Here is a 102,314-nt window from a genome sequence, read left to right on the forward strand (position 1 = left end):
ACCCGATCGAGCAGCTGGCCGAACGTTCGACCTTCATCGAGGTCGCGTACCTGCTGATCAACGGTGAGCTGCCGACCGTCGACCAGCTCGCGTCGTTCCGCAACGAGATCACCCAGCACACGCTGCTGCACGAGGACGTGAAGCGCTTCTACGACGGCTTCCCCCGTGACGCGCATCCGATGGCGATGCTGTCCTCCGTGGTCAGCGCGTTGTCGACGTTCTATCAGGACAGCCACAACCCGTTCGACGACAAGCAGCGCCACCTCTCGACGATCCGGTTGCTCGCCAAGCTGCCGACCATCGCGGCCTACGCGTACAAGAAGTCGGTCGGCCACCCGGTCGTCTACCCGCGCAACGACCTCGGCTACGTCGAGAACTTCCTGCGCATGACGTTCTCCGTGCCGGCCCAGGAGTACGACCTGGACCCGGTCGTCGTCTCGGCGCTCGACAAGCTGCTCATCCTGCACGCGGACCACGAGCAGAACTGTTCGACCTCCACCGTGCGTCTGGTCGGCTCCTCGCAGGCGAACATGTTCGCCTCGATCTCCGCGGGCATCAGCGCGCTGTGGGGCCCGCTGCACGGTGGCGCCAACCAGTCCGTTCTGGAGATGCTCGAAGGCATCAAGAACGACGGCGGCGACGTCGACGCCTTCATCCGCAAGGTGAAGAACAAGGAAGACGGCGTCCGCCTGATGGGCTTCGGACACCGCGTCTACAAGAGCTTCGACCCCCGGGCGAAGATCATCAAGGCCGCGGCGCACGATGTCCTCTCGGCGCTCGGCAAGAGCGACGAGCTGCTCGACATCGCGCTCAAGCTGGAAGAGCACGCGCTGGCCGACGACTACTTCGTCTCGCGCAACCTCTACCCGAACGTGGACTTCTACACCGGTCTCATCTACCGGGCCATGGGCTTCCCGACCGAGATGTTCACCGTGCTCTTCGCGATCGGCCGCCTTCCCGGCTGGATCGCCCAGTGGCACGAGATGATCAAGGAGCCGGGATCCCGCATCGGGCGCCCGCGCCAGATCTACACCGGCGAGGTCCTGCGCGACTTCGTCCCGGTCGAGGCCCGCTGACCTTCGCTCAGCCCGTTCGCCGACGCGCCCGCCGACCCCGGTCGGTCCGCCCGCGGCAGCGAAAAGCGCCCCGCCGTCGATCCCCCCACGGGTCGACGGTCGGGGCGCTTTCCTTTCCCCGGTACGGATTCCCCCCACGGGACCCGAGCCGAGGCGTCGGTGAGGAGCGTGCTGGACGCTCCAACGGGGGTGTCCGCCGGGACCCGTTCGGATCGGGAGGGCCGCTCAAGGCTTCCCGCGGGCACGTGTCCCGGCCGGCCGATGCCTGCGGACGTCCCCCAAGACCTCCGTGAACGTCCCCCAAGACGTTCCTGGCACCGCCCCATTAGACCCGCGTCACCACCGGATGGTTACGTTGGAATCACTGTGATCTGCGTCTCCTGTGAAGGAGTTGTGTGCACGGTGGGGAGACGGACCGTTAACGGAAGGAACGCAGCCGCAGGCTGTTGCTCACCACGAAAACGGAGGAGAACGCCATCGCGGCCCCCGCGATCATCGGGTTGAGCAGCCCGGCCGCCGCCAGCGGCAGCGCCGCCACGTTGTAGCCGAACGCCCAGAACAGGTTGCCCTTGATGATGGCCAGGGTGCGCCGGGAGAGCCGGATCGCGTCCGCCGCCACCCGCAGGTCGCCCCGCACGAGGGTCAGGTCGCCGGCCTCGATGGCCGCGTCCGTGCCCGTGCCCATCGCCAGCCCGAGGTCCGCCTGGGCCAGCGCCGCCGCGTCGTTGACCCCGTCGCCGACCATGGCGACCGTACGGCCCTGCGCCTGCAAGCGGCGTACGACGTCCACCTTGTCCTGCGGGAGCACCTCGGCGATCACCTCGTCGATGCCCACCGCGCGGGCCACCGACTCGGCCACGGCCTTGTTGTCCCCGGTCAGCAGGACCGGGGTCAGGCCCAGTGCCCGCAGCCGGGTCACCGCCTCGGCGCTGGTCTCCTTGACCGCGTCGGCGACGGTGAGCACCCCGCGCGCCGCGCCGTCCCAGGCCACCAACACCGCTGTACTGCCCGCGGCTTCGGCGGTGGCCTTGGCCCGCGCGAGGTCCTCGGGCAGGGCGATCGACCAGTCGGCCAGCAGCTGTTCGCGGCCCACCAGGACGGCGTGGCCGTCCACCACGCCCTGGACACCGAGCCCGGCGAGGTTGCGGAAGTCCTCCGGGACCGGCAGCGAGCCCGCGCGCTCGGCGGCTCCGGTGGCGATGGCCCGGGCGATCGGATGCTCGGAGGCGTGCTCCAGGGACCCGGCCAGGCGCAGCAGTTCGCGTGCGTCGGTGCCCTCGGCGGGGTGGACCCCGGCCAGGGTCATCCGGCCGGTGGTGACCGTACCGGTCTTGTCCAGGACGACGGTGTCCACGCGCCGGGTGGACTCCAGTACCTCGGGGCCCTTGATCAGGATGCCGAGCTGCGCGCCCCGCCCCGTGCCCACCAGCAGGGCGGTCGGCGTGGCCAGCCCGAGGGCGCAGGGGCAGGCGATGATCAGGACGGCCACGGCGGCGGCGAACGCGGCGGTGGGGTCGTCGGTGATCAGCAGCCAGGTCACCCAGGTGCCGAGCGCGAGCAGCAGCACGATGGGCACGAAGATCCCGGAGATGCGGTCGGCCAGTCGCTGGACCTGGGCCTTTCCGTTCTGCGCCTGTTCGACCAGCTGGGCCATCCGGGCGAGCTGGGTGTCGGCGCCGACCCGGGTGGCCTCGATGGCCAGCCGCCCGGAGGTGTTGACGGTGGCCCCGGTGACGGAGTCGCCGACGCCCACCTCGACCGGGACGGATTCGCCGGTCAGCATCGAGGCGTCCACGGCGGAGCTGCCCTCGACGACCGTGCCGTCGGTGGCGATCTTCTCGCCGGGGCGTACGACGAACCGGTCGCCGACTGCCAGGGCGCTCACCGGGATCCGGACCTCGGCGCCGCCGCGCAGCACGGTGACGTCCTTGGCGCCCAGGTGCAGCAGGGCCTTGAGGGCCGCGCCCGCCTTCCGCTTGGAGCGGGCCTCCAGGTAGCGGCCGAGCAGGATGAACCCGACGACCCCGGCGGCGACTTCGAGGTAGATGGAGGAGGCGCCGTCCGTGCGGGAGGCCGTGAACTCGAACCCGTGCCGCATGCCGGGCATTCCGGCGTGGCCGAAGAACAGGGCCCACAGGGACCAGGCGAAGGCCGCCCCGGTGCCGACCGAGACCAGGGTGTCCATGGTGGCGGCGCCGTGCTTGGCGTTGGTCCAGGCGGCCCGGTGGAAGGGGAGGGCGCCCCAGACGACGACGGGGGCGGCCAGGGTGAGCGAGAGCCACTGCCAGTTGTCGAACTGGAGGGCCGGCACCATCGCGAGCAGGACGACGGGCAGGGCGAGGGCGACGGAGACCCGCAGCCGCTGGCGCAGCGCCGCGAGCTCGGGGTCCGCCTCGGCGGCCGTTCCGGCATCCGCCGCCGCTCGCGCCGCTTGCGCCGCGGGCTCGGGGGCCGGTGGCGGGGGCTCCTCGGCGGTGTACCCGGTCTTGACGACGGTGGCGATCAGGTCGGCGACCCGGACGTCGGGGGTGTGGGACACCCTCGCCTTCTCGGTGGCGTAGTTCACCGTGGCGGTGACGCCGTCCATCCGGTTCAGCTTCTTCTCGATGCGGGCCGCGCAGGAGGCGCAGGTCATTCCGCCGATCGTCAGCTCGACCTCGGCCGCTATCGGTCCGTCGTGCACGGTACTGCTGGTCATGTCCGGCTCCAGGGGGATGGCCGGGTCCGTACGGAACCAGTATGAGCTGGACGGTACGGCCCGGCGAAGTGCTGCGGAGGAGGAGGGGTCTGCCGGTGCGCCCGGGGGCCCGGGCCGGAGCCCGGGCCCCCGGAGGCTCAGGCCCGGCCCGCGTACGCGTATCCGGCCTCGTCCACGGCCGCGCGGACGTCGTCCTCGGTGAGCGGCGCGGCGGAGACGACGGTGACCTCGCCGGTGGCCGCGACGGCCTTGACCGAACTGACGCCCGGGAGCGCGGTCAGCTCGGAGGTCACGGCGCCTTCGCAGTGGCCGCAGGTCATGCCGGTCACCCGGTAGACGGTGGTGGTCTGGGTGTCCGTCTCGGCGCTCATGTCGTTCTCCTCATCGGGGGCGTTCGTGGTGGCAGGGAGGCGGTGGATCGCTCCACCCTCGTGCCTACTGCTCCAGACTATACCCCTAGGGGGTATGGAAGCGAGCCTCGACGCTCGCGGTGACCGGTGGACAGGGCGCGTTCACCATAGGTAAATGACTGGTATGTCCGCTTCGGGAAGTCTGACGCTGATCCTGATCATGTCGATCGCGGCGGTGTCCCCCTGCTCGCGCACGGCGGCGGCTTCGGCAAGGCGTCTACGCCGGCACCGCGCTGACCAGCACGGCGCTCGGCACGGTCCTGCCGGTGCTGCGTGATTCCGGTGATCCGCGGGGCCGGTTCGGGTCCGTGGTGATGGCGATCGGCTCGATCGGCGAGTTCGGCCCGGTCAACGCGATGGCCCTGTTGCTCAGCGGCCGGGCGCCGGGGCGCTCCGCGGCCCAGTTCGACCTGAAGGCCCTGCTCGGGGGCGGGTGGGCGCTGCTCCTGCTGCCCGTGTTCCTCCTGCTGTTCCCGCTGCTGGCGCTGCGCGTGCGCTCGCGCGGGGCGGGGGTGGCGGGGGCGCCCGCGGTCGGGGCGCCGGAAGGGGCGGGAGGCGACGCGCGGGACGCTCGGGCGCGGTTCAGTGAACGGGAGTCGTGGTGACCATCGGCTCCAGGTAGCGCAGGAGCACGGTCTTCAGCTCGGCGACGTACGCCGCCCGCTCCGCGCCCTCGGTGGCGAGGACCAGGTCCAGGGACGACTTGAAGATGCCCAGCAGCATGTGGGAGACGTGGGTCAGCTGCTCGGGGTCGGCCTGCGGCGTGAGGCAGAGCAGTAGGTCCTCGACCCGGGTCAGCAGGCTGGTGTGCAGTTCCTCGTGCTCCTGGGTGATGCCGGGGACGCCGGAGCCGTGCATCAGGGCCCAGAAGGCGGGGTTCTCGCAGTTGAAGGCGATGACCGGGTCGAGGACCGCGTCGAGCAGCTCGGGCAGCGGCCTGCTCAGGTTCTCCGGGAGGAAGGCCTGGCCGTGCGTCTCGTGGGCGCGCTTGAGGAGTTCGCCGCCCAGCTCGACCGCGATGGCCTCCTTGTTCGGGAAGAACTGGTAGAGCGTGCCCGGGGACACGCCGGCCTCGCGCGCGATGGCGTTGGTGCTGGCCGCGGCGTACCCGGTGCGGCAGAAGACGCCCGCCGCGGCGGCCAGGAGCTGGGCGATGCGGCGTTCGCCGCGGGCCTGGCGGCGGCGCGGGGCGGCCTCGGGGGCGGCTGCGGCCGCGGTCTCCGGCGTGGTCGCGGGGGCGGGGGCGGCTGCGGTCTCCGGCGTGGCCTCCGGCGCGGGTTTCCGGGCGGTCGGCTGCGTGGCCTTCCGCGTCGCCTGCTCCAGTGCGGAGGTTTCGGGCTTTTCGGGCACTCCTCGCCCCTTCCTTCCCACGGGTGATTGACAAACGCGAGTGGGCGCTCGCATTCTGTGGGAACGCGAGCGACTGCTCGTGTTTGCCAGTCTACGTTCTGGCAATCACGGTGAAGGGGACACCGCGACATGTCCGAAGTCAAGAAATCGCCAGGCCGGGGGCGCGTGCCGGGGCCGGAATCGAGACCCGGGGCGGAGCCGGGGGCGCGGGCGCTCGGCGGCTGGACCCGGTTCGTCACCGCCCGGCCGAGGCTCTCGCTGCTGGTGGCCCTGGTCCTCACCGCCCTCGCCGTCGTCGCGGGCAGCGGCGTGGCCGACCGGATGGGCAGCGGGGGATGGCAGGACCCGGACGCCGGGTCCACCTATGCCGCCAAGGCGCTGCAACGCGAGTTCCCGGGCTCCCAGCCCAATCTGCTGCTGCTCCTGGACGCCGGGACGGCCGGGGTCGACGATCCGGCCGTCGCCGCCGAGGCCCGGCGGCTGACCGCGCGGCTCACCGCCGAGCCGGGGATCACCGGAGTGGGCTCGTACTGGCAGGGCGCACCGCCCGCGCTGCGCTCCGAGGACGGCCACCAGGCACTGATCGCCGCCCGGGTCGAGGGCGACGAGAAGACCACCGCCGAGGTGCTCGACCGGATCGCCCCCGGACTGCGCGGGGCGCACGGGCCGGTGACGGTCTCGCTCGGCGGCCCGGTGGCCGTGCAGCGGGAAGTCACCAGCACCATCCAGGAGGACCTGCTGTGGGCCGAGCTGATCGCCCTGCCGGTGACCCTGGTGCTGCTCGTGCTGGTCTTCGGCAGCGCGGTGGCGGCCGTACTCCCGCTCGGCGTCGGGATCGTGGCCATCCTCGGTACCAACGCGGTCCTGCGCGGGCTCACCGAGATCACCGACGTCTCGGTCTTCGCCCAGAACCTCACCACGGCCCTGGGTCTCGGACTCGCCATCGACTACGCCCTGTTCATCGTGCGGCGCTTCCGTGAGGAACTCGCGGCCGGACGTGCGCCCAGGGACGCGGTGGGGGCCACCCTGCGCACCGCGGGGCGTACGGTGCTGTTCTCGGCGCTCACGGTCGCGGTGTCGCTCTCGGCGATGATGTTCTTCCCGATGTACTTCCTGCGCTCCTTCGCCTATGCCGGGGTCGCGGTGGTGCTGCTGGCGGCGGGGGCGGCGCTGATCCTGCTGCCCGCGTCGCTCGTCCTGCTGGGGGAGCGGGTCAACTCCTTGGATCTGCGGGCGCTGTGGCGGCTCCGCCGCGGCTCCGCCGCCGCCGGCTCCGGGGGTGCTGGTGGCGCGGGCGAAGGCGAAGGCGGCGGGCGGGGCTGGGCTCGGGGTGCGGCGCTCGTGATGCGGCGGGCGCCGGTCTTCGCGGTGCTCACCGCCGCCGGGCTGCTGCTGCTCGGACTGCCCTTCCTCGGGGTGAAGTTCGGCACCGTCGACGACCGGCAGCTGCCGGTCACCGCCGAATCGCATGTGGTGCAGCAGCACATCCGGGACGGGTTCCCGGGCAGCCCCGCCGCGCGGCTGATCGTGCTGGCCGAGGGCCCGGCCACCGAGTCCGCCTACACCGAGTACCGGGGCAGGCTGAGCGGGCTGCCCGGGGTGGTCCGGGTCGAGGGGCCGGTCGGCTCGGGCCCGGGCGGGGCGCCGGGGGCGTACGCCTACTTCTCCGTGGTCGGCGAGGGCGAGGCCGTGAGCCAGCGGGCGCAGGACCTGGTCGGCGAGGTGCGCCGGGTGGACGCGGGCTTCAAGACCTCGGTCACCGGGGAAGCGGCGGTCCTGGTCGACGCGCGGCACGCGATAGGGAAGGGACTGCCGTGGGCCCTGGCCCTGGTCGTGCTGGCCACGCTGCTGCTGGTGTTCCTGCTCACCGGGAGCGTGCTGATACCGGTGCAGGCGGTCCTGCTCAACGCGTTGAGCCTGACCGCGATGTTCGGGGCCGTGGTGTGGGTCTTCCAGGACGGCAACCTCTCGGGGCTGCTCTCCTTCACCTCCACCGGTGACATCGAGACCACCCTGCCGGTGCTCATGTTCTCCATAGCCTTCGGACTCTCCATGGACTACGGGGTGTTCCTCATATCCCGGATCAAGGAGGAGTACGACCGCACCGGGGACCATGAGGGCGCCGTGCGGACCGGGCTGGCCCGCACGGGCGGGCTGATCACCGCGGCGGCCGTGATCCTGGCGGTGGTGATGGTGGCCATCGGCACCTCCCGGGTGACCAATACCAAAATGCTGGGGCTCGGGATCGCGCTGGCGGTGCTGATGGACGCGATGGTGGTCCGCAGCCTGCTGGTTCCGGCGGTCATGAAGCTGACCGGCCGGGCCACCTGGTGGGCGCCGGGGCCGCTGCGCCGACTGCACGAGCGGTTCGGGCTGAGCGAGGGCGGGGAGGCCGCCCCGCAGCCCGGGCGAACCCCCGGACCGGCCGGAGCGGAGGACCCCGGCGTGGGGGAGCCCGGGAGGGAGCCGGGGGTGGAGGACCCGGGCCGGGTGCCGGTCAGCACCTAGTACCTGGCACCGGGCGCCGGGCGGAGGGTGGTGGGCCGGGGTGGTGGCGAGCCCCGGCCCGGGAGCGGGGGGTCAGTCGTCGCGGCGGCCCCGGTTGCCGGGGCGGCGGGCGACCCAGGCGCGGATCGTGTCGGCGTACCAGTAGGGCTTGCCGACCTCGACGTGGTCGGGCGGGGGGAGCAGTCCGTGCTTGCGGTAGGAGCGCACGGTGTCCGGCTGGACCTGGATGTGAGCGGCGATCTCCTTGTACGACCACAGCTTCCGGTCGGTCATCTGGGGCACCTCCTTGTCCACACCGCGGGGGCGGCCGGGAGGCCGTCGGGGGAGCCTGAGTGCGGACACTGACGATCACTCAAGGTTGTGCCCGGAGAACGACGGTGGGTGAAGGCAGGGGAGGGGCTGTCGAACGCCTGTGACGGAAGACCCGCGTAATGCGGACATGCGTGACATGACGCCGACCCCCGTGACACAAGTGGCACAGGGGCCGGAGGGGAGAAAGGGCGTGTCGTGCGGCGCGTCGGCGCCGGTCAGCGGTAGAGAGGAGGCCGCTGCGGCATCAGGTCCACCAGGGTCCGCGCCCCGGTGCGGGCGGCGGTGAGGCCCGCTTCGGAGACCGCCGCGGCCGCGTAGCCGTCCCACGCGTCGGGCCCCTCGACCTGGCCCCGGGCCGCCGCGGCCACCCAGCCGCGCAGCTGGCGGTCGTACGCGTCGGTGAAGCGCACGGTGAAGTCCTGGTCGATCTCCCCGCCCCAGCGGCCCGCGGACCGCACCACCATCGCGTGGCCGTCACCGATCCGGGCGCTGCCCGATTCGCCCACCGCCTCGCACTGCACCTGGTAGCCGAAGCCGCAGTTGACGAAGATCTCCACGTCCACGACCACCCCGCCCGAGGTCTCCAGCAGCACCAGCCGGGGATCGCGCACTCCTTCGGGGGCGGCGGCCGTCGGCGTCGGGGACAGTACGGTGACGGCCGTGATCTCCTGGCGCAGCAGCCAGCGGGCCGCGTCCACCTCGTGCACCACCGAGTCGGTGATCAGCATGTCGCTGGTGAAGAAGGAGGGCGAGGAGACGTTGCGGTGGCGGCAGTGCAGGAAGAGGGGGCGCCCGATGCCCCCGGTGTCCAGCAGCTCCTTCAGGCGTTCGTACTCGGCGTCGTAGCGCCGCATGAATCCGACCTGCACCCTGCGGCGGCCGAGCCGCTGTTCCGCCTCCATGATGCGCATCGCGCCCGCCGCGTCCGGGGTCAGCGGCTTCTCGCAGAGCACCGGAAGGTTCCGCTCCAGGGCGTACAACACGGCTTCCTCGTGGGCGGCCCCCGGGGAGGCGACCAGGACCGCGTCCACCCCGGGGGCGGCCATCGCGGCCGCCGGGTCCGTGTGGGCGCTCGCGCCCTCCAGGCCGGCCGCGACCTCCTTGACCCGGTCCCCGTCGGGATCGGCCACGGCCACCACCCGGGCCCCGCCCACGGTCCGCCCGATCCTGCGGACGTGGTCGCTGCCCATCTTCCCGGTGCCGATGACGGCGATGCCGAGCGTGCTCATGCGGTACCTCTTCTTCCAGGGGCCGGGGACCAGCCGTAATGGGTCAGCGGGCGCCGCAGGAGCGCAGATGGGCACGGGTGCGCCGGGCGATCGGCAGCGGCCGTTCCGGGGGACAGGGGTACATGTCCTGCTCCACGATGGCGAAGAGGTCCACCCCGAGCCGCTGGGCGGCCGCCAGTACGGGCTCCAGCGCCGGCACCCCGGCGGGCGGCTCGCACATCACCCCGCGCGCCACCGCCGGACCGAAGGGCAGATGTTCCGCGAGTACGTCGGCGAGGATCCGGGGATCGACCTGCTTGAGGTGGAGGTAGCCGATCCGCTCCCCGAAGGTCTCGATCAGCTCGACGCTGTCGCCGCCGCAGTAGGCGTAGTGCCCCGTGTCCAGGCACAGGGAGACCGCGTCGGGGTCGGTGGCGTCCAGGAACCGCGCCACGTTCTCCGGGGTGTCGATGTGGGTGTCGGCGTGCGGGTGGACCACGATCCGCAGCCCGTAGCGCTCGCGCACCTCGCGGCCCAGCCGTTCGGTCTGCCGGGCGAGTTCGCGCCATTGCCCGGCGTCGAGGCCGCGGTCCTCCAGCACCGCCCCCGTCTTGTCGTCCCGCCAGAAGGAGGGGATGACCACCAGGTGCTCCGCGCCCATCGCCCGCGTCAGCGCCGCGATCCGCGACACGTGCTCCCAGGTCTGCTCCCACACGGCCGGTCCGTGATGGAGTCCGGTGAAGACGGTCCCCGCCGACACCTTCAGTCCGCGCCGCGCGGTCTCCTCGGCGAGCCGCGCGGGATCAGTGGGCAGATAGCCGTACGGGCCGAGTTCGATCCACTCGTACCCGGCCTCCGCGACCTCGTCGAGGAAGCGCGGCCAGCCGGTCTGCCGGGGGTCCTCGGGGAACCACACCCCCCAGGAATCCGGAGCCGAACCGATACGGATACGGGTCAACGCGGGCGGGGAGGACGTCATGACGCCAGCTTAGGGTGCGAGGCTCAGGGGGACAGGCAAGAGAGCCGGGACGAAGCGAGGAGGACCGCTTGTGACCACCGACCCGTTCGACCTGATCACGATGGGCCGGATCGGGGTGGACCTCTACCCCTTGAGAACCGGCGTACGGCTGGCCGAGGCCGACACCTTCGGCAAGTTCCTCGGCGGCTCCCCCACCAACGTCGCGGTCGCCGCCGCCCGGCTCGGCAGGCGCACCGCCGTGATCACCCGCACCGGGGCGGACCCCTTCGGCGCGTACCTGCGCCAGGAACTGCGCGGCTTCGGCGTGGACGACCGCTGGGTCACCGAGGTCGCCGCCTACCCGACCCCCCTCACCTTCTGCGAGATCTTCCCGCCCGACGACTTCCCCCTCTACTTCTACCGGCAGCCCAAGGCGCCCGACCTGGAGATCCACCCGGGTGAACTCGACCTCGAAGCGGTGCTCGCGGCCCGGGTGTTCTGGATGACCGGAACCGGGCTGAGCGCCGAACCCAGCCGCAGCGCGACGCTGGCCGCGCTGGCCGCCCGGGGAAAGTCCGGGACCACCGTCTTCGACCTGGACTGGCGGCCGACGCTGTGGTCCTCGGAGCCGGAGCCCTGGTACGAGCGGGCGCTGGCCCACGCGACGGTGGCCGTCGGCAACGCCGAGGAGTGCGCGATCGCGACGGGCGAGAGCGAACCGCGGGCGGCGGCCCGGGCGCTGCTGGCCGCCGGAGTGGAACTCGCCGTCGTCAAACGCGGCCCGGAGGGGGTCCTGGCCGTCCACCGCGACGGCCGGTCCGTGGAGGCGGCCCCGGTGAAGGTGGACGTGGTGAACGGATTGGGCGCCGGAGACGCCTTCGGGGGAGCGCTGTGCCACGGGCTGCTCGGCGGGTGGGAGCTGGAGCGGATCGTGCGGTTCGCGAACGCGGCGGGAGCCATCGTGGCCTCCCGGCTGGCCTGTTCCACGGCGATGCCGCGCCCTGACGAGGTGGAGGAGGTGCTGGAGTCGTGGCGGTGACGGTGACGACAGCGGTGACCGGATCGTGGGCGATGGCCCGTACGGCGCTGCGGGTGCTGACGCTGGAGCCGGGGGAGACCTACCGGCTGGAGACCGGGGACCACGAGTGGATCGTGCTGCCCCTGGCGGGCGGGTGCGAGGTCCGCTGCCGGGCGCCGGTCCGTACGCCCTCCGGGGGCGGCTCACCCGCCGACGGGTCCGGGACCGCCGCGGACCCCGCGGTGTTCGAACTGCGCGGCCGAGCCGACGTGTTCAGCGCCGTCAGCGACTTCGTGTACGTCCCGCGGGACGCGAGCGTCGCGATCGCCTCGGCCCGGGGCGGCCGGTTCGCGCTCGCCGGGGCCCTGGCCACCCGCGGACTGCCCCCGCGCTACGGGCCCGCCCCGGACGTGCCCGTCGAGCTGCGCGGGGCGGGCAGCTGCTCCCGGCAGGTCAACAACTTCGCCGCCGCCGGAGTCTTCGACTGCGACCGGCTGATCGCCGTCGAGGTGCTCACCCCCGGCGGGAACTGGTCCTCGTACCCGCCCCACAAGCACGACGAGCACCACCCCGGCGAGGAATCCGAGCTGGAGGAGATCTACTACTACGAGATCGCCCCGCACGCGGACGTTCCCGGCATCGGCTACCAGCGTGTCAGCCCGTCCCCGGCCGGGAAGACCGACATCCTCACCGAGGTGAGGACCGGTGACGCGGTGCTGATCCCCGACGGCTGGCACGGGCCGTCGATCGCCGCGCCCGGCCACGACATGTACTACCTCAATGTGATGGCGGGGCCCGGGGAGACCCGGGAATGGCTGATCCGGGACCACCCCGACCACGGGTGGATCCGGGACACCTGGCCCGGCCAGGGAGTCGACCCCCGGCTGCCCTTCACCACACCCGAGCGGACGGAGGAGGCCCGGTGAGCGGTACCCGGCACCTCACCGTCGCGCAGGCCCTCGTCGCCTTCCTCGCCCGCCAGTTCACCGAGCGCGACGGCCACCGCCACCGGCTGATCGCCGCGACCTGGGGGATCTTCGGGCACGGCAACGTCGCCGGGATCGGGCAGGCGCTGCTGGAGAGCGGCCCGGAAGCGATGCCGTTCATCCAGGGCCGCAACGAACAGGCCATGGTGCACGCCGCCGTCGGCTACGCCCGCCACAGCGACCGGCTCTCCGCGCACGCCGTCACCACCTCCATCGGACCCGGCGCCACCAACCTCGTCACCGGGGCGGCCCTCGCCACCATCAACCGGATCCCGGTGCTCCTGCTCCCCGGGGACACCTTCGCCACCCGGCCCGCCGACCCGGTGCTCCAGCAGCTCGAAGTGCCCTACGCCGGGGACCTGTCCGTCAACGACGCCCTGCGCCCCGTCTCCCGCTACTTCGACCGGATCACCCGCCCCGAGGCGCTGGTCCCGGCCGCCCTCCAGGCCATGCGCGTCCTGACGGACCCGGTGGGGACCGGCGCGGTCACCCTCGCGCTGCCGCAGGACGTGCAGGCCGAGGCGTGGGACTGGCCCGAGGAGTTCTTCGCCGACCGCGTGTGGACCGTACGCCGTCCACGCCCCGACCGCGCCGAGCTGGCGGCGGCCGCCGCGGCGGTACGGTCGGCCGCGCGCCCCCTGATCATCGCGGGCGGCGGCATCCGCTACAGCGGGGCCGAGGCCGCCCTGGCCGCCCTGGCCGAGGCCACCGGGATCCCGGTGGCGCTCACCCAGTCCGGGAAGGGCGCCCTCCCGTACGACCACCCCGCCGAGGTCGGCGGGGTCGGCCACACCGGCACCGACACCGCCGCCGAGCTGGCCCGGGGCGCCGACCTGGTCATCGCGGCCGGGACCCGGCTGACCGACTTCACCACCGCCTCCGCGACCCTCTTCCAGGACCCGGGGGTGCGCTTCGTCGGGCTCAACCTCGACCCGTACGACGCCCACAAGCTGGCCGCCCGCACCCTGGTCGGCGACGCCCGCGAGAGCCTGGACGAGCTGCGCGAGGCCCTGGCGGGCCACCGGGCGGACCCGGAGTACATCGCGCGCTACACCCGCGCGAAGGAGCGCTGGGAGGCGCGCGTGGACCGGGCGTACGCCGCCCCCGACGAGGGGGCCGTACCCACCCAGGCCCAGGTGCTCGGCGTACTCGACTCCCTGGTCACCGGGGAGGACGTCCTCGTCAACGCGGCCGGTTCGCTCCCCGGCGACCTGCACAAGCTGTGGCGGGCCCGCTCGCCGCGCCAGTACCACGTGGAGTACGGCTACTCCTGCATGGGCTACGAGATCCCGGCCGCGATCGGAGTGGCCCTCGCCGCGCCCGGGCGCCCGGTGTGGGCGCTGGTCGGCGACGGGACGTACCTGATGAACCCCACCGAAATCGCCACCGCCGTCCAGGAGCGGATCCCGCTGCGGCTGGTCATCCTGGACAACCACGGGTACGCGTCCATCGGCGGCCTGTCGGGGGCCGTGGGCGGCGAGGGCTTCGCCACCGCCTACCGCTTCCGGGCAGTGGACAGTTCGTACAGCGGGGAGCCGCTCCCCCTGGACCTCGCGGCCAACGCGGCCTCCCTCGGGATGACCGTGTACCGCGCCCGCACCATCGGTGACCTGCGGGAAGCCCTGGCCGCGGCCCGCGCGGCGGACCGTCCCACATGTGTCTACGTGGAGACCCGAACGCCCGACACTGTGTCGGGGCCACCCCCTGCGGCGGCGTGGTGGGATGTTCCTGTGGCCGAGACCGCGACCCGTGCGTCGGCGGCCGGAGCCCGTGAAGAGTACGACCGGCAAGCCGCGCAGCGACGTCGCCATCTGTGAAGGAGCAAGGCATGAAGACCGTCAACCACTGGATCGGTGGCAAGACCGTCGAGGGCGCGTCGGGCAACTACGGCCCGGTCACCGACCCGGCGACCGGCGAGGTCACCACGCAGGTCGCCCTCGCCTCGGCCGCCGAGGTCGACGCGGCCGTACAGGTGGCCAAGGAGGCGTACCTGAGCTGGGGGCAGTCCTCGCTGGCCGCCCGCACCAAGGTGCTGTTCGCCTACCGCGCCCTCCTCGACGCCAACCGCGACGCGATCGCCGAGCTGATCGTCGCCGAGCACGGCAAGGTGCACTCGGACGCGCTGGGCGAGGTCGCCCGCGGTCTGGAGATCGTCGAGCTGGCCTGCGGCATCACCACCCAGCTCAAGGGTGAGCTGTCGACCTCCGTGTCGAACCGGGTGGACGTCTCCTCGATCCGCCAGCCGATCGGCGTCGTCGCGGGCATCACCCCCTTCAACTTCCCGGCGATGGTCCCGATGTGGATGTTCCCGCTGGCCGTGGCCTGCGGAAACTCCTTCATCCTCAAGCCGAGCGAGAAGGACCCGTCGGCCTCCACGCTGCTGGCGCAGCTGGCGAGCGAGGCCGGCCTGCCGGCGGGCGTGCTGAACGTGGTCCACGGCGACAAGGTGGCGGTGGACGCCCTCCTGGCCCACCCCGACATCGCGGCGGTTTCCTTCGTCGGCTCCACCCCGATCGCCCGCCACATCCACACCACCGCCTCCGCCAACGGCAAGCGCGTGCAGGCCCTCGGCGGCGCCAAGAACCACATGCTGGTCCTCCCGGACGCCGACCTCGACGCGGCCGCCGACGCGGCGGTCTCGGCGGCGTACGGCTCGGCCGGTGAGCGCTGCATGGCGATCTCCGCGGTCGTCGCGGTCGGCGCCATCGCCGACGAGCTGGTCGAGAAGATCCGCGAGCGCGCCGAGAAGATCAAGATCGGTCCCGGCAACGACCCGACCTCCGAGATGGGCCCGCTGATCACCGCGGTCCACCGCGACAAGGTCGCCTCGTACGTCACCGGCGCGGCCGCCCAGGGCGCCGACGTGGTCCTCGACGGCACCGGCTACACGGTGGAGGGCAACGAGAACGGCCACTGGATCGGCCTGTCCCTGCTCGACCACGTCTCCACCGACTCGGACGCCTACCGCGACGAGATCTTCGGCCCGGTGCTGTGCGTGCTGCGCACCGAGACGTACGACGAGGGCGTGGCCCTCATCAACGCCTCGCCGTTCGGCAACGGCACCGCGATCTTCACCCGCGACGGCGGCGCGGCCCGCCGCTTCCAGCTGGAGGTCCAGGCGGGCATGGTCGGCGTGAATGTGCCGATCCCGGTCCCCGTCGGCTACCACTCCTTCGGTGGCTGGAAGGACTCGCTCTTCGGCGACCTCCACGTCTACGGCAACGACGGCATCCAGTTCTACACCCGCGGCAAGGTCGTCACCACCCGCTGGCCGGACCCCTCCGAAGCCCCCTCGGGCGTAGACCTCGGCTTCCCGACGTCTCGATAATGCCTGACGCCTGACCGGCGCCCCAAACACAGGAACCCTCGGCCAACCTCACCGGCCGGGGGTTTCTGCTGTTCCGGCCCCCTTGACCGCACCGATCCCTGAGAGTGAGGTGGTGCAACCAGGCGCAACGCGCTCGACAGGGAGGGACACCAAGGCCTTACGGTTCGTTGGTAAAGATCCAGAGTCTGGAGATCGCGGATGCCCGGCCGTGTGGGTAAACGAGAGCCGACGCATCCTCGTCCAGGGGTCACAAGCAGACGCTGACGTGCTCAGCCAAGCCTCGGCAGACTCGCCCCAGGCTGACAACGAATCCCTGATCATCCTTGAGCCCAGGATGATCCCGCTCCTCAAGGAGGCCATCCGTGTCGCAGAGTCTGACTGACTTCGCCGACCTCATTCGGTCGGTGCAGGTGTCAGCGGTGCATCTTGAGATGCGCGACACGTACGGCGTCGAGAACGAGATCGAAGGCTTCGCCGCGTGGAAGCAAGGTCACCGGCTCAACCCTGCCGACCGTGCTTCGTGGTGGCGGCCGTGGCTCGACCTCGTGCAGGAGGTCACCGCCAAGGGAGTAGTCATCCGGCGGACCCGGATCGTGTCCGAGCCGGTCAGCGACTACATCGCGTACGAGCACTCGTTCACCTTCACCAACATCGCGGGCGGTGAGCAGATCCGTTGGCTTCCCCGCCGTCAGGCATCCGACCTCACGTTGCCCGGCAACGACTGCTGGATCTTCGACGGCAAACTCGTGCAGTTCAACGTCTTCGATGGCGCCGGCAGGTGGGTCCACACAGACCAGACCGACGATCCTGCCGTAGCTGAGCGGTGCGTGACCGCGTTCGAAGCAGTGTGGGAGCGCGGCATCCCGCACGAGAAGTACACCGTCTGAATCACTGGCCGGTCAGTTCATGCCCTCCTCTCCGCTCTCCACAGCCCAAGCAGCACGGGCCGCCGTGGCCACCCGCCTGCAAGGGCTCATGAAGGACGCTGGGCTCTCTGGGCATGATCTGGCCGTCCGGTGCGGCTGGCACAGGGCCAAGTCATCCAGGATCGCTCGGGGCATCTCCTGGCCGTCTGACGCAGATATTCGGGCATGGTGTGCGGCCTGCGGAGTCGAAGACGAGGCAGCGGACATAATCGCCGCGTCCCGGAACGCCGAGTCGATGTACGTCGAGTGGAAGCAGATCCACCGGGACGGCATGCGCCGCGTCCACGAGAAGACCACTCCGCTCTACCAGCGGACCCGCTCCTTTCGCGTCTACGCGTCGAACCTGGTTCCGGGCATGCTCCAGACAGCCGGATACGCGACAGGGCTTCTGAAAGGCATCACGCGCTTCCAGGGCACGCCCGACGACGTGGCCGACGCCGTACAGGCCAGACTCAACCGCTCCCGCGTGATCCGGGAAGGTGACCACCGCTTCGCGATCCTCCTCGAAGAGACGGTTCTCTACTACCGGGTGTGCGAGTCCGAAGCCATGTCGGAGCAGCTCGAAGCGCTCCTTGCCGTGATGAGCCGGCCGAACGTGTCCCTCGGGATCATCCCCAGGACGGCCCACCGGACCGTGTGGCCGTTGGAGGCGTTCTACGCCTTTGATGATCAACAGGTGGCCGTCGAGACGCTCACAGCAGAGATCAACCTGACTGCCCCGGGTGAGATCAAGACGTACCTACGCGCCTTCGCCGACCTAGCCAAGACGGCAGTCCACGGGGCACCGGCCCGAATCCTCATCAGGGAAGCGCTAACCGCACTCGGGTGAAGGCGTGCAACAGCGTGCAACAACGTGGATGCGCGCCCAACTGCCTCCCTACCGTCGTGACATCGACCTCGAAGTCATCGGGAGGGGCGCAATGGCCAGCACTCAGACGAGGACCATAAATCCGGCGGTCGCCCGCCTATTCATGCCTCCCTGGCCCGAGCCTCCCGCCCACTGCTACAGGTGCCAGAAGTGGGCCCGAGAACGGGCCTCCGCTCGTGGCCCCCTCGCTGGCACTGTCGTGAGCGACAGGAACGTACTGATCCGGCGCCACATGGCGCGAGGCTGCGCGTGAGTGCTCCGATCACCATCAACAGAGCCGCGTGGCCGAAGTACGACCCGACGTGCGGTGTGTGCACTGCTCTGGACGCCGAGCGGCACGAAGCCGCCGATGCGGGCGAGCTGCGCGAGGTCGCAAAGATCAACGAGGAGATCGGCAACCATCCGCACCTACGGCGGCGGGGTGGCCGGTGAGGGACGACCGTGACGAAGCCGCAGCCCGGAACCTAGTGGTCTGGCAAACGGTCGGCAGTGCCCTTTGGGTCTTGACCGTGATGGCCATAGTCGTCCGGGGGTGCCGCGCGTGAAGCTCACCATTCCGGATGATGCCCCCTGGTACTGCGGGGCGTACACCTTCCTCCCGCTCGACGCGGTCGAGACCCACCGCAAGATCACGGGTCGAGACCTCTCCGACTACATGGTCGAGTGCATTCGCGATCAAGGTCACGAGGGCGAGCACAGCGGAACGATTCGGGGTTCCGGCTCCTTCCATTGGGACGCCCAACACGCGGTCCGCAGGCGCGCCGACCGCCACCGACTCCCACCCCTTGCGGGGGTGGGCGCCCATGCAAGCCGCAAGCCGATGGGAGGTGAAGCCATGACCGACCCCGGAGACAAGGTCGGCTCGCCCCAACTCGATACAGAAGATGGCCCCGACCTCCCATTAAGGGGAAGTCGGGGCCTCGTGTCACCGCTGCGCTGGGTCAGTGAGCCTTTTCCAACCTGACTGCGGCGGTGAGGTGTTGGAGGTTGCCGGCTGTACGGAACGACGAAGCTCCTGGTAGACGGGTCCTCGACCAAGATCACCCGTGTCCGCCAGGAGCTTCGCGTGCTTGTCTACCCCTCGTCGATCGATCTGTCCAGCGGCACCCTGCGCTACCTGACCACGCGGCTCCGTGCCCGGCAGCGAGAGACCGGGACCCGGTGGCGACGGCTGCCTGCCGGCCGTCAGGCGCTGCTCGCCCTCGCCCACCTGCGGTGCGGGGACACCTACGCGCGGCTCGCCGCCGGGTTCGGCATCGGCGTCGCGACCGTGTACCGATACATACGTGAGGTGATCGACGTCCTGGCCGCCGCCGCGCCGACCCTGACCGAGGCGATGAAGACCGTACGGGCGAAAGCCTTCGTGATCCTGGACGGCACCCTGCTGCCGATCGACCGGATCGCCGCCGACACCCCGTACTACTCCGGGAAACACAAACGCCACGGCATGAACATCCAGGTCCTCACCGACCCGTTCGGCCGCCTGCTGTGGGCCTCGCCAGCTTTGCCCGGCTCGGCCCATGACCTGACCGCCGCCCGGCGCCACGGCATCATCGACGCGCTCGCCGAGGCCGACGTGAAATGCTGGGCGGACAAGGCTTACCAGGGCGCCGGGCGACCCGTCCGGGTGCCGTTCAGGGGCCGCCGGCTCAAACGCTGGAAGCGGCGACACAACAGCACCCACGCCAAGATCTGCTGTCTCGGCGAACAGGCCATGGCCACCCTGAAGGGCTGGCGCCTTCTGCGGAAGCTCCGCTGCAGCACCAACCGGATCACCGGCATCGTGAAGGCCGTCGTCGTCCTTCACCACGCCTCAACCTGAGGCTGGAAAAGGCTCACTGACCCCACCCCCGAACCCAGCCCCCCGGCCAACCCTCACCGGCCGGGGGGTTTCTGCTGTCCCGGCCCTTTCGCCGGTGAGGGCCTGGTCGAGATCCCCGAGGCAGTGCTGAGGGAGGCTTTCCGTGCTCGCGGATGGTGACGCCTGGCGGTCCAGGTTCGGTTGCCCTTTCCGGGGACGGTCACAGCAGGGGCCAGATGTCCTGGGCGGCGGTGGTGCTCCACACCGCGTCCGCGTGGCCGTAGCCCGGGATCAGGCGGTAGGTCACCCGGGGGTTGCCTGACGCGCGGATCAGGTCGGCGCCCCGGGGATGGTCGCCACGGCCGAACTCCGTGGTGAGCCAGAGCACTTCGGCCCCGATGCGGTCCCAGGCGAGGGAGTACCCCGTACCGTCACCCGCCCAGGCGGCGCACAGGTCGCGCAGCAGGGCCACCGGGACCAGGCCGCTGCCCAGGGCCGCCGTCGCCGCGTGCCAGAGCGTGAGCGGGGTGTGGGTCAGGGTGAAGCGGTCCTCGGCCGGGGTGGCGCCGAAGGCGTAGGTGCCCGCGCTGTGGCCCCGGGCGTAGATCCAGTTCGCCGGGCCCGGGAGCTCGGCGGTGTGGATCAGGGCGTAGTGGGCCAGGCCCGCGTTCGTGAAGCGGAGTGCCGGATCCCTGGGCCAGGGCGCCGGGGAGGGGCCGCCCGGGTCCGTCACCGCCCGGGAGACCAGCCCGGCCAGCCCGGCGTCGCTCGCGTACGTGCCCGCCGCGAGCTGGGCGGCGTAGGCGTCCCGGGTCGCGGCGGCGCGCACCGCCCCCGCGCCGGTCAGCGGGCCGGTCGTGTCCAGGACCACCACGCGGCGCAGCCGCGGGGACGGGTCGTGGGAGGCCGCGTCCAGGGCGAGGGCCGCACCGGCCGAGTGCCCGGCGTACTGGTAGGGCAGCCGCAGTACGGGGTCCAGCGCGTCCACCACCCGGGCCAGGTCCCGGCGGTGCGCGGCCAGCCCCCACTCGGCGGTGACGTCCCCGGGGCGGGCCGCGTCCTCGCGCGGGGTGAGCCCGACGACGAGGAAGCCCCGGCGGCGCAGGTCCTGGGCGAGGTTGCGCGCACCGGGGGTGAGGAAGGAGGCGGTGAAGTTCAGGCCGCCGCCGGGCAGCAGGTACACGACCCCGCGCGGGGCGCGGGCCGGGTCGGCGATCACGTCCACGGTGAAGGGGACGGCGCCCGAGGGACCGTCGGTGGCGCCGTCCTCGGAGCCGTTGCCAGAGCCGTCGCCCGGGGCGTCGCGCGAGCCGTCGTCCGGGTCGCCGTCGAAGAGCGGGAGGGTCAGGCGCAGGAAGTCGGGGCCGGGCAGGTGGACGGCGGTCCCGGTGCTCAGGGTGCGCTCGATCAGGGTCAGCAGCGCCGCCCCCGCGACCGGTGGCGGGGAGAGCGGCGGGGAGGGCGGGGGCGGCTGGCCGCCCGGCTGCCGTGGGTCCATCGCGAGTGCCTCCCCCGTCGTGGTGACCGCCGTGCGCGGCCCCCGGGGACAGCTTTCATGATCAGCACGTTTCGGCCAAGTCCCGTACGGGTGGCAGGAGTTCCCCGCCGGTACGGCGCCTGCGGCGCAGCGCCCACAGTGCGGTCCCGGCCCCCAGCAGGACGAGGACCGTACCCGCCGCGGGCCACGGCACGGCGAGGAACTCCGCCCCGCCCGAGCCGGTCAGGTCCGGATAGGCCGCCGCGCCCGCCGTCACCTTGACGGTGACCCAGTCCAACTGCGGTGAATCCGCCCACTTCTCCGTCAGCTCGATGCGCTGGCCCGGCAGCAGCGACACCTTCGCGTCACGGGCCGGGCGGTCCAGGACGCCGCGCCCGAACAGGCCCTCGGCGCTGACCGTCACCTTCGGCTCGACGACCACGTTGCCCCGGTTGACCAGGGCGTACGTGATGGTGGCCGGCGCGCTGTGCACCCAGGGCAGCACCGGCGCGTCCCGCTGGACCCGGACGTCCTCGACGCTCAGGCCCGGGGAGAGCGGGCCCGGTACCCGGAAGTAGAGCCGGGCGCCCACCGAGCGCTTCACGCCGACCTGGACCTTGCCCTGCTGCTGGACGCCCTCCACCTCGGTGTTGAGGGCGACGATCCCGCCGACGTGATCGCCCGGGGTCGCGTCCTCGGGCACCTTCACCGTGAAGGGGATGTCCTTGCGCCCCTTGGCGGGGACGGTCAGCGTCGAGGTGCCCGCGGGCAGGTGGAGCCAGCCGCCGACGTCCTTGGGCTTCGTCTCGGCGGGCAGCAGCGCGAAGGCGCCGCCCACCGGGGTGTTCATCGCGTCGGTGGCGAAGACCTGGAAGGTCAGGTCCTTGGTGGAGGAGTTGAGGATGGTCACGCTGTCGCTGACGGTGGTCCCGGCCGTCCCCTGGTGGAAGAAGTACGCCCGGTCGGTCATCGCCGCACCCGCCGCCGGGGTCGGGAAGACGCCCCAGGTGCCGTTCTCGGCGGCGCTCGCGGAGGTGGTCCAGGGGCCGGGCAGGAGCAGTCCCGCGCCCAGCAGGAACAGGCCGAGCAGCAGACCGTACAGAGGGGTGCGGGTGCGCATGGGCGGCTCTCCAGACGGGGCGGAAACGGGGAAAAGGTGGTGCGGCGCCGGAGCGCCGCACCACCCGGGGCCGGGCGGGGTCAGGCGATCGAGAAGGTCACGACCGACTGGTAGGTGTCCGCGAACATGAAGGGCGGGAGCTGGATCATCCCGGCGCCGCCGACGGCGAACTCACCACCGGTCAGCTCGTCACCGCCCGCCGCCTGGGACGCCACCTTCATCGGGGTGTCCGTGATGGCGCCGGGGGCGCCCGCCGAGCAGGTGCTCGGGCTGTCCGGGTTGGTCACGGCGCAGGTGGGCTGGATGCCGATCTGGGCCTTGGCCACGGAGTGGCCGGTGGTCTGGTTCAGGAACGGCGTGCGGGTCGCCGTCACGTCCCAGCCGAGGGTGCCGCCGCGGAAGTCCTGGACGGTAGCGGCGTTGAACACACCGACCACCGACTGGGCCTTGCCGTTGATGGTGACGGAGCCGAAGCTGACGGCGGGCTGGCCGTCCTTCGGGCCCAGCGCCAGCGGACCGGGGAGGACCTCCACGTCGACCGGGTTCCGCACGCCCGGCTGGTCCTCCAGGAACACGAAGGACTTGTACGGGGTGAGGGAACCGTCGATCTTGATCGCGTCGGCCTTCTTGGTGACCGTGAGGGTGCAGCCGGCGACGCCTGACGCGTCCGCCGTGCCCGTACCCGTGTCACCGGTCGCCGCGCCGCCGAGGAGGGCGGAGCAGGTGACGGGCCCGGCGGGGAAGTTGGCGCCGGTGGCGACGACGGCGGTGCCCGCCTTGCCGCTGTTGGGCGTCACCTTCGTGGTGACGGGGTCCTTGGGCAGGGCCTCCGCGGCGACCGAGCCGACCGACGCGCTGGGGCGCGGGTCGGGCGTACAGGTGGTGGTGTAGACCGTGCCGCCGAGGTCGGCGTCCGTGACCACCTGGTCGATGGTGATCTGGACGGTGGTGCCCTCGGTGCCGTCCGGGATGGTGATGTTCCCGCTGAACGCGGGCGGGTCGGCCTTCTTGTTGGCTTCCTGATGGCTGGGCACGGCCGGGCTGGTGACGGTCTGGGCGACTCCGCCCACGAACAGCTTGGCCTTGATGGTGTTGACCGTGTCGATGGTGAACATCGGGATGACCGGGGTCTCGCCCGGGTCGATGGTGATCGGCACGGACTGCCCGGCCTTGGCGCCGTCCGGGAGGGTGATCGTGTAGTCCTGGTTGCCGTTGGCGCCCGGCTGGGGTGCCGGGGCGACGCACTTCATGGGGACCGAGGTGGTCTTGGTCGCGGCCTGGGCCGTTCCCGCCAGCCCCACCACGCCACCCGTCAGGGCGAGGGACAGGGCGCCCGCCCCGGCCAGAAATCTTCGTCGGAACGTTGTCGTACTCACTGGGTCGCGACTCCTTCGCCGAACGAACCCTCCCCCCACCCGCTGTGTGGGGGAGGCCGAGCCGGTGCGGTGGCCGACATTGACGCGTCGCGGTCATGAGAAGTCAATGGCTTGCTTTCGCCCGAAGCACTCAGACATTGATGTCCCATCAGGGCGGGGCGGGGAGCGGCGCGGGTACCGACCGGTCGGTGAGGGGCACGGCGGGGGTGCGGGCGGGCCGAACGGGGCCTACGGGGTGGCGACCGGTGAGGTCACCGCAGGTGCGGGCGGGGAGGCTACGGGGGACACGGGCGGGGAGGCGACGGGGGGTGCGGGCGGGGAGGCGACGGGCGGGGCCGGCGGGGAGGCGACCGGGGGTGCGGGGGGCGCGACGGCCTCGGGCGCGGCCGGGACCTGGAGCAGCAGGTTCGGGGTCCCCGCACGTACGTCGGTGAGCCGCCCCGCCACCGCGCCCGCGCGGATCGCCGCGGCCACCTCGGCCGGGGTCTTCGCCGCCCCCGAGGCCAGGAGCAGCGCGGCCACGCCCGCCACGTGCGGGGCGGCCATGGAGGTGCCCCAGAGGGTCTGCACGGCCGTCGGGGAACCCTTCCAGGACGAGGTGACCCGGGATCCGGGGGCCAGTACGTCCACGCAGCCCCCGTAGTTGGAATAGGAGGCGCGCCGGTCGGTGTCGTCGGTCGCGCCGACGGTGAGCGCGGCCGGGGCGCTGCCGGGGGAGGAGTAGCAGGCGTTCTTGTTGTCGTTCCCGGCGGCGGCGGTGAAGGTGATGCCGGACGCGACGGCCTTGCTGACGGCCCGGTTCATGCCGAAGCTGTAGCCGCCGCCCATGCTCAGGTTCGCCACGGCGGGCGGGCCGCCCGCGGCCCGGGCCTTGCGGGCGTGGGTGATCACCCAGTCGATGCCCGCGATGATGTCGGAGACGCTGCCGCTGCCCCGCCGGTCGGCGACCTTGACGGCGACCAGTGAGACCCCCTTGGCCACGCCGTACGTCGTTCCGCCCAGGCTGCCCGCGACATGGGTGCCGTGGCCGTTGAGGTCCTGGGCGGGCTCGGTGGTCTCGTTGACGCCGAAGACTGCCCGGCCGCCGAACTCCGTGTGGGCGGTGTTGATGCCGGTGTCGATGACGTACGCCGTGACGCCCGAACCGGTCGAGGGGTACGAGTAGACCCCGTCGAGCGGGAGGCCGCGCTGGTCCAGACGGTCGAGCTGCCACGGGGCCGGGCTCTCGGACTCGGGGACGACGGCCCCCTGCGCGCCGGAAGCGCCTGATGCGGCGGGCGCGGCGGGCGCGCCGGAGACACGGACCAGGGCGTCCGGCTCCACGGACGCGACCCGGGGGTCGGCGGCGAGTTCGGCGGCCCGGGCGGCGGTGGTGCGTACGGCGAAGCCGCTCAGGGCGCTCTCGTACACCCGGCCCACGGTGCCCCCCGCGCTCTCGGCCTCCGCGACCAAGGCCCGGGTCAGGGCGCGCGGGGCACTGTCCTTGAGGACCACGACGTAGGGGGCGGCGGAGTCGGGCGCGGTGCTCGCACCGCTATTGGGCTGCGGGGACACGGCGGCGGTCGCCGCGAGCAGGGCGGCGGCGGGGAGCAGCGCGGTGATTGGCGTCATGCGGCGATGCTCGGCCAGGTGGCGGTGGCGCGCGCGGAGGGTGCGCCGAGTGGGCGCACGACACGCCGCCGAAGGGGGGTTCGGCGTGCCGGATGTGACGAGTGGGACCGCGGTACTAGTGAGCGGCTGCCGGGCCCGCGCCGCCCTCGGTGGGCAGGGCCCAGCCGCGCATCGTGAAGACCCCCTCGTCCACGGCTCCCGCCGAGGCGTACGTCGCCAGCGCCGCCTCGTTGTCCGTGTCCACGCCCACCCACATGCCGTAACAGCCGCGTCCCCGGGCCTCGTCGGCGAGCACGCGGGTCAGCTCGCGCCCGATGCCGCGCCGCCGGTGGGGCTCGGCCACGGAAAGCTCGTACAGGCACATCTCCGTGCCCTTGTCGGGGTGGCACATCTCGACGCCGGAGACCATGCCCGCCGGTACGCCGTCCACGTAGGCGATCAGCATCAGGTGCCCGGCGGCGGCGAGGAAGCGGGTCGCCCATTCCTCCCGGGCCGGGCCGTCGAAGAGGCCCTCGGCGGCGGTGAGTTCGGCGACGGTGCGGGCGCGGCGGATCTCCATGCGGGCCAGGCTACGCCGCGGGCCCGGCCTGGACCGCGAGGGCGGCGGCGTACCCCCGGGGAGCCGGGAGGTCGGCCAGCGTCCAGCCCTCGACCGGCGCGGGAGCGGGCGCGGAGCCGACGTACGGCTCGACCAGGCCGAGGGCCAGACCGGTGCCGGTGGCCTTCAGGTAGGCCTCCTTGCGGCACCACACCCGGGCCAGCGCGCCCGGCCGGCCCGGCTCCGCCACCGCGCGCAGCTCGGCGCTCTCGTCGGGATGCAGGCTGTTCAGTACGTCGGTCACGGCTTCGGCCCCCGGTATCGCCTCCACGTCGACCCCGAGCGGGACCCGCGCGAACGCGAAGTAGGCGAGGTCGCCGCTGTGCGAGAGCGAGAAGTGCACAGCGCCCCCGGCGACGGCGGGGCGGCCGTGCGGGCCGCCGCAGCAGGGGCAGACCTCGCGGACCAGCGAGACCCGCTCCGGGGCCAGGCCCAGATAGCCGCCGAGCAGGACCCGCAGCCCGATGTGCGAGGCGAGGTAGCGGTGCCGGTCGGCCTGCTGGCGGCGGCGGGACGCCGCGTCGCGCTCCGTCGCGTCCAGCAGCGAGTGCGCCTCGGTGACGCGGTGGCCGCCGACCACGTCGAGCGTGGTGCTCAGGGCCCACACGCTGACGTCGCCGCCCTGGGGCGGCGCGCCGATCCGCGGGGGACCGCCGCCGAGTTGGTTCACGTACTCGATCACTCGACGAGGGTAGTCGAGGCGGGGGACCCCGGACCAGGGCGGTTCCGCTCCGCGGCGCCCGTCCCGGGGCCGCGGGAACGTCTCACGGCCACCGTCCCGGGACCGCGCCGCGGCGCCCGTGTCCCCCGGGCGCGTCATCAGCGGGTCACGGAGGCTTCGGTCATCGTCGCGCCCGGCGAGACCGTGCCGTTGGTCCACGCGTAGACCTTCCCGCCGCGCACCACCACCTGGTACTGGTAGCGGCCCCGGCACTCCGTGCGCGCCTCGCGCCCCGCGTCCTTCGGCCACCACTTCGCGCCCATCCTCGGGGCGTCCGGCTGCTTCGGGGCGCCGCCCGCGCACTGCGGCGCGCTCAGCGGGGTCTGCCCGAGGGTGAACCGGATCAGTTTCGCGTCGCCCGTCGTGTGCGCCTTCACCTTCACCTTCTTGGCGTCCTGCGGGATCCAGTCCGGCAGCACGAAGGCGAGGTCGCCCTTCTTGGGCGCGTCCGCCGCGGTGGCGAACGTCTTCTCCTTGTTGTTGAAGAGCTGGGCGTTGACCGCGTCGGTCAGCGGGTTCGGCGGAAGGTTCGGCAGGGCGACGGCGGCGGTGGCGATGACTCCCACGGTGGCGAGGGCGATGACGAGGGGACGCTTCATGTCTTCCAGTGTTGCCCCCGGTCCCCCTCGACGGGTCCGCCCTACGGACGAACCCGTATCTGCCGCAAGTCTGATGCGGAAAGCGGCCCAGGACCTGACTCCCCCTTCGGACAGAGGGCCGGATCCTCCGTGAGGCGCACGCGCGCGACCCCTCCCGCCTTTGATAATCAGGGATATGTCTTTTATGGGGCGGGTGATGGCGCGGGCCGTGGCCGAGGCGGTCGGCGGCGGTCTCCTCGTCCTCGCGGCGTACGCGGCGCTCATCCGGGTCGGCGGATCGGCGGCGCTGGAGCAGAAGGCGCTGCTGATGCTGGCCGCGCTCACGGTCTTCGTCGTACGGCGCCGCTTCCCCGAGGCGGCCCTCGTCGCCATGGGCGCACTGCTGGGCCTGATGTCCGCCTTCGCCCCGCTGGCGGCGGTGACCGCCTACACCGTGACCCGGCAACTGGCCGGAGCCGGGCGACGGGCCACCGCCCTGCTCGGCGCGAGCGCGGTCACCATCCCCGTCACCGGGTGGGCGCTGCACCGCCGGAGCGGCGCGTCCTGGGACTACGGGCTGACCGTCGGCGGGATGCTGGCGGCCGTGGCCGTGCTCGTCCCCGGGCTGGTCGGCGCCTCCGCCGGGCAACAGCAGCGGCTGCTGGCCGCACTGCGGGAGCGGACCGCCGCCGCCGAGGAGGCCCGGCGGCTCACCGACAGCGAATCCCGCATCCACGAGCGGTCCCGGATCGCGGCCGAGATGCACGACCTGGTCGGGCACCGGCTCAGCCTGATCTCCCTGCACACAGGCGGCCTGGAGATGGCGCTGCGCGGCCAGCCCCAGGACCTGCGGGACAGCGCCGCCCTGGTCCGCCGGGCCACCCGGGACGCCATGCGGGAGCTGCGCGAGGTGCTCGGTGTGCTGGGTCCGCTGTCCCGGGACACCGGTACGGACGCCCTGACCGACGCCACCGGCACCCGCGCCGACATCGAGGCGCTGGTCGAGGAGTCACGCGCGGGCGGGGTGGCCGTGGACCTCACCTGGACCGGGCCGGACACGGACCCGCTGGAGGCGCGGGTGCGCCGGGCCCTGCACCGGGTGGTGCGCGAGGCCCTGACGAACGTTCACCGGTACGCGCCGGGAGCCGCGGTGGAGGTGGCCGTCGCGCACACCGCGGACCTGGTCGAGGTGAGCGTGGCCAACGGCGCCCCGGCCGCGCCCGCCGCCGGGGCCCCGGCGCCGCCCGCCGGGTCCGGGCGCGGCCTGCCGGGGCTGCGCGAACGGGTGGACCTGCTCGGCGGAACCCTGGCCGCCGGACCCCGGGGCGCCGGGTTCGCGGTGGCGGCCCGGCTCCCCGCGCGCCCCGGCGACCCCGGGGCCGGCGGCGAGCGGGCGTCGCCCGGGCACACGGACCCGGACGGGTGGGTGGCGGGGATACGTACGCCCGCGCGCCCGGGACCACCGGGCGCCGCCTCCGGCTTCGGCGCGCGGATCACCGCCGGCGCCCGCCGGCTGCGCCGGGAGCCCCTCCTGGTGCCGCTCGCACAGACCGCGACCGCGCTGCTGGGACTGGCCGGGATCGTGGCGGTGCTCGCGGCGGGCATTCAGCTCGCGGGCCATGCCCAGCCGTCCCGCTACGTCGCGCCGAAGCCGCCGCGGATCGGCATGGACCGGGCCGAGGCGGAGTATGCGGGCGTCCACGACTTCGACCTGGCCCGCGCCGCCGCGGCCGGCCACGAACCGCCCCGGGCGCGCGGAGTCACCGACTGCGTCTTCCCGTACAGCGACGACCACGTGGGCGAGGACGGTCTCACCCTCGTCCGCTACTGCTTCAGCGGCGGTGTCCTGACCACGATCGACCGATTCGAGGTGCCCCTGGCGCCGAGGAGTGCACGATGAACCAGATCAACGGCGTCCCCGCCGCACCCTCCGTACGCGTCCTCCTCGCCGATGACGAGGAGATGATCCGCGCCGGAGTACGGATGATCCTGCGTCACGCGGAGGGCATCGAGGTCGTCGCCGAGGCGGCCGACGGCGCCCGGGCCGTCGAACTCGCCGCCCTGCACCACCCCGACGTGGTGCTCGTCGACATCCGGATGCCGGTCTTCGACGGCCTCGCCGCGATCGCCCCGCTGACCGCCCTGGAACCCCGGCCGCAGGTGGTCATGCTCACCACCTTCGGCGACGAGGAGAACGTGCTGCGCGCCCTGTCCGCCGGGGCCACCGGGTTCCTCCTCAAGGACGAGGGTCCGGACGAACTGATCAGCGCGGTACGGTCGGCCGCCGCCGGGGACGCCGTCCTCTCGCCCGGTGTCACCGGCACCGTCATCCGGCGCATGCTGAGCGGCGGCGGCGCGGACCCCGGCGCCCGCTCCGGCCCGGACGGCCCCGCCCCCGACGCCCGGATCGCGGCCCTGACCGAGCGCGAGCGCGAGGTGCTCATCCTGCTCGGGGCGGGGCTGCCCAACCTGGAGATCGGGCGGCGGCTCGGCATCGGCATCGGCACGGTCAAGACGCACGTCGGCTCGATCCTGGAGAAGACCGGCAGCGCGGGCCGGGTGCAGGCCGCGCTGCTGGCGCACCAGGTGGGGCTCGGCGGCGCGGGGGCGGAGCCCCGGGCCTGACGTTCACTTCCGTGTCGCGGTCGGCGTCGGCGCCGCGGTCCGTGCGGCGGTCGGCGTCGGTGTCGGAGGCCGCGCTCTCGTGCTCTTGTGCTCGTCGAGGAGTCCGGACGGGGCCCCGCCCGAAACCGCGGCAGGGCCTCGGGGCCGGTCGGGCGGTCGGGGGTCAGGCAGGCAGCGGAGTAACTCCCGTGTGAGGGCGGTCAGTTCGCGGTTCTCCTGGTCGGGCGACTCCGGCAGCCGCAGCCCGTCCAGGCGTGCGGCGCGCGGGCCCGGGGCGAATCCGGTCGGCGCGGACAGGAAGGCGTCCGGCACCCGCCGCGCGAGGAGCGCCGTCGCCTCCCGCCGGGGCGCGCCCGCACCCGCCACCCGAGGAGGCCAGGTGACGGAACGCGGCCGCGGGGTGCGTCAGTCCTTCCGGACCGTCGCCGGAGGGGCCGCCGCCATCAGCGCGTTGACCTCCGCGTACGGCAGTGCCCGCGCGCCGAAGCCGAAGGTGCCCCCGGCGCGGATCTCCTCGGCGGCGTGAACCACCGCGCCCAGCGCGGCCCGGGAGAGCGCCGAGCCGACGCTGATCCGCCGTACGCCGAGCTCCCCGAGGTCCGCCACGGACAGTGCCAGCGCGGGCGATCCCATCAGGACGTTGACCGGGCGGCCCACCGCCTCGCAGACCGCGCGCACGGATTCGGCGTCCGGGAGCCCGGGCGCGTACAGCACGTCGGCGCCCGCCGCCTCGTACGCCCGCAGCCGCCGGATGGTGTCGGGGAGGTCGGGGCGGCCCTGGAAGAAGTTCTCGGCGCGGGCCGTCACGGTGAAGGGGAAGCCGAGCGCGCGGGCTGCCTCGACGGCCGCGGCCACCCGTTCCACCGCTTCCTCCAGCGGCCGTACGGGGTCCTCGGGACGGCCCGTCGAGTCCTCGACCGATCCGCCGACGAGGCCCGCCGCGGCAGCGAGCCGGATGGTTTCGGCAACCTCGTCCGGGGTGTCCCCGAACCCGCTCTCCAGGTCGGCGGAGACGGGCAGGGGGGTCGCGGCGACGATGGCCGAGGCGTTCGCGAGGATCTCGCTCCGCGTCAGCCGGTCGGTGCCGTCCGGCAGCCCGAGGGCGTAGGCCAGCCCCGCTCCGGTGGTGGCCAGGGCCTCGAAGCCCAGCCCGGTCAGCAGGCGCGCGGTGCCCGCGTCCCAGGGGTTGGGCACGACGAAGGGCCGGGGTCGCTCGTGCAGCGCGCGGAAGGCGAGGGCGCGGGCGTACTGGTCGGCCGGGGCGAGCGGGTTCACGGTGGTTGGTCCTCCGGGGCGTTGGGTGTCGTACGGGTTCGAGCCGACCAAAGGTGACGAACTCGAGCTGATCGCGGGCGAATTCCGGTCAAGACCAGCCACGGCCGCCGGGTGGTCCGCAGGGCGTGGCGCGGCCGTCGTTGGCGATCGGCTGGTGCCGCGTCGTCGCGACCGCGAGCCTGGCTCGCCCGCTACGAGGCCATGTGGCGGCGACGAACGGGGAGTTGGACGTGGGGCGCCCGGCGGGGCCGCGCAGGCACCGACCCCCGACGAGCGGCGGATCAGCCGCTGAGCGGAGTCCCGGCCCGCGGCCCCGGCCGCAGCCGGGACACCGCCACCCCGCTCAGGCAGACGGCGCCACCGAGCAGGGTCACCCAGCCGGGCACCTCGTCCAGCGCGATCCAGGAGATGAGGATCACCAGGGCGGGCACCGCGTAGGTGGTCGCCCCCATCTTCCCGGCGGTGGTCCGCGACAGCGCGTACGCCCAGGTGGTGAAGGCGAGCGCGGTCGGGAAGACCCCCAGGTAGACCACGTTGAGCGTGGCCCCCAGCGGAGCCCGCGAGAGGTCGGAGACCAGTTGCCCCGCGAACGGCAGGCAGGCGACCGTGCCGGTCAGACAGCCGTACGTCGTCACCTGGAGCGGCGTCGCGTGGCGCAGCGCGGGCTTCTGCAGCACCACCCCGGACGCGTACGCCACGGCCGCCAGCAGGCAGAGCAGCAGCCCCAGGACCGACGAGGAGCCGCCCCCGGAGGTGGAGAGGCCGACAATGGCCGCGCCGAGGAAGGACACGCCCATCCCGGCCAGCAGCAGCGGCGGGAACCCCTCCTTGAGGAACCACCCGCCCAGCAGCGCGATGAGGACCGGCCCGATGTTGACCACCATGGCGGCGGTCCCGGCGTCCACGAGCTGCTCGCCCCAGTTCAGCACGACCATGTAGACGCCGAACCAGAGCAGCCCGGAGCCCGCGATGCCCGGCCAGGCCTGCCGCGGCGGCAGCCCGCCGCGCCGCAGCGACAGCAGGACCAACAGCACCACGGAGCCGGTCACTAGCCGCCCCAACGCGAGGGCACCGGGGGTGAAGTGCTCGGCGGACGCGCGGATGGACACGAAGGCTGAGGCCCAGAGCGCCACGGTGGCCGCCGCGGCGAGGAGGGCGCTCCGGTCCATGCCGGAACGTTCGGTCGAGGGGGTCATACGCGCAATGTTTCATACGCGCCTCCCAGGACCCTCATGGATTTCCGTGCCCCCGGCAGGACTCGAACCTGCGGCCAAGTGCTTAGAAGGCACCTGCTCTGTCCACTGAGCTACGGGGGCCGAGTGCGCGGACGCGGCCTCCTGGCGCCCCGTTACGCGTGGGGCGCGTGGGGGACCGGGGACGGTCGGCCCCGGAGGCCGCAGGTAGCGTCTCACACCGCCTCCGCCACCCCGACGACCTCGCCCGGAAGGTCTCCGCGCCGTCGGGAGCCCGGCCATCCCCGAGGTGGAGCACCCTCGCTACGGTCCGGAGAGTGAAGCGCGGGCCGGGGCGCGGCAGTTGCGCCGCCGCGGGTCCGCACGCGGGTCGGAACGACGGCAGGGCAGCCGCGGTGTCGGGATCCTCGCGACGCCGGCGGTGGGCGTACCGGCCCCGGCGGTGCGCGTACCGGCCCGGGCGGGAAAACGTACGGGCCCGGGCGGAAGGCGCACCGGCCCGGGCGGGAAGAAGAGTGCCCCCGGCAGGACTCGAACCTGCGGCCAAGTGCTTAGAAGGCACCTGCTCTATCCACTGAGCTACGGGGGCCGGAAGGTGGCCGTGTGCGGCCTGGAGCCCCGGGGTGGGGGTGGGACTGTCGGTCCGTGCCGGGTCAAGGATAGGGCTCCGGCCGCCTTGTCCCGGTTGCTTCCCCCGCGTGCCACGATGTGGAGGTTCGGTGAAGCGGTCCCGATAATCGCAGGCAGGTGCGATTCGCGCACCGCTTTTGCGCCGCGGCGCCCCGGGTGTTGTGCACTCGTTATCCCTGTGCCCCACTCGTCCCGTCTGTCTGAGATGTGACCCCCTGGAGTCGCGTTCGCCGCGCAGGGAGCGTATAAGCTTCAAAAAAGGTCACAAATTGGGCATTCTTCACATGTGGTGACCTTGGATGTTCGGCCTCAGCTGCTCGATGCCCTCTCCGCCGTGCGCGACCGGGTAGCCTCCGTGCGTCTGCCGCTGCCCCTGCCCGGCGCCCCCCGCGCCCGCCAGACCAGAGCCGAGCTGCTCGCGCAGCTCGACGACTACCTCGTCCCCCGGCTCAAAGCGCCCGAGGCGCCGCTCCTCGCGGTCGTCGGCGGGTCCACCGGAGCCGGGAAGTCCACCCTCGTCAACTCTCTGGTCGGCCGCCAGGTGAGTGAAGCCGGAGTGCTCCGGCCCACTACCCGGACCCCCGTCCTCGTCTGCCATCCCGACGACCACCACTGGTTCGCCGGGATGCGGGTACTGCCCGACCTGATGCGCGTCTGGCTCCCCCATGGGGAGGAAGAGGCGGTTCCGGTCGAGCGCGGGGGGCTCGGCCGCCGCCGGGCCGGCACCGGCGGCGGGCAGCCGCGCGAGCTGCGCATCGAAACCATCAGTACCCTCCCGCGCGGCCTCGCCGTGCTCGACGCCCCCGACATCGATTCCCTCGTCGTCGACAACCGGACCCTGGCCGCCCAGCTGATCTGCGCCGCAGACGTCTGGGTCATGGTCACGACCGCCTCCCGCTACGCCGACGCCGTGCCCTGGCACCTGCTGCGCACGGCCAAGGAGTACAAGGCGACCCTGGTGACCGTCCTGGACCGGGTCCCGCACCAGGTGCTCGGCGAGGTCTCGCGACAGTACGCCGCGCTGCTCACCCGGGCCGGGCTGGGCGACGTACCGCGCTTCACCGTTCCCGAACTCCCGGAGTCCGCCGGGGGCGGCGGGCTGCTGCCCGCCAGTGCGGTCGCGCCGCTCCTCGCCTGGCTCAGCCACCACGCGCAGGACCCCGCCGCCCGGCAGCAGGCCGTCGGCCGGACCGCGCTCGGGATGCTCGACTCGCTGTCCCGGCGGATGCCCGAGCTGGCTTCCGCCGTCGCCGCGCAGCACGCCGCCGCCGTCCGGCTGACCTTCGCCGTCGAGGACGCCTTCAAGCGGGAGGGCAAGCGGGTCCGTACCCGGCTCGACCACGGCGGGGTGCTCGCCGGAGACGCCCTCACCCGCTGGCGCGGCTACCCCCTCGACACCTCCGCCGACGAACTCCTCGACTCGCTCGCCGAGTCCCTCGCGGCCCTGCTCCAGTGCGCCGTGGCCGCCGCCGACGAGCGCATCGCCCAGGCCTGGCGCCGCGAACCGGCCGCTGCCGCCGTCCCGCTGCCCGCACCCGACCGGGAGGCGGGCGAACGCATCGGCATGGCCGTACGGCGCTGGCGGCGCGTCCTGGAGGAGTTGGCCGAGGAGGAAGTGGCCCGGCTGGAGAAGCAGCCCGGGCCCGACCCGGACGGTGTGGCGGCCCTGCTCGTCGCCGTGCTGCTCGGCGGCAAGCGGGCCCGGGCCGCCGGCGAGAAGCTCGTCGAGCGGGTCGGCGTACAGGCCGCGCTGCGGCTGCGCGACCGCGGCGGGGAACTCGTCGGGGGCCACCTCGACCAAGTGCTTCGCGCGGAGCGCGACCGCCGCCTCGCCCCGCTCGAAGCACTCGAAGTGACCCCGGAACTCCAGGCCGAACTGATCGCCGCGCTGTCCGTACTGCAGAAGGAGAGGTGACGCGGTGACCGCCCTGACCGACCGAACCGACGACCGCGACCGCGACCCCGACCTCCACCCCGAACGCGAAGGCGACGGGGACGGCGAGGGGGACCGGAGCCGCTGGGACGACGGGTTCATCGCACGTTCGCGCCACGTCGCGGAAGACGCGGGGGGCTTCGGCCCCGATGGCGGCCCGGACGGCGAGGGCAGCGCCGACGAAGCGCTCGTACGGGCCGTCTCCGGCGCCGGGAACGACGGCGGCAAGGCCCCCGCCGCGCCGCCGCTCAGCCCCGAGGGCCAGGCGCTGCGGACCCGCCTCGAAGCCCTGCGCCAGCTGGTCGGGCTGTCCAGGACCCGGCTCGACGGCAAGACGCTGGCCGAGGCGGGCCGGGTGCTCGACGAGTACGCCGCCCGGCGCGGCCTGTCGGGGCAGCACACGGTCGTCGCGATCGCCGGAGCCACCGGAAGCGGCAAGTCCACGCTCTTCAACTCACTCGCCGGAGTGCAGATCTCGGAGACTGGACTGCGCCGTCCGACCACCGCCGCGCCCATCGCGTGCAGCTGGTCGGACGGCGCCGCCGGGCTGCTGGACCGGCTGGAGATCCCCGGCAGGCTGCGCCGCCGCCCGCGCGAGACCTCCGAGTCGGAGGCCCTGCGCGGGATGGTCCTGGTGGACCTGCCCGACCTCGACTCCGCCGTCGGCGCGCACCGCGACCACGTGGACCGGGTGCTCGCGCTGGTCGACGCGGTGGTGTGGGTGGTCGACCCCGAGAAGTACGCCGACGCGGTGCTCCACGAGCGGTACCTGCGGCCGCTGGCCGGGCACGCCGAGGTGACGTTCGTCGTGCTCAACCAGGTGGACCGGTTGCCCGGCGAGGCCGCCGACCTGGTCCTCGACGACCTGCGCAGGCTCCTCGACGAGGACGGGATCGCGCTCGGCGAGCACGGCGAGCCCGGCGCGACCGTGCTCGGCCTCTCCGCCCTCACCGGTGAGGGACTCGGGGAGCTGCGCGAGCTGCTCGGTCAGTTCACCCAGGAGCGGGGCGCCGCGACCCGGCGGATCGCCGCCGACCTCGACCAGGCGGCTGTGCGGCTGCGCCCGCTGTACGTCGCCGACGGACACGGGGGGCCGGAGATCGGCGAGGGCGCGCGGGCGGAGTTCGAGGACCGGCTCGCCGAGGCGGTCGGGGCCTACGCGGCCGGGCTCGCCGCCGAGCGGGCCTGGCGGCGCAACGCGGGCAAGGCCTGCGGGACACCGTGGCTGCGGCTGTGGCGGTGGTACGAGGGCAGGCGCGCCCCGCGCACGCTGGCCGGGCTGGCCGCCCTGGCCGCGATCGGAGGCCGCGGTTCCGTCGTACCGGAGGCGCCGGTCGAGGAGGAGGTGACCGCCCGGCAGCGGGTGGAGCAGGCCGTACGCACGCTCGCCGACGAAGCGGTGGACGGGCTTCCGGACCCCTGGGCGCAGGCTGTGCGGGAGACCGCGGTGCGGGGCGCCGACCAGCTGCCCGAGGCGCTGGACGCGCTGACGGTGACGGTCGGCGTGCCCAGCGGGAAGCCGCCGCGGCCCGCGTGGTGGCCCGCCGCGGTCCTGACGCAGGCGGCCATGACCCTGCTCCAGATCTACGGCGGGCTGTGGCTGGTGGGCCAGATCATCGGGGTGCTGGAGCCGCGGCTGCTGCCGCCGGTGCTGCTGATGGTGGCGGGCATCGTGGGCGGACCGCTGGTGGAGTGGGCCTGCTCGCTGGCGGCCCGGGGCCCGGCCCGGCGGTACGGGCAGGACGCGGAGCAGCGGCTGCGGCAGGCGGCGGCGGGGTGCGGGCGGGCGCGGGTGCTGGAGCCGGTCGCGGCCGAGCTGCTGCGCTACCGGGAGGTGCGCGAGCAGTACGCGACGGTGGCGAGGTTGTCCACAACCCGTCAGTAATCCACAGGCGGGGGCGGGGTGTGAGTTGCCGGGCGCAGCATGGATCCAGTGGAGGACATCGGATCCGAGGAGCGACCGGCATGAACGAGACCCTGGTGACACTGGTGGGCAATGTGGCGACCGGAATGGACTTCCGGGAATCGCCCCAGGGGGCGGTGGTCAGATTCCGGTTCGCCGTGACCCCGAGGTACTGGGACCGGCAGGAGGGGAGCTGGAAGGACGGCTCGACCAGCTTCTACACCGTGTGGGCGCGGCGGGCGCTCGCGGTCAACCTCACGGGGTCCGTCTCGTCCGGTGAACCCCTGGTGGTGCACGGGCGGCTGCGGGTGCGGGAGCAGGAGGGGGAGGGCGAGGGGAAGCGCCGGTTCTCGGCGGACATCGACGCGGTGGCCATCGGGCACGACCTGAACCGCGGCACCTCGGCCTTCCGGCGCATCGTCCGGGCGGACGCCCCACTGACGGTCGATCAGAAGGCGGCGGTGAGCTGAGTGTTCGAGGCCGATAGGATTTCACGGAACTCACGGGCACCTGGGTCTTTGGCCCGGAGGGGAAGACTGTGTCGATCGCCGTTCCCGCGTCATTCGCGTCATCCGCACGCGCTGTACCTGTTCCACCGGCTCCATCCGCTGTGTCCGCTCCCTCCGATTCCGCTGTTCCACCGGCTCGGACCGCCGCGGCCGTTCCGTTCGCTCCGGCCGCCGGGGCCGGCCCGGGCGGCGGGCCGCGGGCCTCCGCGCGGCGGCCGTTCGCCATGGCCCTGCTGGCCGCCGCCCTGGTCTCGGCGCCGGGCACCGCCGCCGCCGCCGAGGCGGACGGGACGGGCGTGCGGTCTGCGGAGGGCGCGAGCGCCGTGCTGGACGGGCTGAAGACCTACGGGCAGGCGGTGCTGCGCACCCAGGACGGAGCGGTCCAGCACATCTCGGCCGGGCTGTACGAGATGCGGGTCGACGGCGGCGGGATGCTCCAGACCTACGGGGTCGGCCTGACCGGCTTCGCGCAACCGGAGGCGCACTACACGGAGACCGCGTGGAGCCGCAGTCCGCTCGACGGCCACGGGGACGCGGGCCGGATCCGCTGGGTGCTGGAGCACTCGTACCCCCAGCTGAACGACCTCTCCGGGCTCGCCAAGGCCGCCGGGGCGGGACCGCTCACCGCCGAGAGCGCGGCGGCCGGGACCCAGGTGGCGATCTGGCGGCTGGCCGACGGCGCGCAGGTCGAGGCGGCCGACCCGGAGGCGGAGAAGCTGGCCGACTACCTCCAGCGGGTGGCGGGGCAGCTCCCGGAGCCGCCCGCCTCGCTGGGCCTGGACCCCGGTGAGGTGACCGGGGCGGTCGGCACCAGGATCGGGCCCGTCACCGTCCGGACCGGGGCGCAGAGCGTGACGGTCGTCCCGGACACGGCCGCCGCGGCGATGGGGGTGCGGGTGGTGGACGCCGACGGGCGGCCGCTCACCACCGCCGGGAACGGCAGCAAGCTGTACTTCGAGGTCCCGGCGGGCACCGCCGACGGGACCGCCTCGGTGACCGTGCAGGGCGCGATGAGGGTGCCGGTGGGCCGGGTGTTCGCCAGCGGGGAGCAGGCCCGCCCGCTGATCGTCGCGGGATCCAGCGAGTCCGCGGCCACCGCCACCGCCACGGCGGTCTGGCCGACGGACCGGGCGGTACGGGCCTCGGCGGGCCAGGGTGCCCAGGGCTCGACGGGGACGACGGTGGGGCCGCCGGTGGGCGAGACCCGGGCCACGACGGGACGTGCGGGCGCCGCCGCCGAGGAGCGGCTGGCGGCGAGCGGCAGCTCCGCGGCCACCCCGTTGATCGCCTCGCTGGCCGTGGGCCTGGTGGTGCTCGGCGGGATGGTCGTCCTGATGCTGCGCAAGCGGCCGCCGGAGGAGAACCTGGAGCACCAGGAGCCCGAGGAGCACCGGGAGCCCGAAGAGCCCCGGGGCGAGCCGAGGGCGTAAGAGGTCTCCCGGGCCCCGCGGCCGGGAGGGTGATCGTGGTCGCCAGGTCCGGTACGGCAGGTTCCGGGACGGGTTCGGAGGGTAAGGGCGTGCAATGGCTGATCAGGAACTGACCTGGCAAGGAGCGGTGGCCCGGGGCGACCGCGCGCTCTTCGACGCCGTCGCCCACAGACACTGGCCCGGCGCCGACCGGGTGCTGCCCCGACTCGGCCGGGCCGCCAACCACGGGCTGCTGTGGGGCGGGGCCGCCGCGGCGATCGCCGTGTTCGGTTCCGCTTCGGCCCGGCGCGGGGCGGTGCGCGGGATTGCCTCGCTGGCACTCGCCTCCGCCACCATCAACACCGTCGGCAAGTGGTCGGTCCGCCGGGCGCGGCCGCTGCTCGAAGGGGTACCGGCCGCCCGGCAGCTCGGACGGCAGCCCCGGACCACCTCCTTCCCGTCCGGGCACTCGGCCTCGGCCTTCGCCTTCGCCTCCGGGGTGGCGATGGAAGCCCCGGGCTGGGGCGCCGCCGTGCTCCCCGTGGCGGCCTCCGTGGCCTTCTCCCGCGTCTACACCGGGGTGCACTATCCGACCGACGTGCTGGCCGGAGCCGCCCTCGGGGTGGCGGCGGGCTGCGTCGTCCGCAAGGTGGCCCGCGGCGCGGAGCAGGCCCGGATCAACCCCGGCAACGAGCGCCCCGCGGCCGACGCCCCCGCCCTGGCGGACGGGGACGGGCTCACCGTGATCGTCAACAAGGGCTCGGGAACCGCCGCCCAGGCCGGGCTCGACCTGCTGCGGGCCTCCCTGCCCAAGGCCGAGGTGGTCGAGTGCGAGGGGCCGCAGCTGGCCGAAGAGCTGGCCTCGGCGGCTGCCCGCAGCGCCGTGCTCGGGGTCTGCGGAGGGGACGGCACGGTGAACGCGGCCGCCACCGCGGCGCTGCGGGCCGGAATTCCGCTCGCGGTGTTCCCCGGAGGCACCCTGAACCACTTCGCGCTGGACCTCGGTCTCGCCGGAACCGCCGACACCTGCCGGGCGGTGGCCGCGGGGCACGCCGTCAAGGTCGGGGTCGGCCGCTTCACCCCGGGCCCGGCCCGGGCCGAGCCCGCCCTCGACCCCACCGCCGTACCCGCCGTCGAGGTCCTCGGCGAGCGGGCGGAACACGGCTACTTCCTGAACAACTTCAGCATCGGCGCCTACCCGGAGCTGCTCGGACACCGGCTGCGCTGGGGCCCCCGGATCGGCGGCGGCCCCGCCGCGCTGCTGGCCTCCTGGAAGGTGCTGCGCGCCCAGCGCCCCGTACGCCTGAGCCTGGCCGGCCGCAGCCGCGCCGTCTGGCTCCTCTTCGCGGGCAACGGGACGTACTACGGCACCGGCCCGGCCCCCCGGCGCCGGACGAGCCTCGGCGAGGGCCTGCTCGACGTACGGCTCGTCTACGGCGGCGGCCGCCCCGGCCCCCGGATGCTCGCCGCCGCCTTCGCGGGCCCGCTCACCCGCTCGCCCGTCCACGCGGCGACCCGGCTGCGCAGCCTGCGCGTCTCGGAGGTTCCGGAGGGCACCCCGCTCGCCTATGACGGGGAGTTCGCGCTGGCCCCCGGGGCCTTCGTCCTGGACGAGCTGCCCGACGCCCTCACCGTCTACCGCCCCCGCTGAGGGCCCGCGCCGCAGGGTCCGCGTCCGCCCCGAGGTCGGCCCGCATCACGCGGCGTACGGTCTCCCACCCCGCCCGCAGCTCCAGCAGCTCCGCCCGGACGTCCTCGAACGAGCCGTCCGGGTCGGGCGAGCCCAGGCGCAGGGTGCGGCTGTAGACGCCCGCCAGGGTCTCGGTCAGCGCGTCCAGCTCCGCGAGCACGTCCCCGGCGGCGACCATCTGGGCCTCGGCGAATGCGGCGTGGTGCGCGTGCCGGGCCTCGTCCAGCGCCGCCCGCTCCGCCGGGGTGACCTCGTCGTCCCGCACCAGCCACAGGAAGGTCATCAGGGAGATCCGGTAGCGGCGGAAGGCGGCGCCCGCCGCTATGTAGCAGTCCCGTCTGCGGGCCAGTTCCGTGACGTCCCGCTCGCGCAGCCACTGCGCGTGCGCGGATTGCTGCTGGCGTTCGAACTGCGCCGCCTGGACCCTGGCCAGCATGCGCTGCGACAGCGCGGTGGCCAGCAGGGTTCCGGCCACGCCCACGACCGCGGCGGCCAGCGCGATTAGTCCGTTGTCCATCCCGTCTCCCCCCGAGTCGGCGTCATTCTGCCGTGCGGCGCCCGGCCCCCGGGGCCGTTCCCGGCCCCTACCCGTTTCCCCCCGAGGGTGGACGTCAGGCAAGATGGGGTGTATCTGCCCACCCATCGATCTGCCGGACGGTTTCTCTTGGCTGAGTTCATCTACACCATGCGCAAGACGCGCAAGGCGCACGGCGACAAGGTGATTCTTGATGACGTCACCCTGAACTTCCTGCCCGGCGCGAAGATCGGTGTGGTCGGTCCGAACGGCGCCGGTAAGTCCACCGTCCTGAAGATCATGGCGGGCCTGGAGCAGCCGTCCAACGGCGAGGCGTACCTCTCTCCCGGCTTCAGCGTCGGCATCCTCATGCAGGAGCCGAAGCTCGACGAGTCCAAGACGGTCCTGGAGAACGTGCAGGACGGCGCCGCCGAGATCATGGGCAAGCTGAAGCGCTTCAACGAGGTCGCCGAGGAAATGGCGACCGACTACACCGAAGCGCTCATGGACGAGATGGGCAAGCTCCAGGAGATTCTGGACCACGCCAACGCCTGGGACCTCGACGCCCAGCTGGAGCAGGCCATGGACGCCCTGGGCTGCCCGCCCGGCGACTGGCCCGTCACCAACCTCTCCGGTGGCGAGAAGCGCCGCGTCGCGCTCTGCAAGCTGCTGATCGAGGCCCCTGACCTGCTCCTCCTCGACGAGCCCACCAACCACCTCGACGCCGAGTCGGTGAACTGGCTGGAGCAGCACCTCTCGAAGTACGCGGGCGCCGTGGTGGCCGTCACCCACGACCGGTACTTCCTGAACAACGTCGCCGAGTGGATCCTCGAGCTCGACCGCGGCCGCGCACTGCCCTACGAGGGCAACTACTCCACGTACCTGGAGAAGAAGGCCACCCGCCTCAAGGTCGAGGGCCGCAAGGACGAGAAGCGTCAGAAGCGCCTCAAGGAAGAGCTGGAGTGGGTCCGCTCCAACGCCAAGGGCCGCCAGACCAAGTCCAAGGCCCGTCTCGCCCGCTACGAGGAGATGGCGGCCGAAGCGGACAAGATGCGGAAGCTGGACTTCGAGGAGATCCAGATCCCGCCGGGCCCGCGTCTGGGCTCGATCGTGGTCGAGGTCAACAACCTCTCCAAGGCGTTCGGCGACAAGGTCCTGGTCGACGACCTGTCCTTCACGCTGCCGCGCAACGGCATCGTCGGCATCATCGGCCCGAACGGCGCCGGCAAGACCACGCTCTTCAAGATGCTCCTGGGCCAGGAGGAGCCGGACTCCGGCGCCGTCAAGGTGGGCGAGACCGTCAAGATCTCTTACGTCGACCAGAGCCGCGCCAACATCGACCCCAAGAAGTCCCTCTGGGCGGTCGTGTCGGACGAGCTGGACTACATCAACGTGGGCCAGGTCGAGATGCCGTCCCGCGCGTACGTCAGCGCGTTCGGCTTCAAGGGTCCGGACCAGCAGAAGGCGGCCGGCATCCTCTCCGGTGGTGAGCGCAACCGCCTGAACCTGGCGCTCACGCTCAAGGAGGGCGGCAACCTGCTGCTCCTCGACGAGCCCACCAACGACCTCGACGTCGAGACCCTGTCCTCGCTCGAGAACGCGCTCCTGGAGTTCCCGGGCGCGGCGGTGGTCATCTCCCACGACCGCTGGTTCCTGGACCGGGTCGCCACGCACATCCTGGCGTACGAGGGCGAGTCCAAGTGGTACTGGTTCGAGGGCAACTTCGAGTCGTACGAGAAGAACAAGATCGAGCGGCTCGGCGCGGACGCGACCCGTCCGCACCGCGCCACCTACAAGAAGCTCACCCGAGGCTGAGACTGAGGCTGAGATAAGCATGGCAAGACACCTCTACCGGTGCCCCTTGCGCTGGTCGGACATGGATTCCTTCGGGCACGTGAACAACGTGGTCTTCCTCCGCTACCTGGAGGAAGCCCGGATCGACTTCATGTTCCGGCTGGCGCCGGGGGAGGGCAGCGAGTCCTTCACGGGTGGTTCCGTCGTCGCCCGGCACGAGATCGACTACAAGCTGCCCCTCGTGCACCGCCACGAGCCGGTCCTCATCGAGTCCTGGGTGACCCGCATAGGCGCCGCGTCCCTGACCATCGGATACGAGGTCAAGGACGAGGCGGAGGGCGACCGGCCCGAGAAGGTTTACGTCAGGGCCTCGACCGTGGTCGTGCCCTACAACCTCGCCGAGGGGCGGCCCCGCCGCATCACGGCCGAGGAGAAGCACTTCCTGCGGAAGTACCTGGACGAGCCCACCGGCCCGGAAGGGGCCGTCGCGGCATGAGTGAACGGCTGCGCCTCGCCGATTCCGGGGAGGCGGCGGACCTCGCCGCCTTCCTGGGCCGGCTCGTGCACTACGACCGCGCCGCCGCGGTCCGCCTCCAGGGCGGCGGCGGGGCGCTCGCCGTGTTCGGGCGACCGCCGTCCTTCGACGTGCTGGCGATCCGCACGGCCCGGCTCGCCGAGCCGCCGGCCCTGCCGCTGGACCGCACCGTCTCCGCCGGGGAACTCCTCGAAGCGATCGACGAGGCCTCCGCCAGCGCCGCCGTGCCCGCGGCCGTCACCGGGCCGCCCTGGGCCGGCGTCCTGCCGCCCCGCGGCGGCTGGCAGCAGCTGCCGGGGCTGCCCGGCGCCGAGGTGATGCTTTCGGCGGTGGCCCTGGCCGTCGCCGAGTTCCGGGCCCGCGACGAGGCCCTGCCCGCCCAGCACCGGACCCGGTCCGAACGCGACCGGATCGGCCGCGACATCTGGTCCCGGACCCTGGGCGAGACCGACCTGCCGCTGCGCGCCGTACACGCCGCGCAGGCCCTGGGTTTCCTGCGGCCGGTACGGTCCACCGTGCCCGCGCGGACCCCCGCCCGCGACGCCCTCGCCTCCGCAGAGCCCGTCGCGCTGCTGGCCTGCGGAAGCTGGCTGCGGCTGCGCACCCCGTACGGTTCCGTCGCGACCCGCCGCCCGGGCGTCGGCCTGGGCGCGCTCCAGGTCCGGCCGCTCTAGGTCTCGGGCCCCTCCGGGTCCTGTCCGCCCGGACAGGGCCTGGCCCCGCCCCCGGGGGCTCAGCCCTCGGTGTTGACCATCGAGGCGGCGGCGTAGGTCACATAACGCCACAGCTGCGCCTCGTGCTCCGGCGCCAGCCCCAGCTCGTCGATCGCGTCCCGCATGTGCCGCAGCCACGCGTCGTGCGCCGCCTTGTCCACCTGGAACGGGGCGTGCCGCATCCGCAGCCGGGGGTGGCCGCGGTTGTCGCTGTAGGTGGTCGGGCCGCCCCAGTACTGCATCAGGAACAGCGCGAAGCGCTCCTCGGCGGGACCCAGATCGGCCTCCGGGTACATCGGACGCAGCAGCGGGTCCTCGGCGACCCCTTGGTAGAAGCGCCGGACCAGGCGGCGGAAGGTCTCCTCGCCACCGACCTGCTCGTAGAAGGTCTGCTCCTGAAGGGTGCCCCGCGGAATCTCGTTCACCTGACCATCGTCTCAGACGGCCGGACGGAGGACCCGGGTCCTAGGACCACTGCCGGGACCCGGACAGGCCCCGGTCGACAGGCCCCGGTCGACAGGCGCCGCCGTGGCGGCGGCAGCACAGTGGAAGCATGGGCGGTACGGAGACCGGTGCGACGCGCGATCTGCGGGAGACGGCCCACTCGGCCCAGGTGCGGGAACTGACCGCCGCCGGGGTGCTGACCGATCCCGCCTGGCGGGCGGCCTTCGCCGCCGTGCCCCGGCACGTCTTCGTCCCCTACTTCTGGACCGGCCGCGGCGCGGGCCACGAGCGGCTCTGGGCGCAGGACCCCGACCCGGAGTACCGGGCCCGCTGGCTGCGCGGCGTGTACGCCGACGCCCCGCTCGCGACCCGGCTGCGCGACGGCGAGCTGGTCTCCTCCAGCAGCCAGCCCTCCCTGATGGCGAGGATGCTGGACGCGCTGGAGGTCCAGGACGGGCACAACGTGCTGGAGATCGGCGCGGGCACCGGATACAACGCCGCGCTGCTGTGCCACCGGCTCGGCGAGGACCTGGTCACCACGGTGGACCTCGACGAGGAGATCACCGAGTCCGCCCGGGCCCATCTGGAGCTGCTCGGCTACCACCCGGCCGTCGTCACCGGGGACGGGGCGCGCGGCTGCCCGGCCCGGGGGCCGTTCGACCGGATCATCGTCACGTGCGCGCTGCCGCTGATCCCGCCCGCCTGGCTGCCCCAGTGCCGCCCGGGCGCGCGGGTACTGGCCCCCCTGTCGACGGGGCTGATCGCGCTGCGGGTACGGGACGCCGCATTCGCCGAGGGGCACTTCCTGCACACCTCGGCGTACTTCGTGCCGCTGCGCGGAGCGGGGGCCGCGGTCCCGTGGGTCGCGGGCGGGCTCCCGTACGAGCTGCTGGAGAACGAGCGCTTCCAGTTCATGCTGATCCTGACGGCGGGCGCGCTGCACCCGCGCGAGGCCCTGGACCTGTGGCGCCGCGAGGACCGCCCGCCCCGGGAACGCTTCGGGGTGACGGTCACCGACGAGGGCCAGTGGTCCTGGCTGGACGACCCCCAGGGGCCGTACGTCTGGCCCCTGGGAGGCGCCGCCACCGGCGCCGGCTAGCCGCGGCGCCGCCGCCGTGGCTAAGCGCGACGGACGGTGACGGTGGTCCAGGCCCCCACGTGGACCCGGTCGCCGTCGCGCAGCGGGACCGGCACGTAGGGCTGGATCGGGTCCTCGCCCATGTTGATGTAGGTGCCGTTGGTGGAGTTCTGGTCCACCACGGCCCAGCTGCCGTCGGGCTGCTGGACCAGGACGGCGTGCGCGTGCGACACGCCCGGGTCCTCCGGGGGCACGGACAGGTCGACGTCCGGGGACTCGCCCGTGGAGACGCGGCGGCGACCGATGGTGATCTGGCCGCCGGACAGCGGAAGGTGCTGCTCCGGGGAGTACGCGGGCAGGTTCAGACCTGCCGCCTCGGGGCCGCTGCGCTGCATCATCGCCATGAAGTACGAGCGGTCGGGGCCGATCGTCGCGGTCCAGGCGCCGCCCTGCTCGGCGTACGGCTGCCCGCCGCCGCCATGGCCCTGAGGCTGGTTTTGCTGCTGGCCTTGCTGCTGTCCCTGGTACTGGTCGGGCTGCTGCCCCTGGTACTGGTCGGGCTGTGGAGCGGGCGGCTCGTAGTACGGGGCCTGCGGCTCCTGCGCCGGCGGCGGCAGCAGCCAGTCGTCCTCGCGCTGGAGCGCCTCGGCGGGCCGGTTGACCTGCGAGGGCCGCGAGTCCCGGTACTCGTAGGGGTCGTGCGACGCGTACGAGGCCTCGCCGGTCGGCAGCGGCTGCGCCCCCGTGGCCCCGCCCGGACCCGGACCGTGACCGGGACCCGCGCCGTGACCCGGCACCGGACCCGGGCTGGTCGCCGGGTTCGGGGCGAGCGGCGTGTACGAGGTGGCCGTCCGGGTCAGGAAGTTGAAGCGGCACTCCTCGCAGTACGGGGCCATCGCCTCGCGCGGGGTCCGGCACTGGGGGCACAGCTCCGCCTGGGCGGTGGGCTCACCCCCGGCCATCGGGAAGCCGTAGTCGTAGGAGGACGCCACGGGGGCCTCGGGGGCACCCGCGGGCGCGGCCGGAGGGGCCATGCGGTGACCGCACACCTCGCACCAGTCGTCGGAGACCGATTGGTGCCCGTTCGGGCAGGTCGGCATTGGCCGTTCCCCCTTCTCCCTGCGTCGGGACGTCAGTTTCGCTTCACTCGGACGGTCTGCGTCGAACGCGTTTCGAGAGTCATCTCATCGGCGTCGGCGACCTTCGCTTTGAGCCGCACAGTACCCGCCGCGACATCCACGACATCTACCACCTTTGCCAGCAGTTTCGCAGTGTCCTCGTTCCCGGAGGCACTGGCCAGCTGCACTGCTCGGCCGAGTTTGGCCGTAGCGCCGTCGATATCACCCAGTTTGCGGGCTTCCAGTCCCTGCTGGATGACCTCCGCCAGTTCGGCCTGGCCGGTGTAGTGGGCCACCTGCGCATTGATGGCGGTGGACGCGGACAGGTCGTCCGTCCACACCGCGCGGACCAGCCCCTGGGACTCGGAGAGGACGGAGGCCGCCTCGCCCTCCCGGCCCGGCAGGACCAGGGAGACCCGCGCGGCCAGCATCTCCTGGCCCACGGAGGCGCCCGGCACCCGGACGCACACGTGGTACTCGCGGGACTCGTCGCCCCACGAACCCGTGGGGTAGTCCCCGGCGCGCGGACCCGCCGCGGTGCGGCGGCCGCTCAGGTCCTGCACGGCGGGCGCGACCTGCTTGACGTACTGGACCTCGGCGCCGACCGGGCTCCACAGGCGCAGCGCCACGTCCGCGACCTCCTTGCCCATGACGTTCTCCATCATGAGCGTGAAGTCGTCGGCGAGGTGGGCCGGGTCGGCCACGATGTCGGCGGTGCCGAGCAGTGCGCTCGCGATCCCGGTCACCTCCTTGACCTCCCAGTCGGTGCCCACCCCGCGGGCGTCACAGGTGAAACGTCCGGCGCAGGAGTCGAGGGTGGCGCGGAGCACCGCGGGGTCCTCGTGCTCGTTGCGGCCGTCGGTCAGCAGGATCCCGTGCCGGATGGTGGCGGGGGACTGGCGCAGCAGGCCGTCGGCCAGCCGGAGCCAGGTGCCGATGGCCGTGCCGCCGCCGGGGGTGAGGGCGCCGAGGGCGCCCTTGGCCTGGGCGCGGGTGGCCGGGTCCGCGACCGCGAGCCTGCCCTGGCCGGGGTAGACCTCCCGGGCCACGTGGGTACCGGCGATCACGGCGAACGAGGTCCCGTCGTGCAGGGTGTCGATCGCGGCGGCCGTCGCCTCCTGGGCCCCGGCCATCTTGGTGGGCGGGTATGCCATGGAGCCCGAACAGTCGACCATGATCACGACGGCCGCGCCGCTGCCCGGGGTGGCGACACGGGTCGCCGCCGCGCCGCCGGTGGCGGTGACCGTCACGATGGCGTGCACGTCCTGTCCGCCAACCGGGAGGAACTCGTTCTGGTACACCTCCATGGTGAAGCGCGGGGCGCTCGGCTTGGCGAAGTTCGCCATCAGGACGGTCTCCTCGGGGTGTTCGGGGCGGTCAGGGGCGGCGGTCGGGGACGGGCGGCGGTCAGGCGGCGGCCGGCTCGTCGGGTACGGCGAACGGCACGACGGCCACGGTGACGTTGTCGTGGCCGCCGCCGTCCAGGGCGTGGCCGACCAGGACCTGCGCGCTGTGCAGGGGCCTGGCGGCGGCGTCGGCGGGCAGCAGCCGGGCCATGTCCTGGGCGGATTCCGCGTAGTTCCACAGCCCGTCGGTGCACACGACCACGACACCGGGCCGGTCCGGCTTGAACGCGACGGTGTGCGGCTCCAGTTCGTACGCGTCGGCGCCGAGCCACCCCGTGATGGCGTGGGCCCGCACGTCGGCGTAGGCCTCGGCCTCGTTCATCAGGCCCGCCGCGACCATCTGGGCGGCCCAGGAGTCGTCCTCGGTGAGCCGGGCGGGCGGGGCGGAGCGGTCGTCGGGGACCCAGTACGCGCGGCTGTCGCCGACCCAGCCGATGATCAGCAGGCCGCCCGCGGTGACCGCGCCGACGAGGGTGCAGGCGGGGGCGTTCTGCGCGCCGGGGACCTCCGGGGCCAGGGCGTTGACGGCGGTGGACGCGGCCAGGATCGCCTCGTGCATGGCCTGCTGGGGCAGCGCGCCGCGGGGCAGCGCGTCCAGCAGGGCCTCGTTGGCGGCCACCGCCGCGGCGGCGGAGGCCTCGTCGGGGCGGCTGGCCGAGGACACGCCGTCGCAGACGATCGCCACCGTGGCGGCGGAGCCGTCGGGCAGGGCGGTGGCCGCGACCGCGAAGGAGTCCTCGTTGCGGTGGTGGCGCAGGCCGCGGTCGCTGACGGCGGCGACGCTGCCGAGTTCCTCTTCGAGGTGGTCGCGCTCGCGGGGCTGGGCGTGGCCACAGTGCTCGCAGTAGCCGTCGGTGTCGACCCGGCCCGCGCGGCAGGCGACGCAGGTCTTGCCGGGCGGCTCCGCGCCGCTGCCGGTGTGTCCGCCGCCGGTGTGTCCGGTGGTCGCCCCGCCGGGTCCGGCGGCGCCCCATCCGCCGGGCTCGTCGACCAGGGTGGGCACGGGTCCGGGCCCGCTCCCGCCGGTCGTGGCGGCCGGGCCGGAGGGTCCGGCCGTGCCGTCCCCGGTCGCGCTGCCGGTCGGACCGGTCGGGCCGGGTTCCGCCGGGCCGGCGGTGTGGGACGCGTCGGCCCAGCCCAGGGGCCCGGAGGGCTCGGGCGTGCCGACGGCCGCCGCCGGGGCGGCGACGGGGACCAGGGCGACCGTCGGGTGGTCGTCCGGGGGCGGGGGGCCCGCGGAGAGGGCGTATCCGCAGACTCCGCAGAAACGGTCACCCTCTTCCAGGGGTTCCGCACAGCTGGGGCAGCCCGACGGCCGATGCATCGACATCACTCACACCCACGTCCGTGGACGGAAACGGTTTGCCCGTTCCACCAGTTCGATCCTCTCCTCGCCCCGCTGCGCCAGGCGGGCCAGGACTCGGTACGAGCGTTCCAGGCCGAAGCGCAGGCCCCGCTCGTCCAGTTGGCTGCCGAGCAGCGAGGTCCGGCCGGGGTCCGCGCCCCGGCTACCCGACAGTACCCAGTCGAGCGCCGAGCCCAGAACCTCCGTCGCCAGCACCTCGTACCGCACGGCGTCCAGACCGGACCGCCGCAGCGCCTCCACCTGCCCCGAGGCGGCCCGCAGGTCGTCCAGGAGCGGCTCCTCGGGGGACCGGTCGCGCAAGCGTGCCCGTACGGCCGCCACCCGCGCGGCGGTGTAGTGGATGGACGCCTCCGGTACGGATTCCAGCGCCCGCACCGCCGCCCTGCGGTTTCCGGCGGCGAGCTGGACCCGGGCCAGTCCGAAGGCCGCGCTCACGAACCCCGGGTCGGTGATCCACACCAGCTGGTAGTACTCGGCGGCGTTGTCCAGCTGCCCCAGGACCTCCGCGCACAGCCCCAGCGCCAGCTTCGGCGCGGGCTCGCCCGGGAAGGCGTCGTAGATCGCGTCGAAGGACAGCGCCGCGGCCTCGTCGTCACCGATGGCCAGCGACGCGATCCCGCGCGCCCACACCACCCGCCAGTCGTCGGGGTAGTGGGCCTCCAGCTCCGTCAGGGTCTGCCCCGCCACGGCGAGTTCACCGAGTTCCAGGCGGGCCCGCAGCGCGCGCAGCCGCAGCTCGGCGGAGTCGGCGGGCGCCGCTCCCAGTGCCCCGAGCAGGTCCGCGGGCGCGGACGCCAGCAGGGCCGCGAGGAAACCGGCATTGGGATCGGCCGCGTCCACCAGCGGCACCGGCAGGGCCAGCGCGGTCTCCCGCGCGTCCAGCCCGGCCAGCGCGGCCGATCCGGGGACCCCGCCGGGGTAGCCCCGTACGACGGGCGGGGGCACGGCGGGCATCGCGGGCGCCGCCGTGAAGCCCGCGGCCGTCCCGGGCGCCGGTCGCGCGGCCGGTACGAACGCCCCCGGGCCGGGGCTCATGTGCGTGGCCGTGCTGGCCAGCGCGGGCACCGGTCCCGCGCCCGCCGCGGAGACCGGGGACCCCGGACCCGCCGCGGAGACCGGGGACCCCGGACCCGCCGCGGAGACCGGGGACCCCGGACCCGCCGCGGAGACCGGGGACACGGCGCCCCAGCCACCACCGGACCGCGCGCTTCCGGCGCCTACGGAGGCCGCCGCGGCTCCCGAGGGCAGCGCGGTGGTCACCGCACGCCGCCTGCCCAGCGGCCCGCCGCGCCGCGCCGTCACGTCCCGCGCGCCCAGCCGGGACGCCTCCACCCCCGGGCCCTCGGCGAACAGCCCGGTGTCGGTGACCCGCAGCTCCGGCCCGAACAGCGTGGACAGCTGCGGCCGCGGCCGCCCCGTCTGGAGCGCGACCACCTCCCGCAGCACACCGGTCAGCTGGTCCGCCATCTCCTGGGCCGAGGCGAAACGCCGCCCCGGATCCGGGTCCGTGGCCCGCACGAGCAGCCGGTAGAAGGACTCGTAGCGCCGGAAGACCTCGATGTGGTCGGGGTCCGGGAGGCTGTCCACGAACACGTTCGTGTAGCCCTGGAAGTCGAAGGTCAGCACGGCCAGCGTGCGCGCGACGGTGTAGAGGTCGGAGGCCACCGAGGGGCCCAGCTCGGCGACCTCGGGCGCCTGGTAGCCGACGGTCCCGTAGATGGCCGACTCCTCGTCGTCCATCCGCCGGACCGCGCCCATGTCGATCAGCTTCAGCTGGTCGGCCTGCTGGATGGCGTTGTCGACCTTGAAGTCGCAGTAGAGCAGGTTGCGGCTGTGCAGGTGGCCGAGAGCGTCCAGGGCCTCGATGCCGTAGGCGCAGGCCTGCTCCACCGGCAGCGGATCCCGCCGCCCGTCGGCCTGGCGCCGCTCGTTGGCGATCTCCTTGAGCGATTTGCCGCCGACGTACTCCATCACGATGTACCCGTCCAGCGAACCGGTCCGCTGGTCGAGGTGCTCCACGAAGTTGTAGATCCGCACGATGTTGGAGTGCTCGATCTCGGCGAGGAAGCGCCGCTCCGAGATCGCCGCGGCCATCGCGTCCTGGTCCCCGGTGTCCAGCAGGCCCTTGAGGACCACCCAGCGGTCCGAGACCGCCCGGTCCACGGCCAGGTAGACCCAGCCGAGGCCGCCGTGCGCCAGGCAGCCCGCCACCTCGTACTGCCCGTGCACCACGTCGCCCGTGGCCAGCTTGGGGACAAAGGAGTACGGGTGTCCGCACTTGGTGCAGAAGCCCTCGGTCCGGCCCTGCCGGTCACCGCGCGAGCGGCCGACCGGCGCCCCGCAGTCCGACTTCGAGCAGAACCGCTTGCGCTCCGGCACCTCCGGATTCGCCAGGACCGAGGCCGAAGGATCCGGACGCGGAACCTCCGGTACGGACACCAGTCCGGCCCCCAGCCGACCGCGCCCCGTGGACCCGGCCGAGGAGCCCGAACTGCGCACCGACACCGAACGCGCGGACGCGGCGCTGCCCGACAGGGCCCGCGAGAGCCGCCCCGACACCGAACGCCGCGAGGACGACGAGCGCGAGGACCGCGCGGAGCGGGCCGAACCGGAACCGCGCTCCGAGGGGTACGACCCCTGCGAACCGCGCGCCCCGGCGCCGCCCCGCGCCGCGCTGGTCATCCCGGTCGGCGGCGACACCAGCTCACCGGCCCCCGCCGAGGGGGCGGCCGCCGCGCCCACCAGCGGCGCGAGACCGCAGGTGTCGCAGTACAGCTCCCCGCCGCCCATGTCCTCGTACGCGCCCGGGCAGCCGGGCCGGCCGCACGGAGTCCCGATCAGGCTCATGCGTCCTCCTTCCCCGGCCCCACGGGCCGGTCCTGCCGCGCCGCCATCGACTCGGCGGCCGCCTGCTGGTAGCGCAGTACGGCCTGTTCGGCGGCCCGCAGGTCACAGGGCGCGCTCCACAGCATCCGCCGTGCCGTGTCGTACCGCTCAATGAGCCAGGGATCCCCGGCCATTCCGTGCCGGGTCACCTTCGCGCGGTAGGCGTCCAGCCGCCCGCGCAATTCGGCCCGTACCGCCAGTGGTGCGGTCACCGCCGTCAACGACTCGCGGGCCCGCCGCAGTTCGTCCGCGGCCCGCTCCTCCAGCGACTCCAGCAGCGGCGACAGCCGGTGCCACTGGGACTGCCGCCGGTAGTCGGCCGCCGCCGCCAGCTGTTCCTGGAGCGCGGTCGGCGGCCCGCTCACCGCGGGCACCTCCGACGCCGCGATCTTCGCGAGCACCTCGCCGCGCGCGGTCCGCGCCTCCGACAGGGTCCGGTCGGCCCGCGACAGCACGTCGCGCAGGCTGATCAGCCGCTGCTCGGCGTCCTGCCGGACCGCCAGGACCGCCTCCACCTCACGGCGTACGTCCTCCAGCGCGCGCGCCGCCCGGTCGTAGCGCGCGGTGTCCGGACGGCCGCCGCCAGGGGCGGAACTGCCCGGCGCCGGAGCCCAGAAGGCCAGCGGATCCTCGATGACCCGGGCGCGCAGCTCCGCCAGCTCGGCGGTGATGTCCTCCAGGTCGTCGCCCGAGGGGTGCTCGCCCGGGCGGACCCCGACGGAGTGCGCCAGGGAGCGGGTGCGGTGCAGCTCGGCGGCGAGCAGGTCTATCCGGGCGGGCAGCGCCGACCACACCGCGTCGGCGGCGACCACCATGTCCAGGGAGGCGGCGTACAGCTCGTTCATCCGGGCGACCAGCTCGGCCAGCGAGAACCGCTCGGCCAGCTGGGCGCCCTCCACCGCGCCGCCCGCGATCGTCACCCCGGCGCCGAGCAGCCGCTCGGTCAGCTCGGCCAGGTCCTCCCGGCTGGGCCACCGGCGCCGCTCGCGCAGCTCGCGCGCGGCGCTCAGCGCCCCGCTGTAGGCGTCGAAGTACGTCCACAGGCGGGTGATGGAGGCGTCGGCCGCGGCCCACCGCTCGCGGGTGACCCCCGCCAGCTCGGCGCCCTCCAGCAGACGGCGCCCGGCGTGGTCCTGGAGTGCGAGCAGGGAACTCTCGACGGCCTCGTGCTCCGCGTCCAGCCGCGTCAGCGCACGGTCGACGTCGTCCCGGTCCATCACCGCCCGGCCCGTCTCCTCCTCAGTCCCCGCCACGGCGCTCAGCCGTCCCGGTACTTGGGCGCGGGGGGTCCGGGAATGCCGGGCAGCACGGATTCCAGATGGGTGCGGTAGGCCTTGACCCACTGGCTGCTGTCGCCGCCCGCGCGGTAGTTCTCCAGCACCTTGTTGATCCGGCGCACCAGGTCGGTCGCGTCCTTGTTCATCGCCACCCCGTAGAACTCGCGGGTGAACGGAGATCCGACCAGCCGCACGGTCGGGTCCTGGGCGGCCTGACCGGCCGCGAGCGCGTTGTCGGTGACGATGCCGTCGACCTCCCCGAGCTGGAGCCGGACCAGGCAGTCCAGCTGGTTGGGCACGCTCACCGACAGCGAGCCGAAGCTGTTCTCCTTGAGTTTGCTCTCGGCGATGGAACCGGCCGCCGTGCAGATCCTGCGGCCCTTGAGCGAGTCGTCATAGCCGGTGATGGGCGAGCCCTTGGGGGCCAGCACCTGCTGGCCCGCCTCGAAGTACGCCGTGGAGAAGGCGACGTCCTTGAGCCGGGCGCAGTTGATCGTCATGGTCCGCACGACGATGTCGACCCGGCCCTCCACCAGAGCGGGTATGCGCTGACTGGTCGGGATCGCCCGGTAGATGACCGCGTTCTCGTCGCCCAGGATGTCCTTGGCTATGGCCTTGACCAGCGCGATGTCGAAGCCGTCGAGCTTGCCGTCCACCGGATTGCGGTAGCCCCAGCGGAAGCTGTTCTGGTCCACGCCCGCGACGAGTTTGCCCGCCGCCTTGATCCGCGCGATGGCGGAGCCGTCCACCCCCGGCGGGCGCAGGCTGGCCTCCGGGTCCAGGCAGGTCTCGTCGACGGCGGGGGCGGCCGGGGCCGCGGCGGCCCCGCTGTGCGGGGTCCTGGCGGCGCCCGCCCCCGGGGCGGCCTGGGCCAGCGGCAGCAGGACGGCGGCAGCCGTCACCGCGCAGGCGGCGGCCATCGCGCTGACCCCGCCCCAGCCGCGCAGCCCGCGCGGGACCGGCCCGTCCCCGTCGTTCCGCTTCACCCGGCGCCCTCGCATCCGCATCACCTGTACTCCGAAAGCCTGCGCCCGATACCGAGCAGCGCGGCCGCCGCCCCGAGGACCGCGAGGGCCGCACCGCCCGTGGCCATACCGCCCAGCGCCCCGAGCCCCGAGCCGGCCGCCCGGGTGAACTCCCGCTGTTCGTGCGCGATCGCCTGCTCCAGGGAGGCGTCCACCGTGTCGAAGGACGCCCCGCTGCTGTCCTTGCCCCCGATGACCTGGGGCAGCGCGAGGTCGTAGTCGCCCTTGTTGTCGGTTTCCCGGGCGGCCGCGTGCCGTTGCTTCCACTGCTTGACGCCGTCCGCCGCCTTGGCGACGGGCGTCTGCCCGCTCGCGTCGTCGGCGAGCCGCGCGGCCCGGACCAGCCCCGCGTCCAGGTCCTTCATGTTCTTGGCGAAGTCCACGTCGTACTTGTCGGACTTCTTGTCGTCGGCGAGTACGGCGCCCCGCGCGACCAGCGTCAGGTTCTCATTGGCCCGCGCCTGGAGCGAGGAGATCCGGGCGTCGTTGAGCACCTTCAGCGACTCCTGCCCGCCCGAGCGGGCCGAACTCAGCTCGGTGCGCGCCACGGTGTGCCCCACGGCCAGCCACAGCAGCACCACCGTGGACGCGGCCGTGGCGGCCAGCAGTCCGTGGTTGAACACCCGGTGCGTGCGCCGGTAGTTGCGCCGCTGGGCCCAGACCAGGACCCCGATGGCGAGCAGGCCCGTGCCGAACGAGCCCACGGGCAGGGCCCGGGCGTCGTCGTAGTCCTGGTAGAGCCGGGCCGTCTCCGCCTGGTAGAGCCGCTGTGCGGCGGGCAGCAGCTGGGTGCTCATCTGCTCATTGGCGTAGCGCAGGTAGGCGCCGCCGAGCGGCAGGCCCTGCCGGTTGGTGGCCCGGGCCTGCTCTATGAGACCCGTGTAGCGCGGCAGCTGCTCGCCGAGCAGCGCGATCTCCTTGCGGGACTCCTCGTCGCCACCGGTGTTCGCCGCCGCGTTGACCAGCAGCCGGGAGGCGTTGGCGATGTCCTTCTCGTAGCGCTCGCGGACCTCGCGCGGTTCCTGGCCACCGGCCAGGAACCCGCTGGAGCTGGCCGTGTCGGCGTCCGCCAGCGAGCGGTAGATGCTCGCCGCGTCCGCGCTGAGCGGCTGGCTCCGGCCGACCACGTCGTCGGCGGCGGTGGACCGGTCGGAGATCTCCCAGACCGCCACCACGCCGAAGAGGAGGACCAGCGCGGCCAGGGCCGCTCCGATGATCCGCAGCCGCCCGGGCTCGGTGGTCGCCGCGCCCCGCAGCCGCTCCACGCCCTCCGCCCATGCGCTGCGCCGCCCCGGCAGCACCGGGCCGCCGCCCCCGGGCCCCCCGGGGGCGGGCACGGCTGCGGGCGCTGACGCGGGTGCGCGCGATGTGATGGCCACCGTGACCTCCCCCTCGGTCGTGGACTGCTCGGGAGCAGTATGGCCGTAGTGACGGACCAGCACAGCACCCGGTGCTGGATCTTGGACGAGACGCCCCCGTCACTCCTTCACCGTGAATACGTCTTCACGGCCGCCACGGTTCCAGACTCGCCCCGTCTCGGGGCGGGTTCACCCGAAATGGGCACGGAGTTTTCCGTAGGCGGCAGACGGCGCCCCCAGCGCGTCCAGCCCCAGCAGCCCCGCGCCGAGCACCGGCGGGGCCGTCACCACCGACACCCGGGCCAGCGGGGCCCGTTCCGCGAGCCCCTCCCGGACGCGGTCGTCGAGCCGCGGGTGCCGGGCCGCCAGCACGCTCCCGCCCAGCAGCACGGGCGCCTCGCGCTCCAGCAGACCGAGCCGCTCCAGCGCCACCGCGGCCAGCGCCACCACCTCGTCCGCCTGCCGTTCCACGAGCCCGATCGCCGCCTCGTCGCCCGCCGCGGCCACCGCGAAGAGCACCGGCACCAGTTCGTGCGTACGCTCCGGCGCGATCACACCCAGGTGCACCGCCTCGATCAGCTCGTACATCGAACCCAGCCCGAAGTGCCCGGGCAGGGCGGCCGTCAGCCCGGTCGGGCCGCCGCGCCCGTCCTCGGCCCGCGCCGCCCACCACATCGCCTCGGCGGCGAGGCCGCCCCCGCCGCCCCAGTCGCCGGAGAGCTGGCCCAGGGCCGGGAACCGCGCGGTGCGCCCGTCGGGCAGCATGCCCACGCAGTTGATCCCGGCGCCGCACACCACCGCGACCCCGAGCGGGGCCCCGCTGCCCGACAGACCGGCCCGCAGGATGGCGAAGGTGTCGTTGCGGACCTCGACGGTCCGCCCCCAGCCCCGCCCCTGTAGGGCCGTGACCAGCTCCTTCTCCTCCACCGGGAGGTCCGCCCCGGCCAGGCACGCGGACACGTGGGCCACCGATTCCACCGGCCGCCCGAGCGCGGCCGCCTTGGCCAGCGCCTCCTCCAGCGCGGGCGAGATCGCGTCGAAAGCCGCCTCGACACCGACCGCCTGGGGCCGGAATCCCGGGCCGCGGGCGGTGACGATCACCGACCCGTCCGCGTCGATGAAGGCGAGGTCGGTCTTGCTGTTGCCCGCGTCGACGGCCAGCAGCACCGCGTCCCTCACGCCCATGCCAGGTGCTCCTTGTTGTGCGCGAGGAGCCGGTCGGTCAGCCCCTCGGCCAGGTCGAACTGCCCGACCAGAGGGTGCGCGAGCAGCGCCTTGGCCACCCGCTCGCGGCCGCCGCGCAGGGCGGCGTCCAGCGCGAGGTCCTCGTACGCCGTGACGTGCGCGATCAGCCCCGCGTACAGCGGGTCCAGCCGGGGCACGGCCAGCGGCACCGGGCCCGAGCGGTCCACCCGGGCCTGGACCTCGATCACCGCGCTGTCCGGGAGGAACGGCAGGGTCCCGTTGTTCAGCGTGTTGACCACCTGCACCGGGCTGCCGCCGTCGCCGAGCAGCGCCGCCGCCAGGTCCACCGCGGCCTCCGAGTAGAAGGCCCCGCCCCGCTTGGCCAGCAGCTCCGGCTTCTCGTCGAGCGTGGGATCGCCGTACATCGCGAGGAGTTCCCGCTCCATCGCGGCGACCTCGGCGGCCCGCGAGGGCTTCTCGCCCAGCTCGCGCACCACCTTGTCGTGCGCGTAGAAGTACCGCAGGTAGTACGACGGGACGACGCCGAGCCGGTCCAGGACCGCGCGCGGCAGCCGCAGGTCGTCGGCGACCGCGTCCCCGTGCTCCGCGAGCAGCCGGGGCATCAGGTCCTCCCCGCCGGGGCCGCCGCGGCGCACCCCCAGCTCCCAGGTGAGGTGGTTCAGGCCGACGTGGTCCAGGTGCAGCTCCTCGGGGGCCATGCCGAGCAGCGAGGCGAACGTCCGCTGGAGGGTGATGGCGACGTTGCACAGGCCGACCGCCTTGTGCCCGGCCTGGAGCAGGGCGCGGGTGACGATGCCGACGGGGTTGGTGAAGTCGATGATCCAGGCGTCCGGGTTGGTGCGCCGGACCCGTTCGGCGATGTCGAGGACGACGGGGACCGTGCGCAGCGCCTTGGCGAGCCCGCCCGCGCCCGTGGTCTCCTGGCCCACGCAGCCGCACTCCAGCGGCCAGGTCTCGTCGCGCTGCCGGGCCGCCTGACCGCCCACCCGAAGCTGGAGCAGGACGGCGTCGGCGCCCGCCACCCCCGCGTCCAGGTCGGAGGTCGTGGTGATCAGTCCGGGGTGCCCCTGCTTGGCGAAGATCCGCCGGGCGAGGCCGCCGACCAGCTCCAGCCGGTCCGCCGCGGGATCGATCAGCACCAGCTCGCTGATCGGCAGGGTGTCGCGCAGCCGCGCGAAGCCGTCGATCAGTTCGGGGGTGTAAGTGGAACCGCCGCCCACCACTGCGAGTTTCATCTGTCTAACCTTTCACTCCGGTCAGGGTGACGCCCTCGACGAACGCCTTCTGGGCGAAGAAGAAGAGGACGATCACGGGGGCCATGACCAGCACGGTCGCGGCCATGGTCAGGTTCCAGTTGGTGTGGTGCGCGCCCTTGAAGGACTCCAGGCCGTAACTGAGGGTCCAGGCGGCCGGGTCGTCGGAGGCGTAGATCTGCGGGCCGAAGTAGTCGTTCCAGGCAGCGAAGAACTGGAACAGCGCGACCGCGGCGATCCCGGGCTTGGCCATGGGCAGGACCACCCGCAGCAGGGTCCGGACCTCCCCGCAGCCGTCGACCCGCGCCGCGTCGAGGTACTCGTCGGGGATGGTCAGCAGGAACTGGCGCAGCAGGAAGATGGAGAAGGCGTCGCCGAAGGCCATCGGAATGATCAGCGGCCACAGGGTGCCGGACAGGTCGAGCTGCTTGGCCCAGAAGAGGTACATGGGGATGACCACCACCTGCGGCGGCAGCATCATCATCGAGACCACCAGCAGCAGTGAGAGCCGGCGGCCGCGGAAGCGGAACTTGGCGAGGGCGTAGGCGACGGGCACCGAGGACACCACGGTGAGCAGCGTCCCGAGCCCCGCGTACAGCAGGGTGTTGCGCCACCACAGGAGGAATCCGGGGGTGTGCCAGACCTTCGCGTAGTTGCCCCAGTCCCAGGTGTGCGGCCACAGGTCGCGGGTGAGGGCCTGCTGGTTGCTCATCACCGAGGTGAGGAAGAGGAAGACGAAGGGGAGGACGAAGAAGAGCGCGGCGGCCACCCCGAGGGAGTGGACCGCGACCCAGTGCAGCACCTCCTTGCGGCGGTGGCGGGCCGCCGCCCGCCCGGAAGCGCCGACGGCGGGGGACGGGCCCGTCCGCGGGGACGGGGTCGTCTCGGTGGTCACGGCCATGTCAGTCACCGCTTCCGATCAGGCCGCCACGGCGCCGCAGCAGGAGCGCGGTGAAGGCCATGGACAGGGCGAAGAGGACGAGCGCGATCACGCAGGCCGTGCCGTAGTCGAAGCGCTGGAATCCGAGGTTGTAGACGAGCTGGGGCAGGGTCAGCGTGGACTTGTCCGGGTATCCGGGCTCGAACTGCTGGCCCGAGCCGCTGATCTGCCCGGCCGCCACCTTTCCCGCGACCAGGGGCTGCGTGTAGTACTGCGTGGCCTGGATGACCCCGGTGACCACCGCGAACAGGATGATCGGGGAGATGTTCGGCAGGGTGATGTGCCGGAACCGCGCCCAGGGCCCGGCCCCGTCCAGCTCCGCGGCCTCGTACTGCTCCTTCGGTACGTCGAGCAGCGCGGCCATGAAGATCACCATCAGGTCGCCCACCCCCCACAGCCCCAGCGCGGTCAGCGCGGGCTTGGACCAGTCGGCGTCGGTGAACCAGCCCGGCGCGGGCAGCCCGACGGCCTCCAGTGCGGTGTTGACCGGCCCGGTGCCGGGGTTGAGCAGGAAGACGAAGCCGAGGGTCGCGGCGACCGGCGGGGCCAGGTAGGGCAGGTAGAACAGGGTGCGGAAGATCCCGGTCCCCGTCTTGATCTTCGTGATGAGCAGGCCGACGCCGAGGCCGAAGACCACCCGGCAGCTCACCATGACCACGACCAGCCACAGCGTGTTGCGCATCGCCGGCCAGAACATCGGGGACTTGGTGAAGACGTACGACCAGTTGTCCAGGCCGTTGAAGACCGGCGGGCGGAAGCCGTCGTACTGCGTGAAGGAGAAGTACACGGTGGACAGCAGCGGGTAGGCGAAGAAGACGGCGAACCCGATCAGCCACGGGGACATGAAGGCCGCGGTCCGCAGCGCGGAGCGGCGCCGCTTCGCGCCCAGGGTGAAGGTCGTCATCGGCTACTGGGCCTTCGCGATGTCCGTGTCGATCTGCTGGTCGGTCTTGGCGAGCCCGGCCTGGAGGTCGGACACGGCGCCCTTCTCGACCCCGTACGCGAAGTCCGCGAAGGTCAGCTGGTAGGTGCCGCCGTCGGCCTGGGCCGGGGTGGTGTTCGACTTCGTGTGCTTGGCGATGTCGATGAAGGTCTTGAACTCCGGCGTGACCTGGAGCTTCGGCGAGTCCAGGGCGGCGAGCGTGGAGGGGACGTTGTGGATGTCGTTGGCGAAGGCCACCACCGCGTCGGTGTCGGTGGTCATGTACTTCACCAGCTCCCAGGCCGCGTTCTGCTTGGCGCTGCCGGAGGCGATGCCGATGACGGTGCCGGACAGGTAGCCTTTGCCGTAGTCGTCCTTCTGGTCGTCCGGCACGGGCATCGGCGCGGTGGCGATCTCGAACTTCGCCCCGGCCGCCTTCGCCATGGCGGCCCGCCACTCGCCGTCGATCTGCATGGTGACCAGCCCCTTGTGGAAGGGGTGTTCGGCACTCAACTCGTCACCGAAGGTCGTGCGGAACTTCTCCAGCTTGTCGTAGCCGCCCAGCTTGGCGACCAGGTCCTTCTGCGCGTTCAGCATCTTCGCGAAGGCGGGGTCCTTGGCCAGGTTCGACTTCCCGTCGGCGCCGAAGTACGTCGGGCTCCACTGCGCGGCCAGCCGCATCGGGGTGGTCTCGTACCCGTGGAAGGTGGGCATCACGCCGAGCTGCTCGTAGGTGTCGCCGCTCTGCTTGGTGAGCGTCTGCGCGTCCGCGACGAACTGGCTCCAGGTCTTCGGGGGTTCGGTGATCCCGGCGGCGGTGAAGGCGGTCTTGTTGTAGACGAGGCCGTAGGCGTCGTTCAGCAGCGGCAGCGTGCACTGGTTGCCCTTGAACTGGGTGTACTCCAGCAGGGTCTTGGGGAAGATCTTGGTTTTGTCGAGGCCCGACTTCGTGAGGAAGGGGCTCAGGTCCGTGAAGGCGCCCGAGGTGCAGAACTTGCCGACGCTGTCGGTGCTGAAGGACGAAACCACGTCCGGGGCCTTGCTGCCGCCCGCCCGCAGCGCCTGGTTGATCTTGTCGTCGGTCATGTTGCCGGTGGCCTTGACCTTGATGTTCGGGTGCGCCTTCTCGAACCGCCCGATGCTGTCCTCGATGGCCTTCACCTCGCGGGGTTCCGCCCAGCCGTGCCAGAAGTTGAGGGTGACCTCCTTGTTCGGGTCGTCGGGGGCCGCTCCGCCGCTCTGTCCGGTACACCCGGTGGCGAGGGCGGATATCGCGGCGAGTGCGGCCGCGAGGGTGGTCAGTCGGCGGGTGCGTCCGGGCATGGTGGTGTCTCTCTCTGCGCGGGGAACGTCCGGTCGGGGTCCAGCGGGAGAAGCGGGGAGAGCGGGTGGTGCCGGTGGTCCGGGGTGGAGCTGGTGGTCCGCGGTGGTCCGCGGTGGTGCCGTCAGGAGGGGTCAGAGGGAGGGGTCAGCGGGAGGTGTCGAACACTTCGTCGCGGGTGGCGGTCAGCGCGCTCTCCAGCGCGCCGCGCAGCACGGGCCGCTCGCGCACCTCGCCGGCCACCAGCCGGGGCCGGGAGGGGGCGAGGTCGCCGAGTTCGGCCTCGATCAGCTCGCGCAGCAGGTCCCCGCCCGCCGCGGTCACGGCCCCGGAGAGCACGACGATCTCCGGGTCCAGTACGGCGACCAGCGAGGCGAGACCGGTGGCGAGGGCCGTGGCGTACGACTCCAGCAGCCGCAGGTGCGGTCCCACCGGCTCGGCGGCGGCCCGCTCCAGCAGCGCCACCGCGGCGGCCACCTCGGCGGCCGCGTCGAACGCGCCCCGCACGCGCGGGACGGCCCCCGGCATCTCGATGCCCAGGGCGGCGGCCAGTCCGGGCAGTACCTCCACACCCGCCAGCTCCTGGTAGCCGCCGGAGTTCTCCCGGGTCACGTGCCGCACGAGCGGCCTGCCGGGGACCGGCAGGAAACCCACCTCGCCCGCGCCGCCGGTCCAGCCGCGGTGCAGCCGCCCGCCGATGACGAGGGCGGCGCCCAGGCCCTCCTCGTTCCACAGCAGGACGAAGTCCCCGTGACCGCGGGCCGCGCCCAGGCGCTGCTCGGCGACCGCGGCGAGGTTCACGTCGTTCTCGTACTCGACGGGCATCGGCAGCGCCGCCGCCAGCTCCTCCAGCAGGGTGGGGGAGTGCCAGCCGGGCAGGTGGTCGGCGTAACGCAGGACGCCCGTGCGCGGGTCGAAGGAGCCCGGGGTGGCGATGACCAGCCGGTGGACATCGGCGAGCTGGAGCCCGGCCGTCCTGACGGCTTCGCCGAGCGCTTGGCCGACCTGGTCCACGACGGGGGTGCCGGGGCCCGGATTGGGCAGCTCGCAGCTGCCGACCACCGCGCCGGAGAGGTCGGCGACGGAGGCCAGGATCCGGCTGGGGGTGACGTCGAGCCCCGCGGCGTGGGCGGCCCGTGGGTTGATCGCGTACAGCTGGGCGTTGGGTCCGGGGCGGCCGGTGGCCGTGCCCGTGGCCACCACCAGCCCGCGCGCTTCGAGGCGGGCGAGCAGCTGGGACGCGGTGGGCTTGGAGAGCCCGGTGAGCCTGCCGATCCGGGTCCGGGACAGGGGGCCGTGGACCAGCAGCAGGTCCAGCGCGGCGCGGTCGTTCATCGCGCGCAGCAGGCTGGGGGTGCCGGGGGTGGTGCCCGGTGTGGTGCCGGTCATGGGTGTGTTCCGCTCCCTGGCACGTGAAGACTTGGCGAACTGTTAGGTAAGTTTCCTATCAGCCGTCGGCCCATGTCAATGGCGCTGCCCCCGCGGAAAACGCCTCGCGGGGGCAGTGTGCGGAGTTCTCTTCGTTTTGTCTCGTACGCGTCCCCGTGAGCGGTCGCTTACAGCCTCTCCCACGGGCTCCGGTACCGGAGCCCCGGCGCGCCGCTACTTGGTGATGCGCGGCATTCCGGGGCCCACCGCGGGCGTCGGGATGGGCGCGGTGGCCAGCGACTGCGGCGAGGCCGGGTTCGCCAGCTCGGACGGCGCGGCGAATGCCGCCGACGGGTCCGCGGCCGCTTCCTCCTCCTCCGCGGCGGGCACTCCGCCGATGATCCCGATGCCCGCGTCGTCGAAGGCCTCCTTGATCCGCCAGCGCAGCTCGCGCTCCACCGAGAACTGCTGGCCGGGCATCGTCTTCGCGGAGACCTTGACGGTCATCGACGCGAGCAGCACCTCGTCCAGCCCCAGCACCTCCACCGGCCCCCAGAGCCGCTCGTCCCACGGCGACTCCTTCGCCATGGCCTCCGAGACGCCCCGGACCGCCTCGCGGATCCGGGCCATGCTCTCGGACGGCTTGATCTGGACGTCCACGCCCGCCGTCGACCAGCCCTGGCTGAGGTTGCCGATCCGCTTGATCTCGCCGTTGCGGACGTACCAGATCTCGCCGTTGTCGCCGCGTAGCTTCGTCACGCGCAGACCGACCTCGATCACCTCGCCCGACGCCACCCCCGCGTCGATCTTGTCGCCGACCCCGTACTGGTCCTCAAGGATCATGAACACGCCGGACAGGAAGTCCGTGACCAGGTTCCGCGCGCCGAAACCGATCGCCACACCGGCCACACCGGCGCTCGCCAGCAGGGGGCCGAGATTGATGTCGAGGGCGCCGAGCACCATCAGACCGGCCGTACCCAGGATCACGAACGAGGCCACCGAACGCAGCACCGAGCCGATCGCCTCGGAGCGCTGGCGCCGCCGCTCGGCATTGACCAGCAGCCCGCCCAGCGCCGTTCCCTCGACGGCCTCGGCGCCCCGGTTCATCCGGCCGATGAGCTTGGTCAGCGACTTGCGGACCACCGAGCGCAGGGCCGCGGCTATCACGATGATCAGCAGGATCTTCAGGCCCAGGAACAGCCAGTTGGCCCAGTTCTCCTGGATGAAACCGGCGGCGTTGGTGACGCTCTCGGTGGCTCCCTCGGAGGTGCGGGGCACGACCGGTACGTCGTCGGCCAGCGGGTACAGGGCGGCGGGCCAGGGCACGGCAGGAACCTCCAGGCATAGCGGTCTGCCCGCGGAAGGGGATGAGCGGGCAGACCATCCACACTAACGGGGCCGTTCCCTCGACCCCGGCGCCGTGTTGCGGGGAGAGACCAGACTCACCCGGCGGGGGCTCGGATGTGGTCGAGAACACCTCCGACCCGTTACGGGTGCGTGGTGGCGCTTCGACCAGCGGTGAGGAGAGACTGGAGGGCAGATCGTCCCGGCGCGAGCCACGTGCCGCCGACGTACAAGGAGGCAGTCCGTGCCGCACGTCCTGGTCCTCAACGCGTCGTACGAGCCGCTCGGCGTCGTACCGCTCCGCCGCGCGCTCGTCCTCGTCCTGGAGAACAAAGCGGTCTCCCTCGAGGAATCCGGCGCCTTCCTGCACAGTTCCACGAGAGTCGTCCCCGCGCCCAGCGTGGTCAGGCTCAAGAGGTTCGTGCGGGTCCCCTACCGGGGGCCCGTTCCGCTCACCCGGCGGGCGCTCTTCGCCCGCGACGGGGGGCGCTGTATGTACTGCGGGGCCGTCGCCACCAGCGTCGACCACGTCATCCCGCGCAGCCGGGGCGGGCAGCACGCCTGGGACAACGTCGTCGCCGCGTGCCGTCGCTGCAACCACGTCAAGGCCGACCGGCACCTGCTGGAGCTGGGGTGGCGGCTGCGGCACCAGCCCGCGCCGCCGTCGGGGCTGGCGTGGCGGATCATCGGTACGGGGCACCGGGATCCGTGCTGGATGCCGTACCTCCAGCCGTACGGTGCGGAAGACGCCTTGGACCGCATCGGCGTCCCGGTCCCCTGACGCGCGCCGCGCCCTGCCGGGCCCCTTGCAGCCGCTCGGGCCGGGCCCCTTGCAGCCTCGCCGGCGTTTGAGGCGCCCCCGGAGGGTCCACCGGGCCGTGCCCGGTTGCCTCCGGCGGGTCCTCAAACGCCGGACGGGCTGATTTTCGCTCCGGCCGATGAGTCGGCTCTGCCGGGCGGGCCGGTTTCGGCGGAATGCGGCGCGGCCGGATGGGTAGGGCTGCGGTGTTCCCCGTAACGAGCCACGCTCACGCGTCGTCAGGACACAGGAGTACCGAGATGACCGCCCGCCCGCTCACCAGCGAGCCCCCGCTCGCCGACACCGCCCACGCACCGCTCACCAGCGAACCGCCGCTCACCGACGAGGCCCCGCTGACCAGCGAGCCGACCACCCCCGCCGCCGCGGCGGGTTAGCCGAGGGATACGCATGGACCTGGCCCGGCTCGCCGCCCACCACGGGGTCGCCACCTCCTACCGCCCCTCCGCGGACGTGACCGTCCAGGTGCCGGAGGCGACCGTGGTGGCCGTGCTGGGGCTGCTGGGGGTCGACGCCGCCACCCCCGGGGCCGTGCGGGCCCAGCTCGCGCTCGCCGAACAGGCGGCGGCCGCCCGGCTGCTGCCGCCCACCCTGGTCCACTGGGACGGCTCGCCGCCCCCCGCGGCCCTGACCGCCCTGCCACCGGGCACCCGGATCCGGCTCCTGCCGGAGGACGGGTACCCGGCCGAGTGGGAGACCGGCCCGGCGGGACCGCTGCCGGGGACCGGGCTGCCGCTCGGCGTGCACCGGATCACCGTGACCCGCCCCGACGGCCGGACCGGCGCGGCCACCCTGATCGCGGCCCCGGACCGGGCCCCGGCCGCCCCGGAGCGTACGCACGGTCTGCTGGTGCAGCTCTACTCCCTGCTGTCCGAGTCCTCCTGGGGCATGGGCGACCTGGGCGACCTGGCCCGCCTCGCGCGCTGGGCCGGGCGCACCCACGGCGCCGGATTCATCCAGGTCAACCCCTTGCACGCGGCCGTGCCCGGCACCCCGACCGACCCCTCCCCCTACCGGCCGTCCTCGCGCCGCTTCCCGGACCCGGTGCACCTGCGGATCGAGGACCTCCCCGAGTACGCCGCCTGCCCCGACCGGGACGCCCTCGACGCGCTCGCCGAGCGGGGCGCGGAGCTGCGCCGGCAGGTGCTGGAGAAGGACGCGCTGATCGACCGGGACGCGGTGTGGGCCCTGAAGCGGGCCGCCTTGGAGCTGCTGTACGCCGTCCCGCGCGATCCGTCCCGCGAGGCCGCCTTCGCGGAGTTCCGCACCGCCGCCGGGCCCGCGCTGGCGCGGCACACGGCCTGGACGGCGCTGGCGGACCGGTACGGGGCCGACCGTACGGCCTGGCCCGAGGACCCCGCCGCGGAGCCCGGGGACCCCGGCTTCCACTGCTGGCTCGCCTGGCTGACCGACGCTCAGCTCGCCGACGTCCAGCGCGCGGCCCGGGAGGCGGGCATGGCGGTGGGCGTGGTCCACGACCTGGCCGTCGGAGTGCACCCCGACGGCGCCGACGTGTGGGCCGCGCCCGGGACGTACGCCTGCGGCGCCTCCGTCGGCGCCCCGCCCGACGCCTTCAACGCCCGCGGCCAGGACTGGGGTCTGCCCCCGTGGCGCCCGGACCGGCTCGCGGAATCCGGCTACGCGCCCCTGCGGGACCTGCTGCGCTCGGTGTTCCGCTATGCCGGGGCGCTGCGGATCGACCACGTCATGGGCCTGTTCCGGCTCTGGTGGATCCCGGAGGGCACCCCGGCCGCCGGGGGCACGTACGTCTCGTACGACGGCGAGGCGATGCTCGCGCTCCTGGTCCTGGAGGCTCACCGGGCCGGGGCGCCGGTCATCGGTGAGGACCTCGGCACCGTCGAGCCCGGGGTGCGCGAGGCGCTCGCCCGGCGCGGGGTGCTCGGTACCTCCGTGCTGTGGTTCGAGCGGGACTGGGCGGGCGACGGGGAGCCGTTGGCCCCGGCGGACTGGCGCGCCGACTGCCTGGCCACCGCGACCACCCACGATCTGCCGCCCAGCGCCGCCAAACTGGCGGGCGCCCATGTGGAACTGCGGGACCGGCTGGGGCTACTGACCCGTCCGGCGGAGCTGGAGCGTGCCGAGGACGAGGCCGACACCCGGGAGTGGCTGGCGTTACTGGAGCGCCTCGGCCTGGACACCAAGGGCGAGGAGGCCGCCGTGCGGGCCCTGTACGCGTTCCTGTCGCGCACCCCGGCCCGGCTGGTCGGCGTATGGCTGCCGGACGCGGTGGGCGACCGGCGACCGCAGAACCTGCCGGGAACCTGGGACCAGTACCCCAATTGGCGGCTGCCGCTCGCCGACGCGTCCGGCCGGCCGCTGACCCTGGAGCGGCTGACCGCGTCCGCGCGGGCGAACGCCCTGCTGGAGGCGGTGCGGGAGGGCGCGGGACCCCGTACGGCACCCCCGGGCGCGCGCGCTGTTTAGGTGTTCGCTACGTTTGCACCGTGGACAAGAAGAACGCTCTGCGCGCCGGCGCCGTCTCGGCCGGAACGACGCTGATGATGCTGCTGATGACGTCTCCCGCCCTCGCGGTGGCCCGCGACGACGGCGACGACCCGGGCAAGGGCCTGAGCATTGCCGAGACGCTCGGTCTGTTCGTGGCCGCGCCGATCGTGCTGTTCCTGGTCATCGCCGGTCTGGTGATGGTCGGCGACAAGTCGCGCAAGCCGCAGGAACGGCAGGGCTGACCCCGTGGGGTCGGACCCCTCGTGACATCCGGGCGCCGGAGGTGCCGCGGCCCCGATGCGTGACGCGTGATGCGTGACGTATCGGTCGTCCTGCGGACCTCCGGCGCCCGTCTGCCGTTCTCCCCCCGGGCCGCCGCCTCCCCGGGCCGCCGCCTGGGCCGAGGCCGCCGCTTCCGTGGGGACCGCCGTCTCGTCAGAGACCGCCGAGGAGCTTGCGCAGCAGCCCGGTGAGGACGGCGACCTCCTCGTCCTCCAGCCCGGTCAGCGCCGCGCGCTGTACGTCGAGTCCCGCGGCCACCGCCTCGTCGATGAGGGCGAGCCCGCGCTCGGTGATCGTCACCTGGAGCCCCCGCCGGTCGTGCGGATCGGGCCTGCGCGCGAGCAGCCCCGCCTTCTCCAGCTTGTCCAGCCGCCCGGTCATGCCGCCCGTGGTGAGCATGAGCGTGGCCGAGAGCTGGCGGGGCGAGAGGGTGTAGGGCTCGCCGGAGCGGCGCAGGGTGGCGACGACGTCGAACTCCCCGCGGGAGATGCCGTAGCGGGCGTAGGCGCGGTCCATGGCGTCGCCCATGGCCCGGCTGATCCGGTAGATCCGTCCGAAGACGGCCATGGGCGCCACGTCCAGTTCCGGACGGACCACGTTCCACTGTGCGGTGATCGCGTCGACCGCGTCCTTCTCGCTCATGTGCGAAGTATCCGATTCCAGTTGGTTGACCGCAAGAAAGTTGCTTGACGGAAAGTAGCTTAGGGGTAAGCTACTTCCTAACAACCTACTTCGGGGGAGCGGACATGGCGGCGCAGCGGCAACGGGTGGCAGGGGAGCGGGCGTTGCTCGTGGCCGCCGGAATCAGTTCGGTCGGGATCGGCATGTACGTCCCCTTCACGCTGGTCTTCTTCCACCACGTCACAGGCCTCTCCTTCGCCGTCGTCGGCGTGGTGCTGACCGTCACCGGCCTCGCCGGCCTGGCCCTGATGCCGTTGGCGGGCGTGGCGGTGGACCGGTTCGGCGCCAAGCCGGTCGTCCTCGTCCTCTACGCGGTCCGCACGCTGGGCTTCGTCCTCTACCCCCTCGCGGGCTCGCTGCCCGCCTTCGCCGCCGTCGCCCTGGTCACCGCGCTCGCCGACCGCTCCTTCGCCGTCGTCCAGCAGTCCCTGATCGGCGAGGTGGCGCGCGGCGGGGCCCGGGACCGGCTCCAGGCCTCGCTGCGGGCCCTGCAGAACGCCGGGATGGGTGCCGGAGCCATGCTGGTGTCCGGGGTGCTGGCCCTGTGGGGACCGGGCGGCTTCAGCTACACCGCCTGGGCCAACGCTCTGGCCTTCGCCCTGGCCGGACTGCTGGTCACCCGGGTCCGCCCGGTGCGCGACGCCGGAGCCGTCGCCGCTCCGGCCTTCCGCGCCGCCGCCCCGGACACCAGCGCCCGCCGCCCGGCCGCCGGGTACCGGATGGTGCTGCGCGACCGCGCCTTCCTCGGCCTGACCGCCGCCAACTTCCTGACCGCCCTCGGCTATTCGGCCCTCTCGGTCCTCTTCCCGCTGTACATCGCCACCTGGCTGCACGGCCCGGACTCGCTCACCGGAGCCGCCTTCACCCTCAATACCGCGCTGTGCGCCGGGGTGGGCGTGCTGATCGCGGGCCGGGTCCGCCGCTCCGGCGCCCGCCGGACCCGCTCGGCCGCCCTCGGCGCGCTGCTGTTCGCGGCCGCCTTCGCGGGCCAGATCGTGCTCGGGACCGTACGCCCCGGCTCGACCGGTCTGCTGGTCGCGCTCCTGGCGATCGTGGTCGTCTACACCGTCGGCGAGCTGGTCCACAGTCCCTCCGGCGGGGCCCTGTCGGTCTCCGCGGCCCCCGAGGCGGTGCGGGGCCGCTACCTCGCCACCTACCAGCTGTCCTACTCGCTCGCGAGCGCCCTGGCGCCGTCCCTCTTCACCACCCTGCTGGCCGTCGACGGCCGACTGCCCTGGGCCGTCCTCGCCGTCGCCGCACTCGGCGCCGCCGGGGCGCTGGTCCGGCTGGAGCGGCACCTGCCCGCCGAGGCCGTGTACGCCGACCCGCCCGCCGCCCCGGCGCCCGCCGCCGCTCCCGCCCCGGTGGCCGCGCCCGTCGCCGCCTGACCGCCGTTCGTCGCCCGTCGCCGCCCGACCGCTGCTCGCCGCCCGCCGCCCGCATGAGGAGTCCTGCCGTGAAGCGCCTCGCCACCGTCGCCCTGACCGCCCTCGCCCCGATCTCCTGGGGCTCCACCTACATCGTCGCCACCGAACTGCTGCCGCCCGACCGGCCCCTGTTCACCGGGGTCATGCGGGCCCTTCCCGCCGGGCTGCTGCTCATCGCCGTCGCCCGGGTCCTGCCCAAGGGCGCGTGGTGGTGGAAGTCCGCCGTCCTGGGCGCGCTGAACATCGGCGCCTTCTTCCCGCTGCTCTTCCTCGCCGCCTACCGGCTGCCCGGCGGGGTCGCCGCCGTCCTCGGCTCCCTCGGCCCGATGGTGGTCATCGGGCTCGCCGCCCTGCTGCTGGGGGAGCGGGCCGGTACCAAGGCGCTGCTCGCCGCGATCGCCGGGGCCTTCGGGGTCGGCATGGTGGTGCTCAAGGCCGGAGCCGCGCTCGACCTGGTCGGCGTACTCGCCGGAGTCGCGTCCTGCGTCTCGATGGCGGCCGGAACCGTCATGACCAAGCGCTGGGGGCGCCCGGAGGGGGTCGGTCCGCTGGCCCTGACGGGCTGGCAGCTCACCGCGGGCGGCCTGCTGATCCTCCCCGTGGCCGCCCTGGCCGAAGGCGCCCCGCCCGCCCTCGACGGCAAGGCCTTCCTCGGCTACGGCTACATGATGCTGGTCAACACGGGCGCCGCGTACTGGCTCTGGTTCCGCGGGATCGGCGGGCTGACCGCCACCTCCGTGACCCTGCTCGGCCCGCTCTCCCCGCTCACCGCCGCCGTCATCGGCTGGGCCGCGCTCGGCCAGGGGCTCTCGCCGGTCCAGGTGACCGGGATGGCGATCGCCTTCGCGGCGACGGTGGTGGGCCAGCTCCCGGGCCGGGGCGGGATTGCCGTGCGGACCCGGGAGCTGCGGACCCGGGAGCTGCGGGCCTCGCGCGAACTGTTCGTCATTACTGAACAGATTGATCGAAACATTTCGATAGACCTGGGCAATGAGGGGGTGCGACGGTAGCGGCACGACACACCGGAGCACCGGGACTCACACCGCAGGAGGAGACACACAGTGGCCGTCAGGGACCGCGTCCGTACCGTTTCACAGGCACAGCCCAGCAGCGCGAAGAAGGGCGCCGCCGGGCTCGGCGTCCTCCTCGCCCTGATCGCCACGGTCGTCTGGTCCGGCAGCTTCGTCGCCACCCGGGACATGGCGCAGACCGTCCCGCCCGTCCAGGCCGTCTTCTGGCGCTGGATCATCGCGATCCTCGCCGTCGCCCCCTTCGCCGCCCGCCAGGCCTGGCGGCAACGGGCCCTGATCCGCCGCCACCTCGGCTACATCTCGCTCGCCTCGCTGCTCGGCATCGCCCTGTACAACACGCTGGTCCACCAGGCGGGCCTCACCACCCCGGCGAGCACCATGGGCATGATCATGGCCGCCTCCCCGGTCATCATGGCCGTCTACTCCCGCCTCGGCGGCGAGAAGCTCGGCGCGCGCCGCACCGGCGGCCTGCTCCTCGCCGCCTTCGGCGTCCTGCTCCTCGTCGGCGACGGCTCGCTCGGCTTCGACTTCACCGCCGGTGACCTGTGGATGTTCGCCGCCGCCCTGTCCTTCGCCTCGTACAGCGCGCTGCTGCGCCGCAAGCCCGCCGAGATCAGCGGCCCCGCCTTCCTGCTGAGCACCTTCGTCCTCGGGGCCCTGATGCTCGCCCCGGTCTACGCGGTCTCGCTCTCCGCCCAGGGCGGCTTCGAAGCGGCTCCCCGCACCATCGGCCCGCTGCTCTACGTCGGAGTCTTCTCCTCCGCCGTCGCCTTCTTCTCCTGGAACAAGGCCGTCTCGATGATCGGCGCGGCCCGGGCGGGCATCGTCTACTACCTCCAGCCGGTCTTCGTCGCGATCCTCGGCTTCCTGCTCATCGGTGAGCGGACCAGCCTGACCGAGCTGCTGTGCATGGGCCTGATCCTGGGCGGTGTGACCCTGGGTGCCCGCCGGTAGGTTCGGTCCCATGCACGACTGGGACATCAAGAAGCTGCGGATCCTGCGGACCCTCGCGGAGCGGGGGACCGTGACCGCGACGGCCGAGGCTCTGACCATGACGCCGTCGGCCGTTTCGCAGCAGCTGACCAACCTCGCCAAACAGCTCGGGGTGGTGCTGCTGGAGGCGCAGGGGCGGCGGGTCCGGCTCACCGACGCCGCGCACCTGGTCCTGCGGCACACCGAGGCCGTCTTCGCCCAGCTGGAACGGGCCGACGCCGAACTCGCGGGCTACCTGGCCGGGGAGGCGGGCGAGGTCCGGGTCGGGGCCTTCTCCACCGCCGTCCCGGCCCTGGTGGTCCCGGCCGTCGCCGCACTGCGCACCAGCCACCCGGGGATCGATGTCCGGGTACGGGAGGCGGAGGCCGCCGAGGCGTACGAGCTGCTCTCGGCCGGATCGGTGGACCTGGCCCTGTCCCTGGCCGCCCACGCGCCGACCGCCCGGGACCCCCGCTTCACCCGGATCCCGCTCTTCGCGGACCCCCTGGACGTGGCCCTCCCGGGGGACCACCCGCTGGCCGCCGCGCCGGGGCTGCGGCTCGCGGACCTCTCCGGGGAACGCTGGATCTTCGGCGGCAGCGGGCCCTGGTCGGAGATCACCCGTACCGCCTGCGAGGCGGCGGGCTTCGTACCGGAACAGGCCCACTCCGCCGCCGGGTGGACGGCGATCCTCGCCATGGTCGAGGCGGGCATGGGGGTGGCGCTTGTCCCGCGCATGGCGGTGACCCGGCTGTCCTACGAGGTCGCGGTGCGGGTGCTGGAGGCCGACCGGCCCGCGCGGCACGTGATCGCCGCGCTGCGGCGGGGGGCCGAGGCGGGGCCCGCCGTGGCCCGCGTACTGGCGGCCCTGCGGCATGCCGCGCCGTAACCGGGGCTCCGCGCCGGGATCGGGGCTCCGCCCCCGATCCCGGTCCTCACACACGCAGGACGGGCCGGGTCCGCCGCGTCGCGGCAGACCCGGCCCGTCCTGGAGCCGGGGTTACGCCGAGGCGTCCGCCGCCTGCGCGCGCAGGGCGCGTTCCACGCCCGCGCGGGACTCCGAGACCAGTCGGCGCAGGGCCGCGTTCGGCTCGGCCTGCGCCAGCCACGCGTCGGTCGCGTCCAGGGTCCGCCGCGAGACGAGGAGCGCCGGGTACAGGCCCACCGCGATCTGCTGCGCGATCTCGTGGCTGCGGGAGTCCCACACGCCCTTGACCGCCGCGAAGTACTTCTCGGCGTACGGCGCCAGCAGCTCGCGCTGATCGGTCTGCACGAAGCCGCCGATCACGGCCTCCTGCACCGCGTTCGGCAGGTCGCCGGACTCCACGACGGAGGCCCAGGCCTCGGCCTTCGCCTCGGCGGTCGGCCGGGACGCGCGCGCGGTCGCCGCGTGGCGCTCGCCCGCCGCCGTCTTGTCCCGCTCCAGCTCCGCCGCGATCGCCGCCTCGCCGAGGACGCCGGTGGCGACCAGACGGCCCAGGAACGACCAGCGCAGCTCGGTGTCGACGGTCAGGCCCTCGATCTCGGCCAAGCCGTCCAGCAGCGCCGACAGGAAGGTCAGCTGGCCCTCGGTGCGGGCCGTCGCCGCGAAGGCGCGGGCCCAGGCGAGCTGGTGGTCGCTGCCCGGCGCGGCCGCGCGCAGGTGCTGCAGCGCCGCCGCGGTCCAGATCTCCAGACCGGTGTCGCGCCAGACCGGGTCGGCGTACAGGTCGATGGCCAGCTTGACCTGGCGCTGCAGGGACTGCACCACACCGATGTCCGACTCCTTGCCGATGCCCGACAGGACGAGGGAGAGGTAGTCGCGGGTGGCGAGTTCGCCGTCGCGGGTCATGTCCCAGGCCGCGGACCAGCACAGCGCGCGCGGCAGCGAGGCCTCGAAGTCGCCGAGGTGCGCGGTGACCTTGGCGAGCGAGTGCTCGTCGAGGCGGACCTTGGCATAGGAGAGGTCGTCGTCGTTGAGCAGGACGACGTCGGGACGCCGCTGCCCCACCAGTTCGGGGACCTCCGTCAGCTCGGCGGCGGCCACGTCCAGCTCCACGCGCCGCTCGCGCAGCAGCCGTCCGCTGGCCTGGTCGATCGAGTAGAAGCCGACCGCGATCCGGTGCGGGCGCAGGACCGGCTCGCCCTGGGCGCCCGCGGGCAGCGCCGGAGCCTCCTGGCGGACCGCGAAGGCGGTGATGACCCCGTCCTCGTCCGTCTCGATGTGCGGACGCAGGATGTTGATGCCCGCCGTCTCCAGCCACGCCTTCGACCAGGCGGTCAGGTCGCGGCCGGAGGTGTCCTCCAGGGCGCCCAGCAGGTCGGACAGGCGCGTGTTGCCGAAGGCGTGCGCCTTGAAGTACGCCTGCACGCCCTTGAAGAACTCATCCATGCCGACATAGGCGACGAGCTGCTTGAGGACCGAGGCGCCCTTGGCGTAGGTGATCCCGTCGAAGTTGACGAGTACGTCGTCCAGGTCACGGATGTCGGCCATGATCGGGTGCGTCGAAGGCAGCTGGTCCTGCCGGTACGCCCAGGTCTTCATGGAGTTCGCGAAGGACGTCCACGCGTGCGGCCACTTCGAGTCCTCGGCGTAGGCCTGGCAGGCGATCGAGGTGTAGGTCGCGAACGACTCGTTCAGCCACAGGTCGTTCCACCACTCCATGGTGACCAGGTCGCCGAACCACATGTGCGCCAGCTCGTGCAGGATCGTCTCGGCGCGCAGCTCGTACGCCGCGTCCGTCACCTTCGAGCGGAAGACGTACTGGTCGCGGATGGTGACCGCGCCCGCGTTCTCCATCGCGCCCGCGTTGAACTCCGGCACGAAGAGCTGGTCGTACTTCGCGAAGGGGTAGTCGTAGGCGAACTTCTCCTGGAACCAGGTGAAGCCCTGCCGGGTGACGTCGAAGATCGCTTCCGCGTCGAGGAACTCGGCGAGCGAGGGGCGGCAGTAGATGCCGAGCGGGACGGACTGGCCGTCGGCGCCCTCGTACGAGCTGTGGACCGAGTGGTACGGACCGGCGATGAGCGCGGTGATGTACGTGGAGATCCGCGGGGTGGGCTCGAAGCGCCAGACGTTGTCCTTGACGTCCTCGACCGCCGGGGTCGGCGAGTTCGAGATCACGGTCCAGCCCTCGGGGGCGGTCACGGTGAACCGGAACGTCGCCTTCAGGTCGGGCTGCTCGAAGCTCGCGAACACGCGGCGGGCGTCCGGCACCTCGAACTGGGTGTACAGGTACGCCTGCTCGTCGACCGGGTCGACGAAGCGGTGCAGACCCTCACCGGTGTTGGTGTAGGCGCATTCGGCGACGACCCGCAGCTCGTTCGCCCCGGCCGCCAGCCCGGTCAGCGCGATCCGGGAATCCTGGAAGACGGATGCTGCGTCCAGCGCCACGCCGTTCAGTACGACCTCGTGCACAGCGGGCGCGACCAGGTCGATGAAGGTCTCCGCGCCCGCCTCCGACGCCTCGAAGCGCACGGTGGTCGCGGACCGGAAGGTCCCCCCCTCCTGCGCTCCGCTCAGGTCGAGATCGATCTCGTACGCGTCGACGGTCAGCAGCTTCGCGCGCTGCTGCGCCTCTTCACGGGTCAGATTCGTGCCAGGCACGCGGCATCTCCTTCGATGGTGACGTTGCCGGACCATCCTTCCATGCGATCCGACAGGGTGCCTTGGACTAATCCACGGGCGAACGCGATGTCCGATTTCCGCCAGCTCGTGGGGCTCCGGGCGGCCATCCTGGTGCCCATGACCACCATGGATGCCGTCCCGCTCGGGGCGGGAACACTCGCCGAACTGCTGCTGCGCGACGACGCCGGTCGGCCCGGCCTGCCGTACGAGGACTCCGAGGGCGGCGCCCCGCTGCGCTGCTGCCTGCGCCGCAGCCGCCCCGGCGAGCGGATCGCGCTCGTCTCCTACGCACCGCTGCGCCGCTGGGCGGCCGCGACCGGGGCGGATCCGGGGGCCTACGACGAGCAGGGCCCGGTCTTCGTCCACGCCGCCGGCTGCGCGGGCCCGGCCCCGGGCGGCGGCCAGGCCTTCGCCCAGCCCGGCGCGCTGCGGACCGTACGGCGGTACAGCGCGGCCGGGCACATCCTCGGCGGGCGCGTCCTCGCGCTGGAGGAGGACGCCGGGGCGCAGCTGGAGCGGGCCGTCGCGGAGGCGTTCACCGACCCGGGGGCCGCTCTCGTCCACGTCCGGGCGGCGGAGTTCGGCTGCTTCCTCTACGAGGTGCGGCGGCCCTGAGGGGCCCGACCGGCCGGGGAGCCGGCGCGGGCGGGCCCGGCGGGGTTCAGCCGCGCAGTTCCTCGGCCACCAGCTCCGCGATCTGGACCGCGTTCAGCGCGGCGCCCTTGCGGAGGTTGTCGTTCGAGAGGAACAGGGCGAGACCGTTGTCCACGGTCTCGTCGACCCGGATGCGGCCCACGTACGAGGCGTCCTTGCCCGCCGCCTGGAGCGGGGTCGGGATCTCCGACAGCTCGACGCCGGGGGCGTCCTTCAGCAGTTCGTAGGCGCGCTCGACGCTGATCGGGCGCTCGAAGCGGACGTTGACCTGGAGGGAGTGGCCCGAGAAGACCGGGACGCGCACGCAGGTGCCGGAGACCTTCAGCTCCGGGATCTCCAGGATCTTGCGGGACTCGTTGCGGAGCTTCTGCTCCTCATCGGTCTCGAACGAGCCGTCGTCGACGATCGAGCCCGCGAGCGGGACCACGTTGAAGGCGATCGGGCGCTGGTAGACCGCCGGGGCGGGGAATTCGAGGGCGTCGCCGTCGTGGGCGAGGGCGCTGGCCCGCCCGGCCACGGCCTGGACCTGGCCGTCCAGCTCGGCGACACCGGCCAGACCGGAACCGGACACGGCCTGGTAGGTGGTGGCGATCAGCGCGGTCAGACCGGCCTCGTCGTGCAGCGGGCGCAGCACCGGCATCGCGGCCATCGTGGTGCAGTTCGGGTTCGCGATGATGCCCTTGGGGCGGTTCTTGATCGCGTGCGGGTTGACCTCGGAGACCACGAGCGGGACCTCGGGGTCACGGCGCCAGGCGGAGGAGTTGTCGATCACGACGGCGCCCTGTGCGGCGACCTTCTCGGCGAGCGCCTTGGAGGTCGAGCCGCCCGCGGAGAAGAGCACGATGTCCAGGCCGGAGTAGTCGGCCGCGGAGGCGTCCTCGATGGTGATCTCCCGGCCCTCCCACTCCAGGACGGTGCCCGCGGAGCGGGCCGAGGCGAACAGCCGCAGCTCGTCGACCGGGAACTTCCGCTCGGCGAGGATCCCGCGCATGACTCCGCCGACCTGTCCGGTGGCTCCGACGATTCCGACCCTCACGGTGACTCCTCTTGTTACGTACGACGCGGGCGCGCGTGGAACCATCATGCGTTCGACCCCACGAGCCTTGTCCAATCCATTGTCCGAGGAACGGACGGTGTCCGGATCGTGTACCCCCGTGACGAGTCCGTGACAGGAGTATTTCGCACCCCCGCGGGGTCCGTTTTGCCGGTTTCCGGCCGGCTGCTGCCCGTTCTGTCCTGACCGGTATCCGGACATGATCATCCGTACCGCGAACTCTCACCCCTCCCGGGAGGAACCCCCGTGCGCGCCCACCGCCACCGCCGCCGGTCCATACCGGCGCTCGCCGCCCTCGAGGCCGCCGCCGTCGCCGCGCCGCTCCTGCTGGCCGCCGGTGCGCGGCGGGTTCTCCTCGTCGGCCGAGGGCGTCATCCCCAGCGCGGGCATCACCCTGGCCGACGGCGAGGCCCTGACCGCGGCCGCCGCCGAGGTGTCGGTGTGCCTGGACCTCGACCAGGAGCACGTGAAGAAGGCCACGCGCAACGTGATCGCCGAGACCCGCGACGGCTGCGCGGACCGGGTGGTCGCGGTCGGCGCCCACCTGGACTCGGTCCCCGAGGGCCCCGGCATCAACGACAACGGCTCGGGCTCGGCCGTCTCCTGGAGGTCGTCCTCAAGCTCGCGGACGAGGGCGCCAACAAGAAGGGCAAGGGGCCCGCCAAACAAGGTCCGCTTCGCCTGGTGGTCGGCGCAGGAGCTGGGCCTGCTCGGTTCCGAGCACTATGTCGCGCAGCTGTCCGAGAAGCAGAAGAAGGACATCGCGCTCTACCTGAACTTCGACATGATCGCCTCGCCGAACCCGGTCCAGTTGGTCTACGACGGCGATGACTCGGACACGGCGGGCGCGGGCGCGGGCCCGGCCGGATCCGCGCGGATCGAGGCCCTGATCAACGGCTTCCTCGACAAGAAGCACCAGCCGCACGAGGGCAGCGACTTCGACGGCCGCTCCGACTACGGCCCGTTCATCGCGAACGGCATCCCGGCGGGCGGCACCTTCACCGGGGCCGAGGGCGTCAAGACCGCCGAACAGGCCCAGCGGTACGGGGGGACGGCGGGGGCTCCGTACGACCCCAACTACCACGCGGCCGGTGACACCCTGAAGAACCTGGACCTCAAGGCCTTCGACATCAACCTCGACGTCATCGCGCACGCGGTGGGCACCTACGCCCAGGACCTGCGCTCGATCGGCGGGTAGTCACGGACCGCGGGGCACGGAGGGAAACGGGGGACGGGAGAAACGGGGGACGGGGGGAAACGGGGGAGGGGCGGTGCTCGACGAGCACCGCCCCTCCGTCATGCCGTGATCGGGTCAGCCGCTACGGCAGGACCTTCTCGATCTGCACGCTGCCGGTGCCCGCGGCGGTGCCGCGGCCGTTGAGCAGCTGGACCTGGCCGAAGAACTGACGGCCCTCGGGGGCCGCGCTGTTGACCAGGACGTTCGCCGAGACGTTCGCCGAAGCGCCGTTGGCGAGGTTCACCTTGGCGGCCTCGTCGACCTGGACGGAGCCCAGACCGGCCGAGAAGTACACGTCGCGGTAGTCGTAGGTGGTGGAGCCGGACGGCACCGAGTAGCCGGTGACGATGACGGTGTAGGTGCCCGCGGCCGGGTTGGCCAGGCTCACCGCCTCCTCGGAGTCGCCGTCGGCGGAGGAGGCGACCTTGACACCGTTGAGCTGGACTTCGAGGTCCAGGTCGGCGGCGGCGTCGGAGACGTTGCCGATGGCGATGTCCAGGCGCGAGACGCCCTCACCGATGGTGACGGTCGAGGTCTGGACCTCACCGGCCGCGATGGTCGGCTTGGCGACCTTCGCGGAACCGAGCGGGCCGCCCTGGAGCTTGCCGCCGGTGATGGCCGCACCGTCGTTCTTGATGGTCCACTGGACCGGCGCCGGGGTGCCCAGCTTGACCTCGGGGAGCACCTTGACCGCCGGGTCGAAGCCCGCGCCCAGGACGCTGACGTCCAGCTTGTACGGGTTGTCGAGCAGCGGCGACGTACGGCGCGCCTCGACCTCGATCTCCCAGACGCCGGGCGTCGGGTTGGCGTACGAACGCAGGTCGGGGCGGCAGGTGTTGGCCGGGTTGTAGTAGTTCGGGTAGCACATGGTGGTCGCGCTGTCCTCGACGCCCACACCGTACGGGTGGATCGAGATGAAGCGCGTCTGGCTGCCCGCCGCGAGACCGCCGAGGGCGACCTCGAGGGTCTTCGCGCCCTGCGGCACGGTGACGAAGTACGACTTGGTGCTGTTGCGCTGCACCGAGGAGGTGTCCGAGAGACCGAAGGACGGCTTCGCCAGCGGGGTCGAGGCGACGACGGTCGTCATGATCTGCTTGTCGATGCCCTCGGTGGTGGCGTCGTCCAGCTGCAGGATGCCGCTGTGCGCGCCCGCCGTCTTCGGGTTGGCCTCGACCTTGATGGTGACGGGCTTGTTCAGCGGCAGGGTGACGTAGTCGTAGCCGCCGACCACCTTGAAGGTGCCGTCGTTGTTGCGCCAGGTCAGGTCGTGACGGGTGCCGTACTTGACGCCCGTGGTGCGGGTGACGACGACGTCGTAGACCTTCTTCTGGCCGACCTTGAGGCCGCCTTCGCGGTCGTACAGGCCGGTGCCGAAGCCCGGGGTCTTCAGGAACTGGTCGATCGCGGTGTCGACCGGGGCCTTGACCGCGAAGTCGTCGGCCTTCGGGCCGCGCTGGATGGACTCCCAGGCGCCACCGATGTTGATCAGACCGGCGCCCTGCTCGTGCGCGGAGGCACCGTCGATCTTCTTGGCGGTGCTGGTGAGCGCGATGCGCAGGCTCGCCGGGGTCAGCGCGATGTGCTGCTGTTTGGCGGCCGAGATCAGCAGGGCGCTGGCGCCCGTCGCCTGCGGCGAGGACATCGAGGTGCCCTGGAGCATCGAGTAACCGGCGGGCAGGGTGTAGCCCGCCTCCTTCACCGGGGAACCGGGCAGCCAGGTCTGCGTGGTGTTGATGGCCGCGCCGGGGGCGGTGATGGTGGGCGTCAGGCCGCCGTCCTCACGCGGACCGCGCGAGGAGAACGGGAAGAGCGCGTACTTCTTGGTCACGCCGGAGCCGTAGTTGGCGGCCCAGGTCTCCTTGGAGACCGCGGCGCCCACGCTGACGACCTTGTCGGCGAGACCGGGGTCACCGATGGTGTTGACGCCCGGGCCCTCGTTGCCCGCCGAGATGACGAGCTGGACGCCGTAGGTGTCGATCAGGCGGCCGTACAGCTCCGAACGCGCGTTGTTGCCGTCGTTCAGGGCCGGGAGACCACCGATGGACATGTTGACGATGTCCACGTGGCGGTTGACGACGAGGTCGATCATGCCCTCGGTCAGGGCGATGTTGGTGCAGCCGCCGGACCAGGAGCAGGCGCGCGAGGAGACGATCTTCGCGCCGGGGGCCTCACCGTTCATCTTGCCGCCGAACAGGCTGTTCGCCGCGGTGATGCCCGCGACGTGGGTGCCGTGCTCGGACTCGATGATGCCGATGTTGACGAAGTCGGCCTTCTTGCCGACCCAGTCCCCGCCGTACGGGTCCATCGGGACGTCCTTGCGGATCTCGATGGTGAACGGGATCCGCTCGGCGACGTCGGTCGCAGGGTTGTCGGTGCCGAAGTAGCCGATCTGGTAGCCGTCCTTGTACGGCTTCATCGGCTCGTTGTTGGTGAAGTCGCCGTCCTGGTCGGTGTCGACGCGGACGGTGCCGGCCACCGCGTCGTACAGCATGCCGAACCGGTCGGTGGTGTCGCCGTCGCGGTTGACGTCACCCTTCGCGTCGCCGGTCGCGGTGATCGACTCGCTGAAACGGCTCCACTGGTACGAACCCTCGGGGGCCTTCCAGCTCTGGCCGCCCGCGGTGAAGGAACCGCCCGTGGCGGTGACCGGGGTGATCTGCGGACGCCAGGTCGCGTCGTTGTCCGCGATCGGGTCGGTCGCGGTGACCCAGTCGACGATCTTGCGCTCGCCGGTGGTGGTCTTCTGGAGCGCCGGGTGGCCGAGGTCGACGCCGGAGTCCAGGATGCCGATGGTGACCCCGCGGCCGTCGGCCTGCGGGTTCTGCTTCACGAAGTCGACCGCGCCCGTCTCGAAGGACGGGTTGTACGGGTTCTTCGCGGGGGTGTTCTTGTCGGGCCCCGGGTAGGTCTCGGCGGCCGTCTTCTTGGCGGCCGCGTTCTCCTGCTTGGCGTCGGGACGCGGGTCCGGCAGCGCGATCTCGTGGCGCAGGTCGATCCCGTGCACGGCCGACAGCTTGGCGGCGGCCTTGAGGGCCGCGTCCGCCTTGTCGGTCGGCAGGGTGGCGCGCACGTAGCCGAGCTTGTCGTACGTCTGGCCCACCGAGGCGCCCTGTACGGCGTCCAGCTGCTGGGCCACCTGCTTGGTCTCGCCGGGGGCGGTCGCCACCATCACGGTGACGGTCTTCTCGCCCTTGGCCTGCGCCTGCTGGAGCAGTTCTGCGTCCGCGGAACCGAGCTTCTGGTCGGCGGACTTGACCGCGGCGGAAGCAGCCGGGTCAACGGTGCCGCCCGCTGCGAACACGGGCACTGCGCCGGTGGCCGCGAGGGCGGCCACCAGGCCCGCCGCGGCAGCGACGCGTGCGACGCGCCGCGTGCCGGATATGGGACCGGGGGATTCGAGGGTCATCAGCATCCCTGGATAAGTGAAAGGAACAGTCCGGATTTCGGTGCCGGATGACCGGTCAGCTTGGCGTAAGTGACAGCTGTTTGGGGAGAGTTGTCATTGACCGTGACCTGTCATGGCGGATTCTCGCCATCGCGCGGTATGCGCCATCAGGAACCCATCCGGGCAGACCGGTGCGAACCGGGGGTGCCGAAGAGGAGATTTGTAGACTCGCTGACCACGCGTCAGCGCACGGGTGCGCCGCGGCCGGGGTCCGGGTGTGACAGTTTTCGCGCTCCTAGCGCTCGCGCGTGCGCGCGTAATGACGGGAAGCCTTCGCCCGGTTCCCGCAGGCGGTCATCGAGCACCAGCGCCGGGTGCCGTTGCGCGACACGTCGTAGAAACGCAGTACGCAGGTCTCCGAGGCGCACGAGCGGATCCGGTCGGGGGCGGCGCCCAGCAGGTCGAGGTAGTCGCGGGCGGCGGTCCAGGCGGGGCCCCAGGCGGGGTCGGCGAACTCCGCCCGCTCGCCCGGGCCCTCGGCCGTGAGCGTGGCCCGGATCCGGCCGTTTTCGAGCACCGCGTCGACCAGGGCGCGCGCTCCCTCGTCGGCCGGGTCGGCGACCGTGCGGGCGAGTGCCTCGCGTGCGGTCAGCAGGTGGATCAGGGTCGGCGCGTCCGCCCGGAAGCGCTGGTCGAGCCCGGTGGAGCGCAGCCAGAGGGCGACGCCTTCGATCCGGGTCAGCCCGGCCGCCCCGGCCCCGGCGAAGAGGTCGGTGAGGACGCCGTCCTGCATCCAGCGGGTGTTCAGCAGGTCCAGGGCGATCGGTTCCCCGGTCAGCGGCCGCGGGTCCGTCGTCGTCATGCCTGCTCCTGTGGGCCTCTCGATGCCTTGCTAACCCCTCAAGACTACGTGACCGGTTGACGTGGAAGAATCTAACCTCTAACGTTGTTTTAGAAGGTTAGACAGGATGGATCGCCACGGAAAGGGCCAGTCATGACGACTGTCACCAGCACACTGCGCACCGGCCACATCGGCCTGAACGTCACCGACCTCGGCCGCTCGCTCGGGTTCTACCGGGACGCCCTCGGCTACGAGCTGCTGGGCGAGGGCGCGGAAGCGGACCGCCGCTTCGCCTTCCTCGGCCAGGACGGCGTACTCGCCCTCACGCTCTGGGAACAGGCGGACGGGCCCTTCGCCCCCGCCTCCGCCGGACTGCACCACCTGGCCCTGTCGGCGGGCACGATCGAGGAGGTCCGGGCCTACGAGGAGCGGCTGCGCGCGCTGGGCGTCGACTTCGCCCACGAGGGGATCGTCGCCCACCGCGAGGGCGCGGCCTCCGGTGGGATCTTCTTCCACGACCCCGACGGCACCCGGCTGGAGATCTCCGTCCCGACCGGCGCCGAGGGCGCTCCGGCGCCCAGCGGTACCGCCCCGACCTGCGGTTTCTTCTAGTCCTCGGTTTCTTCTAGGAAGGGAGGCCGCCATGGGCTACCACCGAGGTTCCCGGGCCGTCCAGGAGCGCGTCGGCGTACGGGAGGCCGCCGACCACGTCGGACGCTCCATCGGCAACGGCATCCGGGAAGTCGCGGCCGTCTTCCTCGCCCAGCAGCCCTTCCTGGTGGTCGGCGCGGCCGACGGGGCGGGCACGCTGTGGGCCTCGCAGCTCACCGGGCCGCCCGGATTCGTACGGGCCACCGGGGCCCACCGGATCACGGTGACCGGGGGAGTGCCCGAGGGGGATCCGCTCGCCGGGGCGCTCGCGACCCCGGGCACCGCCGTCGGCACCATCGCCCTGGACCCGCGCACCCGGCGCCGGATGCGGCTGAACGGGACGGTCGCCGCCGGTGCGGTCGCGGCCGGTGCGGGGCGGGCCGGGCGGTTCGGCGTCGAGGCCGAGCGGGTGTTCTCCAACTGCCCCAAGTACCTCCAGAAGCGGCACCCGCTGGAGCTGGTGCCCGACGGGGGCGGGGTCGTGCGGCGCGGTGGATCGCTCACCCCTGACCAGGAGCGGACCGTACGGGCCGCCGACACCTTCTTCATCACCACCACCGCCGAGGGCGGGGTCGAGGCCAGCCACCGGGGCGGCGGTCCCGGTTTCGTCGAGGTGCGTTCGCCGTACGAACTGTCCTGGCCGGACTATCCGGGGAACGCGATGTTCCTGACCCTCGGCAACCTCGTCAGCGATCCGCGGGCCGGGCTGCTCTTCCCGCACTGGGAGAGCGGGGCGCTGCTCCAGCTCAGCGGCCGGGCCCGGACCGGGTTCGGCGCCGACGGCGGCCGGACGGTCCGCTTCACCGTGGAGTCGGTGGTCGAGAGCCGCCACCCGGGGCGGCTGCGCTGGAGCGGACCGGAGTACTCCCCGGCCAACCCCCCGCTGGGCGGGGACCGCCCCGCTCACCTGGGGAGTACGACGAGATAGGCGGCGGGCTCGCGGTCGCCGGACGCCGTCAGGGCGGTCCGGACGACCGCGGCCTGCTGTTCGGCGTGGTCGCGCAGCTTGCGCGGGGTGATGTGCAGGACAGTCACCCCGAGCCCCTCCAGGGCGTCCCGCTTGCGCGCGCACTCCGACCACTGCTCGTCCTCGCCCTGGCGCGGGGCCCGGGTGTCCAGTTCCACCGCGACCGCCTGGTCGGGCCAGTAGGCGTCCACCCCGCCCAGGTGGGGGCCGCCGGGGATCCGCAGGTCCACGTTCCACACCGGGTCGGGCAGGCCGTGCAGGCGGACCAGGTCGTAGAGCCGGTCCTCGGCGATGGCCCGGCCCTCCGCCAGCAGGGACTCCACGGCGTCCACCACGTGCGGTCGGCTCAGCAGCCGGCCCACCGTCAGCTCCCGCACGAGCGCGGCCGGTTCGCAGTGGCCGCCGCGCACGGCCTCGCTCAGCAGGCGGCGTACGGTTCCCGCGTCCGAGAGCTGCGCGACGGCGTCGGCGACGGCGCGGGCCACCGGGGCCACGGGCAGGCCGGTGACCTCCTGGGGGTGGGGCGGGACGTGCGAACGGACGATCCGTACGCAGCCGGTGGAACGCAGCCGGCGGGTGCCGGGGACCAGGACGTCGATCTGCGGGAGGGCGAGCAGGGTGGGGGCGGAGGTGAACCGGTACAGCGCGAGGGCCGCCAGCCCCGTGATCATGGCCTCCCCGCCGCGGCGGCCCGCGTAGAGCAGCGCGGCGTGCAGCCGCTCCTCGCTGGTCGCGGGGCCCGAGTGGAGCAGGAACACCCCGGGCAGGATCTGCTGCCAGGGCCGCCCGGCGGCGTCGGAGGCGCTGATGCCGTGTTCGCGGAGCTGGGAGAGGGTCAGGACGCGGGGGCGGGTACCGGTGAGGTGCCGGAGGGGGAGGGGCGTGTTGTGGTTCATGAGCCGGGGATTCCGCATCCGGCGCCGTCGCTAACCGCTGTTACACGTTCGTCGACAAACCGGGACAAGCCCGGGCTAAAGTACGGGCGTTCGACGGTCGATAGGGCCCCCGCCCCTCCGCCCTCCGGGGCGGCGCACATTCAGCCCGCCGGCCCGGGGCACATCCAGCCCGCCCGGCGTTTGAGGGCGTCATTGAGCCGGGCCCGGGGGCGGGCCGTTGCCTCCGGCGGCGCCTCAAACGCCGGCGGGGCTATAAGGGCCGCCCCCCGGGGGGCTTTCAGCTTGGCCAGAGGGTCAGGCGGAGGCGGCCGTGTCGCAGGACTGGCCTCGCAGGGCGCGGGCCAGGTCGTCGCGGGACTCGAGGACCAGCCGCCGCAGCGCCGGCGCGGCCGCCTCGTGCCCGGACAGCCACGCGTCGGCGGCGGCCACGGTCGCCTGCGAGTCCTGCAGCGCCGGGAACAGCCCCCGCACCACGTCCATCCCGATCTGGATCGACCGCTCGCTCCACACCCGCTCGATCGCGTCGAAGTACCGCTCCGCGTACGGCGCGAGCACGCCCCGCTGCGAGGGCTGCTGCATCCCCGCGATCGTCGCCTCCACCAGCGCGTTCGACAGCGCGTCCGACTCCACCACCACCGCCCACGCCTGCGCCTTGACCGCCTCCGACGGCCGCGCCGCCAGGCACCGCACCGAGTGCCGCTTGCCCGACGCCGTGTCGTCCCGGGCCAGTTCGGCGGCCAGCACGCCCTCGTCGACCGCGCCGTGCGCGCTCAGCGGCAGCAGGAAGTCCCAGCGCAGCTCCTGGTCCACCTCCAGCCCGTCGATCCGAGCGGAGCCGTCCAGGAGCCCCAGCAGCAGCTGGAAGTCGCCCTCGCTCGCCGCGCCCGCCGCGAAGAACCGGGCCCAGGTCAGCTGGTGCTCCGACCCCGGCTCCGCCAGCCGCAGCTCCTTCAGCGCGCCCGCCGCCAGCAGCCGGCCGCCCTGCTCGCGCCACTGCGGCGCCGCGTAGTGGGTGATCGCGCCCTGCGCCTGCGCGTGCAGCATCTGGAGCACGCCGACGTCCGTCTCCCGGCCCGCGTGGGCCAGTACCAGCGCGAGGAAGTCCCGCGCGGGCATCAGCGCGTCGCGCGTCAGGTTCCACAGCGCCGACCAGCACAGCGCCCGCGCCAGCGGATCGGTCAGCGCGCCCAGGTGCGTGCGCAGCGTGGTCAGCGAACCCTCGTCGAAGCGGATCTTGCAGTAGGTCAGGTCGTCGTCGTTGACCAGGACCAGATCGGGCCGCTCGGCGCCCGCCAGTTCCGCGACCACCGTCCGCGCGCCCGCGACGTCGATCTCGGCCCGTGCGTAGCGCACGAGGGCGCCGTCCTCCAGCCGGTACAGGCCGACCGCCACCCGGTGGGGGCGCAGTTCGGCGCCTTCCTGGAGCACGGCGAGTTCGGTGATCCGCCCGGCCGCGTCATAGGTCACCAGCGGGGTCAGCGCGTTCACGCCCGCCGTCTGGAGCCAGGCCCGCGACCATTCGCCCATGTCCCGGCCCGAGACCTCGGCCAGCACCGACAGCAGGTCGTCGAGCGTGGTGTTCCCGTACGCGTTGGCCTTGAAGTAGCGCCGCGCGCCCTCCAGGAAGGCGTCGCGGCCGACGTAGGCGACCAACTGCTTGAGCACCGCCGCGCCCTTGGCGTAGGTGATGCCGTCGAAGTTGAGCTTCGCGTCCTCCAGGTCACGGATGTCGGCCGTGATCGGGTGCGTGGAGGGCAGCTGGTCGGCCCGGTACGCCCACGCCTTGCGGTTGTTGGCGAAGGTGACCCAGCCGTTGTCGAAGCGGGTCGCCTCCACCATCGAGAAGGTGCCCATGAAGTCCGCGAAGGACTCCTTCAACCACAGGTCGTCCCACCACTTCATGGTGACCAGGTCGCCGAACCACATGTGCGCCATCTCGTGCAGGATGACGTTCGCGCGCCGCTCGTAGGAGGCCCGGGTGACCTTCCCGCGGAAGATGTACTCCTCGCGGAAGGTCACCATCCCCGGGTTCTCCATGGCGCCCAGGTTGTACTCCGGCACGAAGGCCTGGTCGTACTTCCCGAAGGGGTAGGGGTAGTCGAAGTGCTCGTGGAAGAAGTCGAAGCCCTGCTTGGTGACGAGGAAGACGTCGTCCGCGTCGAAGTGCTTGGCCAGTCCCTTGCGGCACATCGCGCCGAGCGGGATCGTCAGCTCACCGCGCGTGTAGGTGTCCGTGACGTAGTGGTACGGGCCCGCGACCACGCAGGTGATGTACGTCGAGATCGGCGCGGTCTCGGCGAAGCGGCGGGTGTTTTCCTCGCGGGACTCCTCCACGCCGTTGCTCCACACCTGCCAGCCCTCGGGCGCGGTCACCTCGAAGCGGTAGGGGGCCTTCAAGTCGGGCTGCTCGAAGTTCGCGTACACCCGGCGCGCGTCCGCGGGCTCGTACTGGGTGTAGAGGTAGACCTCGCCGTCCTCCGGGTCCACGAACCGGTGCATGCCCTCGCCGGTTCGGCTGTACGCGCAGTTCGCGTCCACCACCAGGACGTTCTCCGTGGCCAGGTCCGCCAGCGCGATCCGCGAGCCGTCGAACACGGCGGCCGGGTCGAGGGCGGCGCCGTTGAGGGTGACCGCGTTAACCGAAGGGGCGATCAGGTCCGCGAAGGTGGCGGCGCCGGGAACCGCGGAGCGGAAGCGGACGGTCGTCACGGAGCGGAAGGTCCTTGGTCCCTCGGCCGGTTCGTTCTCGTCCACGGCGGACCGGAGGTCGAGGACCACCTCGTACCCCTGGACTGACAGCAGCTCGGCCCGCTCGCGGGCCTCGTCGCGGGACAGGTTTTCACCGGACACGGGCACTCCTTCGTGCGTGTTCACGTTTTCGGTTCGAATCCTCCCATGGGGAATGCGGGGGACGGCGGGGCGGTTGCCGTCGGTGTGCGCGCCCCCGGCGCGCCCCCGCTCGTACCCGACGGACCCATCGCCGCAGAGGAGAGTCATGCCCGACACCCAGGTGACCGAGAAGACCCCGGTCGACTTCTGGTTCGACCCGCTCTGCCCCTGGGCCTGGATGACCTCCCGCTGGATGCTGGAAGTCGAGAAGGTCCGTGACATCGAGGTGCGCTGGCACGTCATGAGCCTGTCGGTGCTGAACGAGAACAAGCTCGACGAGATGCCCGAGCGCTACCGCGACCTGCTCGGACCCAAGGGCCTGGAGCCGGTCCGCGTGGTGGTCGCGGCCCAGCAGAAGCACGGCAGCGAGGTCACCGGCAAGCTCTACACGGCCCTCGGCACCCGCTTCCACAACGAGGGCCAGGGCGCGGGCCGCGAGGTCATCGCCGCCGCCCTCGCCGACGTGGGCCTGCCCGCCGAGCTGATCGCGTACGCCGACTCCGACGAGTACGACGAGATCCTGCGCACCTCGCACGCCAACGGCATAGACCGGGTCGGCCAGGAGGTCGGCACCCCGGTCATCTCGGTGCCCGGCGCCGACGGCGAGGACGTGGCCTTCTTCGGCCCGGTCGTCACCCCGGCCCCGCGCGGCGAGGCCGCGGCCCGGCTGTGGGACGGCACCCTGCTGGTCGCCTCGACCCCCGGTTTCTTCGAGATCAAGCGGACCCGGACGGTCGGCCCCGACTTCGCGTAGCCGCGCCGCGGGGGAGCCGGGAAGCCGAGTAGCAGGCGCCCGGTTCCTCCCGTACCGTCCCGATACGGGGACTGAGCAGACGGGCCCGGACGCCACGCTGCCGCTCGGCCGCGAGGGCGGCTGGGCGGCCCCGGGCCTGCCCAACGACAACGCGCCCTTCGGCAGCCTCCCGGCCCGCCCCCGCGACCGGGTGCTGCGCGCGGCGGCCCTCGCGGTGCCCCCGCTGTGGACGGCGCTCGGGGTCCGCCAGGCCGCGGGCACCCTGCGCCACTACCTGCGGGGCGCGGGCCGCCCGTACCGGGTCGACGACCGGGCGCTGCTGGCGGTGCCCGTCGTACGGGCGGAGGTCGACCGGCGGCTCGCGCAATGGCGGGCGGCGGCGCGCGCCCTGGGGGAGCCGCGCGGAACGCAGAAGGCCCCCGCGAGTCATGTCCTCGCGAGGGCCCTCTGGTGTGCACGCCCCCGGGTGAAGGTTGAGAAGACGATCACGAGGCGGGGGCACCCCCCAGCGGTAGCGGGGGAGGCCGGTGGCGCCGATCAGCCCTGGGCGGGGATCAGCAGCGGGGTGTTCGCCTTGGCGTCGGAGTAGCGCTTGGCGACGTCCTGCCAGTTGACGACCTTCCACATCGCCTCGATGAAGTCCACCTTCTGGTTCTTGTACTGCAGGTAGAAGGCGTGCTCCCAGGCGTCGAAGACCAGGACCGGCACCGAGGCCTGGCCCACGTTGCCCTGGTGGTCGTAGACCTGTTCGACGATCAGGCGGCCGCTGATGGGCTCGTACGCGAGCACGCCCCAGCCGGAGCCCTGCGTCGCGGAGGCCGCGAAGGTGAGCTGCTTGCGGAACTTCTGGAACGAACCGAAGGACTCGGTGATGGCGTCCGCGAGGTCGCCCAGCCCGTCCTTCTCGTCCGGGACGCCGCCGCCCTCGTCCGTCTTCGGGTTCGCCATGTTGTGCCAGTAGATGCTGTGCAGGATGTGGCCGGAGAGGTGGAACGCGAGGTTCTTCTCAAGGCCGTTCAGCACGCCCCAGTTCTCCTTGTCGCGCGCCTCCTCCAGCTGCTCCAGCGTGGTGTTGGCGCCCGCGACGTAGGCGGCGTGGTGCTTGTCGTGGTGCAGCTCGATGATCTGCGGGTTGATCACCGGCTCCAGCGCCGCGTAGTCGTAGGGAAGTTCAGGAAGCGTGTAGACGGCCATGCTGGTATCCGGTCCCCTCGGTGTTCTTATTGCCACCCATGTGCAACTGCACGCTAGCAGCATCTATTTCCACAGGCGGCTAAGGGTCGCCTGGCTTGGTGGGGACCTCGGGCACGCGAAAGGCCGGACCCCGTGCGTGCGCACGGGGCCCGGCCTCCGGAAGAGCGGTTACGCCGCCGCGCGCGCCGCAGCCGCGCGCTGGCGGACGTACCCGGTGAGCGCCAGGGCCAGCGCCAGTCCGCCGGTGAACACGACCTGGACGCGGGTGTCCCCGTCCAGGGCCATCAGCACCAGGACCCCGGCCACACCGGCCAGCGCGACCCAGGTCAGGTAGGGGAAGCCCCACATCCTGACGGCCAACTGCTCCGGCGCCTCGCGCTCCAGCCGGCGGCGCAGCACGAACTGGGAGACCGCGATGAAGCCCCAGACCACCAGGATCACTCCGCCGACCATGTTCAGCAGCCAGGCGAACAGCGTCTCGGGGTACCAGTACGACAGCAGCACGGTGAGGAAACCGAAGCCGGAGGAGGCGAGCACCGCGCGGCGCGGGACCCGGTCGGTGAGCTTGCCCAGCGCCTTGGGGCCCTGGCCGCGGGAGATGAGGGAGTAGGCCATCCGGGAGGAGCCGTAGATGTTCGCGTTCATCGCGGACAGGAGGGCGATCAGGATGACCACGTTCATGACCTCGCCCGCTGCGGGGATGCCCAGGTGGTTCAGGGTGGCGGCGTACGGCCCCTGTTCGGTGACGCCGGGTTCGTTCCACGGCAGCAGGGTGACGATGACCAGCATCGAGCCGACGTAGACGACCGCGATCCGCCACATGGTGGTCTTCACGGCCGTGGCCACGCCCTTGGCCGGGTTCTCGGACTCGGCGGCGGCGATGGTCACCGTCTCCAGGCCGCCGTAGGCGACGACCGAGGCCAGCAGCCCGACGAGCAGCCCGTCCACGCCGCCCGGCATGAAACCGCCGTCGTGCAGCAGGTTGGCGGCGCCGGGGGAGGAGGTGCCGGGCAGCACGCCCAGGACGGCCAGCACGCCCAGGCCCAGGAACAGCGCGATGGCGCCGATCTTGAGGGCGGAGAACCAGAACTCGAACTCGCCGAAGTTCGAGACGGCGGCCAGGTTGGAGCCGCAGAACACCGCCATGAAGATCAGTACCCACATCCACGACGGGGTGCCGGGCAGCCATCCGGTCACGATGTGCGCCGCGCCGATGGCCTCGATGGCCACCCCGACGCACAGCAGGATCCAGAACATCCAGCCCGCCGTGAAGCCGGCCCACGGGCCGATCGCGCGCTCGGCGTGCACCGAGAAGGAGCCGGAGGCGGGGTTCGCGGCGGACATCTCGCCGAGCATGCGCATCACGAACATCACGAGCAGGCCGGACGCCGCGTAGGCGAGCACGATCGAGGGCCCGGCCGCCGCGATACCGGCGCCGGAACCGACGAAGAGGCCCGCCCCGATGACGCCGCCGAGGGCGATCATCGAGAGGTGGCGCTGTTTGAGGCCGTTGCCGAGGGGGGACCCGGCGGGTCCGGTCTCCTCCCCGGAGGTCTGCTGCTGTTCGGGAGGTGTGGCGGTGCGCTGGCTCATGGGGGTGCCTGTCCGGTGTGCGGGTGGACGGGGAGAGGTGCACCAGTGTGCCTACTGTCCGTTTATCGGACGAAAGCTGTCCATCATGCGGACAGGTCTGCCGTTCCGAGTCGGCGCGCCGCCGCGGAACCCTCCCCTCAGCCCCGCCGCGCCCGCAGCTCCCGCGCCCACGCCACCAGCAGCACCACGGCCGCCGCGCCGCCCGACCACAGCAGCTGCGGCCGCGCCGAGTCGTCGAACAGCATCAGCACCAGCACCGCCGCCATCCCGGCCAGCGCGGCCCACGTCAGGTACGGGAAGCACCACATCCGCAGGGTCAGCCGCTCCGGCATCTCGCGCTCGATCCGGCGCCGCAGCCTCAGCTGCGAGACCGCGATCAGCGCCCACACGAACAGCAGCACCGCCCCGACCGCGTTCAGCATGTAGAGGAAGACCGTGTCCGGCCACAGCAGGTTCAGCACCACCGAGACGAAGCCGAAGGCCACCGACGCGAAGACCGCGCGCCGCGGCACCCCGCCCGCCGAGACCGTCAGCAGCGAGGTCGGGGCCTCGCCGCGCTCGGCCAGTGAGAACACCATCCGCGAGGAGCCGTAGAGGTTGGCGTTGAGCGCCGACAGCAGCGCCACGAACACCACGATGTTCATGATCTGACCGGCCCCGGGAATGCCGATCGAGTCGAGGACGGCGACGTACGGGCTCCGGCCCGGCTCCATCGAGTCCCACGGCAGCAGGGTCACGATGACGATCATCGAGCCGACGTAGAAGAAGAGGATGCGCCACACCGCGCTGCGCACCGCGCGGGCCACCGAGCGGGCAGGGTCGTCGGACTCGGCGGCGGCGATGGTGACGACCTCGAGGCCACCGAAGGCGAAGATCACCGCGAGCATGCCCGCGATCACCCCGCTGAACCCGGCCGGCGCGAACCCGCCGTGGCCGGTCAGGTTGGCCAGCCCCACCGGATCCGTGTCCGGCAGAACCCCGAAGATCGCCAGCGTGGACAGTACGAGGAACAGCACGATCGCGCTGACCTTGAGCGCGGCGAACCAGAACTCGAACTCGCCGAAGTTCCGTACGGCCGCCAGATTGCTCACGGTGAAGACCACCATGAAGATCAGCACCCAGGCCCACTGGGCGATCCCCGGTACCCAGCCGTTCGCGATCTTCGCCGCGGCGGTCGCCTCCACGGCCAGCACCACGACGAGCAGGAACCAGTAGAGCCAGCCCGCCGAGAACCCGGCCCAGCGGCCCAGCGCCCGCTCCGCGTGCACGGAGAAGGAGCCGGACGCGGGCATCGCGGCGGACATCTCGCCGAGCATCCGCATGACCAGCATGGCGAGGCTGCCCGCGAGCAGGTACGAGAAGACGATCGCCGGACCGGCGATGGTGATGCCCGCGCCGGAGCCGACGAAGAGGCCCGCGCCGATCACGCCGCCGAGGCCCAGCATGGTCAGGTGGCGCTGCTTGAGCCCGTGGCCGAGGGGCTCGGGGGCGAGGTCCGGCAGGGGTGCTTGTGACATCCCCACAGTGTCCCCGAGCGGGGTGTGACGACGCAAAATGGCTGAGTTATGGCCAAAATTCCCGGGTGACCCAGGTCACTCCGCGCGTCGTTCGGGCATCCGGGAGCCCCGTCTTTGTGGACTCCCCACCAAGCAGAGGATCACCGGTTTGTCTCCGCGCGACGCCGAGGGGCCGGGGGTCGCGGGACTAACGTCACCTTGTCCCCCTGTCCCCGCCGCCGTCCCCGCGGCAGAACCGAACCCCCGGAGTCCCGATGAGCACCGCTTCCGCCCCGACCGCCGTCGCCCCCGTCACCGGCTTCCGGCCCGGCGCCGTCCTCGCCGACCTGCTGCCCGCGAGCCGGGTCCGCGAGGTCGCGCTCGTCGTCGGCGGGGCCGCGCTGACCGGCATCGCCGCGCAGATCGCCGTACCGGTCCCCGGCTCCCCGGTCCCGGTCACCGGCCAGACCTTCGCCGCCCTGCTGGTCGGCACCGCCTTCGGGGCCCGCCGCGGCTTCCTCTCCCTCGCGCTCTACGCCCTGGTCGGCATGGCCGGGATGCCGTGGTTCGCGCACGGCACCTCCGGCGCGGGCGGCGCCTCCTTCGGCTACGTGCTGGGCATGCTGCTCGCGGCGACGGTCGTCGGAGCCCTCGCGCGCCGCGGCGCCGACCGGTCGGTGGTCCGCACGGCCCTCACCATGGCGGCGGGCTCCGCGCTGGTCTACGCGGTCGGCGTGCCGTACCTGGCGCTGTCCACCGGGATGTCCGCGAGCGCGGCCGTCGCCGCGGGGCTGACCCCGTTCCTGATCGGGGACGCCCTCAAGGCGGCCCTGGCGATGGGGCTGCTGCCCGCCGCGTGGAAGCTGGCGGACCGCGGCTGACCCGGCCCGACGTACACGGCGGCCCCGGACCATCCCATGGTCCGGGGCCGCCGTGCGTGGGTGTGCGGGTGACTAGGCGCGCGCCGCGTCCCTGCGGCGGAAGAAGTCGAGCGTCGTGCCGATGGCCAGCACCACGCCCGCGACCAGCAGCGAGAGCAGGACCACCTCGCGGTTGGCGTCGTCGAACAGCATGTAGACGAGGACGAAGCTGATCATCGCGGCGGTCAGCCAGGTCAGGTACGGGAAGAACCACATCTTCACCGTCAGCTTCTCCGGCGCCTCGCGCAGCAGGATCGCGCGCATCCGCAGCTGGGTGAAGCAGATCGCCAGCCAGACGAAGAGCGCGATCGCCCCGGAGGAGTTCAGGAGGAAGTTGAAGACCGTGTCCGGGAAGGCGTAGTTGAAGTAGACGGCGGCGAAGCCGAAGACCACCGAGCCCAGGATCGCCGCGGTCGGGACGCCCCTCTTGGAGACCTTCGCGAAGATCTTCGGCGCGTCACCGCGCTCGCCCAGGGAGAACGCCATGCGGGAAGCGGTGTAGAGGCCCGAGTTCAGGCAGGACAGCACGGCCGTCAGGACGATCACGTTCATGATCTGGCCCGCGTGCGCGATGCCGATCGAGTCGAGGGCGGCGACGTACGAGCCCTTCTCGGTGATCGACTTGTCGTTCCACGGCAGCAGCGTCAGCACGATGAAGATCGAGCCGAGGTAGAAGATGCCGATCCGCCAGATCACCGAGTTGGTGGCCTTGGTGACCGCGCGGCGCGGGTCCTCGGACTCACCGGCGGCGAGCGTGACGATCTCGCTGCCCATGAAGGAGAAGACCACCATCAGCACGCCGGTGAGGATCGAGCCGACCCCGTGCGGCATGAACCCCCCGGTGTCGGTCAGGTGCGCGAAGCCCGCGCCCGGGTTGTCCGAGCCGGGGAGCACCCCGAAGACGGCCAGCAGGCCGACGATCACGAAGCCGCCGATGGCGACGACCTTGATGCCCGCGAACCAGAACTCGAACTCGCCGTACGAGGCCACCGAGCCGAGGTTGGTGATCGTCAGCACGACCATCACGATCAGCGCCCAGGCCCACTGCGGGACGGCCGGGACCCAGCCCTCGAGGATCTTCGCGCCCGCGGTGGCCTCCACGGCCAGCACGACGACCCAGAAGAACCAGTAGAGCCAGCCGATGGAGAAACCGGCCCAGCGGCCGAGCGCCCGGTCGGCGTAGGCGGAGAAGGATCCGGAGTTCGGGCTGGCCGCGGCCATCTCGCCCAGCATCCGCATCACGAAGACCACCATCGCGCCGACGAGCGCGTAGGAGACCAGGATGGCGGGACCGGCCTTGGCGATACCGCCGCCGGAGCCGACGAAGAGGCCGGCGCCGATGACGCCGCCAATGGCGATCATGGACAGGTGCCGGTTCTTGAGACCGGCCTTCAGACCGTCGGAGGGCTGGGCGCCACCGGGTTCACCGGTGGGGCCGCCTGACTTCTGAAGGGTCGTCGTGGAGCTCATGGACGAATCCTTAGGTTCTCGGGTTGCGAGCCCCGGCATTCAAACCCGGGATGAACGCAGGGCGGAAGACCTAAATCCGGATCGTTGCCATAGGGCGAACGTCCCGGACCAAGGTCCTGACCGCTTCTACCCCGCCCCAACTGCGTTCTTTGGGTTTACTTGAGCTTTAGAAGTGACTTACGCGACATCTGTCCGGCACCCCTCGCGCGACCGCCCGGACCCTCGTGTCACACTCGTGCCCATGCGCGTCTACCTCGGCTCCGACCATGCCGGCTACGAACTCAAGAACCACCTCGTCGAGTGGCTGAAGGCCCAGGGCCACGATGTCGTCGACTGCGGTCCCCACGTCTACGACGCCCAGGACGACTACCCGCCGTTCTGCCTGCGCGCCGCCGAGCGGACCGCCGCGGACGCGGACGGCCTCGGCATCGTGATCGGCGGCTCCGGCAACGGCGAGGCCATCGCCGCGAACAAGGTCAAGGGCGTTCGCGCCGCGCTGGCCTGGAGCGAGCAGACCGCCGCCCTCGGCCGCGAGCACAACAACGCCAACGTCATCTCCATCGGCGGCCGCATGCACACGGTGGAGGAGTCGACCAAGTTCGTCGAGATCTTCCTGGCGACCCCGTACTCCGACGAGGAGCGCCACACCCGCCGCATCGAGATGCTCTCCGCCTACGAGACCACCGGCGAGCTGCCCCCGATCCCGGCCCACCACCCCCAGCAGGGCTGAGTCACCGCCCGCCGCGGCGCCGTGAGCCCGCGGCGCGCAGTGCCGTAGTGCCGTAGTGCCGTGCCCGAGGGGCATACGATCCACCGCCTCGCCCAGGACCACGAGGAGCGCTTCGCCGGGCGGAGCCTGCGCGTCAGCAGCCCCCAGGGCCGCTTCGCCGAGAGCGCCGCCCTGCTGGACGGCCGCGAACTCGACACCGCCGAGGCCCACGGCAAGCACCTCTTCCTCGGCTTCGACGGCCCCGCCGAGGACTGGGTCCACATCCACCTCGGCCTCTTCGGCAGGTACGGCTTCGGCCCGGTCCCCGCCCCGCCCGCCACGGACACCGTCCGCCTGCGGCTGGTGGGCGCCGAGCAGTACGCCGACCTGCGCGGCCCCACCACCTGCGCGCTGATCACCCCCGACGAGAAGCGGGCGATACACGAACGCCTCGGCCCGGACCCCCTGCGCCCCGCCGACGACCCCGACCGGGCCTGGGCGCGGATCTCCCGCTCCCGGACCACGATCGCCGCCCTCCTCATGGACCAGAAGATCGTGGCGGGCGTCGGCAACGTCTACCGCGCCGAGGTCCTCTTCCGGCACGGCATCGACCCCTACCGGCTCGGCCGGGACCTCACCCGCGCCGAGTGGGACGCGCTGTGGGGCGACCTCGGCGCGCTGATGCGCGAGGGCGTCCGGAACAACCGGATCGACACCGTCCGCCCCGAGCACACCCCTGAGGCCATGGGCCGCCCGCCGCGCGTGGACGACCACGGCGGCGAGGTCTACGTCTACCGGCGCGCCCGTCTGCCCTGCCTGCTCTGCGACACCGAGATCCGCACCGCGGGCCTCGCCGCCCGCAACCTCTTCTGGTGCCCGGGCTGCCAGCTCCGCTGAGGACCGGCGGCCCTCAGCGGAGCCGCCCGGCCCCGCTCAGAAGCCGTGCGGGAGCCAGGGCGCCAGGTCCGAGGTGAAGGCCCGGGACGCCTCCGTCAGCGCCCCCGGGCGCAGTTCGGTGACCCGGCCCGCGCCCGCGAGGGAGGCCAGGGAGACCCCGCCCAGGTAGGCCGAGCCCAGTTCGCGCACCGACAGGGCGAGCTCCGCGGGGTCGCCGGTGCGCGCGCAGGACGCCCCCTTGGCATCGCCGGTCAGCCGCCAACGCCCGGCGTTCCAGGGGCAGAAGTCGTCCTCGACCTCGAAGACCACGTCCACCGGAGCCCCGTACGTCCGTGCCTCCAGCGCCGCCCCGAGGTCCACCAGCCGTACGTGCATCGAGTCGAGGGTCCGCGGCCGCGACCGGCGCACATCGCTGACCAGGTGCAGCAGCGGATCGTCCACGGGCCGCTTGGTCGCCCGTACCGACGAGGTCAGGTCGATCCCGAAGACGTACTCCCACAGGGCCGCGTACGCCGCCGGGTCGAGCGCGTCGAGGTCCTGGACCTCCACCACACCCTCGGCGACGCTCAGGTTCCACTCCGGCCTGACCCGGTAGCGGGCGTACCCCACCGCCTTCCCGTCCCGCTCGGCCAGCACGCACTTCAGCGGGGAGCGGCCCCCGCGCTGCGACGGCGGATCCAGCAGCGCCTGCCGCTCCCAGCCCGGCTGCCGCGCGGTCATCCCGGGCCGACCGGGCACCAGCTCCGCGTACACGGCCTCGCACGCGTCCAGCGCGCGCTCCGGGTCGACCAGCCGCAGCCGGACGCCGTCCGCCCCCGGCGGCCGCTGGAGCCGGACCCGGGCCGTATCGACGTGCAGGGCCAGCGTGTACGCCGCCGGGCCGTAGCCGAACCGCCCGTAGATGGCCGGTTCCGACGCCGTCAGCACGGCGAGCGGCTCACCACCCGCCCGGACATCGTCCAATTGACGGCGCATCAAAGAGGTCAGGACCCCGCGCCGCCGGTGCGTCGGAGCCACTCCCACCATCGTCACCCCCGCCGCGGGCACCAGCGCCCCGCCGGGCACCGAGACCCGGAAACTGAAGGCGCCCGCGGAGCCCACGCAGGCCTCCCCGTCCCACACCCCCAGTGAACGCTCCGTCTCCGTGAGGGACTCGTACAGCGCCCGTTCCTCCGGCGCCTCCGGCACACCCCCGAACGCCAGTTCCAGGTGGTCGAACCAGACGTCCCACTCCTCGGGTCGCAGGACCCGCGTCTCCATAGCCATAAGCCCATGCCTACCAGGGCAATCCATCCCGTGCGAGCGGATTTGGTCCCGAAATCACCATCCGGTCAGGGGGTACCCCTGCGCGCCCACAGCGAGGATGGATAGGGTCCCGAAGCAATGGGCGGAGCACGGATGGAGACCCTCACGGCCCGGCTGCGGAAGGCTTCGCACCGGGTGCGCACCGCGCTGCGCAAATCCGCCGTCGACTACTTCCGCGGCGACGCCTCCGACTGGCTCGCCTTCGGCGGCCTGCTGCTCACCGTCCCCGCCGTCACCTGGGGCACCCTGCTCCTGCCCGTCTGGTTCTCGCCCTCGGCCCTCGTCCTGCCCATCGTCGCGGGCGGCCTGCTGCTGCGCCCCGCCAGCCTGCTCGCCCTCTACGCCGCCTCGGCGACCGCCCTGATCGTCGAGGCGCTGGTGCTCGGCCCGTACACCGAGGGGCCCGCCCGGGTCACCCCCGGCACCATCCTGGTCGTCGCCGCCTGCGGGTTCTTCGGCCTGGTCATCGCCCAGTTCCGCAGCCGCGTCGGCGTGCCCTGGAGACGTGGCGGCACCATGCTCTTCGACCTGCGCGAACGCATCCGGGTCCAGAGCAAGCTGCCCGACCTGCCCCGGGGCTGGCACCGCGAGATGGCCCTGCGCCCGGCGGGCGGCCAGTCCTTCTCCGGCGACTTCGTGGTGGCCGCCCGCACCAACGGCGGCCGCACCCTCGAAGTCGTCCTCACCGACGTCTCCGGCAAGGGCATGGACGCGGGTTCCCGCGCCCTGCTCCTGTCCGGAGCCTTCGGCGGACTGCTCGGCTCCCTGCCCCCGCAGGACTTCCTGCCCGCCGCCAACGGCTACCTGCTGCGCCAGGACTGGGACGAGGGCTTCGCCACCTCCATCCACCTCGTCCTGGACCTGGAGACCGGGGACTACGACCTCCTCTCGGCGGGCCACCTGCCCGCCCTCCAGCTCTCCGCGGGCACCGGCCGCTGGCAGGAGAAGACCGGCGAGGGCCCGCTGCTCGGGGTCTACGACGGCGCCGTCTTCAACGCCGCGCAGGGCAACCTGCGCCGCGGCGACGTCCTGATGCTCTTCACCGACGGGCTCGTCGAAACCGCCGACCGCGACATCAGCGAGGGCATCGACCGGCTCACCGGCGAGGCCGACCGCTACGTCGCCTCCGGCTGGGAGGGCGCGACCTGGCACCTGATCGAGAAGGTCGCCAAGGACGTCAACGACGACCGCGCGCTGCTGCTGATCCGCCGCTCGCTCTGAACGTCGGGCACTTCCTGAAGGCGGCGGGTGGGGTTCACCCCACCCCCGGCAGGCCGGGTTCCGCCATGGCCGCCACCCCACGAAGATCCGTAGCGTCGTCGGTACCAGCAGGACGGCACACACGGAAGGCGGCACATCATGGGCTTCGGGCGCGGCGGGCGACAGCGGGAGCGACAGCAGTCGGCGACGGCGCATCGCGCGGGACCCGTCGGCGGCAGGGAGTACGACACCCAGGGGTGGCCGGCCGGCGCGTACACCGGTACCGCGGCCGGCGGGGCGGGGAACGGCGGGGCGGGGAACGACGGCGCGGAGTACGGCGCCGCCGCCGCGGCCGCCGTCGAACTGCGCGACGTACGCCGTTCCTACGGGCGCGGCCAGGCCACCGTCCACGCGCTGCGCGGCATCGACCTCAGCCTGCCCCGCGGCAGCTTCACCGCCGTGATGGGCCCCTCCGGCTCCGGCAAGTCCACCTTCCTGCGGTGCGCCGCCGGGCTCGACCACCCCAGCTCCGGCTCCGTCACGCCGCGCCGGTGGGTGCGCTCCGGCGGCCGGTGAGCGCGGCCATCCGGGCCGCGATGTCCTGGGCGGTGCTGCGCGGCAGCCCTGGTCGGTGGGTTCACCTGCGCGGGCCTGGCCGCCGGGGGATCCACGGAGGCCGCCGCCACCGCCGGACTCGGCGTCGTCATGCTCTTCATGCTGGCCGTGGCCCTGCTCGGACCGCTCATCGCCCGCGCCTGCGCCGTCGTGATCGGCCTCCCGCTGCGCGCCACCGGCCCGGCGGGCGTGCTCGCCGCCGCGAACTCCCGTACCAACGCCCGCCGTCTGGCCTCCGCCATCACCCCCATCGTGCTGGCCGTCGCCTTCTCCTCCACCCTGGTCTTCCTCCACACCAGCGAGGACCGCGCCACCGGCCACCAGCAGAACGCGGGCATGCTCGCCGACCACGTCGTCACCGCCCCGGGCGGCGGCGGCCTCCCCGCCGACACCGCGGCCCGCGCCGCCGCCCTCCCCGGCGTCACCGCGGCCGTTCCCGTCGGCCACACCTCCGTACTCGCCCTCGTCGGCTCCGGCTCCACCCGCGAACTGCGCTCCGACCCCGCCCAGGTCACCTCCGGCGACCTCACCCCGGTCCAGGACCTCCGCGTACGCGGGGGCTCCCTCGCCGCCCTGCGGCCCGGCACCGTCGCCGTCGACCGGGGCCTCGCCGAAGCCGCCGGAGTGCGCCTCGGCGACCGGATGGACCTGCGGCTCCCCGACGGCTCCCGCGCCACCCCGCAGGTCATCGCCGTCTACAGCCGGGGCCTGGGCTTCGGTGAGATCACCCTCCCGGCCGCCGACCTGGCCGCGCACCGCACCGCGCCCGCCCCCACCGAACTCCTGGTCCGCGGCATTGACCCCGGCCTGTCCGCGCTCGGCGGCCAGGCCGCCGATCCGGCGGGCTGGGCGGGCTGGGCGGGCTCCCAGAGCCTGGACCGGCGGGTCGGTGCCTGGGCCAACAACGTCATGGCCGCCGTCCTCGGCGGGTTCGCCGCCCTCGCCGCCGCCAACACGCTCGCCATGGCCACCCTGGTCCCGATGGCGAAGGCCCTCACCGGCGAGTCCCCGTACATCCCGCCGCTGCTCTACGGCTCCCTCGCGGCCGCCGCCGTGGCCCTCACCCTCGCCGCCACCGCCCTCCCCACCCGCCACGCCCCGCGCCGCAGGACGGCTTAGGGGGCGGGTCAGCCGAAGCGGATGTGCCGTACGCCGACCAGCGCGCGCCGCAGCCGCCCGCGCAGCGGACCGTCCGGGTCCGGGGTCAGCGACAGGCCCGCGCTCGCCGCGATCCGGTCGGCGACCCCGGACACGGGCAGCCGGTCCGTCCACAGGTGCTCCGCGAACTCCGGCGCGCGCAGGGCCGCCAGGGCGCCGTCCAGTCGGGAGACGGCGAAACCCTCGCGCCGCAGACCCCGACCCGGGCCGCGCTCGCGCAGCCGCCGCAGGACGGTCTCCCGCTCGGCCAGCAGGGCGAAGTGCCGTACGTCGTGGCCGCGTTCCCGCAGCCGCCCGACGGTCCCGGCGAAGTAGCGGGGGTCGGTGACGGTCATGGGGACCAGTACCACCCCCGGGTGGCGCGCGGCGGCCAGGTCCAGCACCTCGAACACGCCCTGTCGCCAGGCGGGAAGGTCCTGGAAGTCCCCGCGCAACGCGGGCGGCAGCATCCGGTGCAGACCGAAGCCGACGTGCTCCGGATCGCACACCACGCTTCCCGGCAGCCGCCGCAGCAGTGCGTGGGCGGTCTGCGTCTTCCCGCCGCCGAAGGGCCAGTCGAGCCAGACGATCACGGCGCGCCCGGTGCGCCCGGCGCGGCCTGCGCCACCTGCCAGGGGCCGATGGCCAGCTTCCCGGTGTTGCCGAGGTCGAGGGACTGGGTGAGCCGGAGCCGCACCGGTGCGGCGCCGGGCCGGGCCGTCACGTCGACGTACCAGCCCTCCACGGCGGGAACGTCCACCTCGGTGACCAGGTTCCGCCACAGCAGCGGTACCCGCGCCGAGTCCCCGGGCCGCAGGACCAGCGGCCGCGGGGGCGCGTCCACGGTGGGCACGCCGGTGGTGATCCCGTCCGCGCCGTGCACCACCGATACCCGAACCGGCCGTACGTCCTTGCCCAGCACCTGGATCTCCGGGTAGCCGTCCAGGGGGTACGGCCGCGTGCCGCAGTTGACCAGGGTGAGCCCCCCGGCCCGCAGCCCCATCGCAGCGTCCCCCGGATCCTCGCTCAGCCGTACGCCGCTCTCGGGACACGGATCCCCCGAGGCGCCCGGGGCCGTGCCGGGGGTCGTGCCGGGGGTCTCCGACAGCCCGGCGTCCGACGGGTACGGCAGCCCCCGCACGGGCCGCCCGGTCGGCCCCGGCGCAACCGGTGGCGCCGGTGGCGTGTCGCATCCCACCAGCAC

The 102,314-nt window shown here is 72.9% G+C and carries 86 protein-coding genes, 2 tRNA genes and 2 pseudogenes (1 of these 90 running past the window's edge); 43 read left to right on the forward strand and 47 right to left on the reverse strand.

The genetic code is table 11. The features are described from left to right. Window positions 1-1,076 carry the 3' portion of a citrate synthase gene (locus QMF80_RS02590; protein ID WP_283449025.1) on the forward strand. Its footprint begins 214 nt before the window's first position, so only the last 1,076 of its 1,290 coding nucleotides appear in the window; the start codon falls outside the window, past its left edge; the stop codon is at window positions 1,074-1,076. Between the two features lie 418 nt (window positions 1,077-1,494). Here the strand turns inward: QMF80_RS02590 and QMF80_RS02595 are convergent, their stop codons facing one another. Further along, a complete protein-coding gene (locus tag QMF80_RS02595; RefSeq protein WP_283449027.1) occupies window positions 1,495-3,774 on the reverse strand; it encodes a heavy metal translocating P-type ATPase in 2,280 nt (759 codons plus the stop codon). Between the two features lie 137 nt (window positions 3,775-3,911). Then, window positions 3,912-4,145, reverse strand: coding sequence for a heavy-metal-associated domain-containing protein (locus tag QMF80_RS02600; protein ID WP_283449029.1), 234 nt, complete (start codon window positions 4,143-4,145; stop codon window positions 3,912-3,914). A 263-nt stretch (window positions 4,146-4,408) separates the two neighbouring features. Here QMF80_RS02600 and QMF80_RS02605 point away from each other — a divergent pair. Next, window positions 4,409-4,580: pseudogene (locus QMF80_RS02605) on the forward strand (cation:proton antiporter); the annotation flags it as partial. A 186-nt stretch (window positions 4,581-4,766) separates the two neighbouring features. On the opposite strand, the gene QMF80_RS02610 reads toward QMF80_RS02605, so the two are convergent. Beyond that, the gene (locus QMF80_RS02610; RefSeq protein WP_283449031.1) at window positions 4,767-5,534 is read right to left on the reverse strand and encodes a TetR/AcrR family transcriptional regulator; all 768 of its coding nucleotides are present in this window, start codon (window positions 5,532-5,534) and stop codon (window positions 4,767-4,769) included. A 129-nt stretch (window positions 5,535-5,663) separates the two neighbouring features. Here QMF80_RS02610 and QMF80_RS02615 point away from each other — a divergent pair, with 129 nt between their 5' ends. Then, on the forward strand, window positions 5,664-8,042 hold the full coding sequence (locus QMF80_RS02615) for an MMPL family transporter (protein WP_283449033.1): 2,379 nt from the start codon (window positions 5,664-5,666) through the stop codon (window positions 8,040-8,042). Window positions 8,043-8,114: 72 nt separating this feature from the next. Here the strand turns inward: QMF80_RS02615 and QMF80_RS02620 are convergent, their stop codons facing one another. The 3 genes from QMF80_RS02620 to QMF80_RS02630 form a co-directional block, all read right to left on the reverse strand. Then, entirely contained in the window at window positions 8,115-8,315 is a 201-nt protein-coding gene (locus QMF80_RS02620) for a helix-turn-helix transcriptional regulator (RefSeq protein WP_283449034.1), read from the reverse strand. A 254-nt stretch (window positions 8,316-8,569) separates the two neighbouring features. After that, the gene (locus QMF80_RS02625) at window positions 8,570-9,583 is read right to left on the reverse strand and encodes a Gfo/Idh/MocA family protein (protein ID WP_283449036.1); all 1,014 of its coding nucleotides are present in this window, start codon (window positions 9,581-9,583) and stop codon (window positions 8,570-8,572) included. Between the two features lie 43 nt (window positions 9,584-9,626). Continuing rightward, entirely contained in the window at window positions 9,627-10,541 is a 915-nt protein-coding gene (locus tag QMF80_RS02630) for a sugar phosphate isomerase/epimerase family protein (RefSeq protein WP_283449039.1), read from the reverse strand. Window positions 10,542-10,641: 100 nt separating this feature from the next. Here QMF80_RS02630 and iolC point away from each other — a divergent pair, with 100 nt between their 5' ends. The 9 genes from iolC to QMF80_RS02675 all read left to right on the forward strand — a co-directional run bounded on the left by iolC (window position 10,642) and on the right by QMF80_RS02675 (window position 19,468). Further along, window positions 10,642-11,559 carry a 5-dehydro-2-deoxygluconokinase gene (gene iolC, locus QMF80_RS02635; protein WP_283449203.1) on the forward strand — a complete coding sequence of 306 codons (918 nt, stop codon included), beginning with the start codon at window positions 10,642-10,644 and terminating at the stop codon, window positions 11,557-11,559. A gap of 32 nt (window positions 11,560-11,591) precedes the next feature. After that, on the forward strand, window positions 11,592-12,464 hold the full coding sequence (gene iolB / locus QMF80_RS02640) for a 5-deoxy-glucuronate isomerase (RefSeq protein WP_283449205.1): 873 nt from the start codon (window positions 11,592-11,594) through the stop codon (window positions 12,462-12,464). Continuing rightward, window positions 12,461-14,341, forward strand: a complete 1,881-nt coding sequence (iolD, locus tag QMF80_RS02645; RefSeq protein ID WP_283449041.1) for a 3D-(3,5/4)-trihydroxycyclohexane-1,2-dione acylhydrolase (decyclizing) — start codon at window positions 12,461-12,463, stop codon at window positions 14,339-14,341. The genes iolB and iolD overlap by 4 nt, the downstream gene beginning before the upstream one ends. Before the next feature lie 11 nt (window positions 14,342-14,352). Further along, the gene (locus QMF80_RS02650; protein ID WP_283449042.1) at window positions 14,353-15,852 is read left to right on the forward strand and encodes a CoA-acylating methylmalonate-semialdehyde dehydrogenase; all 1,500 of its coding nucleotides are present in this window, start codon (window positions 14,353-14,355) and stop codon (window positions 15,850-15,852) included. Between the two features lie 362 nt (window positions 15,853-16,214). Then, window positions 16,215-16,739 (forward strand): DUF6879 family protein, encoded by a 525-nt coding sequence (locus QMF80_RS02655; RefSeq protein ID WP_283449044.1) that lies wholly within the window; start codon window positions 16,215-16,217, stop codon window positions 16,737-16,739. A gap of 19 nt (window positions 16,740-16,758) precedes the next feature. Beyond that, the gene (locus tag QMF80_RS02660; RefSeq protein WP_283449046.1) at window positions 16,759-17,607 is read left to right on the forward strand and encodes a helix-turn-helix domain-containing protein; all 849 of its coding nucleotides are present in this window, start codon (window positions 16,759-16,761) and stop codon (window positions 17,605-17,607) included. A gap of 288 nt (window positions 17,608-17,895) precedes the next feature. Then, entirely contained in the window at window positions 17,896-18,078 is a 183-nt protein-coding gene (locus QMF80_RS02665; RefSeq protein WP_283449048.1) for a hypothetical protein, read from the forward strand. A 109-nt stretch (window positions 18,079-18,187) separates the two neighbouring features. Then, on the forward strand, window positions 18,188-18,610 hold the full coding sequence (locus tag QMF80_RS02670; RefSeq protein ID WP_283449050.1) for a hypothetical protein: 423 nt from the start codon (window positions 18,188-18,190) through the stop codon (window positions 18,608-18,610). Window positions 18,611-18,712: 102 nt separating this feature from the next. Continuing rightward, window positions 18,713-19,468, forward strand: coding sequence for a transposase family protein (locus QMF80_RS02675; protein ID WP_283449052.1), 756 nt, complete (start codon window positions 18,713-18,715; stop codon window positions 19,466-19,468). Window positions 19,469-19,667: 199 nt separating this feature from the next. Here QMF80_RS02675 and QMF80_RS02680 read toward each other — a convergent pair whose 3' ends face one another. The 7 genes from QMF80_RS02680 to QMF80_RS02710 all read right to left on the reverse strand — a co-directional run bounded on the left by QMF80_RS02680 (window position 19,668) and on the right by QMF80_RS02710 (window position 26,949). Beyond that, complete coding sequence (locus tag QMF80_RS02680) at window positions 19,668-20,945, reverse strand: hypothetical protein (protein WP_283449054.1); 1,278 nt, start codon at window positions 20,943-20,945, stop codon at window positions 19,668-19,670. A 61-nt stretch (window positions 20,946-21,006) separates the two neighbouring features. Further along, on the reverse strand, window positions 21,007-22,044 hold the full coding sequence (locus QMF80_RS02685) for a WxL protein peptidoglycan domain-containing protein (RefSeq protein ID WP_283449056.1): 1,038 nt from the start codon (window positions 22,042-22,044) through the stop codon (window positions 21,007-21,009). Window positions 22,045-22,124: 80 nt separating this feature from the next. Beyond that, complete coding sequence (locus QMF80_RS02690; protein WP_283449058.1) at window positions 22,125-23,345, reverse strand: hypothetical protein; 1,221 nt, start codon at window positions 23,343-23,345, stop codon at window positions 22,125-22,127. 303 nt (window positions 23,346-23,648) lie between these two features. After that, window positions 23,649-25,031, reverse strand: coding sequence for a S8 family peptidase (locus tag QMF80_RS02695; RefSeq protein ID WP_283449060.1), 1,383 nt, complete (start codon window positions 25,029-25,031; stop codon window positions 23,649-23,651). 115 nt (window positions 25,032-25,146) lie between these two features. Beyond that, the gene (locus QMF80_RS02700; RefSeq protein ID WP_283449062.1) at window positions 25,147-25,590 is read right to left on the reverse strand and encodes a GNAT family N-acetyltransferase; all 444 of its coding nucleotides are present in this window, start codon (window positions 25,588-25,590) and stop codon (window positions 25,147-25,149) included. 10 nt (window positions 25,591-25,600) lie between these two features. Further along, window positions 25,601-26,311: a 4'-phosphopantetheinyl transferase family protein gene (locus tag QMF80_RS02705; RefSeq protein ID WP_283449064.1), complete on the reverse strand. Its 711-nt coding sequence runs from the start codon at window positions 26,309-26,311 to the stop codon at window positions 25,601-25,603. A gap of 137 nt (window positions 26,312-26,448) precedes the next feature. After that, window positions 26,449-26,949 carry a hypothetical protein gene (locus tag QMF80_RS02710; RefSeq protein ID WP_283449066.1) on the reverse strand — a complete coding sequence of 167 codons (501 nt, stop codon included), beginning with the start codon at window positions 26,947-26,949 and terminating at the stop codon, window positions 26,449-26,451. Between the two features lie 175 nt (window positions 26,950-27,124). Between QMF80_RS02710 and QMF80_RS02715 the strand changes: the two genes are divergently transcribed. Continuing rightward, the gene (locus QMF80_RS02715; RefSeq protein WP_283449067.1) at window positions 27,125-28,828 is read left to right on the forward strand and encodes a sensor histidine kinase; all 1,704 of its coding nucleotides are present in this window, start codon (window positions 27,125-27,127) and stop codon (window positions 28,826-28,828) included. After that, window positions 28,825-29,553, forward strand: a complete 729-nt coding sequence (locus QMF80_RS02720; protein ID WP_283449068.1) for a response regulator — start codon at window positions 28,825-28,827, stop codon at window positions 29,551-29,553. The genes QMF80_RS02715 and QMF80_RS02720 overlap by 4 nt, the downstream gene beginning before the upstream one ends. 405 nt (window positions 29,554-29,958) lie before the next feature. Here QMF80_RS02720 and QMF80_RS02725 read toward each other — a convergent pair whose 3' ends face one another. From QMF80_RS02725 to QMF80_RS02740, 4 genes are all read right to left on the reverse strand, one after another. Continuing rightward, window positions 29,959-30,828, reverse strand: coding sequence for an isocitrate lyase/PEP mutase family protein (locus tag QMF80_RS02725; protein ID WP_283449070.1), 870 nt, complete (start codon window positions 30,826-30,828; stop codon window positions 29,959-29,961). Between the two features lie 281 nt (window positions 30,829-31,109). Then, window positions 31,110-32,024 carry a DMT family transporter gene (locus tag QMF80_RS02730; protein WP_283449073.1) on the reverse strand — a complete coding sequence of 305 codons (915 nt, stop codon included), beginning with the start codon at window positions 32,022-32,024 and terminating at the stop codon, window positions 31,110-31,112. Window positions 32,025-32,071: 47 nt separating this feature from the next. After that, window positions 32,072-32,144: transfer RNA gene (locus QMF80_RS02735), tRNA-Arg, on the reverse strand. 393 nt (window positions 32,145-32,537) lie between these two features. Next, window positions 32,538-32,610 (reverse strand) — tRNA-Arg (locus QMF80_RS02740). Between the two features lie 336 nt (window positions 32,611-32,946). Between QMF80_RS02740 and QMF80_RS02745 the strand changes: the two genes are divergently transcribed. The 5 genes from QMF80_RS02745 (at window position 32,947) to QMF80_RS02765 (ending at window position 40,056) form a co-directional block, all read left to right on the forward strand. Continuing rightward, entirely contained in the window at window positions 32,947-34,566 is a 1,620-nt protein-coding gene (locus QMF80_RS02745; protein ID WP_283449075.1) for a dynamin family protein, read from the forward strand. Window positions 34,567-34,570: 4 nt separating this feature from the next. Continuing rightward, the gene (locus QMF80_RS02750) at window positions 34,571-36,469 is read left to right on the forward strand and encodes a GTPase (RefSeq protein WP_283449077.1); all 1,899 of its coding nucleotides are present in this window, start codon (window positions 34,571-34,573) and stop codon (window positions 36,467-36,469) included. A gap of 80 nt (window positions 36,470-36,549) precedes the next feature. Continuing rightward, window positions 36,550-36,957 (forward strand): single-stranded DNA-binding protein, encoded by a 408-nt coding sequence (locus QMF80_RS02755; protein WP_283449078.1) that lies wholly within the window; start codon window positions 36,550-36,552, stop codon window positions 36,955-36,957. Window positions 36,958-37,220: 263 nt separating this feature from the next. Next, a complete protein-coding gene (locus QMF80_RS02760) occupies window positions 37,221-38,426 on the forward strand; it encodes a thioester domain-containing protein (protein WP_283449080.1) in 1,206 nt (401 codons plus the stop codon). Between the two features lie 94 nt (window positions 38,427-38,520). Continuing rightward, entirely contained in the window at window positions 38,521-40,056 is a 1,536-nt protein-coding gene (locus tag QMF80_RS02765) for a bifunctional phosphatase PAP2/diacylglycerol kinase family protein (RefSeq protein ID WP_283449082.1), read from the forward strand. Here QMF80_RS02765 and QMF80_RS02770 read toward each other — a convergent pair. Beyond that, the gene (locus QMF80_RS02770) at window positions 40,034-40,612 is read right to left on the reverse strand and encodes a hypothetical protein (RefSeq protein ID WP_283449083.1); all 579 of its coding nucleotides are present in this window, start codon (window positions 40,610-40,612) and stop codon (window positions 40,034-40,036) included. The two genes, QMF80_RS02765 and QMF80_RS02770, sit on opposite strands and share 23 nt — an antisense overlap. A gap of 147 nt (window positions 40,613-40,759) precedes the next feature. On the opposite strand from QMF80_RS02770, the gene ettA reads away from it, so the two are divergent. The 3 genes from ettA to QMF80_RS02785 are packed head-to-tail and all read left to right on the forward strand — an operon-like array spanning window position 40,760 to window position 43,612. Continuing rightward, window positions 40,760-42,424 (forward strand): energy-dependent translational throttle protein EttA, encoded by a 1,665-nt coding sequence (gene ettA, locus QMF80_RS02775; RefSeq protein ID WP_283449085.1) that lies wholly within the window; start codon window positions 40,760-40,762, stop codon window positions 42,422-42,424. Window positions 42,425-42,443: 19 nt separating this feature from the next. Then, a complete protein-coding gene (locus QMF80_RS02780) occupies window positions 42,444-42,899 on the forward strand; it encodes an acyl-CoA thioesterase (RefSeq protein ID WP_283449086.1) in 456 nt (151 codons plus the stop codon). Continuing rightward, on the forward strand, window positions 42,896-43,612 hold the full coding sequence (locus QMF80_RS02785; protein WP_283449088.1) for a DUF8010 domain-containing protein: 717 nt from the start codon (window positions 42,896-42,898) through the stop codon (window positions 43,610-43,612). Before QMF80_RS02780 ends, QMF80_RS02785 begins: the two co-directional genes overlap by 4 nt. Before the next feature lie 59 nt (window positions 43,613-43,671). Here QMF80_RS02785 and QMF80_RS02790 read toward each other — a convergent pair whose 3' ends face one another. Continuing rightward, window positions 43,672-44,076, reverse strand: a complete 405-nt coding sequence (locus QMF80_RS02790; protein WP_283449090.1) for a globin — start codon at window positions 44,074-44,076, stop codon at window positions 43,672-43,674. A 128-nt stretch (window positions 44,077-44,204) separates the two neighbouring features. Between QMF80_RS02790 and QMF80_RS02795 the strand changes: the two genes are divergently transcribed. After that, window positions 44,205-45,194: a methyltransferase domain-containing protein gene (locus QMF80_RS02795; protein WP_283449092.1), complete on the forward strand. Its 990-nt coding sequence runs from the start codon at window positions 44,205-44,207 to the stop codon at window positions 45,192-45,194. Window positions 45,195-45,214: 20 nt separating this feature from the next. Here QMF80_RS02795 and QMF80_RS02800 read toward each other — a convergent pair whose 3' ends face one another. From QMF80_RS02800 to QMF80_RS02865, 14 genes are all read right to left on the reverse strand, one after another. Beyond that, complete coding sequence (locus QMF80_RS02800; RefSeq protein WP_283449094.1) at window positions 45,215-46,273, reverse strand: FHA domain-containing protein; 1,059 nt, start codon at window positions 46,271-46,273, stop codon at window positions 45,215-45,217. A 32-nt stretch (window positions 46,274-46,305) separates the two neighbouring features. After that, window positions 46,306-47,637, reverse strand: a complete 1,332-nt coding sequence (locus tag QMF80_RS02805; protein ID WP_283449096.1) for a VWA domain-containing protein — start codon at window positions 47,635-47,637, stop codon at window positions 46,306-46,308. Between the two features lie 61 nt (window positions 47,638-47,698). Then, entirely contained in the window at window positions 47,699-49,027 is a 1,329-nt protein-coding gene (locus tag QMF80_RS02810; RefSeq protein WP_283449098.1) for a PP2C family protein-serine/threonine phosphatase, read from the reverse strand. A gap of 3 nt (window positions 49,028-49,030) precedes the next feature. Beyond that, window positions 49,031-51,901, reverse strand: a complete 2,871-nt coding sequence (locus QMF80_RS02815) for a serine/threonine-protein kinase (RefSeq protein WP_502962752.1) — start codon at window positions 51,899-51,901, stop codon at window positions 49,031-49,033. A 5-nt stretch (window positions 51,902-51,906) separates the two neighbouring features. After that, on the reverse strand, window positions 51,907-53,166 hold the full coding sequence (locus QMF80_RS02820; protein ID WP_283449206.1) for a hypothetical protein: 1,260 nt from the start codon (window positions 53,164-53,166) through the stop codon (window positions 51,907-51,909). Window positions 53,167-53,207: 41 nt separating this feature from the next. After that, window positions 53,208-54,227: a glutamate ABC transporter substrate-binding protein gene (locus tag QMF80_RS02825; RefSeq protein ID WP_502962753.1), complete on the reverse strand. Its 1,020-nt coding sequence runs from the start codon at window positions 54,225-54,227 to the stop codon at window positions 53,208-53,210. 5 nt (window positions 54,228-54,232) lie between these two features. Then, window positions 54,233-55,630, reverse strand: a complete 1,398-nt coding sequence (locus QMF80_RS02830; protein WP_502962748.1) for a GlnX family signal transduction membrane protein — start codon at window positions 55,628-55,630, stop codon at window positions 54,233-54,235. Between the two features lie 168 nt (window positions 55,631-55,798). Then, complete coding sequence (locus QMF80_RS02835; RefSeq protein WP_283449105.1) at window positions 55,799-56,794, reverse strand: N-acetylglucosamine kinase; 996 nt, start codon at window positions 56,792-56,794, stop codon at window positions 55,799-55,801. Then, a complete protein-coding gene (locus tag QMF80_RS02840) occupies window positions 56,785-58,050 on the reverse strand; it encodes a 6-phospho-beta-glucosidase (protein WP_283449106.1) in 1,266 nt (421 codons plus the stop codon). Before QMF80_RS02840 ends, QMF80_RS02835 begins: the two co-directional genes overlap by 10 nt. A gap of 4 nt (window positions 58,051-58,054) precedes the next feature. Further along, the gene (locus QMF80_RS02845) at window positions 58,055-58,969 is read right to left on the reverse strand and encodes a carbohydrate ABC transporter permease (RefSeq protein ID WP_502962749.1); all 915 of its coding nucleotides are present in this window, start codon (window positions 58,967-58,969) and stop codon (window positions 58,055-58,057) included. A gap of 1 nt (window position 58,970) precedes the next feature. Continuing rightward, window positions 58,971-59,912 (reverse strand): carbohydrate ABC transporter permease, encoded by a 942-nt coding sequence (locus QMF80_RS02850; RefSeq protein ID WP_283449108.1) that lies wholly within the window; start codon window positions 59,910-59,912, stop codon window positions 58,971-58,973. A gap of 3 nt (window positions 59,913-59,915) precedes the next feature. Beyond that, on the reverse strand, window positions 59,916-61,253 hold the full coding sequence (locus QMF80_RS02855) for an extracellular solute-binding protein (RefSeq protein ID WP_283449110.1): 1,338 nt from the start codon (window positions 61,251-61,253) through the stop codon (window positions 59,916-59,918). A gap of 145 nt (window positions 61,254-61,398) precedes the next feature. Further along, window positions 61,399-62,640: an ROK family transcriptional regulator gene (locus QMF80_RS02860; protein WP_283449112.1), complete on the reverse strand. Its 1,242-nt coding sequence runs from the start codon at window positions 62,638-62,640 to the stop codon at window positions 61,399-61,401. Window positions 62,641-62,853: 213 nt separating this feature from the next. Continuing rightward, on the reverse strand, window positions 62,854-63,927 hold the full coding sequence (locus QMF80_RS02865) for a mechanosensitive ion channel family protein (protein WP_502962754.1): 1,074 nt from the start codon (window positions 63,925-63,927) through the stop codon (window positions 62,854-62,856). A 280-nt stretch (window positions 63,928-64,207) separates the two neighbouring features. Between QMF80_RS02865 and QMF80_RS02870 the strand changes: the two genes are divergently transcribed. The 4 genes from QMF80_RS02870 to QMF80_RS02885 all read left to right on the forward strand — a co-directional run bounded on the left by QMF80_RS02870 (window position 64,208) and on the right by QMF80_RS02885 (window position 67,488). Continuing rightward, window positions 64,208-64,744, forward strand: coding sequence for an HNH endonuclease (locus QMF80_RS02870; protein ID WP_283449114.1), 537 nt, complete (start codon window positions 64,208-64,210; stop codon window positions 64,742-64,744). A 278-nt stretch (window positions 64,745-65,022) separates the two neighbouring features. Next, on the forward strand, window positions 65,023-65,157 hold the full coding sequence (locus tag QMF80_RS02875) for a hypothetical protein (RefSeq protein ID WP_283449116.1): 135 nt from the start codon (window positions 65,023-65,025) through the stop codon (window positions 65,155-65,157). A gap of 13 nt (window positions 65,158-65,170) precedes the next feature. After that, a complete protein-coding gene (malQ, locus tag QMF80_RS02880) occupies window positions 65,171-67,225 on the forward strand; it encodes a 4-alpha-glucanotransferase (RefSeq protein WP_283449118.1) in 2,055 nt (684 codons plus the stop codon). A gap of 20 nt (window positions 67,226-67,245) precedes the next feature. Then, the gene (locus QMF80_RS02885; RefSeq protein WP_283449120.1) at window positions 67,246-67,488 is read left to right on the forward strand and encodes a hypothetical protein; all 243 of its coding nucleotides are present in this window, start codon (window positions 67,246-67,248) and stop codon (window positions 67,486-67,488) included. Between the two features lie 193 nt (window positions 67,489-67,681). Here QMF80_RS02885 and QMF80_RS02890 read toward each other — a convergent pair whose 3' ends face one another. Continuing rightward, window positions 67,682-68,170 carry a MarR family winged helix-turn-helix transcriptional regulator gene (locus tag QMF80_RS02890; protein WP_283449122.1) on the reverse strand — a complete coding sequence of 163 codons (489 nt, stop codon included), beginning with the start codon at window positions 68,168-68,170 and terminating at the stop codon, window positions 67,682-67,684. A 104-nt stretch (window positions 68,171-68,274) separates the two neighbouring features. On the opposite strand from QMF80_RS02890, the gene QMF80_RS02895 reads away from it, so the two are divergent. Genes QMF80_RS02895 through QMF80_RS02910 form a run of 4 tightly spaced genes read left to right on the forward strand, consistent with a single transcriptional unit; the run spans window position 68,275 to window position 72,528 of the window. Beyond that, entirely contained in the window at window positions 68,275-69,597 is a 1,323-nt protein-coding gene (locus QMF80_RS02895; protein WP_283449124.1) for an MFS transporter, read from the forward strand. 53 nt (window positions 69,598-69,650) lie between these two features. Further along, window positions 69,651-70,646: an EamA family transporter gene (locus tag QMF80_RS02900; RefSeq protein WP_283449126.1), complete on the forward strand. Its 996-nt coding sequence runs from the start codon at window positions 69,651-69,653 to the stop codon at window positions 70,644-70,646. A gap of 51 nt (window positions 70,647-70,697) precedes the next feature. Further along, entirely contained in the window at window positions 70,698-71,621 is a 924-nt protein-coding gene (locus QMF80_RS02905) for a DMT family transporter (protein WP_283449128.1), read from the forward strand. Window positions 71,622-71,631: 10 nt separating this feature from the next. After that, on the forward strand, window positions 71,632-72,528 hold the full coding sequence (locus tag QMF80_RS02910; RefSeq protein ID WP_283449130.1) for a LysR family transcriptional regulator: 897 nt from the start codon (window positions 71,632-71,634) through the stop codon (window positions 72,526-72,528). A gap of 111 nt (window positions 72,529-72,639) precedes the next feature. On the opposite strand, the gene pepN (QMF80_RS02915) is transcribed toward QMF80_RS02910, so the two are convergent. Further along, a complete protein-coding gene (gene pepN / locus QMF80_RS02915; protein ID WP_283449132.1) occupies window positions 72,640-75,225 on the reverse strand; it encodes an aminopeptidase N in 2,586 nt (861 codons plus the stop codon). 138 nt (window positions 75,226-75,363) lie between these two features. Here pepN (QMF80_RS02915) and QMF80_RS02920 point away from each other — a divergent pair, with 138 nt between their 5' ends. Then, window positions 75,364-75,861, forward strand: a complete 498-nt coding sequence (locus tag QMF80_RS02920; RefSeq protein WP_283449134.1) for a DUF1203 domain-containing protein — start codon at window positions 75,364-75,366, stop codon at window positions 75,859-75,861. 46 nt (window positions 75,862-75,907) lie between these two features. Here the strand turns inward: QMF80_RS02920 and QMF80_RS02925 are convergent, their stop codons facing one another. Beyond that, entirely contained in the window at window positions 75,908-76,936 is a 1,029-nt protein-coding gene (locus QMF80_RS02925) for an aspartate-semialdehyde dehydrogenase (protein WP_283449136.1), read from the reverse strand. 355 nt (window positions 76,937-77,291) lie between these two features. Between QMF80_RS02925 and QMF80_RS02930 the strand changes: the two genes are divergently transcribed. Further along, the gene (locus QMF80_RS02930; RefSeq protein ID WP_502962750.1) at window positions 77,292-78,152 is read left to right on the forward strand and encodes a M28 family peptidase; all 861 of its coding nucleotides are present in this window, start codon (window positions 77,292-77,294) and stop codon (window positions 78,150-78,152) included. 121 nt (window positions 78,153-78,273) lie between these two features. Here QMF80_RS02930 and QMF80_RS02935 read toward each other — a convergent pair whose 3' ends face one another. Both QMF80_RS02935 and QMF80_RS02940 read right to left on the reverse strand, forming a co-directional pair. After that, window positions 78,274-81,597 (reverse strand): S8 family serine peptidase, encoded by a 3,324-nt coding sequence (locus QMF80_RS02935; RefSeq protein WP_283449138.1) that lies wholly within the window; start codon window positions 81,595-81,597, stop codon window positions 78,274-78,276. Between the two features lie 274 nt (window positions 81,598-81,871). Beyond that, entirely contained in the window at window positions 81,872-82,438 is a 567-nt protein-coding gene (locus QMF80_RS02940; protein WP_283449140.1) for a CGNR zinc finger domain-containing protein, read from the reverse strand. 132 nt (window positions 82,439-82,570) lie between these two features. Here QMF80_RS02940 and QMF80_RS02945 point away from each other — a divergent pair, with 132 nt between their 5' ends. Beyond that, on the forward strand, window positions 82,571-83,029 hold the full coding sequence (locus QMF80_RS02945; RefSeq protein ID WP_283449142.1) for a VOC family protein: 459 nt from the start codon (window positions 82,571-82,573) through the stop codon (window positions 83,027-83,029). Between the two features lie 31 nt (window positions 83,030-83,060). After that, the gene (locus QMF80_RS02950; RefSeq protein WP_283449144.1) at window positions 83,061-83,996 is read left to right on the forward strand and encodes a pyridoxamine 5'-phosphate oxidase family protein; all 936 of its coding nucleotides are present in this window, start codon (window positions 83,061-83,063) and stop codon (window positions 83,994-83,996) included. Here QMF80_RS02950 and QMF80_RS02955 read toward each other — a convergent pair. Together QMF80_RS02955 and pepN (QMF80_RS02960) are read right to left on the reverse strand one after the other, a co-directional pair. Continuing rightward, window positions 83,972-84,931 carry a hypothetical protein gene (locus QMF80_RS02955; RefSeq protein WP_283449146.1) on the reverse strand — a complete coding sequence of 320 codons (960 nt, stop codon included), beginning with the start codon at window positions 84,929-84,931 and terminating at the stop codon, window positions 83,972-83,974. The genes QMF80_RS02950 and QMF80_RS02955 overlap by 25 nt on opposite strands. A 294-nt stretch (window positions 84,932-85,225) precedes the next feature. Further along, the gene (gene pepN / locus QMF80_RS02960; RefSeq protein ID WP_283449148.1) at window positions 85,226-87,781 is read right to left on the reverse strand and encodes an aminopeptidase N; all 2,556 of its coding nucleotides are present in this window, start codon (window positions 87,779-87,781) and stop codon (window positions 85,226-85,228) included. Between the two features lie 145 nt (window positions 87,782-87,926). On the opposite strand from pepN (QMF80_RS02960), the gene QMF80_RS02965 reads away from it, so the two are divergent. Both QMF80_RS02965 and QMF80_RS02970 read left to right on the forward strand, forming a co-directional pair. Then, a complete protein-coding gene (locus tag QMF80_RS02965) occupies window positions 87,927-88,574 on the forward strand; it encodes a mycothiol-dependent nitroreductase Rv2466c family protein (protein WP_283449150.1) in 648 nt (215 codons plus the stop codon). A 190-nt stretch (window positions 88,575-88,764) separates the two neighbouring features. Beyond that, window positions 88,765-89,163, forward strand: a complete 399-nt coding sequence (locus QMF80_RS02970; protein ID WP_283449152.1) for a hypothetical protein — start codon at window positions 88,765-88,767, stop codon at window positions 89,161-89,163. On the opposite strand, the gene QMF80_RS02975 is transcribed toward QMF80_RS02970, so the two are convergent. The 3 genes from QMF80_RS02975 to QMF80_RS02985 form a co-directional block, all read right to left on the reverse strand. After that, window positions 89,112-89,768 carry a superoxide dismutase gene (locus QMF80_RS02975; protein WP_283449154.1) on the reverse strand — a complete coding sequence of 219 codons (657 nt, stop codon included), beginning with the start codon at window positions 89,766-89,768 and terminating at the stop codon, window positions 89,112-89,114. The genes QMF80_RS02970 and QMF80_RS02975 overlap by 52 nt on opposite strands. Before the next feature lie 168 nt (window positions 89,769-89,936). Further along, on the reverse strand, window positions 89,937-91,361 hold the full coding sequence (locus tag QMF80_RS02980; RefSeq protein WP_283449156.1) for an amino acid permease: 1,425 nt from the start codon (window positions 91,359-91,361) through the stop codon (window positions 89,937-89,939). 137 nt (window positions 91,362-91,498) lie between these two features. Continuing rightward, window positions 91,499-92,878, reverse strand: coding sequence for an amino acid permease (locus QMF80_RS02985; RefSeq protein WP_283449158.1), 1,380 nt, complete (start codon window positions 92,876-92,878; stop codon window positions 91,499-91,501). 254 nt (window positions 92,879-93,132) lie between these two features. Here QMF80_RS02985 and QMF80_RS02990 point away from each other — a divergent pair, with 254 nt between their 5' ends. Next, window positions 93,133-93,738, forward strand: a complete 606-nt coding sequence (locus QMF80_RS02990) for a biotin transporter BioY (RefSeq protein WP_283449159.1) — start codon at window positions 93,133-93,135, stop codon at window positions 93,736-93,738. Window positions 93,739-93,810: 72 nt separating this feature from the next. On the opposite strand, the gene QMF80_RS02995 is transcribed toward QMF80_RS02990, so the two are convergent. Further along, window positions 93,811-95,247 (reverse strand): amino acid permease, encoded by a 1,437-nt coding sequence (locus QMF80_RS02995; protein WP_283449160.1) that lies wholly within the window; start codon window positions 95,245-95,247, stop codon window positions 93,811-93,813. Window positions 95,248-95,488: 241 nt separating this feature from the next. Here QMF80_RS02995 and QMF80_RS03000 point away from each other — a divergent pair, with 241 nt between their 5' ends. Beyond that, entirely contained in the window at window positions 95,489-95,977 is a 489-nt protein-coding gene (locus tag QMF80_RS03000; protein WP_283449161.1) for a ribose-5-phosphate isomerase, read from the forward strand. 60 nt (window positions 95,978-96,037) lie between these two features. After that, window positions 96,038-96,853, forward strand: a complete 816-nt coding sequence (locus QMF80_RS03005; RefSeq protein ID WP_283449162.1) for an Fpg/Nei family DNA glycosylase — start codon at window positions 96,038-96,040, stop codon at window positions 96,851-96,853. A 36-nt stretch (window positions 96,854-96,889) separates the two neighbouring features. On the opposite strand, the gene QMF80_RS03010 is transcribed toward QMF80_RS03005, so the two are convergent. Next, a complete protein-coding gene (locus QMF80_RS03010; RefSeq protein ID WP_283449163.1) occupies window positions 96,890-98,119 on the reverse strand; it encodes a GNAT family N-acetyltransferase in 1,230 nt (409 codons plus the stop codon). Window positions 98,120-98,251: 132 nt separating this feature from the next. On the opposite strand from QMF80_RS03010, the gene QMF80_RS03015 reads away from it, so the two are divergent. The 3 genes and pseudogenes from QMF80_RS03015 (at window position 98,252) to QMF80_RS03025 (ending at window position 101,092) form a co-directional block, all read left to right on the forward strand. Next, on the forward strand, window positions 98,252-99,379 hold the full coding sequence (locus QMF80_RS03015; protein ID WP_283449164.1) for a PP2C family protein-serine/threonine phosphatase: 1,128 nt from the start codon (window positions 98,252-98,254) through the stop codon (window positions 99,377-99,379). Between the two features lie 236 nt (window positions 99,380-99,615). Further along, window positions 99,616-99,898: pseudogene (locus QMF80_RS38210) on the forward strand (ATP-binding cassette domain-containing protein); the annotation flags it as partial. A gap of 165 nt (window positions 99,899-100,063) precedes the next feature. Further along, complete coding sequence (locus QMF80_RS03025) at window positions 100,064-101,092, forward strand: hypothetical protein (protein WP_283449165.1); 1,029 nt, start codon at window positions 100,064-100,066, stop codon at window positions 101,090-101,092. Window positions 101,093-101,100: 8 nt separating this feature from the next. Here the strand turns inward: QMF80_RS03025 and QMF80_RS03030 are convergent, their stop codons facing one another. After that, entirely contained in the window at window positions 101,101-101,703 is a 603-nt protein-coding gene (locus tag QMF80_RS03030; protein WP_283449166.1) for an AAA family ATPase, read from the reverse strand. Then, window positions 101,700-102,314, reverse strand: a 615-nt coding sequence (locus tag QMF80_RS03035; protein ID WP_349372166.1) for a DUF4232 domain-containing protein, incomplete at its 5' end; no start/stop codon positions are given. The genes QMF80_RS03035 and QMF80_RS03030, both read right to left, overlap by 4 nt.

Origin of the sequence: Streptomyces sp. G-G2 (genome assembly GCF_030063135.1) — a bacterium.
Taxonomy (GTDB): domain Bacteria; phylum Actinomycetota; class Actinomycetes; order Streptomycetales; family Streptomycetaceae; genus Streptomyces.

Coding starts and splice junctions, on each gene's coding strand:
- QMF80_RS02595 (WP_283449027.1), bottom strand. CDS start 3,774: ATGACCAGCAGTACCGTGCACGACGGACCGATAGCGGCCGAGGTCGAG.
- QMF80_RS02600 (WP_283449029.1), bottom strand. CDS start 4,145: ATGAGCGCCGAGACGGACACCCAGACCACCACCGTCTACCGGGTGACC.
- QMF80_RS02615 (WP_283449033.1), top strand. CDS start 5,664: ATGTCCGAAGTCAAGAAATCGCCAGGCCGGGGGCGCGTGCCGGGGCCG.
- QMF80_RS02620 (WP_283449034.1), bottom strand. CDS start 8,315: ATGACCGACCGGAAGCTGTGGTCGTACAAGGAGATCGCCGCTCACATC.
- QMF80_RS02625 (WP_283449036.1), bottom strand. CDS start 9,583: ATGAGCACGCTCGGCATCGCCGTCATCGGCACCGGGAAGATGGGCAGC.
- QMF80_RS02630 (WP_283449039.1), bottom strand. CDS start 10,541: ATGACGTCCTCCCCGCCCGCGTTGACCCGTATCCGTATCGGTTCGGCT.
- iolC (WP_283449203.1), top strand. CDS start 10,642: ATGGGCCGGATCGGGGTGGACCTCTACCCCTTGAGAACCGGCGTACGG.
- iolB (WP_283449205.1), top strand. CDS start 11,592: ATGGCCCGTACGGCGCTGCGGGTGCTGACGCTGGAGCCGGGGGAGACC.
- QMF80_RS02650 (WP_283449042.1), top strand. CDS start 14,353: ATGAAGACCGTCAACCACTGGATCGGTGGCAAGACCGTCGAGGGCGCG.
- QMF80_RS02660 (WP_283449046.1), top strand. CDS start 16,759: ATGCCCTCCTCTCCGCTCTCCACAGCCCAAGCAGCACGGGCCGCCGTG.
- QMF80_RS02680 (WP_283449054.1), bottom strand. CDS start 20,945: ATGGACCCACGGCAGCCGGGCGGCCAGCCGCCCCCGCCCTCCCCGCCG.
- QMF80_RS02685 (WP_283449056.1), bottom strand. CDS start 22,044: ATGCGCACCCGCACCCCTCTGTACGGTCTGCTGCTCGGCCTGTTCCTG.
- QMF80_RS02695 (WP_283449060.1), bottom strand. CDS start 25,031: ATGACGCCAATCACCGCGCTGCTCCCCGCCGCCGCCCTGCTCGCGGCG.
- QMF80_RS02700 (WP_283449062.1), bottom strand. CDS start 25,590: ATGGAGATCCGCCGCGCCCGCACCGTCGCCGAACTCACCGCCGCCGAG.
- QMF80_RS02710 (WP_283449066.1), bottom strand. CDS start 26,949: ATGAAGCGTCCCCTCGTCATCGCCCTCGCCACCGTGGGAGTCATCGCC.
- QMF80_RS02715 (WP_283449067.1), top strand. CDS start 27,125: ATGTCTTTTATGGGGCGGGTGATGGCGCGGGCCGTGGCCGAGGCGGTC.
- QMF80_RS02720 (WP_283449068.1), top strand. CDS start 28,825: ATGAACCAGATCAACGGCGTCCCCGCCGCACCCTCCGTACGCGTCCTC.
- QMF80_RS02730 (WP_283449073.1), bottom strand. CDS start 32,024: ATGACCCCCTCGACCGAACGTTCCGGCATGGACCGGAGCGCCCTCCTC.
- QMF80_RS02755 (WP_283449078.1), top strand. CDS start 36,550: ATGAACGAGACCCTGGTGACACTGGTGGGCAATGTGGCGACCGGAATG.
- QMF80_RS02760 (WP_283449080.1), top strand. CDS start 37,221: ATGGCCCTGCTGGCCGCCGCCCTGGTCTCGGCGCCGGGCACCGCCGCC.
- QMF80_RS02765 (WP_283449082.1), top strand. CDS start 38,521: ATGGCTGATCAGGAACTGACCTGGCAAGGAGCGGTGGCCCGGGGCGAC.
- QMF80_RS02770 (WP_283449083.1), bottom strand. CDS start 40,612: ATGGACAACGGACTAATCGCGCTGGCCGCCGCGGTCGTGGGCGTGGCC.
- QMF80_RS02780 (WP_283449086.1), top strand. CDS start 42,444: ATGGCAAGACACCTCTACCGGTGCCCCTTGCGCTGGTCGGACATGGAT.
- QMF80_RS02785 (WP_283449088.1), top strand. CDS start 42,896: ATGAGTGAACGGCTGCGCCTCGCCGATTCCGGGGAGGCGGCGGACCTC.
- QMF80_RS02795 (WP_283449092.1), top strand. CDS start 44,205: ATGGGCGGTACGGAGACCGGTGCGACGCGCGATCTGCGGGAGACGGCC.
- QMF80_RS02800 (WP_283449094.1), bottom strand. CDS start 46,273: ATGCCGACCTGCCCGAACGGGCACCAATCGGTCTCCGACGACTGGTGC.
- QMF80_RS02805 (WP_283449096.1), bottom strand. CDS start 47,637: ATGGCGAACTTCGCCAAGCCGAGCGCCCCGCGCTTCACCATGGAGGTG.
- QMF80_RS02810 (WP_283449098.1), bottom strand. CDS start 49,027: ATGTCGATGCATCGGCCGTCGGGCTGCCCCAGCTGTGCGGAACCCCTG.
- QMF80_RS02820 (WP_283449206.1), bottom strand. CDS start 53,166: ATGGACCGGGACGACGTCGACCGTGCGCTGACGCGGCTGGACGCGGAG.
- QMF80_RS02825 (WP_502962753.1), bottom strand. CDS start 54,227: ATGCGAGGGCGCCGGGTGAAGCGGAACGACGGGGACGGGCCGGTCCCG.
- QMF80_RS02835 (WP_283449105.1), bottom strand. CDS start 56,794: ATGGGCGTGAGGGACGCGGTGCTGCTGGCCGTCGACGCGGGCAACAGC.
- QMF80_RS02840 (WP_283449106.1), bottom strand. CDS start 58,050: ATGAAACTCGCAGTGGTGGGCGGCGGTTCCACTTACACCCCCGAACTG.
- QMF80_RS02845 (WP_502962749.1), bottom strand. CDS start 58,969: ATGGCCGTGACCACCGAGACGACCCCGTCCCCGCGGACGGGCCCGTCC.
- QMF80_RS02850 (WP_283449108.1), bottom strand. CDS start 59,912: ATGACGACCTTCACCCTGGGCGCGAAGCGGCGCCGCTCCGCGCTGCGG.
- QMF80_RS02855 (WP_283449110.1), bottom strand. CDS start 61,253: ATGCCCGGACGCACCCGCCGACTGACCACCCTCGCGGCCGCACTCGCC.
- QMF80_RS02860 (WP_283449112.1), bottom strand. CDS start 62,640: ATGACCGGCACCACACCGGGCACCACCCCCGGCACCCCCAGCCTGCTG.
- QMF80_RS02875 (WP_283449116.1), top strand. CDS start 65,023: ATGACCGCCCGCCCGCTCACCAGCGAGCCCCCGCTCGCCGACACCGCC.
- malQ (WP_283449118.1), top strand. CDS start 65,171: ATGGACCTGGCCCGGCTCGCCGCCCACCACGGGGTCGCCACCTCCTAC.
- QMF80_RS02890 (WP_283449122.1), bottom strand. CDS start 68,170: ATGAGCGAGAAGGACGCGGTCGACGCGATCACCGCACAGTGGAACGTG.
- QMF80_RS02895 (WP_283449124.1), top strand. CDS start 68,275: ATGGCGGCGCAGCGGCAACGGGTGGCAGGGGAGCGGGCGTTGCTCGTG.
- QMF80_RS02900 (WP_283449126.1), top strand. CDS start 69,651: ATGAGGAGTCCTGCCGTGAAGCGCCTCGCCACCGTCGCCCTGACCGCC.
- QMF80_RS02910 (WP_283449130.1), top strand. CDS start 71,632: ATGCACGACTGGGACATCAAGAAGCTGCGGATCCTGCGGACCCTCGCG.
- QMF80_RS02920 (WP_283449134.1), top strand. CDS start 75,364: ATGACCACCATGGATGCCGTCCCGCTCGGGGCGGGAACACTCGCCGAA.
- QMF80_RS02935 (WP_283449138.1), bottom strand. CDS start 81,597: ATGACCCTCGAATCCCCCGGTCCCATATCCGGCACGCGGCGCGTCGCA.
- QMF80_RS02940 (WP_283449140.1), bottom strand. CDS start 82,438: ATGACGACGACGGACCCGCGGCCGCTGACCGGGGAACCGATCGCCCTG.
- QMF80_RS02945 (WP_283449142.1), top strand. CDS start 82,571: ATGACGACTGTCACCAGCACACTGCGCACCGGCCACATCGGCCTGAAC.
- QMF80_RS02950 (WP_283449144.1), top strand. CDS start 83,061: ATGGGCTACCACCGAGGTTCCCGGGCCGTCCAGGAGCGCGTCGGCGTA.
- QMF80_RS02955 (WP_283449146.1), bottom strand. CDS start 84,931: ATGAACCACAACACGCCCCTCCCCCTCCGGCACCTCACCGGTACCCGC.
- QMF80_RS02965 (WP_283449150.1), top strand. CDS start 87,927: ATGCCCGACACCCAGGTGACCGAGAAGACCCCGGTCGACTTCTGGTTC.
- QMF80_RS02975 (WP_283449154.1), bottom strand. CDS start 89,768: ATGGCCGTCTACACGCTTCCTGAACTTCCCTACGACTACGCGGCGCTG.
- QMF80_RS02980 (WP_283449156.1), bottom strand. CDS start 91,361: ATGAGCCAGCGCACCGCCACACCTCCCGAACAGCAGCAGACCTCCGGG.
- QMF80_RS02985 (WP_283449158.1), bottom strand. CDS start 92,878: ATGTCACAAGCACCCCTGCCGGACCTCGCCCCCGAGCCCCTCGGCCAC.
- QMF80_RS02990 (WP_283449159.1), top strand. CDS start 93,133: ATGAGCACCGCTTCCGCCCCGACCGCCGTCGCCCCCGTCACCGGCTTC.
- QMF80_RS02995 (WP_283449160.1), bottom strand. CDS start 95,247: ATGAGCTCCACGACGACCCTTCAGAAGTCAGGCGGCCCCACCGGTGAA.
- QMF80_RS03000 (WP_283449161.1), top strand. CDS start 95,489: ATGCGCGTCTACCTCGGCTCCGACCATGCCGGCTACGAACTCAAGAAC.
- QMF80_RS03010 (WP_283449163.1), bottom strand. CDS start 98,119: ATGGCTATGGAGACGCGGGTCCTGCGACCCGAGGAGTGGGACGTCTGG.
- QMF80_RS03015 (WP_283449164.1), top strand. CDS start 98,252: ATGGAGACCCTCACGGCCCGGCTGCGGAAGGCTTCGCACCGGGTGCGC.
- QMF80_RS03025 (WP_283449165.1), top strand. CDS start 100,064: ATGCTCTTCATGCTGGCCGTGGCCCTGCTCGGACCGCTCATCGCCCGC.